Genomic DNA, 112298 nt, shown 5'->3' with positions numbered 1-112298 from the left:
CGGCGGCCGAGGCGTGTACTTCAAGGACCCCGGCGGCCACGCGATCGAGCTGATCACCCGCCCGTACCTGTAGTCGTCCGTACCTGTAGCTGCCTGTACCTGTAGCCGTCCGTGGGCCTTGCGGGGCCCGGGGGCGGTTCACCCGACGGTCGGCCGGCCCGGTACGTCCGGTGCCTGCGGCCTCATCGCGTCCGACACGGACTTGACTCCGCCGTGCGCGGTGAGGCCCTCGTCGACGGGGATCTCCGCTCCGGTGATGAAGGAGGACGCGTCGGAGAGTCTGAGAGGAGGAAGACCACGGCCCTCACTTCTCACGCGTGAGGCCGGGGTGACTCCGCCGCCGGCACTTCGGCGCCGGACTGCCTCAGTCGAACCACTCCGGCTCGCCCTCGTCGATCAACTCCCCCAGCAGACGGTGGTCTTCGAGCGCCCGCACCAGCAGCGGCGCCAGGGCCCGAAGAGCGTCCGCGTCCTCGCCGTACGCGACGCACATGCCCGCCTCGGGGTCGAGGCCGAAGCGGTCGGTCAGCTCGGGGGCGTGCGAACGCACCGCGGATCGAGCCACGCCGGCCCAGCCGTACCCGTTGCCTTCGTACCCGCGGTCCGCGAAGACCTTCTCGGCGTCCAGCATGTGCTGGTCACTGAGCATGAGGCAGTAACTGCCGGGCTTGTGGTCGTACTCGAAGAAGACCAGGGGTGCGAAAGTGTCGCGATCAGTCATGCGCCGACGATATGGGTCGCCACTGACAATCGGATGCCCCCTCCTCCTCGTCGGATCGAACGGCTCACTCCCTGTCGAAGGTGCCGAGCCCGGTCGTGTCGAGGTTCTCGACCCGGACCGTGCCTGCGCGTCCGGCGGAACCGCTGCCGAAGCCGCCGAAGGTCACGCCGGACAGCCCGACGGCGTTCTCGCCCGTGGTGCGGTAGCTGAAGGTGTCGCCGTCGTAGTGCCGCAGGGTGAACCGCTGTTTCCTCGGCCCCAGTTGCATGATCAGGTCGTCGCCCTGGGCGCTCACGGTCATCGGGCCGTAGAAGTCGTTGGCGTACGTTCCGGTGTAGGCGCCGTCCGCCCTGGCCGGTGCGGGCCGTGGCGGAGGCTTGGTGTAGTCGGTGTCGGAGCGCTCGCCCGCCGCCGCCTGTTGGACGATCGGACCGATGAACGTCAGCCAGTCGAGCGTGGGCCCACCCGTCTGCGCGGTGTCGAGGAAGGTCGCGGCGATCGCCTCGGGCACGCCGACGGGCTCGCCGTTGGTGAGGACGACGATGCCGAGGTTCTCCGAGGGCAGCAGCGTGACACTGGTGGCCGCGCCCATGGCGAAGGCGCCGGAGTGGCTGAGCCTCAGCCTGCCCTCATCGTCGTAACCGACGTTCCAGCCGAGCCCGTAGAACCCGGTCCTGCCGGCCGGCGCGTGCGGCGGCCCGGAGACGATGTGCGGCAGGTGGGTCGCGTCCAGTGCGTCGGCGTCGACGACCTGCCGTCCCTCGAACTTGCCGTTGCCGAGCTGTAGTCGGAGCCATTTCGTCATGTCCCGGACGGTGGAACTGGCCCCGCCGGCCGGGCTCTGGGCGTCCGCGTCCCGGACGAACTCGGCCTGCCAGGTGTCGCCCTGCCTCACATGGGTGACAGCCTTGTTCGCCGCCTTCTCGTAGTCGGCGAAGGAGGAGCTGGTGGAGTCCATGCCGAGCGGCCGGTACAGCTTGTCGGCGGACAGCTTCTCCCAGCTGGTGCCCGCCGCCCGCGCGACGGCGACCGCGGCTTCGGTCGGCCCGAAGTTGGTGTACGCGTAGCTGGCCCGGAACGGCGTGAGCGGTTCGTGGCGCAGCCGCTCCAGGATGTACGAGCGGTCGTAGCCGAGGTCCTCCAGGAGGTCCCCGGCGTGGTCGGGCAGCCCGCTGCGGTGCGAGAACAGGTCGGCGAGCGTGACGTGGCGGGTGACCCAGGGGTCCTTGAGGGCGAAGCCGGGACTGTGCTCGACGACCGGGTCGTCCCAGCCGACGGTCTTCTCGCCCACGGCCGCGGCGACCACCGTCGAGGCGACCGGCTTGGAGACCGAGGCGATCTGGAAGACGGTGTCGGGTCCGACCCGGCCCTCCGCACCGGCCTTCCGTGCGCCGAAGCCCTTCAGATACAGCACCTCGTCGTCATGGACCACCCCGACGGCGACCCCCGGCACACCGGTCCTGCGCATGGCGTCCCGTACGACGCCGTCGAGCCGGTCCACCGCCGCGTCGACCTTGGCCCGCGTGAGCCGCGGCGGCGGCTGGGCCGGCGGAACGGTGGGCAGCGGCGACGCCTTGGCGGCGGCCACCCTGCGTACGGCGGCGGAGGTGTCGGTGTCGGCGTCGATACCCGTGCAGCCGCTGCCGGCCAGGGACGCGATCAGGCCCAGTACCGCAGCGGAGCGAAGGCGCCGGGCGCGCGCCTGGTCAAGGCGAGACATGTTCTACAGTGAAGGCCCTGCCTCAACGCCTGTCGCATCGACGAGCCATTCGGGGGCCATTCGCGGGCCGCCTCCTCGGTCACCCGTGCGACTCCGAACGAGTGGACTCGCCGGTACTCGATCGGAAGGGGGCCTTCGCTACGAGTCGCCGATGGTGATGTTGCCGCCCGAACCCGTGACTGGAAGAGGCACCCCCAGATGCGACGTACCTCCCGCCGCCGGATGCTCGCCGCAACTCTGTTCGTGGCATGTGCTCTGGTCCCGATGGCAGCGCCTCCCGCCGCGGCCGTCCAGACCGCAAGGGTCGACCGGACCGACCGGCACAACTGGCACAACTGGCACGACCGGGACGACCGGGACAACTGCCCGCCGGACGGTCTCGGCCCGGAGGTGACCGCCCGGCTGGACAAGGCGATCGAGGACGTCCGCCGACAGGCCGACATCCCCGGTGTCGTCGTCGGACTGTGGATGCCCGGCAAGGGAAGCTACGTCCGCGCGACCGGTGTCGCCGACACCACCACCAGCCGGCCGATGACCACCGACGGCTTCGTACGGATCGGCAGCGAGACCAAGACCTTCACGGTCACCGCGTTGCTCGAACTCGTCGACGACCGGCGCATCCGGCTGGACGACCCGATCTCCCGCTACGTCCACGGCGTGCCGAACGGTCACCGGATCACCCTGCGTCACCTGGCCGAGATGCGCAGCGGCCTGTTTCCCTACACATCCGATCCGGACTTCGTCCATGACCTGTTGAGCGACCCGGAGCGCTCCTTCACACCTCGGGAGGCGCTCGCGTACGGCTTCCAGCACAGGAACACCTTCGCGCCGGGGAAGGAGTTCCAGTACTCCAACACCAACCTGGTGCTGCTCGGCCTGGTGATCGAGAAGGTGAGCGGTCAGCGGCTCGCCGACTTCATCGACGGGCGAGTGCTGCGGCCTGCTCGCCTGCACCACACCCTCTTCCCCCAGGGAGCCGAGTTCCCCGAGCCGCATCCGCGCGGCTACACGAACCAGACGCTGAGCGGCGAGGTCGCCGACTCCACCGACTGGAACCCCAGTTGGGCCTGGGCGGCCGGGGCGATGATCTCCGACCTGCACGACCTGCGCCGCTGGGCGGACATCGTCGCCACCGGCAAACTCCTCAGCCCCCAGACCCAGGCCCAGCGCCTCAAGACGCTGCCGACCGGCCTCCCCGGCCTCAGCTACGGCCTCGGCATCTTCGAGACCGGCGGCTGGATCGGGCACAACGGCTCCATCCCGGGCTACGAGACGGTGACCGTCCATCTGCCCTCGAAGAAGGCCACACTGGTCATCATGATCAACACGGACATCACGAGCGGGGGTCAGGAGCCGTCCACGCTTCTTGCCCGGGCGATCACGGGGGTTGTTACGCCGGGGAATGTGTATGACGGGGCGATTGCTCCGCGGTAGGTGTCACGAGCCCGAGGCGCGTCGCCGCTCCACTCCGCTCTACTCGGGTCCTATCTGCTCCGGCCCAAGGGGTCACGCTCCGTGCGTCGGCGCGTGGCCTGCTTGGATCGGCGTATGACGGATTGGTCGACGCTCAGCGATGCCTGCGGTTCCGGTTCCGCGGAGCATGTCCCGGCCCTGCTCGATCGCTTCGAGTCCGACCCGAGCGGCGCCTGGTCGGAGCTGATGGATCATCTGTGCCCGCAGCTGGACACCGCGTTCTCGGCGAGCTTCGCGGCTCTGCCCCGGCTGGCCGAACTCGCGGCGGGCTGCGGCACGGAGGACCGCCGGTGGGTACCCTGCATTCCGAATTCCTAGGACTCTTGACCACGAGCTGCACGCTGCTCCCACCACTCACGGTGGTAGCGAATGTAATCCGGATGCACTCGATGCCGACCCTTGGTTTTGAGCTTCGATAAGAGAGTTTCCCCAAACATCTCCGCGCGAACTATGATTGACCAATCTTCGTCTACAACTACCGCACCAATATCTAGCCGCACATGACAGTTGGGGCATACGCAAAGGATGTTGGGTTCAACATCAGGGCCGTTGTGAGGATTTCCTAGAGGCCTTATATGTGCACCCTGGCTATGAGACTGGCCATCTGGCCCGAGCAAGCGACGACCACAGACCTGGCATTCGTCGTCGTAGAGCTTCTTGACCCGTCGTGACGTGGCAACGCTTCGCATGAGGCGCTGAACGGACATGGTCCGCACCTCTGGATACCTCTCCTCGCCCTGCTGCTCGTACACCGCCTCCAGTTCCTCAAGCACCTCAGCGACGTGAGCCTCTACGGCAGTAAGACCCTGTTCCGCATCCGGTAACCGCTCAAGATCGAACTGGCAAATCTTGATTTCAGACCCATCGGGAGCTGAATCCTTGGAGACAGTCGTACGAACGGCCGTAATCCGAAATAAGCCGTCATACCTATACCCTTTAGGAGGCGAGTAGCGCTCATCGCCTTCATAACCGCGAATAATTCGGATCGGATAATTTCGCTCAAAACTGCGCTTGAGAGCAGCGTTGTCAACGTAGGACCAAGACTGGCTACTCAGAAGCCGACGGGTATTCGAGTCGCGCTCCTTCCCCTTCGACCCGCCGGTGTACTTCATCCACGTCCACCGATCGTCGTCGTCGACGTACCCACCGTTGAGGACGATCGCATCAGCGACCGGCAGGCCATCCTCCTCGTCCTTGAGCCAAGAGATGCCCTTCTGGTTGGCCTGGTGCAGCTGGGCACCCATCACGTCCAGTCGACTGCCGAAGAGGTCCCCTACGGCTACACCCTCGATGAGCCCGATAGCCCGTTCGATTCCCATGAGCCCATACTGGCCCGCGTGCGATCACTCATGTCAAATAAGTAATCAACTATGAGCAGTTGCAGCGCGCCATCCGGCTGGATCTGCCCCCTACACCTCCATGTCAGTGCCCTCTGTTACACATGAGGCAGCTGTCCGAGCGAGCGGGGAAGGCCGACATGACCGAGCCACATGAGCCGTCACAGCCTTTCGCTGGCCTCTACGAGCAACTCATCACACTGCGGTTCCAACAGCAGTTGAGAGAGCTCACCGACCTCGGGTGGCATCCCATGAGTGATGCCGTGGGGCCGGACTCGGTGCCTCACATCCTGGCGAGACATGTCGCAGGAACGGTCCGGCGTGTCCTGCAGAACCTTCCTGCAGAGGAACGGGTCTACGCCGCGAACCACATCCTGGAGTCCATCAGCACGTTGAAAGGCGCGCAGGAGTGGGTGGACCTCGTAGCCGAAGGGCCACGCCAACTCCTGGCTCTAGTGCGGCAGGAGGCTCCGGGCGTCTTTGCCGTGCGCCCTGGTATCCCGCTCTCCGACACTGCTCTCATCACCAACTCGCCCGACGACCCCAGCCTCGGCTTCGAGTTGCGTGCCGAGCTCGCCACCGCCGATCGCGTCGACCTGCTGTGCGCCTTCGTGAAATGGCATGGTCTCCGCATCATCGAACAATCTCTTCACGCTGCCGGTGAGCGGAACGTGCCGATACGCGTCATCACGACGACCTACATCGGGGCGACCGAACGACGCGCGTTGGATCGGCTGGCGCAAGAGTTCAACGCCGAGGTCAAGGTCAGTTACGAGACGAGGTCGACCCGGCTCCACGCCAAGGCGTGGCTGTTCCGCCGGAACAGCGGTTACAACACCGCGTACGTCGGCAGCTCCAACCTTTCCAAGGCGGCGCTGCTCGATGGGCTGGAGTGGAACGTCCGACTTTCCTCCATCGCCACACCCGACGTACTGCGAAAGTTCGACGCGACCTTCGAGGCCTATTGGAGTGACCCCACCTTCGAGTTGTACGACCCGGACACCGACGGCGCACGACTTCAGGAAGCGCTGGCGATCGCCGGGGGCACCTCAAATACCTCGGCCGTAGATCGCCGAATCACTCTGTCGGGTCTCGAAGTACGCCCCTACGCCCACCAACGCGACATGTTGGAACGCCTCGACGTCGCGCGTGAGGTGCATGACTGGCACCGGAACCTTCTGGTCGCGGCGACAGGCACAGGCAAGACCGTGATGGCCGCGCTGGACTACAAGCAGCTACGCAAGAAGCACGGCCGTGACTTGCGCCTCTTGTTCGTCGCTCATCGCAAGGAGATCCTCCAGCAGTCCCTGCGGACCTATCAGGACGTCCTGGTAGACGCGAACTTCGGCGAATCCCTGCACAGCGGGGAGATCCCAGAGCTCTGGACGCATGTCTTCGCCAGCGTGCAGTCACTCAACGCGCGCGCACTGGACCGGCTCGCTGCTGATCACTTCGACGTAATCGTGATCGACGAGTTCCACCACGGGACTTCACCGACTTACCGGAAGATCCTCGATCACTTCGAGCCGCTGGAGCTGCTCGGACTGACCGCGACTCCCGAGCGCATGGACGGCAAGAACATCCAGGACGAGTTCTTCGATGGGCGCATCGCTGCCGAAATGCGGCTGTGGGAGGCCCTGGAGAACGAACTGCTCAGCCCCTTCCACTACCTGGGTATCAGCGACAACACCGATCTGAGCGCGGTGAAGTGGCACCGCGGGGCGTACGACGCAAGTGCACTGAGCGATGTGCTGTCCGCCAACCATGCGCGAGCCTTGCTGGTCCTGAAGGCCGTGGAGGAGAAGGTTGTCGATCCAAGTGCAATGCGCGCGTTGGGCTTCTGTGTTTCTGTCGAGCACGCGCACTTCATGGCGGAGTCCTTCCGCAAGGCAGGCCTCAACGCCGTTGCCCTGTCTGCCGGAACCCCCGCGGATCAGCGCAAGCAGGCCCTGACTGACCTCAGGTCTGGGGCGTTGCAGGTGATCTTCTCGGTCGACCTCTTCAACGAGGGCCTCGACATTCCTGACGTAGACACCCTGCTTCTGCTGCGCCCCACCTCCAGCGCAACGGTGTTCTTGCAGCAACTCGGCCGAGGGCTTCGGCGTACCGAGAACAAGGCGGTACTGACCGTGCTGGACTTCATCGGCCAGCACCGCAAGGAGTTCCGTTTCGAGACCCAGTTCCGTGCCCTGACGAATCTGACCCGCAAGCGGCTCTTGGACAACATCGAGCAGGACTTCCCGCAGCTCCCGTCTGGCTGCGAGATCATCCTTGAGGAGAAGGCCAAGAGAACCATCATCGCTAACATCAAGGACCAGATTGGCGTCAACGTCACCGCCCTGGCACGCGAGGTAGCGGACTACGCCGAGCTGAACCTCAGCCGCTACCTGGACGAGAGCGGGCGCGAGCTCAAGGAGCTCTACCGCAATGGAAGCTCGTGGACGGGTCTACTCCGTCGCTCCAGCCTCCTGAAGGGGGAGGCTCCGGAAGGTGAGGTCGCGCTCCTCAAGCGTGTCTCCGCGTTCTTGCACGTAGACGATCCGCTACGGGTTGCCGCCTACACGCGGATGTTGCAGGACGACACCCCTACCTACAGCGAGCTCGACGAGCAGGGACAGGCTTACGCCCGCATGCTCTTCTTCCAGCTGTGGCCACTCGGCGGCATCGTTCGCAAGGGATACGCCAACTACGACGCCGGGTTTGCAACCCTGCGTAACCAGGACGCTTTCCGAGGTGAGCTGCGCCAGGTGCTGGGGTACAACCTCGCGCACACCGGGCACGTACCGATCCCTCTCTTGGGCTTGGGCGGTCCGAGTGGCCTCCCCCTCACCGTGCACGCTTCATACAGCCGTGAAGAGCTCCTTCCTGCGCTGGGGCAGTCGTACATCGGCGGCTTTATGCCGGCCGATTTCCGCGAGGGTGTGAAGTGGTGCGACTCGATCAAGACGGACGCGCTTCTCATCACTCTGGAGAAGGACGAGAAGGACTTCTCACCACAGACCAGGTACCACGACTACGCGCAGAGCGAGACCCTCTTCCACTGGGAGTCCCAGAACCAGACCTCTGAGACCTCCCCTACTGGCCTGCGCTATCAGCATCATGTTGCTGAGGGCAGCCACGTCCTGCTCTTCGTGCGCCGTTACAAGAGCACCGACGTAGGTGGTGCCCAGCCGTGGATGCTGCTCGGCCCGGCGGAGTACGAGAAACACACGGGTAGCAAACCGATGGCGATCACGTGGAAGCTGAAGCACGAGATCCCGGCGGACGTCTGGACATACTCGACGATCAAAGCCGGGTAGCGCCTCACGTCGAGTCGCTCACCACCCCTGCTTCCGCTTCGAAGTGCATCTGCGCTCGGTCCAACGCATCATCCGCATCGCGGCCGTGTGCCCGAAGCCAGTGGAGGAGGTCCGCAATGGCACCGATCGCCGCCTCCTCCGCCACGGCCGCCCGCAGCCGACCCAGGTCAGCTGCGGGCGGCAACGTTACGCCGTTGTAGAGGCCGAGCACCTCCCCCGCTCTCGTCACGTGAGGTCCACCTCGGTGGCCGTTTGGCGAGGTCAGCGTGGTGGGGAGCTCGCACCATGTCATCTTGCGGTCGGCGAGAAGCTGCACGCCCCAACGGTCAGCGGTGAAGGTGATGAGCTCCATCCCCCGCCCGGATTCGGAGTTGACGCCTTGGTTGAGGAGCGTGGGCAAGGCCCGGGTGTCGGGGTCGTAGACCTCGATCCGAAGGCGGGTGCCCTTCATAGAGACAGCAAGGGTGGTGGGGGTACCGGCACCGACGTGTGTGATCACGTTGGAAACGAGCTCGCTGACGCAGAGCTGGGCCGCGTCGATGAGCTCGTCCAAGCCCCAGAGTCCGAGGTGGACCCGCAAGACGCGTCGTAGACCTGCTACTTCCTCGGGCTCCGCCAGAAAGTGAAGGTCCCAGGGCTTCCTGGGCATGCAGGTGGTGCAGTCCATGCTCAACTCCTTCTTGCCCACACCGAGTTGCACAGTGCATTCGGTCACACACCTAGAGTTGCATTGGAACTCTCAAAATGGAACTCTCACTAGGACCGAGAAGGAGCGCACCGCCAAATCTCGCGCCCCCGGCGCACACCGCCTTGCCGACCCGTGCAAGCAACCAGGACGATCTGATGGACCGACATGAAGGGTTTGTAGGGATGCCGATTGGACCCACCACGCGCAGGCGCCAACTAGGCGCGGACCTGCGCCGTCTGCGCGAACTCAAGAGACTGACCCTTGAGGAAGCAGGCTCACGCGTCGGCATCTCAAAGGCAACGCTGAGTCGGTACGAGACGAAGGAAGGCACGGTCAAGTGGCCGGCCGTGGACGCACTTTGCCGCGAGTACGGAGCTACCGACGCGGAACGGCTTGCTCTGGTCGAGCTTGCGAAGGGTGCCAGGATCCAAGGTTGGTGGCGGTCACTCGCCGACCCCATCCCTGACTCCATGAACCTCATGCTCACGCTTGAGGACGAGGTCGTACGCGAAGACCATTACGCCTGCATGTACATCCCTGGCCTGCTCCAGACCCGCACGTACGCCGAGGCCGTTCACCGGGCTTCGGAGGTTCAGTGCGCGGAGCGGGAAGTGCAGCACATGGTGGACATTCGCATGAAGCGGCAAGAGCTCCTTGAACGGGAGGAGCCGCCGCACATCTGGTCCGTAATCGACGAAGCCGCCATCCGCCGCAGCGTTGGGGGGCGTGTGGTCATGCGCGAGCAGCTACAGCATCTGCTCACCATGTGCGAGCGCCCGAACATCACCATCCAAGTGCTTCCCTTCTCAACAGGAGCACATGCAGCGGCAGTTGGAAGCTTCGCCGTCCTGCGCGGGCCGAAGCCTGACCTGGATGTGGTGTACGTAGACCTACTCGGCGGCGGACTCTTTATGGAGAAGCCCCAGGAACTGGATCGCTATAGGTTGGCGTTCGAGTACCTGAGCGCACAGGCGCTCGATCTTGAGTCTTCGGCAGCACTCATCGCCCGTATAAGCAAGGAGACGTGATGACCGCACGGCCCGTGCCCGCTCCCTCGTGGTTCAAGTCCTCTTACAGCGGGGGAAGTGGGACGGAGTGCGTGGAGTGCGCATGGCTGGCGGGTAGCGCTCTGATACGCGACTCGAAGCGCGTCGGAGGGCCTGTTCTTGCTGTTCGAGGTCAGGCATGGCAGGTGTTCATAGGCTCGTTGAGCAACGTGAGACTTGAAGGCTGAAGGCACAAGATTCAACAGACGTTTGCGTAACGTTGTGCGTACCACCCCCAGTGAGCTCGGCAGCGATCAGGCCCAGTAGACGCTGGCCAGCGGATATCCACCCGTATCGAAGGTTTCCTGGGACACGGAGATCCCGAACGCGATCTCCAGGCCCTTGAGGAACCGTTGCTGCCAGTCGGTTATCCATCCTTCGTTCTCGAAGACCGGATGCCCGCCGACGTAGCGGACCTCAGGGCGGCATCCCGCATCGTGCATGGCCCAGTTGAGGAAGGACATCCTCGGCGCGTAGTCGAAGTAGTGTCCGCCGCTCCGTTTCGTCTCTTCGTCGAAGTAGCCGTAGATCTCGTCGCTCCACACCAGCCGACCGTCTTCGAAGTAGAGCATGCAGTACATGCCCTTGGCTGAGATGTTGTAGAGGAGCACGACCCGGCCGGTTCCCTGCGGCAGCGCGAAGCCTTCTCGGAAGTGGATCAGGTAGTCGAAGTCGCCTGCGAGGAAGGACCAACCGCCTTCCTTGCCGTAGACAGTTACGAAGGGTTCATCGGGGACTTGTGTATGTGGGTGGGTCCGGTCGTAGATGGCCTTGGCCTCGGCGCTCACCGGTTCAGGGATCTCCCAGGGAACGGCTCCGAAGACCACCGCCAGATCCTGCGGCGCGATACCTTCGGCGAACACGAGACCCGCCTGTTCCCCAGGGATGAGGTCGGTACGGTCGCTCGCCCACCGCTCGCCGAGCCATGCGATTCCATCGTTTTCTGCCATGCACAGGGACCGTAACAGCAGGGTCCGACAACGGCGTTCGGGCCGTTGGTCAACGTTCAACCGTGGGCTGGTTGCCTGCAGTCAAGGGCCTGCTGTTCGAGCGGGCCGTCCCCGGCCGGGGACGCGTAGCTGAGGGGAAGAACGCGGACGCCGACCAACACCTGCGCCTCCGCTGGCCGCTTCCTGCCCCTCGCACCCCCGGAACCGTTTCACCAAGCCCCATGTCCTCCTTCACGGAAGGTGGTTCCACGCCGCGGACCGCCTCCGAAGGGGGAGGGTCATGGGGGAGATACGCGAAGGGGCACGGTTAGGGGCTTGGGCTGTCGCCGGGGTTGTCGGCCTGGCGGTGTTGTACGTGATCGGGGCGTTCGCCTTCGGCGGCGCTATGTGGATCACCGCCCCGCTCCGCGGTGAGGGGGACGAGCGCGAGAACACCGTCGCCTCGGGCGAGTTCCGGCAGACCACGTACGAGGAGTTCTTCGGTCTGTGCGAGGCCGTGCAGAACGCCGAAGGGACGATCCAGGTGCTCCAGGAGGAGCGGAAGGCCGCTTCGGAGACTCGCGCGACGCAGATCGACCAGTCGGTCACCGCGCTGAAGACCACGCGGATCGAGTCGGTCAACGCCTACAACTCGAAGGCCGCTCAGGAGCACCGCGCAGCCTTCCACGACAAGGATCTGCCGTACCGGCTGGATGCCACCGCCGAGCGCACGACATGCACCAACTGATCCCCAACTCATCCCGGGAAGAGGGCAGCACGGCATGAAGAAGTCCGTACGCGTGTCCCTGGCCGCCGTCATCGCGCTCGTCGGGGGTCCCGCCCTGACGTCCTGTACCAGCGAGACCAGTCAGGACAAGGAGACCAAGGCCAAGCAGAGCAACTACGACCACCTCGTGGCCCTGCAGCCGGCGGGCCGCATGGAGTACTCGCCGACCCGTGAAGCGATCAACCAGTGGGTCCAGACATGGGGCAAGCGGGGCAAGCTCTCGTACGTCTACATTCAGAACGCCAAGGGCGAGTACGGGTACTTCATCATGAAGGGCCTGCCGGTACCGCGCTGCAAGATGCTCACTCCGCCGGAGCGGGTGGAGGACGCCGCGGTCCTCACACAGCCCGGCATGGACGGCACGTACACGACGGGTTCCACCTGCAACGCCTATTACGGTTTCGACGCCACGACGGGCGCGTACATGGAGTTCACGGTCGGCACGAACCAGTCGTTCTTCCTGTTCGACAAGCCCATGACGTTGCCGGAGTACTCCAGCGCCAGGCAGTTGGGGCCGACCTCGGTGAAGGACGCCGCGAAGAAGCCTTGAGGGGTTGGGGGCCGGTCGGAGAAGTGCCGGCTCCCGTTTCCCGTTTAGCGGCGTGACCAAGTGGTACACGACCCAGCGCCACGTGACCGAGTGGTACGTGATCACGCTGATGTCACGTCTTCCTGACCTTGTCGTAGCGGCCCAGGAAGCGCGGCGCACCGTTCTCCACCCGGTGCAGGAAGAGGCCGTTGACCAGGTTGAACTGGCCGGTCTTGGCGTCGAATTCGATGGTCTTGGCGAGTCCTTTGTAGGTGGACGCGCGGAGTCTGCGCACCATGGCGCCCCGCTCGACCTCGACAGCCCCCAGCCCGCCCAGACTCTGGGCGACGAAGAGCAGCGCGTCGTACGCCTCCACCGCGAAGCGCTCGACGGTGCGCACCCCGAATCGCTTCTTGTACGCCGTCACGAAGCCTGCGGCGGCGGGCAGTTCGGCCGGGTCGACGTAGGTCGCGCTGATCAGCCAGCCCTCGGCCGCGGCACCCGCCTCGGTGAGGAACGTGGGCTCCAGGACCGGTTCGGGGGCCATGCGCGTGCCCTGGAACCCGGCCCGGACGAGTGAGCGGGCGCACAGGGCGGCCCGGTGCGGGGAGGTGCCGGCGTAGACCACGGCCTCTGCCCTGGCGGCGAGCACGGAGGCGGCGACCGTGTCGAAGTCCTCGCTGTCCGCGGGGACGGCATGGGTGGTCGTCGTGCCTTCGGCGGGCGGGTACGCGGTCAGGGATCTGACGATCTGCCAGCTGGTGCGGCTTGCCGCCCAGTCGTCTATGAGGGCGGTCCTGGTGCTCTTCTCGACGTGGGTGAGGTAGTGGATGAAGGGCGTCGACAGTGTGTTCTCGTCGGGCCTGAGCTGGAAGAACGCGCGTTCGGAGAGGTCCGGGTCCAGGCCGGCGGAGACGGTGACGACGGGCAGCAGTGCCTTCTCGTAGCGGGCGATGGACGCCTGGGTCGCGGCGTTGCCTGTCGGGCCGATGACGGCGTACACGTCGTGGTCCGCGACGAACCTTCCGGCCACCTCCGCGGCCCGTTTCGCCTCCCCCGCGTCATCGAGGACCTTCAGGGCCAACTCGAAGGTACGGCTGCCTGGCGAGCCGGAACTTCCCCAACGGGAGCGGGAGTTGAAGTCCTCCACGGCCAGCCGCGCTCCCCTCTCCTGCGCCCGGCCGATCGTCCTGTCCGTGCCCGTCAGGTCCGCGTGCACTCCGATGACGTACCGGGGCAGTGGTCCCGAGCCCGTTGTCCCGCCACCGCCGCCCGCCGACGGCCGGGAGGCCGCCCAGGCCGCCAGGCCGCCGCCGGTCAGGGCCACCGCTGCCGCCGAGCCCAGGGTCAGCAGGCGGCGCCGGGAGGGGGAGGGCTGTTCCGCCGGCTGTACGAGGGTGGACGGGCCGGGGTCAGGGAGGGCCAGGACTGCGGCCGAGCGTCGTGCGATCAACCGGGGCAGGGTGGGCGGCAGCCAGTCGCCCCCGGCCTCGCCCGCGCCCTCGTCGGCCAGGGCGTCCCGTACCGCCCGTGCGGTGGGCCTGGCCTGCGGGTCCTTGGCCAGGCAGCTCGTCAGCAGCGGGACCAGGGACCGGGGCACCGCTTCCAGGTCCGGTTCCTCGTGGACCGTACGGAAGAGGACGGCGGCCGGGGTGCCAGTGCCGAACGGGCGGCGGCCCGTTGCCGCGTACGCCAGGACGCAGCCCAGCGAGAAGACGTCGCTCGGTGGGCCCATGTCACCGGCTCGCGCCTGCGCCTGTTCCGGCGAGAGATAGCCGGGTGAGCCGATCACCACGTCGGTCGCGGTGATCGCGGTGGCCGTGGTGGACCGCGCGATGCCGAAGTCGATCAGCCGGGGGCCGTCCAGGGCGAGCAGCACGTTGTGCGGCTTGACATCCCGGTGCACCAGGCCCGCCGCGTGCACCTCGGTGAGCGCCTCGGCCAGCCGGGTGCCCAGCGCGCGTACCGTACGGTCCGGCAGCGGCCCGTACAGTTCGACGGCCTCGGCCAGCGACGGGCCCGGTACGAAGGCGGTCGCGAGCCAGGGCTCGGGGGCCTCCGGTTCCGCCGTGGTGACCGGCACCACCCACCGTCCGGTGAGCCCGGTCGCCGCCTCGGCCTCGCGCCGGAACCGGGTGCGGAAGCCGTCGTCGGCCGCGTACTCGGCGCGGATCACCTTCAGCGCGACCAGCGCCCCTCCCGTCGAACGGGCCAGGTAGACCACGCCCATACCGCCCGAGCCGAGCCGTCCCAGCAGCCGGTGGCCGCCGACGAAGGGGGGGTCGCCCGGCTTGAGCGCGTGCACTCCCACACGGCCTTCCGCACGGTCTCCCGTGTGCGGGTCTCCGGCGTGCGGGTCGCCCGCGTGGCCGTCCGGGTGCGCCCCGCCAACCGCCCCGCCCACCGCTACGCCGCGGAGGGGGCTTCGCCGAGGAAGCGGAACCGGCCGCCCTCTACCTGGTGCAGGAAGACGCCCCACCCGGCGAACGTGCCGTCCTCCGGCTTGAAGGAGAACTCCTTGGTGATGCCCTTGTAGCGGCTCTTGCGCAGCAGACCCACCAACTCCTGGCGGCTCGGCGGCTGTCCGGCCTTCGCAGCCTGCGTACCCGTCGTGTTCTTCGTTGCCGTCGTGTTCTTCGTTGCCGTCGTGGCCTTCGATGCCGTCGTGGCCTTTGTTGCCTTCACCAACTCCTGGAGGACGAGGTTGACGGTGTCGTACGCCTCGGCGGCGTAGTAGCCGGGCGCGGCACCGTAGCGCTTGCGGAAGGCGGTGGTGAAGGCCGCCGCGGCCGGCACGGCGGTGGGGTCGACGAAGGAGGAGGTCATCAGCCATCCCTCGGCCGCGTCCCCGGCCAGATCGAGGAACGCAGGGTCGATCACTGCCTGCGAGCTCAGCCTCGGCCTGTCGAAGCCGACGCCCGCAAGTTCCCGGGCCGCCTGGACCGCTCCCTGCGCGTACCCGGCGTAGATGAAGGAGCCGATCCCGGCCCGCAGCATGTCGGCGACCACGGGTGCCAGGTCGTCGGTGCCCGCCGGGACCACCCGAGGGTAGGCCGGCCTGCCCAGGTCACGCAGCACGAGGATGCTGATCGAGGCGGTTTCCTGGGCGTACGTCTGCCCGGTCCGGTCCTGGAGGACGCCGGGCCGCGCTGTCTCCTTCTGCCCCATCAGGTAGAAGCTGATCGGGAGAGCGACCGCCGCGTCACTGGGGCGGCAGTGCACGAAGGACCGGTACTGAGCCCTCGTCAGGATCAGCCCTCCGGCCGAGACGCACAGCAGCGGCAGCAGGGCCTCGTCGTAGGCGGCGAGGACCGCGTTGGCGGTCTCGTCGTTGGTCGGGCCGAGCACGGCGAGTACGTCGGCGTCCTGGATCAGCGTCTTGGCCGCGGCGGGTGCCCGCGCCGCGCTGCCGCCGTCGTCGACCGCCTTCAGGGTGAGCTCGAACGGCTTGTCCTTACGGGAGTTGAACTGCTCGACCGCCAGTCGCGCGCCCTGCTCCTGCGCCCGGCCCGCCGTCCGCTGCGCGCCGCTGAGATCCGCCTGGACCCCGATGGCCCAGCGCCGGGCCGCCGGTGTGCCCGGGGTGTCCTCGTCGCGCAGTGCGGCCCAGGCCGCGGCCCCGCCCACCGCCATGAGCACCGCCGCACCCGAGGCCAGGAGCAGTCGGCGCCGGCCGGGCGACGGCGGCTCCGCGTCCTGTCCTGCTTCGGCTGCCGCGCCGGCGGCCGGCAGCGTCGGCTCGATGTCGGGAAGCGCCAGCATCTCGGACGAGCGGTCCGCGATTCCCCGTACGACGTCGTCAGGCAGCCAGTCGGTCTGGCCACTGTCGGGGACGGCGTCCTCGACCAGCAGCACCGTGCAGATCTGCTCGGCCGTCGGACGGTCCGCGGGGTCCTTCGCCAGGCACATGTGCAGCAGCGTCAGCAGTTCGCCGCTCGCCGCGTCGTCGCCGGAACCGGTGCCGGGCTCGTCGCCCGACTCGATGCCTGCCAGGTCGGGCTCGTCGTGGACCGTGCGGTAGAGGAGGGCGTCCACCGCGCCGGTGCCGAACGGCGGACGGCCGGTCACCGCGTACGCCAGCAGACAGCCCAGCGAGAAGATGTCGCTTGCCGGGCCCACCTGGGCACCGCGTGCCTCGGCCTGCTCCGGGGAGAGGAAGCCTGGCGTGCCGACGACCAGGTCGGCGGAGGTGATCGCGGTCTCGTCGACCACGCGGGCGATCCCGAAGTCGATGAGACGCGGACCGTCCACGGCGAGCAGGACGTTGGCGGGCTTGACGTCACGGTGGACCAGCCCGGCGGCGTGCACCTCGCGCAGCGCGGCGGCGAGCATCCTGCCCAGGACTCGCACGCTCCGGGCTGGCAGCGGACCGTGGCGGGCGACGGCCTCGCCGAGCGAGGGGCCGGGCACGAAGGCGGTGGCCAGCCAGGGTGCCGCCGCGTCCGGGTCGGCGCCGGTGACGGGCACCGCCCAGGGGCTCGTCACCCGGCGGGCCGCCTCGACCTCGCGGCGGAACCGGGCACGGAAGTCCGGCTCGTCCGCGTACTCGGCCTGGATGACCTTGACGGCGGTCAACGTCCCGGCCTCGGTACGGCCGAGGTAGACCACGCCCATGCCACCGGCGCCGAGGCGGGCCAGCAGTCGGTGTCCGCCGACGGAGGAGGGGTCGGTGGGGAGCAGGCGCTCGCTCATTCCGCAGCCTCCAGTTCGGTCTCGACGTCGCCCAGCATCTGGGACAGTCCTGGCACCAGGGCGGCAGTGACCTCTGCGTCGGTCCGGCCGGTGGCGCCCCTGCCGACGGCAGCCACGGTGACCTGGCCCAGCCGGCTCTGTATCCAGTAGTAGTAGTGAGGGCCGCCGAGTTCGTCGCTGTAGAACTGGCCGCCCTCCGAGAGCGCGTCCTCGGCGGTCAAGTTGCCCATCAGCCCGTACGACGTGCCCTGGGAGAGCAGCCCGGTGATCCGCTCGCCCTCTCGGAGCTGCTGGTCGGGGCAGCGCATCGCCTCTTCGAGCATCCCGGCCATCTCCCATTCGGCGTCCGTCACGGTCCGGTGCACGGTGACGACGGCGGTGATGCGGATCGGGCCCTTGCCGTCCTCCGCGGGCAGTTCGCTGTAGCGGGTGAGTGAGGCGAGCACCGTCGCGGGTAGTGACTCGCGCCGCCAGACACAGTTCGCGTCGAGCACGGGCCAGTAGCCGGGGTCACTCTCGTACGGGTCGCGTCTGACGAAGCCGGGCCCCCAGCTCACGGGCTCCGCCGCGACGGCGCGGGCCAGGCGTACGGCCTGCGCGCGGGTCTTCGGCAGGCGGGCGGGGTCGGGGTCGAAGGCCAGAGCTGTGGGGCTGGGGGTCGGGGTCGCGCTTGAGTCCGAGTCCGGGTCGGGGCTCGAAGCGGGGCTGGAGCGTGTGCCACCACTCGTTGTCGAGCCCTTGGACCCGGCGGTACCGTCCCCTCCCGAACCGGAACAGCCGGTCAGTAACAGCCCGACGCCCACCAAGACGCCACAACACCGCCCCAGCGGTCTCTGAAACACCGTCAACTCCCGCCATCCGCACCCGCGTTCCCCCCGCTGGGAGCGTAGCGACTATGCCGGCGGGACACTACGAACATGTCGGAGTCCGTCGCTCCGTCCCGGACAGGACCGGTCACCCCGCCCGGCCGGTTACCCAGGATCACGGGTTAGCCTCGCCCGTAGCGCACGTACACGCACCCGTACACGACTGCTGTACGACCCGATCCAGCGGAGGCAGGCCGACATGGCGAAGACGACCAAGGTTCCTACGGCGCTCGTGGCTGCCACCGGCCTCGTCGGTGGGTACGCCGTCGCCCGCTGGAGCAGGAACCGGCAGCTCGGCGGGACCGTACTGGCCGTCGCGGGGACCGTCGCCGCGCAGCGCTGGCAGGAGCAGGCGGGTGTGACGGCCGCCGGGGCGCTGACCGTCGCGTACGTCGCCGCCTTCGCCGGATCGCACCCGCTGGCCAAGAAGGTGGGCGCCTGGCCCGCCGTGTTCGGGGTCGCCGGAGCCGTCGCCCTCGCCTCCTGGGCCGTCGCCGACCGGCACTGAGCGCTCTACCGGGGTGCTGTGAGGTGCTGTGAGGTGCTGGGCGTTTCGCCGCGACGCCGTCGTGGCTGGTCGCGCCCACACGGCGGAGCCGTAAATGTCACAGCCCCGCGCCCCTAGGGGGTCACCGCAGCCCCCGTCGAGAACTCACCGTCGGCACGCCGACACCAAGCCCTCCAGCGACTCCTCCTCCACCCGGAACGCCCGTCCGACCCCCGCCGCGACCAGCACCCCCGCAGCGATCACCAGCGTGAAGAAGGCCCAGGTCAGGGGCCAGGCGTTGGCGAAGCCGTCGGGTGGGCCGGGATGGGTGCGCAGGGAGACGTACATGAGCGCCGCCGGCGGGACGGCGATCAGGAGCAGTGGCCAGCCCCTGCTGTCGCGGTATCCGAAGTAGGCGGCCAGGAGCAGCAGCAGGACACCCAGGGCGACGACCCCGACGCCTGTCACCAGGGTCGTCTCGTCCGTCGCGCCCACGCTCTCGGCCCGGTTGCGCAGGTCCCAGGGGACGCAGACGACGTACGACGCCGAAGCGACGGCGGCGCCGAGTGCGCGTGTCAGCCAGCGCTCGGCCCAGGGACGTGTCCCCAGCGGCCCGAGCAGCTTCCCGGTGGTGCCGTTCCCCGTTGTCTCGGTCATACGTACGAGGGTCACCTGTCCGGGGACGGTCGGACAGAGTACGCGTACTCAGGTGCGGGTACTCAGACGCGGTACCGAGTGCGGTACCGAGGCGCCTTCCCCACCACGAAATCGACGATGTGGACTACACCCCCACCGCCCGCGACACCACATAGATGAGCAGCCCCGCCAGTGAACCGACCACCGTGCCGTTGATGCGGATGAACTGGAGGTCGCGGCCGATGTGCGCCTCGATCTTCTTCGTCGTGTGCTCGGCGTCCCAGCCCGCGACCGTGTCCGTGATCAGGGAGGTGATCTCGCCCTGGTAGGTCGTCACGACGTACACCGCCGCGCCCTCCACCCAGCCGTCCACCTTGTTCTGCAGTCTGGAGTCGACGGCCATCCGGGACCCCAGCGACAGCAGCGACGCCCGTACGCGCAGCCGCAGTTCGCTGCGCTCGTCCTCGGCCGCCGAGACGATCATCGAGCGTACGGCCGTCCAGGCGGACGCGATCAGGTCCTGGACCTCGCCGCGCCCCAACACCTCGGTCTTCAGCCGCTCGACACGCGCGCGCGTGTCCGTGTCGGACTGGAGGTCGGAGGCGAAGTCGGTGAGGAAACGGTCCAGGGCGCCGCGTGCCGGGTGGGAGGGGGCGTCGCGCATCTCGGTGACGAAGCGCAGCAACTCCTTGTAGACGCGCTCGCCGACCTTCTTGTCGACGAACTTGGGCGTCCAGCCGGGCGCGCCGCCCTGCACGGCGCCCATGACCTCCTCCTCGTGCACGACGAGCCAGTCGTGGGCGCGGACGCAGATCAGGTCGACGACGCGTTTGTGGCCGCCGTCCACGACGACCTTCTCCAGCATCTTCCCTATCCCGGGCGCGATCTCCTGGGCGTCGGCCCGCCGGGTGACGGCCTCGCCGACGACCGCCTGGACGTCGGAGTCGCGGAGGACGGTGAGCGCCCCGCGCAGGGCCGCCGACAGCTCCGCCGTGACCCGGTCGGCGTGCTCCGGCTCGGCCAGCCACGTACCGAGACGGCTGCCGATGCCCACCGCCCGCAGCCGCTCCCGTACGACATCCTGGGAGAGGAAGTTCTCGCCGACGAACTCACCCAGGGAGACGCCGAGTTGGTCCTTCTTGGTGGGGATGATCGCGGTGTGCGGGATGGGCAGGCCGAGGGGATGGCGGAAGAGGGCGGTGACCGCGAACCAGTCGGCCAGCGCACCGACCATGCCCGCCTCGGCCGCCGCCGCGACATACCCCGTCCAGGCACCGGCGCCCTGCTCACCGGCCCACTTGGCGAGGACGTACACGACGGCGACGAAGAGCAGCAGCCCGGTCGCCGTGAGCTTCATCCGGCGCACCCCGCGTCGGCGCTCCTCGTCGGCGGGGCTGAAGGAGGTCATGGCACGGCCCGGGACCGTACCGGCGGGGGCGACGGGCGCGGCTCGGGTGCGCCGCCGCCCGTCGCCTCCTTCGGTCGCGTCCTCTGATGCCGTTCTCGTCCGTTCCATTCGCTCCACCATTCAGTGATCCCTCACACATTGTCCCTTCCTGACCGACTCCCGGAACGGAACAAGAGTTCCCCGCGTATACCCGGAGGGAGCCGATCCCATCGATTCGACCGGCTCTCACAGGCCCATCCCGCATCATGGGCTCAGCCCACCGGAGCCCCACGCTCCCCGCCGTACGAGGAGTCACGCATCCCATGACCAGGCGCCACGGTTATGGCCTGCTCGCCGCGATGATCACGCTCGTCGTGGCCGTGTCGGCCGCCATATACGTCGGGGCGGCCCTCGACGACGGCAGCCGGCGCACAAAGGCCGTCAGCCAGTCTCGCGGCGACTCGGGCAACGAGGTCGCCCCCGCGTCCGCCGGCGCCTGGGTCGGCACCTGGGCCGCCTCCCCGGTCGAGGGCGAGCCCGGCACCGAGGTGCGGGGTCTGGCGGGCCGCTCCCTGCGCAACGTCGTACACACGGCGGCCGGCGGTACGAGTGCCCGCGTCACGCTCTCCAACCTCTACGGCAAGCAGCCCCTGACCATCGCCCACGCCTCGATCGCCGTCGCCGCCGCCGAGAACAGCGCCGCCGCCGACGCCGCCACCATGCGCCGGCTCACCTTCGGCGGCGGCGACTCGGTGACCATCGCGCCCGGGCGGCAGACCGTCAGCGACGCCGTGCGGATCGCCGTCCCGCGCGACAGTGACGTCCTGGTGACGACGTACGCCGAGGTCCCCTCCGGCCCGGTCACCTACCATCCGCGCGCCCGGCAGATCTCGTACGCCGCCGTGGGCGACCGCACCGAGGACCCGCACGCCACGGCGTACACCGAGCGGACCGAGGCCTGGCGGTACGTCACCGCCCTGGACGTCCTCAGCGACCAGGCCAACGGCACGGTCGTCGTCCTCGGCGACTCGCTCACCGCCGGCAGCACGTCGAGCGTGGGCGCCAACAGCCGGTGGCCCGACGTCCTCGCCGACCGGCTGCACGCGGCGGCGGAGTCCGGCGCGGACGTGCCCCGCTACAGCGTCGTCAACCAGGGCATAGGCGGCAACCGCGTGCTGCGGCACGGCGGCGTCGGTGTGCCGGCGCCCAACGCGAGCGGACTGTCACGGTTCGGGCGGGACGTCCTGGGCCGTACGAACGTCAAGGCCGTCGTGATCGACCTGGGCGTCAACGACATCCTGCGCGCCCGCGACCCCAGGACCCTGCGGGCGTCCTCGATCGTCTCCGGGCTGCGTGAGCTGGTGGATGACGCGCACCGGCGGGGGCTGCGCGTGGTGGGGGCGACGCTGATGCCGTTCGGCGGGTTCCACGGGTACTCGGCGACCACGGAGGCACTGCGGCAGGCCGTGAACGCGGAGATCCGGAGCGGGCGGGTGTTCGACGCGTACACGGACTTCGACAAGGCGCTGCGGGACCCGTACGACCCCCGGCGGTTCCGCGCGGACTACGACTCCGGGGATCATCTGCATCCGAGCGACAAGGGGTACGCGCGGATGGGTGAGGTGTTCGACCTGGAGGATCTGAAGGGGGCGGCACCGGCGGAGCTCTAGCGGGTGCGCGCGGGGTGCGTTGAGAGTGCGGGTTGCGGGGTTGCGGGGTGCGTTTCAGGGTGCGGGTCCGGTGGGGGCTGGTCGCGCAGTTCCCCGCGCCCCTGACGGCGTGCCCCCGTCACCCGGAGTCCTCCGACACCGAGCCGCCGTGGCTCACCTGTGGTCCGGCCCCGAGCCGTCCAGTTCCCCCCGCCCCTCCCGCCGCTCCAGCTTCTCCTGGCGCCGTTCCTCCTTCAGTCGCTGGCGCTCCGCCTTCGGGAGTTTGCGGGTCACCCCGACACCGCCCCAGAAGGCGAACCCCTGGATGATCACCCGGGGTGCACCGGGGTCGCCCAGTACCCCCTCCTGGCTGTGGTCGAAGCCGCCCATGATGCCGATGCCGCGCACGACGACCTCGACGCCGGGCGGCACCAGCACATTCACGCCGCCCATGATCGCGACACAGTTGAGGACCACCTCACGGTCCGCGAAGTTCGCCTCGCGCAGGTCGAGTTCACCGCCGCCCCAGAACGCGAACGCGGTGAACCGACGCGGCACCGTCCAGCGCCCCCTGCGCTGGAACCCGCCCATGACGGCGACACCCCACTGCGAGGACCCCTCGCCCCCGACGATCCGGTCCGGCCAACTCCCGTCCCCCACCGGCCGCTTGACCATGTTCACCGCGGGCGCGGTCACCCCGGCCCCGGGCAGGTCACGGGTGATCGGCGTCAACTCACCGTACGTACGCGCCTGATAGGTCGCGTCCAGCCGCTCCTCGAACTCGGCCATGTCGAGCCGGCCCTCCGCGAGGGCGTCCCGCAGTACCTCGGCGACTCGTTCACGATCGGCGTCGGAAGCACGCAGCTCCGGAAGGTCGTCCGTCATGCAGGCAGCCTACGAGGTTCCGCCAGATCTCCGCGAGGGAGACTACGAGGCCGCTCTACCCGATTTCTCGGCCTGCTCGGCGTACATCTTCGCGATCACGGCCTCGATGTCCGGCTCCCGCACCGACAGGTCCACCAGCGGATACTCGGCCGCGATCCGCGCGACCAGCGGAGCCGCCGACTCCGACGCCGGGAACGCCAGCCACTGCCGCGGGCCCTCCACCCGTACGACCCGCGCCGACGGCACCTCGACCGGCGGCAGTTCACGCTCCAGGTCCACGACGAGGGTCCGCTCGCTGTCGCCCACCTCGTGCAGACCGGCCAGCGGGCCGTCGTACATGAGCCGGCCGTGGTCGATGACCATGACCCGCGAGCACAGCTGCTCGATGTCCTGGAGGTCGTGCGTGGTGAGCAGGACCGTCGTGCCGCGTTCGGCGTTCAGGTCGCGCAGGAACTCCCGTACCCGGGCCTTCGAGATCACGTCCAGACCGATGGTCGGCTCGTCGAGGTACAGCACCTCGGGGTCGTGCAGCAGCGCCGCCGCGATGTCGCCCCGCATCCGCTGGCCGAGGGACAGTTGACGGACCGGAACGTCCAACAGGTCGCCCAGTTCGAGGAGTTCGACGCAGCGGTCGAGGTTCTCCCGGTAACGGGCGTCGGGGATGCGGTACATGCGGTGCATCAGGCGGTACGAGTCGATCAGCGGGAGGTCCCACCACAGCGTCGTACGCTGCCCGAACACCACCCCGATACGCCGCGCGAGGCGGGTCCGCTCGCGGGACGGGTCGATGCCGGCGACGCGCAGCCGGCCGCCGCTGGGGGTGAGGATGCCCGTCAGCATCTTGATGGTCGTGGACTTCCCGGCGCCGTTCGGGCCGATGTAGCCGACCATCTCCCCGCGCGCCACCCGGAAGGAGATCGAGTCGACCGCCCGCACCTCCCGCCGCTCGCTCTTCATGAACCCGGTCCGCTTGCGCACGTCGAAGACCTTCTCGACGCCGTCCAGTTCGATGAAGGACTCGTTGAACATCTCGTTGAAGGAATCGTCCACTCGCTAACTCCCCGTGCTCCGGTACGAACGAAGTCCCGCCCGCCAGGCCAGACCGGCCAGCGCGCAGCAGCCCAGCGCCACCAGCGGCGGCAGGAACGCCACCCACTCCGGCAGGTCGAGCGGATAGGGGCGGCCCAGCACGTACAGCGCGGGCAGCCAGTTGACGAAGGCCAGCGGGAAGAGGAACGTCACCCCGCGCACCAGATCCTGCGCGAACAGGCCCGGCGGATACTGCAGCAGCGTGGCGCCGCCGTACGTGAACGCGTTCTGCACCTCGGAGGCGTCCCGCGCCACGAACTGGAAGGCCGCGCCCCCGACGAACACCGCGCAGAAGATCGCCCCGCCGCTGACCACCATCACCGGCATCAACAGCACCTTGAGCACCGTCCAGTGGACGTCGTCGAGGGCGGTGAGTGCGTAGCCGAGCACCATCAGGCCCTGGGTGATCCGGCCGAGGCGGCGCAGCGCGAACCGGTCCGCGGCGACCTGCGCGAGCACCGGCGCCGGCCGGACGAGGAGCGTGTCCAGGGTGCCGTCGCGGACCCGGCGCCCGAGCCGGTCCATCGACCCGACGACGAGGTCGGCGATCCCGAACGCGACCGCCGACAGCCCGTACAGGAACGCGATCTCGGGCAGCGAGTAGCCGCCGAGCCGGTCGATCCGGGAGAACATCAGCACGATCGCCAGGAAGTCGAGGCCGGTCGCCACGAAGTTCCCGATCGTGGTCATCGCGAAGGACGCCCGGTAGGCCATCGTGGACCGGATCCACATCGCGGCGATCATCCGATAGGCCCGTACGCCGTCGCGCACGCGCTCCCTGCGGCCGAGCGGCCCGTCGTCCCATTCGGCGCCCGTCCACCGCTCGCCCCGGACACCGGTCTTCACCGCACCGCCCACGCCCACGCCCACGTCACCCACCCTGAACCACCACCCGCCGAGTAGCGACCGCCTGCAACAGACGCCCCGCCCCCAGCAGCGCCACCGCCCACCCGGCCTGGAACGCGAACGTGCCCAGCGGATCCACCCGCCCCAGCAGCACGTCCGCCGGCGCCTGGATCAGCGCCGCCCACGGCAGGGCCCGTACGATCTCGCCGAGCAGCCCCGGGAAGACGTTCAGCGGCAGCACCATGCCCGAGCAGAAGACACCCGCGAGCCATGTCATCTGGGTGATGCCCGCGCCGTCCATCAGCCAGAACGCGGCCAGTGCCACCAGGAACCGGAAGGAATAGCTGACCAGTATCCCGAGCGTGACCGCGACCAGGAACGCCAGCCAGGCCAGCGGTGAGGCCGGGAGCGTCAGGTCGAAGAGCCAGGCGCCGATCGCGAACGGGATCAGCCCACGGCCCAGCAGCTGGAACAGGGCCCGGCCCAGGTCCTGGGCCAGCCACCACAGCTGGAGGTCGGCCGGCCGGTACAGGTCGATCGCGATGTCACCCGTACGGATACGCTCGATCAGCTCTTCCTCGAAGCCCGTGCCCATCACGCACATGGTCGTCAACAGCGCCTGGCCGAGCCACACATAGGTGAGGGCGTCGGACTGGTCGTACCCGCCGAGGTGGGGTCTCTCGTCCCACAGGGCGATGTAGGTGTAGGCCAGGATGACCCCGAAGACGGTGTTGGTGAACACCCCCGCCAGCGTGGCCGCCCGATAGGTGGCATACCGTCGGAAACCCCCCGCAGCGACGGCCGCGTACAACCGTCCAGAACCCACGACACCAGCCTTCCCCAACGCGTCGGGACCGAAGCGCAGGAGCCTAGTCCGCACTCCTGACCTCCCGCCACGTGTTTTCGGGCAGGACGCGTGCCGAGGTCAGGGAACTGATCGCCGGGTGCGACAGTCTTCAAGAGGGGGCGCAGAAAACGTTTGAAGTGGTGAATGAGGTCGTACGGGAACGTACGACGCGAAACAGGAGTCCGTGCACGACATGAGCGACCAGCCAGAGCCGCAGCAGCCGACGCAGGGCTCGGCACCCGGAGAACCCGACGTACGGCCCGACACGGAACCCGAGCGAACCGTCGAGCAGCCCGCCGTGCGAGCCGACACGGAGCCCGACGCGAAACCCGATGCGGAACCCGACGCACAAGCCGAACAAACCGTCGTGCAGCCAGTCGTCCAAGCCGACGCACGAACCGACGTGCGAACCAATGTGCATCCCGAGGTACATCCCGGCGTGCAACCCGGAGTGCAACCCGAGGTGGCGGAGGCCGGGAAGGCCAAGAAGGCCAGGCGTCCCCGGCGCACCGGGTGGCGACGGCTGGTCCCGACCTGGCGGTTCGTGCTCGGCACGTTCGTGCTGGGGATCCTGCTGGTGATCGGCCTGTTCGCGCTCGGCTACTACATGGTGAACATCCCCGCGGCGAACGCGGCGGCCACCAAGCAGAGCAACGTCTACCTCTACGCCGACGGCAGCCAGCTCGCCCGCGACGGCGAGGTCAACCGGGAGAACGTGACGCTGTCGCAGATCTCCAAGGACGCCCAGCACGCCGTCCTGGCCGCCGAGGACCGCGACTTCTACACCGAGTCCGCCATCGACCCGAAGGCCATGCTCCGCGCCGCCTGGAACACGGTGACCGGCAAGGGCAAGCAGTCCGGCTCGACGATCACCCAGCAGTACGTGAAGAACTACTACCTCGCGCAGGAACAGACCGTCACCCGAAAGGTGAAGGAGTTCTTCATCGCGATCAAGCTGGACCGGGTGAAGACGAAGGACGAGATCCTGGAGGGCTACCTCAACACCAGCTACGCCGGCCGCAACTCGTACGGCCTACAGGCCGCCGCCCAGGCCTACTACGGCGTCGACGCCGTCGACCTGACCGCCGGCCAGGGCGCCTACCTCGCCGCGCTGCTGAACGCGCCGAGCGAGTACGACGTGATCGCCCACCCCGAGAACAGGCCGGCCGCACTCGCCCGCTGGAACTACGTCCTCGACGGCATGGTCAAGAAGGGCTGGTTGACCCAGTCCGCGCGGAACGCCATCACCTTCCCCGAGCCGAAGCAGTCGATCGTCTCGACGGGCATGTCCGGCCAGCGCGGCTACCTGGTCAAGGCGGTCAACGACTACCTCTTCGACAACAAGATCCTCACCGAGGACGAACTCCAGGCCGGCGGCTACCGCATCACCACCACCTTGCAGAAGCCCAAGCAGGACGCCTTCGTGAAGGCGGTCAACGACAAGGTGATGAAGAAGCTCGACAAGAAGAACAACAAGGTCGACAACTACGTCCGCGCGGGCGGCGTCGCCATCGACCCGGCCACCGGCAAGGTCCTCGCGATGTACGGCGGCATCGACTACACCAAGCAGTACGTCAACAACGCGACCCGCCGCGACTACCAGGACGGCTCCACCTTCAAGCCGTTCGTGTTCACCTCCGCCGTCCAGAACGGCTCGGTGACCCAGGACGGCCAGACGATCACCCCGAACACGTACTACGACGGCACCAACGAGCGCCCGGTCGAAGGCTGGAGCGGCGGTGAGTACGCCCCCGAGAACGAGGACCAGTACTCGTACGGCGACATCACCGTCCGCACGGCGACGAACAAGTCCGTGAACGCGGTGTACGCGCAGATGGCCGTCGACGTCGGCCCCGCGAAGGTCAAACAGACGGCGATCGACCTCGGCCTGCCGTCCGACACGCCCGACCTCAACCCGTACCCGTCCATCGCGCTCGGCACGTCCACGGCCAGCGTCCTCGACATGACGGAGGCGTACGCCACGCTCGCCAACCACGGCAGGCACGGCACGTACACGATCATCGAGAAGATCACGAAGGACGGCGAGGATGGCGCGGTGACCCTCCCGAAGCAGAAGACCAGGCAGGTCGTGTCGCGGGAGGCCGCCGACACGACCACCGCGGTCCTGCAGAGCGTCGTGGAGGACGGCACGGCGACGGCGGCCCAGGCGGCCGACCGCCCGGTGGCCGGCAAGACCGGCACCGCCGAGGAGGACACCGCGGCCTGGTTCGCGGGCTACACCCCCGACCTCGCGACGGTCGTCGCGGTCATGGGCCAGGACCCGGTCACCGGCAAGCACAAGTCGCTGTACGGCGCGATGGGCCTCGACCGGATCAACGGCGGCGGCGCCCCCGCCGAGATCTGGGCCCAGTTCACGAAGGACGCCCTGAAGGGCAAGAAGGCGAAGGACTTCGACCTCCAGCTCCAGGAGGGCGCCGACGAGGAGCAGCTCCCGCCCGCCGACCCGTCGCCCGACCCCGGCGCGGACGCCGGCCAGGACAACGGCGGCACCACGGACGGCGGCCAGGAGACCCCGGGCGCGACGACCGGCCCGACAGGCACCCCGACGACCGGCGGCACGGCGACGGACGGGACCACCACCACGGGCGGTACGACCACGACCGGCGGCACGACGGACACCGGCGGGACCACCACCACCGGCGGCACGACGGACACCGGCGGCACGACCACGGACGGCGGCACCACCGACACCGGGGGCACGACGGACTCGGGCGGCACCACCGACACCGGCGGCACGACGGACTCGGGCGGCACGACGGGAGGAACGACGCCGGGAACGACAGGCGGCGGACTGACCTCGCTCGGACGGGACTGACGGCCGCGGCTCCCCCGCTCGACCAGGGCGGTCCGGCGACCTCCGGTCAGTGACCGGAGGTCGCCTTGAGCCCGACAACGGCGACCAGCAGCAGGCAGACGAAGAAGATCCGGGCGGCGGTGACGGGCTCCCCCAGCACGACCATGCCGACCACCGCCGCACCGGCCGCCCCGATCCCGACCCAGACGCCGTAGGCGGTACCGATGGGCAGCGACTTCGCGGCGTACGAGAGCAGCAGCATGCTGGCGACGATCCCGGCACCGGTGAGAAGGCTGGCCAGGGGCCGCGTGAACCCGTCGGTGTACTTCATCCCGATCGCCCAGCCGACTTCGAGCAGACCGGCGACGACAAGCAGAACCCAGGCCATGACAGGCACCTCCGAGAGACGTACAGGCGTACGGAACGGGGTGCGTCGTCTTTGCGTCGGGCCCGGTACGGCGCGTCTCGTCGGGTGCTTGCCAAGCTAGCAAAGGGCAGGCGAGGGGACGAGAAAGGGGCTGGTGACAATGGCCACCAGCCCCCAGTGCCCTAGCCCTGTGCCTTGTGGCCTGTGCCGCTGATTTACAGATACAGGCCGGTCGAGTCCTCGGAGCCCTCGAACCGGTCCGCCGCGACGGCATGCAGATCGCGCTCACGCATCAGCACGTAGGCGACCCCGCGCACCTCGACCTCGGCGAGATCCTCCGGGTCGTACAGCACACGGTCGCCGGGCCCCACCGTCCGTACGTTCTGCCCGACCGCGACGACCTCCGCCCAGGCCAGCCGACGACCGACGGCCGCCGTGGCGGGGATCAGGATGCCGCCACCGGAACGCCGCTCGCCCTCGCCGGCGTCCTGCCGGACGAGCACACGGTCGTGCAGCATCCGGATGGGCAGCTTGTCGTGATGGGTGCTCTCTTCATTGCTCTTGGCGCTCACACTCCGAACCTACCTGCCTGTTCAGCCCTTGCGCCGCCGGGTGCCGAGAGCGAGCAGCCCGACCAGCCCCACGACCACCAGGGCGACCGGCACGATCCGCTCGATCCGGGGCGCCCCGTCCTTGTCGACGAACTGCCCCTTGACGTCGCCGACCACGCGGTTGACGCCGACATAGGCCCGCCCGAGGGTGTGATCGACGCCGGCGACGACCTTGGCCTTGGCATCGCCGACGATCGTCTTCGGGTGCACCCGCACCCCGATCTCGTCGAGCGTCTCGGCCAGCGTCTCGCGACGACGCCTGATGTCCGCCTCGATCTGCGCCGGGGTTCTGCTGCTGTCCGAGGTGTCCGCCACCGTACGCCCTCCGAAGTCCGCTGGATGCATTGCTGCGGACAGTCTGTCAGTTCAGCCTCGGACCGCACTGTCAGCACCCCCGGTTAGGCTCGGACCGGAACCTTTCCAGGCCGCACGAGGACGTACGAGGAGACCAGACGGATGAGCGAGCGACTCCAGCCCGGTGACGTGGCCCCGGCCTTCACCCTGCCCGACGCCGACGGCAACGAGGTGTCGCTGGCCGACCACAAGGGCCGCAAGGTCATCGTCTACTTCTACCCGGCCGCCCTGACCCCCGGCTGCACCAAGCAGGCCTGCGACTTCACGGACAACCTCGACGTCCTCGCCGGCGCGGGCTACGACGTGATCGGCATCTCCCCCGACAAGCCGGAGAAGCTCGCGAAGTTCCGCGAGAAGGAGAACCTGAAGGTCACCCTGCTCGGCGACACGGAAAAGACGGTCCTCCAGGCGTACGGCGCCTTCGGCGAGAAGATGAACTACGGCAAGACGTACCTCGGCGTCATCCGCTCCACGATCGTCGTGGACGAGGAGGGCAAGGTGGAACGGGCCCTGTACAACGTCCGCGCGACGGGCCACGTAGCGAAGATCATCAAGGACCTGGGCGTCTGAGTCGGGCCGGTGCGGGACCTGCCGCCGACGGTGAAGCGGCAGCCGACGGCGGGCCGGGACGGTCATGCCGTCCCGGCCCGCCGTGGCACACCGCACCGCGTGGGCGGGGCGTGCCACCGGAGCGGGCTGTGCGCCCGCCACCGCACCACGGTCAGTAGACCGGGTTCCAGCCGTCCGTACCGGCCAGGTACTTCTGGGCGGTGTAGTCGGCGGCCTGCGTGGACGTCAACTTAGGAACGTTCGTCCCGGTGCCCGCTCCGGCACCGGAGTTGTTGTACTCGGCGAACCGGGCCTGCGTCCAGGAGTACGTGGTGTCCATGTCGGTCCACGGGTGGGCGGACGTGATACCCGAGTCCACCACGGTGTCGCGGACCACCGCCTGGGGCGAGACGGTCGCCAGGTTGTGCCAGGGCCGGCCGAGGTACATCGTGTTCGCCGGCACACCGTTGGTATAGATGTGACTCCCGGTGATCAGGATGCCGTACTTCTGGCTCTGGTCGGTGTTCGGTGCCAGCACCGTGCCGCCGACCCAGTTGCGCATCGCGATGTTGTCCCGGTCGAACACCGCGGTGGCGTTACCGAAGATGAAGTCGATCGATCCCTCGATGTAGTCGCCGACGAAGTACTGCCGGTACTGACCGGTGGCCACCGGGGCCTTGGCGAGGATCGTGTCCTGGCGCGAGATGATCCGGTCCTGGACGAAGGTCTGCCGGTCGCCCTCGGCGGCCACCGCGACGGCCTGGGTGGAGTACGCGTCGATCTCCGGGTGCTGCGCCGGGTCGAACGTGTTCTGGATCGTGACGCTCCCGACCGTCACACCGGATGCCTTGAAGGTGGCCACGGCACTGCCCTGCGTGCCGTACGGCTGGCCGGTCGCGGGGTTGATCGTCCCGTGGGCCCGGTCGGCGGTGATGACGACGTCGGCGGCGTTTCCGGTCTCCCCCTTGATGAACAGGTTGACCTTGCTCGCCGGGACGACGATCGTCTCCTGGTAGGTGCCCGCCGCAAGAACGATCGTGCGCTCGACCCCGTCCGAGGGGGCCGCGTCGATCGCGGCCTGAATGGTCGGATAGTCACCGAAGGGATCGGGCTCGACGTACAGCGAATCCACCTCGGCCACGGAGAGTTTCCTGCGAGTGGAACTGCTCGCACCGCTCTCCTCGTAGGCCAGCATGATCACGCGCGCGAGGGCGACCGCGGTCACGTAGGTGACGCCGCCCAGCGAGACGGGGGCCGCGAGGGCGGCGGCACCCGCCAGGAGCGCGGTCACGAGCACACGGCTCGCACTGGCCCAGCTGTTCTGCTGGTCCATGAAAGCCGACGTGACCGTGAACGGCTGACCGTTGCCGAACGCCGTGGCGGTCGCGGCCGCCTGGTTCCGGAACCGGGTGGCTTCGGCGACCGCCACGATCACCTGAAGAGCCGCCGACGCGGCGAGCCTGGTGTATCCGACAGCGGTATTGCCACCGTCCTGAAGAACCAGTACGGCGTTGTTGAGGCTGGCCGGCGTGATCTGCATGCCGTCGCGGGCGGCTCCCTGCTGCGCCAGGGCGGTGTAACTCGCCATCCCCTCCCCGTTCTGGGCGGCCGAGAAGCGCGTGTTCGTGTTGGCGTCGGTGGAATCCGGCAGCGCCGAACTCCCCCCGGGCGCCGCAGCGGGCTCCAGCGGGAAGAACTGACCCAAGGTCACAGCGCCACCCTCCACACCGCCACTCTCGACGCCCTGTCGCCATCCCATGACATAGGCGTCCGACCGGCGGACGAACACCCGGATGAACTCGGATCTGTTCTCGGCGTGCAGGTCGACGGTGACGTAACCGGTGGTCCCGCTCGGGTCCGTGAGGTTGACCATAGGGCCGTTCGAACTGGAGGAATTCTGGGCCTGGACCTGGTAGCCGCCGCTGACAGCCGCCCTGATCTGGTTCAGCATGTTGACGTAACCGGCCTTGGCCTCGTCCGGCTCACTGCTGATCCGCCAGGTGACGTCCGAACCGGTCGCGGCGCTCGCACTCTGGAGCAGGCCCAGCGGGCCCAGCAGAGTCGCGAAGATCGACAGCGCGACCACCGTCACGATCGACCGGACAGTGAACTCGCGGGCACCGCGTCTGCGAGGAGGCGGGGGCTGAGGCACCCCGGCCTCGGAAAGTGCCCTGATATCGGTGAGCGCCATGCGCTGATCTCCAGTTGCTCGGTCTGCTGACGATTGGGGACCCGCGCCCGCCGCACGTGCGGGGTGCGGCTTCGGACAGCGGCGGCGCTGGGGTCCGGAAGGGTGCACACCTGCAAGGCGGACACGACTCGGTACGCGGCCGGGCGGCTTGAGCCCGACCCGGTGTCCAGGTCGCCGTGCCAGAGGTCTACACCAGGAGCATCGCCGCACGGCGGGAACGCGCGCTATACGCATTTCTGCCCAGTACGGTCCCCGAGCACTGGGTATCCGGCGTTCAGGCACTGGGTATCCGGGCCCGAACAGTGAGTACGGGGCCGGGACTCCGCGGATAGCGGGCGGGCCGCGGCCGGCCGGTACCGCTCTACAGCCCCGTCAGGCCCTTCAGGCCCTTCAATTCGGTCAGGTCGCCGGGTACCTGGCTCGCTGACCACCAGGACGCGATCCGGGCACGAGAGCCGAAACCGAGCTTGCCCAGGATGTTCTGAACATGACGGTCGGCGGTGCGCGGCGACATCCCGAGCGCCGAGGAGATCTGCCGATTGCTCAAGCCCTCGGCGACCAGCGCGGCCACCTGCCGCTCCCGGCGGGTCAGCGCGTCCGCAGGGGTGGCAGGCGACGGCCGCTCCGCGGCGGGGATCAAAGCGTAGTCAATGGCCCGGCCGGGACTGTCGTACAGGCCGCCCTCCGCGAGCGCCTGCGCATACCCAGCCAGGCCCAGGGCGTCCACCACCGCTCCCTCGCAACACCTGTGCCATTCCGCCACCTGTGGGCCGAACGCGGAGATGCTGGTACCGACAACCCGACACAGGGCACGCGACACACCCAGCAGCCGGGCCGCCCGGCCGTGGTCACGACCGGAAGCGGTCGCCCAGGCGAGGAGCTCGATCATCCATGCGACCATCGCGTAGTCGTTGAAACCGCGCATGTTCTCCAGCGCCGACCGGACCAGCGCCTTGGCCGCCTCCCGGTCACCGCGGGCCCAGGCATCGTGACCGAGCGCCATCAGCACCTGCGAGCGGCCCCACCGCTCCCCGCTCGCCTCGAACGCGGAGATCACCTGCCTGCCGGTCTCCGCCGCGCGAGGGTCCCCCGCATAAGCCTGCGCAGCAGCCAGCGAGAGCAGCCAGGAGGTCGTCTCCCGCTCATCACCCAGCGCCGTTACCGCGGCCAACGCCTCCTCGTACCACGAGATGCTCTTCTCCGTCTGCCCCCGACAGTGCGCAGCCATACCCCGGAAGCCACTCACATGGGCGCCCAGCGCCAAGTCGCCCAACTGCTCGCCCAGAGCCTCGGCCTCATCCAGCCGCCGGTCGGCCGCCGCCAGATCACCCTGTATCAGCCCCACCCAGGCGGCGACCCACAGCGCCCGGCCCCGCTCCGGGGTGGGCTCGGGCGCCGCCACCAGCGCCCGGTCGATCTGGCGACGCCCCTCCGTGAGGAATCCGCCGACGCACCAGTGAAAAGTCAGCGCCGTGACCAGCACGAGCCTGGCCCGGGGGTCGCCGTCGTGGTCCAGGGCCGCCAGCAGATCGGGGTGGTCCGCGCGCAGCCGGGCCAGTTCCCGCACCTGGTCGGGGCCGTACCAGTCGTCGTAGCCACGCTGGGCGAGGGCGCGGAAGAAGTCACGGTGCCGCAGCAGCACCGTTTCCACCTCGCCGGACTCCATCAGCCGTTCCCGTCCGTACTGCCGGATGGTCTCCAGGAGCCGGTAGCGCGGCAGGCCCTCGGTCTCCGTGGTCAGGACGACGGACTGGACGACCAGCCGATCCAGCAGATCCAGCACCTCGCCCTCGGCGATCCCGTCCCCCGCGCAGACACCCTCGACGGCGTCCAGTGCGAAGCTTCCGGCGAAGACGCACAGCCTGTTCCACAGCAGCCGCTCGGCCGGGGTGCACAGCTCATAGCTCCAGTCGATCGTCCCGCGCAGTGTGCGCTGGTGCGGCAACGCGGTCGGACACTGGCTGGTGAGCAACGCGAACCGGTCCCCCAGCCGGTCCGCCAACTGATCGACGGTGAGGGCACGCAACCGGGACGCGGCGAGCTCGATCGCCAGCGGCAGCCCGTCCAGATCGGCGCACAGCCGGCTGACCCGCTCCCGGTTCACCTCGCTGACCTGGAAGCCGGGCCGGACCGCGATGGCCCGGTCCTGCAACAGGCTCACCGCCTCTTGCGGAGAGAGCGGAGGAACCGTGAGGACATGCTCACCCATGATGTCCAGCGCGTGACGGCTCGTCGCCAGGACATGCAGTTCGGGGGCGGCCGACAGCAGCGCCTTCGTCAACTCGGCGCAGGCGTGGGCCAGGTGCTCGCAGTTGTCCAGCACGATCAGCGCCCGCCGCTGGGCCAGAAAGCCTGCGAGCCGCTCCACGGCAGGCCGGGCACCCCTGTCCGGCACCCCCAGCGCGGTCGCGACCGCCCCCGCCACCGCCGCCGGTTCGCGCACCGGGGCAAGCTCCACCAGCCACACCCCGTCGGAAAAGGCCTTCACCGCCCCGCCGGCCGCTTCCAGAGCCAGCCGCGTCTTGCCCACCCCGCCGGGCCCGGCGAGCGTCAGCAGCCGCACCGTCTGCAACAAGCTGCCGATCCTGGCGATCTCGGGCTGCCGACCGACGAAACTGGTGAACGTCGCAGGCAGGTTCCCCGCCCGTGAGGACGCCACAATGGTCAACTTTCGCCTCCTGACCACCCTCACGCAGGGGCAGCGCACCGAGAACACTTAATAGCATATAAGCGATTCGGTGACGTTAAGCCGAGAGAAGGCCCGTCGCTCTGGACACCCCCAGAGATACCCCCTGCGACACTTCAGCACCCTGCCGCCCACCCCGAAGCAGCCGTTCCGGCCCGTCCGAGCTGTTCCGCCGCCCCTGAGCGGCCGGCCCATCGCAGCGCCACCTCGAAAGCGGCAGGTTGACGCCCCCCGCTCGACATCCAGCGCGGGCCGGATTACGTCTGGGGCGTGACTGTCCGATAAACGGTTCGTCACTCCGTGCGAGACCACGAACGGGTGGTCGGGAGAAACGGAGGGAACACCCAGCATGCAGACAGCACGTGTACCGGCGATGCCACCTACAGACCCATACGGCAAGAAGCGACTCGCGCCGACCATCCCCGAAGACAAGCTTCGCGACCTTGTTCCACGCTCCGCGAGCCATGCCGACGTGATGCGCGGCCTCGGCTTGGACGTCAATGACGTCAACCACAGGCGTGTTCGTCGAGCGGCAGCCCGCCTCGGCCTCGACACAAGCCACTTCAAGCGCCGAGTCTGGAGCCGAGCCGATACCCCTGCGCCCGCACCCACTGCTCCCCGGGTGCTGATCCTTCTACCCGCCCACGCAGGCCGGACCAACAGGACTCAACTCCACCGGGCTTTGAACGAGGTCGGAGTGCCTTACGCGTGCGAGAGCTGCGGCAACACCGGTGAACGGCCGGGCCGCCCCATCACCCTGCAGATCGACCACATCAACGGAGACCGGCGCGACAACCGCCTGGAAAATCTGCGATACCCCTGCCCCAATTGCCATGCACTGACGGAGACCTGGTGCCGCAAAAAGGGGAGGATGCCTCTCGCGGGGTGACGTGTTCGCACCGTAAGCTGGATGCAAACAGTCGAGCGTAATGACCGTTTTGGGCGGCCGTGTCGTAATTTGGTAGCCGAGCTGGGTTTAGGTCCCAGTGGGTTTAATCACCCGTGTGGGTTCGAGTCCCACCGGCCGCACACGCAAAGAGGGGCCACCCACCGGGCGGCCCCTCTGCCGTTATTCAGCCCAGCAACTCCCGCACCACCGGCACCAACCCCCGGAACGCCTGCCCCCGATGGCTGATCGCGTTCTTCTCGTCCGCCGTCAGCTGTGCGCACGTTCGTGTGTCGCCCTCCGGCTGGAGGATCGGGTCGTAGCCGAAGCCGCCCGAGCCCTCCGGTGCGTGCCGCAGTACGCCCCGTAGCCGTCCCTCGACCACCCGTTCCGTGCCGTCCGGAAGCGCCAGGGCCGCCGCGCAGGCGAAGTGGGCGCCGCGGTGTTCGTCCGCGATGTCCGACAACTGGGCCAGGAGCAGGTCCAGGTTGGCCCGGTCGTCGCCGTGCCGGCCCGACCAACGGGCGGAGAAGATGCCCGGGGCGCCGTTCAGTACGTCCACGCACAGGCCCGAGTCGTCGGCCACCGCCGGGAGGCCTGTCGCCTGGGCCAGGGCGTGGGCCTTGAGGAGGGCGTTCTCCGCGAACGTGATGCCCGTTTCTTTCACGTCGGGGATCTCCGGGTAGGCGTCCGCGCCGACCAGGTCCATGGGGAGGGCCGCGTCGGCGAGGATCTGCCTCAGCTCGGTGATCTTTCCGGCGTTGCGGGTGGCGAGGATCAGGCGTGTCATGACGTCCAGTATCCCGGGCCCACCCGCGACCTCTCACGCCGATTACGACGGTTGGGCCGACTACGACGTGCAGACCTTCGTCAGCTCGCCCGCCGCGTCCGTGACGCCGCTGATGTCCGGGGTCGCGTCGCCCTTGTCGATGGCCGTACGGACGTTGTCCACAGCCGTGTTGAGGTTGTCGACCGCCTTGTTGACGTCGGCGTTGTCCGTCTTGTCACCGATGTCGGTGAGGTTCTTGTCGATCGACTCCAGGGCCTCGGACGCCTGGGTCGGGTCGTTCGCCGCGTTCTCCACGGCCTGCTGGAGGTCGGAGACGCTGGTGGCGATCGCGTCGGCGGTCTGGACGCAGTCCAGTGCCTTGTTGACGGCGTCGCATCCGGTGGTGAGCCCGGCGGTCAGCGCGACGGCAGCCACGGTGGCGGCGATCGCGCTCGCACGGCGCCCCTTTCCGAGTCCTCGTGCGGTGCGGATTCGGTGGCTGACGGGCATGGTTCGGGTTCCCTCCGTTGACTGGTCGGGCGTACGGCGCATATCGCCGTACGCCCGTCTTTCCGCGTGTTCAACGTGTTCCGCGTACCACTGGAGACGCGGTGGAGCAGCGGTGCGGTTGCCCGCGACCGCCACCTTATTTGGTGTTCCCTTTACCTTTCCAGGGTGGCGTCCAGCGCCTTGCGCTGGAGGGCCGTCAGGTCCACGCAGCCGGCGACCGCGAGGTCGAGGAGGGAGTTCAGTTCGTCGCGGGTGAAAGGCTCGGCTTCGGCGGTGCCCTGGACCTCGACGAAGCGGCCGTCGCCGGTGCAGACGACGTTCATGTCCGTCTCCGCGCGCACGTCCTCCTCGTAGCAGAGGTCGAGCAGCGGCACTCCGCCGACGATGCCGACCGACACCGCGCTCACCGTGCCCGTGAGGGGCTGGCGGTTGGCCCGGATCAGCTTCTTGCCCTGGGCCCAGGTGATGGCGTCGGCGAGGGCGACGTACGCGCCGGTGATGGCTGCCGTGCGGGTGCCGCCGTCGGCCTGGAGGACGTCGCAGTCGAGGACGATCGTGTTCTCGCCGAGCGCCTTGTAGTCGATGACCGCGCGCAGGGAGCGGCCGATGAGGCGGCTGATCTCGTGGGTGCGCCCGCCGATCTTGCCGCGGACCGACTCGCGGTCGCCGCGGCTGTTGGTGGCGCGCGGGAGCATCGAGTATTCGGCGGTGACCCAGCCCTCGCCGCTGCCCTTGCGCCAGCGCGGGACGCCCTCGGTGACCGAGGCGGTGCAGAAGACCTTCGTGTCGCCGAAGGAGACGAGGACGGAGCCCTCGGCGTGCTTGCTCCACCCGCGTTCGAGGGTGACGGGGCGGAGTTGTTCGGGGGTGCGGCCGTCGATACGTGACATGGCGACGAGCCTAGCCGCAACGGCGGAAGGGGCCCTTCCCGTACCGGGAAAGGGCCCCTGAGGTGAACACCCGTACTGGGGACGGGGGTTCGGGTCCGGGGTCGAATCCGGGATGGATCCGGGATGGATCCGGACCCCGGGTCCGGGGTCTACATCATGTCCTCGATGTCCGCCGCGATCGGGTCGGCGTCCGTTCCGACGACGACCTGGATCGCGGTGCCCATCTTGACGACGCCGTGGGCGCCTGCGGCCTTCAGGGCGGCGTCGTCGACCAGCGAGGGGTCGATGACCTCGCAGCGCAGCCGCGTGATGCAGCCCTCGACCTCTTCGATGTTGTCGAGGCCGCCGAGGCCCGCGACGATCTTCTCTGCCTTGGTGGACATGTCGTACTCCCTGGTCCGAGCCGCTTTGTCGCAGTAACCCACAGCTGACCGATCTTCGCGAGCGGTCTGCGCACCGTCCGCACACTGTTCGCGACTGGTCTACACCAGTCTGCATCTGTTGTGAAATCGTGGGTTCCTTATGCGCCCTTCACCGTGCTACAACATGGTCTACACCACTGACTGGTGTAGACCATGTTCCACCCGTTGGAGGAAGTATGAGCACCGCCACCACCGCGGCGGTCCCCGCGAAGAAGAGGGGATCCGGCCTGTTCCAGGGCCTGCAGAAGGTCGGCCGCAGCCTGCAGCTCCCGATCGCCGTACTTCCGGCGGCGGGACTTCTGCTCCGGCTCGGCCAAGCGGACTCCCAGGAGAGGTTCCACATCCCCGCCGATGTGGCGAAGGTGTTCGCCGGAGCCGGCGGCGCCCTGCTCGACAGCTCCTTCGGCCTGCCCCTGCTGTTCTGCATAGGCGTGGCCATCGGCTTCGCGAAGAAGGCCGACGGCTCGACGGCGCTGGCCGCCGTGGTCGGATTCCTGACCTACTACGCGGTCATCCACCAGTACCCGATCAAGGACGGCCACGAGGGCGCCACCTACACGGGGACCGGGCTCGGCGGCGGCTTCTGGCAGAAGGGCAACGAGGCCGCCCAGACCGCGACCTTCCAGAACCCGGGCGTGCTCGGCGGCATCATCCTCGGCCTCCTGACGGCGGTGCTCTGGCAGCGCTACCACCGCAAGCAGCTCGTCGACTGGCTCGGCTTCTTCAACGGCCGTCGACTTGTGCCGATCATCACGGCCGCCCTCGGTACCACCCTCGGTGTCCTGGTCGTCCTGGGCTGGCAGCCCATCGGCGACGTGATCACCGACTTCGGCGAGTGGATGACCGGTCTGGGTTCCTTCGGTGCCGCTCTCTTCGGTCTCATCAACCGTGCCCTGATCCCGATCGGCATGCACCAGTTCGTCAACTCGGTGGCCTGGTTCCAGATCGGCGACTTCACCAACTCCGCCGGCACCGTCTTCCACGGCGACCTGCCGCGCTTCTTCGGCGGCGACCCGTCCGCCGGAATGTTCATGACCGGCTTCTTCCCGATCATGATGTTCGGCCTGCCGGCCGCCGCCCTCGCGATCGCGCACTCCGCCCGCCCCGAGCGTCGCAAGGCCGTGCTGGGCATGATGATGTCGATGGCGCTGACCTCGTTCGTCACGGGTGTCACCGAGCCCATCGAGTTCACGTTCATGTTCATCGCCCCGGTGCTGTACGCCATCCACGCGGTCCTCACCGCGATCTCGATGGCCGTGACCTGGGCCCTGGGCATGCACATGGGCTTCAGCTTCTCGGCCGGCTTCATCGACGTCTTCATCAACTGGGGCATCTCCACCAAGCCCTGGCTGCTGATCCCCGTCGGCCTCGTCTTCGGCGCGATCTACTACGTCGTCTTCCGCTTCGCGATCACCAGGTGGAACCTCCCCACCCCCGGCCGCGAGCCCGACGAGGAGGTCGAGGACCTCACCAAGGCGTGAGAGCCCGGCCGTCGTGCACGGCATGACGAGGGCCCCGGAACCGAGTCGGTTCGGTTCCGGGGCCCTCGTGCGTCTGCGAACGTCTGCGAACGCTGCGACGCGTCAGATCTCGTACGACGCCCGCGGCGCCGCCAGTTCCACCGGCCCCCTGAACACCTCGCGGGCGTCGAGCAGGTTCACCTGCGGGTCGGTCCACGGGGGGATGTGGGTCAGGACGAGCTTGCGCGCGCCCGCGCGTTTCGCCGTCAGGCCTGCCTCGCGGCCGTTGAGGTGCAGGTCCGGGATGTTCTCCTTGCCGTGCGTGAACGCGGCCTCGCAGAGGAACAGGTCGGTGTTCCGGGCGAGTTGCTCCAGCGTGTCGCTCACGCCGGTGTCCCCCGAGTACGTCAGTGACTTCCCCGCGTGCTCGATGCGGATGCCGTACGCCTCCACCGGGTGGCGGACCCGCTCGGTGTGGACGGTGAACGGGCCGATGTCGAAGGTGCTCGGCTTGACCGTGTGGAAGTCGAAGACCTCGCTCATGGAGGAGGCGGTGGGGGTGTCGGCGTAGGCGGTGGTGAGTCGGTGTTCGGTGCCCTCCGGGCCGTAGACCGGGATCGGGTCGCAGCGCCCGCCGTCGTGGCGGTAGTACCGTGCGACGAAGTACGCGCACATGTCGATGCAGTGGTCGGCGTGCAGATGACTGAGGAAGATCGCATCGAGGTCGTAGAGACCGCAGTGGCGCTGCAACTCGCCAAGGGCACCGTTGCCCATGTCGAGGAGCAGCCGGAAGCCGTCGGCCTCTACGAGGTAGCTCGAACAGGCCGATTCCGCGGACGGGAACGACCCCGAGCAGCCGACGACGGTGAGCTTCATAAAGCAGAAACCTCCGCGGGCGGGGAGCGTCAAAACGAACGTGACGGGGTTCTTGCGGTGCGTCGAGCGTAAGGCGCAAAACCTCCCGTCGCTCCTCCGCCAAGGGCTGTTGTGGGCGAACTCACCTGTGCTGTCACCGGTTCGGCTGGACGTGGAGCGCCGGTAGCGCGGGCGGCACGGGGAGTGCGCCGGTACCGTCTTCCGTATGGACACGTCATGGTGGCTCGCCCTGGCGGCCGTCGTGCTGCTCGCGCTGGTAGCGGCGCTGGTGGACGGCTGGGGACGCGGGCACAGGCCCTCACGCCGCGGGGGCAGGCCGCCGGGACGGCCCGAGGGGCCGAAAGGACAGCGGGGCCGGTCGGCCCGGCCCCGGCCCGCGGAGATCTGGTGGGCGAACGTGCCCTTCGAGGACGGGCCGGGCGCCAAGGACCGGCCATGTCTGGTGCTCTCGGTGCGCGGGCGGCGCGCGACGGTCGCGAAGATCACCAGCAAGTACCACGACGAGCGGCCCGGAGTGATCCCGCTGCCACCGGGTGCCGTGGGCGACGCCCAGGGCCGGCCGAGCTTCCTGGAGACGGACGAGCTGCGTGACCTGCCCGTGGGGGACTTCCGGCGGCGGGTGGGGGTGGTGGACCCGGCCCTTTGGGACCAGGTCCGACACCTCGCCACGTAATGACGTAATGACCCGATGACGTACTGCCGCAATGACGTGTGACCTATGACGTATTGCGGACAGGCTCGTGATCGGCCTGATCGGCCTGTCGGAGCGTTATCACCTTACGGTCGTCCTGCATGCCCCTGCTGCCCTACGCCCAGAGCTGGCCCTGCAGGGTCTCGATGGCTTCCTCCGTCGTGGCCGCCGTGTAGACGCCTGTCGAGAGGTATTTCCAGCCACCGTCGGCGACGACGAAGACGATGTCCGCGCTCTCGCCCGCCTTGACGGCCTTGTTGCCGACGCCGATCGCGGCGTGCAGCGCGGCGCCGGTGGAGACGCCCGCGAAGATGCCCTCCTGCTGGAGGAGCTCCCGGGTGCGGGTGACCGCGTCCGCCGATCCGACGGAGAAGCGGGTGGTGAGGACGGAGGCGTCGTACAGCTCGGGGACGAAGCCCTCGTCGAGGTTGCGCAGGCCGTACACGAGGTCGTCGTAGCGCGGCTCGGCGGCGACGATCTTCACGTCGGATTTGTGTTCGCGGAGGTAGCGGCCGACGCCCATCAGGGTCCCCGTCGTGCCGAGGCCGGCCACGAAGTGGGTGATGGAGGGGAGGTCGGTGAGGATCTCCGGGCCGGTGGAGGCGTAGTGGGCGCCCGCGTTGTCGGGGTTGCCGTACTGGTAGAGCATGACCCAGTCCGGGTGCTCGGCCGCCAGCTCCTTGGCGACGCGTACGGCGGTGTTGGAGCCGCCTGCCGCCGGGCTGGGGATGATCTCGGCGCCCCACATGGCGAGCAGCTCGCGGCGTTCCTGCGAGGTGTTCTCGGGCATCACGCAGACCATGCGGTAGCCCTTGAGCTTGGCGGCCATGGCGAGCGAGATGCCGGTGTTTCCCGAGGTGGGTTCGAGGATCGTGCAGCCGGGGGTGAGCCGGCCGTCCTTCTCGGCCTGCTCGACCATGTGCAGGGCGGGGCGGTCCTTGACCGAGCCGGTGGGGTTGCGGTCCTCCAGCTTCGCCCAGATCCGTACGTCGGCGGACGGCGACAGCCGCGGCAGGCGCACCAGGGGGGTGTTGCCTACCGCGGCCAGCGGCGAGTCGTAGCGCATGGGTGCCAGGGGCCTGTCAGGCCATGCCGCCGGCCACGGCCGGCAGGATCGTCACGGTGTCGCCGTCGGCGAGCTTGGTGTTGATGCCGTCGAGGAAGCGGACGTCCTCGTCGTTGAGGTAGACGTTGACGAAGCGGCGCAGCTTGCCGTCGTCCACGATGCGGGCCTGGACGCCCGTGTGCCGGGTCTCGAGGTCGGCGAAGAGATCGGCGAGGGTCTCCCCGGCACCGGGGACGGCCTTCTCGCCGTCGGTGTAGGTGCGGAGGATGGTCGGGATGCGGACCTCGATGGCCATGGCTCGGGGCTCCTGTCGGGAGTGGTAGGTCGATGGGCGCGCGGCGGCGCGAAAAGCGTGTTTCAGCAGGTCATGCATGTGAGGCGCCGCGGCTCACGGCCGTACGGCGGCAGGAGGCAGCGTCAACAGATGGCGCTGGCCAGCCTGCACAGGTCGACGTGCAGCCGCGCTACGAGCAGCGGGGTGCCCGGCGTCTTCTCGCTCACGTCGTAGGAAACCATGGGCTCATCGTATCGATTCCCGGTCCGGATCCTGGAGGCCTGTCCCGCATTCTGGACATTTTCGGGCCGCCAGGTGAGATCAGTACTTTTCCACGACGCTGACCTCTTCCTCCGTGACCTCGCCCTCGATGATCCGGAACGAGCGGAACTGGAACTCGCCGAGGCCGTCCGTGTCTGCCGTGGACACGAGGACGTAGTGGGCGCCGGGCTCGTTGGCGTAGGAGATGTCGGTGCGGGAGGGGTGGGCCTCGGTCGCCGTGTGGGAGTGGTAGATGACCACCGGCACCTCGTCGCGGTCGTCCATCTCGCGGTACAGCTTCAGCAGGTCCCCGGAGTCGAACTCGTAGAACGTGGGTGACATCGCCGCGTTCAGCATCGGGATGAAGCGCTCGGGGCGGTCCGAGCCCTCGGGGCCCGCGACGACGCCGCACGCCTCGTCCGGGTGGTCCTTGCGCGCGTGCGCGACGATCTGGTCGACGAGTGCCTGGGTGATGGTCAGCATGCTGGCCAGGATAAGCAGAGGCGCCGTCCCGTACCGAGGAGTGGTACGGGACGGCCCACATGCCGGAATCGCGCGACACCTCAGGGCATCAGGGCATCAGGGCATCAGCGTGGACACGAGCGTCTCCTGGAGCCCGCCCAGCCACAGGTACGCCATCACCATCGGCTTGCGCGGGTCCTCGTCCGGGAGCCGGTAGAGAAGGTCGGTGTCCTCCTCGTCGACGACGTCCAGCCGGGAGCCGATCGCCAGGCGCAGGTCGTTGAGCGTGCCCAGCCACTGCTGGGACTCCTCGTGGGCCAGCTTGAGCACCGCGCCGCCGTCGCCGGCCGGGGTGAGCGCGTCCAGCGACCGGATCACCGTGAGGGCGCCCTCCCGCTTGCCGGTCCGCAGGTCGTTCTCGGTGAACCGGCGGAACTCGGCGGAGTACTCCCGCTGCTCCTCGGCCTTGCCGGGTGACGACGGTACGTCGACGGGGTCGCTGTAGGCGTCCGGGAACAGGCGCCTGAGCACCGGGTCGGAGGGGGGTTCGCTCGGGCCCTCGGCGAACAGCTCGGCGAGGGGGTCGTCGGAGGCGTCCTCGGCGGGGCCGGGGCCGATCAGCTCCAGGAGCTGGACGGCCAGCGACCGGATGATGGAGATCTCGACGTCGTCGAGCGCGACGGCCGCGCCGCCGCCGGGGAGCGGTTCGAAGTGTCCTGGCATGGAGTGGTTCGCTACTTCCGGTCCTGCTGGAGGGTGGCCCACAGACCGTAGCCGTGCATCGCCTGCACGTCGCGTTCCATCTCCTCGCGACTGCCGCTGGAGACGACCGCCCGGCCCTTGTGGTGGACGTCCATCATGAGCTTGGTGGCCTTGTCCTTCGGGTAGCCGAAGTACGTCTGGAAGACGTAGGTCACATAGCTCATGAGGTTGACCGGGTCGTTGTGGACGATGGTGACCCACGGGACGTCGGGCTCGGGTACGGCGAAGGCATCCTCCGCCGGCTCGGTGCGTTCGATCTCTACGGGAGCGGGTGACGTCACATGCCCCATGCTGCCACCAGAAGGGGGTCACCGGCCAAATCACCGGGGAAATCGTCAAAGTGACGAGATGGGGGTAGCATCCGTTCTTATGAACACAGCGGACCTTGGGCTGCCGGTGGACGTTCCCTCGACGGCGCTCTTCACGGATCACTACGAACTGACGATGCTCCAGGCGGCCCTGAAGGCGGGCACCGCCGACCGTCGGTCGGTCTTCGAGGCCTTCACCCGGCGGCTGCCGGAGGGCCGGCGCTACGGCGTCGTCGCGGGCACCGGGCGGGTGCTCGACGCGGTGGAGAACTTCCGGTTCGACGCGGCCGTCATCGACTTCCTGCGCGAGCGCCGGATCGTCAACGAGGAGACCCTGGAGTGGCTGGCCTCGTACCGCTTCGGCGGGGACATCTGGGGCTATCCCGAGGGCGAGGTCTACTTCCCGGGCTCGCCGGTGCTCCGGGTCGAGGGCTCCTTCGCGGAGTGCGTGCTGCTGGAGACGGTGATCCTCTCCATCCTCAACCACGACTCCGCCATCGCGGCGGCGGCCTCCCGGATGGCCTCGGCCGCCGGTGACCGCCCGCTGATCGAGATGGGCGCCCGGCGCACCCACGAGCTGGCCGCGGTGGCCGCCTCCCGCGCCGCGTACGTCGGCGGCTTCGCGACCACGTCCGACCTGGCCGCCGGTTTCCGCTACGGCATCCCGACCGTCGGGACGAGCGCCCACGCGTTCACCCTGCTCCACGACAGCGAGCGGGACGCCTTCCAGGCCCAGGTGGACTCGCTGGGCCGGAACACGACACTGCTGGTGGACACGTACGACGTCACCGAGGCGGTACGGGTGGCCGTGGAGGTCGCCGGGCCCGAGCTGGGCGCCGTGCGCATCGACTCGGGGGATCTCCTCCTGGTCGCGCACCGGGTGCGCCAGCAGCTGGACGAGCTGGGGGCCCGGCAGACGCGGATCATCGTGACCTCGGACCTCGACGAGTACGCCATCGCCTCGCTGGCGGCGGCGCCCGTGGACGCGTACGGGGTCGGCACCCAGCTGGTGACGGGTTCCGGCCACCCCACCTGCTCCATGGTCTACAAGCTGGTCGCCCGCGCCGAGTCGGCGGACCCGAAGGCTCCGCTGGTGCCGGTGGCGAAGAAGTCGAGCGGTGGCAAGACGTCGATCGGCGGCCGGAAGTGGGCGGCGCGGCGGCTCGACCGGGACGGGGTCGCGGAGGCCGAGGTGATCGGTACGGGGCCGGTGCCCGTCGAGCTGGCCGACCGGCAGCTGCTGGTCGAGCTGGTAAAGGGCGGTCGGGTGGTCGCCCGCGAGCCACTGGACGTCGTACGGGACCGGCATGCCGCCGCGCGCGCCAACCTGCCGCTGTCGGCGACCCAGCTGTCGCGCGGGGAGGCCGTCATTCCGACGGAGTACCTGCCCGCGCGCGTCTGACACCGCCCGGTACACAGGGGCACCAGGCGTCCGCGTCCGCCGGCCGGCCCGGTTGCCCCGAATGCCCCCTCCCGAAGTGGTGCGGGAGACTCTAGGCTCGGTGCTTCAGTAGTTATGCAGTTCACACAGTCGCATCACACAGTCCCACCGGCCGGGCCCGCACCCCTCCGCACGACCGACCCGCCGTCATCGCCGCAACGACCGTACGGCCGAAACCGTCGAAGGAAGACCGCCCATGCGCCGCGCCTTGATCGTCGTAGACGTGCAGAACGACTTCTGCGAGGGAGGCAGTCTCGCGGTGGCCGGGGGTGCCGACGTGGCCGCCGCGATCACCGAACTGATCGGCCAGGCCCCCGCCGGGTACCGCCACGTCGTGGCGACCCGCGACCACCACATCGCCCCCGGCGGCCACTTCGCCGACAACCCCGACTTCCAGCGTTCCTGGCCCGCGCACTGCGTGGCCGGCACGGAGGGCGTCGGCTTCCACCCGAACTTCGCCCCGGCGGTCGCCTCCGGCGCGGTCGACGCCGTCTTCGACAAGGGCGCGTACTCGGCGGCCTACAGCGGCTTCGAGGGAGCCGACGAGAACGGCGTGACGCTCGCCGACTGGCTGCGGGCCCGCGGGATCGACGAGGTGGACGTGGTCGGCATCGCGACCGACCACTGCGTCAGGGCCACCGCCCTGGACGCGGCCCGCGAGGGCTTCCGCACCCAGGTCCTGCTGGACCTGACCGCCGGCGTCGCCGAGGAGTCGACGGACCGGGCCCTGGAAGAGCTGCGGGCGGCGGGCGTGGAGCTGTCCGGCAAGCCGGTGGTGTAGGGGCCGTACGCCCGGTCAGTCGCCCCGGTCCAGCCACTTGCCGTCCCGCATCAGGTCCCGGTCGGCCATCTCGGGCACGGTTCCCCACGCCTGGATCACCTCCGGGGTGACCTGGAACCAGACGTACGAGGGGCCGCTGCCCCGCGGGTCCCAGCCGTCCTTCGCGGTGAAGGCGTCGCCCACACCGGCCGGCAGTTCCTCGTGGGTCAGTGTGCGCGCGGTGCCGTGGATCAGGACCACGTCCCGGGTGTGGCCGAAGCAGAGGCGCACCCGGCCCGAGGCGCGCAGGTTGCGGCCTGTCGGGTTGGTGTATCGGGTGGCCAGCCACACCGTCGCGCCGTCCCACCAGAAGGTCAGCGGGACGAGGGTGGGCTCGCCGTCGGCGTCCGCCGTGGCGACCCAGGTGTCGATGTCCCGCGCGAGCCGGTCCAGCGCCTCGCGCCTGCGCTGCTCGATGCCGCGGTGTCCGTCGGGGGCTGAATCGGCTGCCGTCATAGGGCGAGGTTAGGGCGTACACCGGCCGGTCACATCCGGCAGCGGTCCTAGGTCGCAGGTCGGAGTACGGGACCAGCCGTGGCCGCCCTCGGCGTCCGCCGCCGTCACACCCGCGCCGCCGTCACACCCGTGCCGTCGGCCTCCGCAGGAGCGACCTGATCGGGTGCCACAGCTCCGGGCGCTCCGGTGTCGACGGGACGCCGTTGTCGGGGGCCGTGCGCCATATCAGGCCGTCGGGGTGGTGCAGGACGGCCGTGATCTCGTCGGGGCTGGGCGGGGCCGCGTTGCCCCGGAGGTAGACCGCCCGCAGGCCGAGGTTGCGCAGGCGGGTCAGTGCCCTGGCGCGGTTCTGGGCCAGCACCAGGACGCGTACGTCGTCCAGGCCGACGCCTGTGGGTCTGCCGGTCGGGGCGGTGGGGCTGGGCAGGTTCAACGCCACCACCACGCTGCCACTGGGCAGCTTGCAGAAACCTCCTGCGGCCATGCGGTCACATCCCCCGTGGGACTAGGTGTCAATAAGAAAGCCACAGGAGGCACCTAAACACGATCGGCCGCGACCCGCCAGGGGGTCACGGCCGATCATGCTCTGACCTGCGAATATGTGGACTACTTCACCGCAGGGCCCACCTGGAGCGAGATCGTGGAGCCGTCCTTGGCCTCCTTGACGATCTTGATCTTGGTGTTGGTGTCAGTGATCTTCACGCCCGCCAGCGGGGTCGCCGCGTCGTAGTACGTGGAGGTGTGGTCGTTGAAGACCGGCACGCCCTTCTGGGAGGCGACCTTCGTGAGCACGTCCGCCTTGTGGAGCCGGAGCGCGTCCGTGCGGTAAAGGCTGAACGGGGAGTCGTAGGACTGGATGCGGCTGCGCATCAGCGTGCCGTCCGCCCACTTCAGCGCGGCCGGGTGCGCGTCCACCGGGAGGACCAGACCGGCACCGGGGTGCGCGGTGACGTTGTTGTCCTTCTGGGAGGTGTCCCACTTCCAGATCAACAGGCCGTTCTGGTACGGGAAGTGCTCGACCCAGGCCGGACGGGTCGTCGAGAAGCCGAAGTTGTACGGGCCGACCTTGAGGGTCTTGTCGTACGACACGTACTGGCGGTTCTCGGCGATGTAGTACTGCGGGTAGTCGTCCGTGATGGCCGCGCCGATGCGCGAGAAGCCCTTCGTGGTCCACGCGGCGTCCGCGCTCTCCGCGTTGTCGGAGAAGACCGTGGCACCGTCGGCGGTGACGGTGATCTCGTCGGCCGCGAAGCCCTTCTGGGAGACGCCGCCGTCGGACGTGTAGCGGAAGCGCAGGTCGAACTTCTTGCCCGCGTAGGCGCCCAGGGGGTACGCCAGCTTCTTGTACGCGTCCACGGTGCCGGTGAGCGCCGGCTTGCCGCTGCCGTCGCGCGGGATGGCGGCGCCGTCGACCGTGCCGTCGAGGGCCGTGTAGGTGGCGCCCCCGTCGGTGGAGACCTCGGTGTAGAGGTAGTCGTAGTCGGCCTCGATGTCGTACCAGCCGTCCAGGGTCAGGGTGGCCGAGGACTTGCCGGTGAGGTCGACCGAACGGGTCAGCGTGTTGGAGAGGTTGTTGTCGCTGCCGCTCCACCACTGGGTCGCGCCCTGCGCCGGGGTGACGACCGGGGTGGAGACCGTCTTCTCGGGCAGCTCGACGACGAGCGCCTGCGCGTTCTTGGTGTTGTACTCGGCGACACCCAGCTTGTGGTTCGACTTCTTCCCGGCCTTCGCCGTGTCGTAGTCGAGCCAGCCCAGCTGGAGCTTGTCCCAGGCGTTCATGTCGCCGGGCAGGTTGCCGATGTTGTCGCCGCCGGTACCGAGCCAGGAACCGGACGACATCAGCGTCCAGAACCCGGTCGAGTTCTCACCGGTGTTGGTGGTGTCGTAGTGGTCCGGCAGACCGAGGTCGTGGCCGAACTCGTGGGCGAAGACGCCCAGTCCGCCGTTCTCCGGCTGGATGGTGTAGTCGCCGACCCAGATGCCGGTGTCGCCGATCTGCGCGCCGCCGAGCAGGTTGCCCGAGGGGCCGGTCGAACCGGCGTCGGTGCCGAACGCGTACCAGCGGTGCGCCCAGATGGCGTCCTCGCCCTGGGCGCCGCCGCCCGCGGACTCGTCCTCACCGGCGTGCACGATCTGGAAGTGGTCGATGTAGCCGTCGGGCTCGTTGAAGTTGCCGTCGGCGTCGAAGTCGTAGCGGTCCCACTGGTCGTACGCGGCCAGTTGCGCCTTGATCTCCGCATCGGTCGCGCCTGCTGCCTCCTGCGCCGCGACCCATGCGGTGACACCGTCCTGGACCGCGTACCAGGCGCCGTCGTTCGCCAGGTTGGAGCCGTAACGGGCCTCGTTGTAGGGGACCTTGACCCAGTCCGAGACGGTGCCCTCGACCGAGTAGCGGCCCGAGGACTGCTTCTCGTAGTACTTCTTCATCGACTCGACGTTCTTGCCGGTGCCGAAGTAGAGCTTCTGGAAGTGCTCGGTGTTGTAGTCCGCCTGCCAGGCCGTGCTGTTGTCCTGGGTGCGGTCCGGCTGGGCTATCTCGTTGTGGAGCGGGCCGACGGTGCCGCCGTAGCGGCTGTCGATCTGGTCGCCGAACTCGACCAGGATCGTGAAGATCTTGTCGGTCTTCTCCCGGCCCAGTTCGACGTACTTGCCCTTGCCCTTGCCGCTCTTCAGCTGCACGACCTGCGAACCGTTGCGGTTCTTGGCCGTGGCCCTGCCGGAGATGACCTGGTTGAGGGCTTCCTCGCGCTGGGCCTCCTGGGTCTTGCTGAGCGGGCCGTCGAGGTCGTGCTCGGCGTGCTGCTGCTCCGCCGGGTCGTGCCGGTTCGTGGCCGGTGCGGCCGAAGCGCCCGCATCGGCCTCGGCGATGGCGTAGGTGGAGAAGGTGGCGGCGGCTGTGGCGAGTGCCACGCCGACGGCCGCCGTTCTGAACGTCCAGGGTCTGCTGGTCACTTGAGGGTCCCTCCCCCGCGTCCGTCCGCGCGGATGGGGGGTTCCTGGTTCGGAAGCTCTCCGCGGGCGGTATACGCGTGTAGTCAAGTGACGCAATTTGACTAGAGGTTTAGAAGAAAAGACAGACCTTGACTTGAACAGGTCAAGTGCATTATGCGGGGTTGGCAAGCGCCGTACCTCCGCCACAGCTTCGCTTTACGGACATCGGGAGCACGTCCGACGTGTCGCCCAACCGGCGCGCGGGCGCGTCCACTTGGTGGACGCCATGACTCCGTGCGCCCCCTGTGCTCCGGAGCCGTGTGTTAGGTCACGCTTACTGCGCGTTCCAGTCGGGCATGGACGCGATTAGAGTCGGTTGGCGGAACTCCGGGTGCCCGGTGGAAAGCCGGGCCGACCCGCACCTCACCCCCGTTCACCCCCCGATTCCAACGAGGACTCGATTGCCATGCCTCGTCAGACCGCGCCTCGTCCGACCGTCGCACAGCTCACCTACGGGTCGTGCACCGTGATTCTCTCGACGCTCGCCATGCTGCTGCTGTCTCAGACGGATTCGGGTCCGGGGGTCGCACTGATCGCCCTCGTGGGACTCGTGCTGGGACTGCTCGTCGCCATGACCGTGCCCCGGCCCAAGCCGGCCCGGGCGATCTCACAGATCGTCGCCTCGTCGGCCGCCCCGGCGCCGCGCGAGCTGGCAGAACTCACCGAACTTCCCAAGGAACGCGTCCCCGCCCGGGACTGAACCACCCTTGCGGCAACGGCGGTTGGGCGGGCCTGCTCATGCAGGCCCGCCCAACCGCCGTTGCCGTCTGCGGAGTTGATCAACCGGTGCTGACCACCACCGTCTTGGCCGCCTTGTCGTGCAGGCCCTGCCGGTACGGCTTGTCGAAGAAGCTCCAGCCACCCGAGATCGCCGTCCAGATGCAGGCGCAGCAGAACGCGAACGGGATCCACAGCACGAGCGACCGGACGAGCGCGCTCTGCACGGAGGGCGTGGCGCCGTTGTCGAGGTTGGCCACCCGGAGCCGCAGCCACTTCTTGCCGAGGGTCTGTCCGGTGCGGGAGATCAGGATCGTGTCGTAGGCGATGTAGAGCACGGCGGCGATGAGCGACTGGCCGATCGAGCGGCCGTACTCGATCCTGTCGCTGTCGACGTCGTACTCGTTGACGTTGAAGCCCCAGGTGAGCAGCCAGACGACAATACCGACGAGGATCATGTCGATGAGCCGCGCGAGCACGCGCCGGCCGCCGTCGGCGAGCGGGGGCATGCCCGAGAGGGGGTCGCCGGCCCCGCCGTACGGATCACCGCCGGCGTAGGGCGGGCCGCCGCCTCCGTAGGGGCTGCCGCCACCGCCGTACGGCGAGCCGCCGCCGGCGGGGCCTGAGCTGCCGTACGGATCGCCTGCGCCGTACGACGGAGGCGGTGGCTGCTTCCTGAACGGGTCGTCGTCCGGTGGCTGCTGACCGGAGCCGGGGGGCGGTTCGCTGCTCATGGCCCGAGTGGACCGCGAACCGCCCGGCTCCGCATCCGGCGAGGGGCCGTCCGGGGGACCGAATCAGGTGACGCGTACGCCGTATCCGGCCGCCCCTCGTCGAACGTACGGCCGCTGCCTGTCCGTGCGAGCTCAGCCCGCCACGAAGGTGTGCGCCGCCTTGTCGTGCCAGCACTGGCGCCACGGACGGTCGAACAGGCACCACAGGACACCCACGACGCCGATGCCGAGCAGTCCGGGGACCGCGTAGACGAGCCAGCGGCGCAGGGCCGCGCCGAACGACGGGGGCTCGTGGCCCTCGATGTCCCGGACCTGAAGACCGGCCAGCTTCTTGCCGAGGGTGCGGCCCCACTTGGCCGTGGGCCACGCCTCGCACAGGATCCCGGCCAGCAGCAGCACGGCCAGCACGATGCCCAGGTACAGCCCGGTCGTGCCGTCCAGCAGCCATACGGTCACGGTCTCGCCGGAGAGCTTGGCCGCGTCGATCTTCTCCGTGACGTGGTCGACGGCCATGGTGCCCAGCGGTACGGCCGCCGCGGCGGTGAGGGCGCCGACGACCAGGGTGTCCACGAGCCGCGCGAACAGCCGCTTGCCGAGGCCCGCCGGACGGGCCGACGCCTGTCTGCGGGCGGCGGCCTGGAACACGTCCTCGACCGGCGGCTTCCAGGGCGCGAGGCGCTGCTCTCCGCCCTCCTCCGGCCCGGCCAGGCGGTGCACCTGCTGGGCCCAGGAGGGCTGGCCGCCGCCGACGCCGGGAGCCATCGCCGCACCGGCGCCGGGGGTGTTCTGCTGGGGGACGGCCGGGGGTGCGGGCAGCAGGGCGGGGTTCGCGCCCTGGGCCGCCGCCGCGCGGGCCGCCGCGGCCTTTCCGGCGCCGAAGCCACGGCCGCTTCCGGGTGCGGGTGCGGGCGCGGGTGCCGTGACAGGGCCCTGCGCGCCCTCCGGCGAGCCCGTGCTCCCCGGCTGCGCGCCGCCCGCCCCGCCTTCGCTCCCCGTGCGCGGGGAGAGCGCACGGAAGTTCACGGCGCCCGCGGAGGGCACGGGGCCACGGGTGCCGGGGACGCCTCCCTCGGCGCCGGTCGCGGCCGGTCCCGGAGTGGGCCGGCGGAACACGAACGTGCCCGACTCGGGGATGTCACCTGCGTCCGGCTCCATCGGCGGGATCGTCGTCGAACCGTCCGTACGGGCCGACCGCCCGTCCGGCTGGACCGCGGGCTCGCGCGCCGCCCCGGGGCCGGCCGTCCTCGGGTCGGCGGCCGGTGGTGCCGGGAAACCCCAGGAGACCTGGCGGTCCCGGTCGCCGCCGAACCCGGACTGATGGGAGCGGTCGGCGCCCCAGGCTGACGCCGGTTCGGGCCGGCTGCCGTGCTGGGCCTCGGCCGGGGTCGCCCGGCGCGGCTCGGCGCCCTGCGACTGCGGGTCCTCGTCGAAGAAGTGCGGCCCGGTCTCCTCGACCCGCGCCGCGGCGGGCGCACCGTCGGACTGCGCCGGGCGGCTGGTTCCCGGCACCCAGGCGGTGCCGTTCCAGAACCGGACATATCCAGGAATGGACGGGTCCGGGTAAAACCCTTCGCGGGGCCTGTCGTCACCGGGTGCCGGGGTTGGGGCGCTCATGTCCGTCGTCCCGTATCTGCTCGGGGGTCATTTGGGGTGCCCCACATCTATCAGACCGGCGCACGCGCCGATGCCCGTCCCGCGCTACCTACTCCCTTCGTGACAGCTTCTGCCATCCGTCGCGACGGCTCCGACACCGTTCGCAAAAAACTTCTCCGAAAAACCTCTCGGAACCCGCGTAATGCTGACGCCTCCCCGCGCTCTCTCCTCGTACGGGCCCGCGGTGGGCCCGTGCGAAGCGCCCGTCGCGCTCGCCGAGAGAGAGGAAGTACCCGCCATGAGTCACGCCATGAACACGGTGGTGGAACGGGAACTGGAGCTGAAACTCATCCTGTCGCCGGAGCGGAGCATTCCCGTCCCCGCCCGCCTCACCTACCGCACCAACGATCCGTTCGCCGTCCACATCGCCTTCCACATCGGCTCCGAGAACCCCGTGAACTGGACGTTCGCCCGCGAACTCCTCGTCGAGGGGGTGTTCCGGCCGTGCGGGCACGGTGACGTCCGGGTGTGGCCGACGAAGGTCGACGGGCGCAGCGTCATCCTGATGGCGCTGAGCTCACCCGACGGAGACGCACTGCTGGAGGCGCCCACCGCCCAGGTGTCGGCGTGGCTGGAGCGCACCCTGCGGGCGGTCCCTCCGGGCTCTGAGGCCGAGCAGCTCGGCATCGACGACGGCCTCGCCGAGCTGCTCGCACCCACCGTGGCCGATGACCTGTGGCTGCGGGACCCGTGGCCGTCGGACGAGTCCCAGGACGGGGAGGGATAGGCATGACACGCGCTCCCCGTCCGGCCCGTACCGCCCGTCGTTCAGAACAACTTGCCCGGGTTCAGGAGGCCCAGCGGGTCGAAGGCGGCCTTGACCGCCCGCTGCATCTCCAGGCCCACCGGGCCCAGCTCGCGTGCCAGCCACTCCTTCTTCAGGATGCCGACGCCGTGCTCCCCGGTGATGGTGCCGCCGAGTTCCAGGCCGAGGGCCATGATCTCGTCGAAGGACTCGCGGGCCCGCCGGGACTCGTCGGTGTCCCGGGCGTCGAAGCAGACCGTGGGGTGGGTGTTGCCGTCGCCCGCGTGGGCGCACACCCCGATGGTCAGCCGGTACTTCCCGGCGATGCGCTCGACGCCCTCCAGCAGCTCGGCGAGCCGCGACCGGGGTACGCACACGTCGTCGATCATCGTCGTGCCCTTGACCGCTTCGAGCGCGACGAGGCACAACCGCCTTGCCTGGAGGAGGAGTTCGGACTCGGCGGCATCGTCGGCGGGAACCACCTGCGTGGCCCCGGCCGCCTCGCAGAGCGCGCCGACGACGGCCAGGTCGGCGGCGGGGTCATGGGTGTCGAAGGCGCAGAGGAGGAGTGCCTCGGTGGTCTCCGGGAGGCCCATGTTCGCCAGGTCGTTGACGGCCTTGACGGTCGTACGGTCCATCAGTTCGAGGAGGGACGGCACGTGACCGCCCTCCATGATCCGGCACACGGCGTCGCAGGCGGCGGCGGCCGAAGCGAACTCGGCAGCCAGCACGAGCTGCTGGGGCGGCTGCGGCTTCAGCGCGAGCACCGCCCGTACGACGATGCCGAGGGAGCCCTCGGAGCCGACGAACAGCCGGGTGAGGTCGTATCCGGCGACGCCCTTCGCGGTCCGCCGCCCGGTGGACATGAGCCGCCCGTCGGCCAGCACGACGTCCAGGCCCAGTACGTACTCGGCCGTGACGCCGTACTTCACGCAGCACAGGCCGCCGGACGCGGTGCCGATGTTGCCGCCGATCGTGCACATCTCCCAGCTGGAGGGGTCCGGCGGGTAGTACAGGCCGTGTTCGTTGACCGCTCGGGAGAGCGTGGCGTTGATGACGCCGGGCTCCACGACGGCGATGCGGTCGACCGGGTTGATCTCCAGGATCCGGTCCATCTTCACCAGCGACAGCACGATGCAGCCCTCGGACGCGTTGGCCGCGCCCGACAGCCCGGTCCGGGCGCCCTGCGGGACCACCGGGACGCGCAGCTCGGTGGCGACACGCATGACGTGCTGGACCTGTTCGACCGTGCGTGGCAGTACGACCACGGCCGGGGCCCCGGCCTCGCAGAAGCTCGCCATGTCGTTGGCGTAGGCGGCCGTGACGTCCGGATCGGTGAGCACGGCCTCGGCCGGCAGCTCCGCGAGCAGCCGGTCCGTGAGGTTGCCCTGAGCTTCGTCGGGTGCGGCTTGGATACGGCTCATGATCACAGCGTCGCATCCGGGGCCATCGGTGTGAACCCCGGCCGCGAGGCGCTTTCGGTACGGGAATCCGGTCGTCGTACTGACGCACAGTGAGCGCCATGGAGATGGAGAGAGTCCGCGTTCGTGCCCTCCCCCGCCCGTTGATCGCCGCACTCGCGGGGTGTGCGGTACTCGGCGGCGCGCTGATGCTGCTGCCCCCGGACCGGACCGGACCGGCGCCCGCACCGGCGCCGGGTCCGGCGGCCCGGGCGGAGCTGGCGGTGACCGGTGGGGTGCCGGCCGCGCTGCCCGACCTGACGGCACTCATCGGCGACCGTGAGGCGTACGTACGCACCCATGCGCGTGACGGGCAGGCCTGGGCGCAGCTCGGCTCGGCCTATGTGGAGCGCGGGCGGCGGACGGCGGACGCCGCCGACTTCCCGAGGGCCGAGCGGGCACTGCGTACGTCGCTGAAGGTGCGCCCGGCGGCCGGGGCCCGGAACACCGAGGGGCTGGTGGGCATGGCCGCGCTGGCGAACGCGCGGCGCGACTTCCCGGCCGCCCGGACGTGGGGCGAGGCGGCGCTGCGCCAGGCGCCGAAGCGCTGGACGTCGTATCCGCCGCTGCTCGACGCGTACACGGGTCTCGGCGACTACAAGGCGGTCCGGCGGACGCTGGAGCGGCTACAGGCGCTGCGCGCCGGGACGGCGGTGCCGGCGGTGCTGGCGCGGGCGGCGGGCGTGTACCGGGACCGGGGGTGGCGCGAGGACGCGCAGGCGGCGCTCGCGGACGCGGCTGCGCGGGCCGCGACCCCGGCCGAGGAGGCCGAATGGCAGTACCGGGCGGGCGAGTTGGCCTGGGAGCGCGGCGAACCGGCCGAGGCGCTGCGGCACTTCGGGGCTGCCCTGCGCCTCGACCCCGGGCTGTCGTCCGCGCGGGCGGGCCAGGGACGGGCGTTGGCCGCGCTGGGCCGTACACGGGAGGCACCGGACGCCTACCGGGCGGCTCTCGCCAAGCAGCCGTCGCCTCAATACGCCCTGGAGCTGGGCGAGTTGTACGACTCCCTGGGCCGGCCGGCGGACGCGCGGGCCCAGTACGCGGCGCTGCGGGCGCTGGTGGCGAAGGAGCAAGCCGGTGGCGTGGACGGCGAGTTGCTGCTCGGTCGGTTCGAGGCGGACCACGGGGACGCGGGCTCGGCCGTACGGCGGCTGCGCGCGGAGTGGGCCCGGCAGCCGGGGCTCGATGTCGCGGACGCGCTGGGCTGGGCGATGCACCGGGCGGGCAGGAGCGAGGAGGCGCTCGCCTGGGCGAAGCGGACGACCGACAAGGAGCACGGCGCCGAGGTGCGCAGCGCCCTGTACGTGTACCACCGGGGCATGATCGAGCGGGAGTTGGGCCTGACGGGTCCCGCGCGCCGGCATCTGGAGGAGGCGCTGCGGATCAGCCCGTACTTCTCGCCGGTGGGCGTGCCGGCGGCGAAGGAGGCGCTGCGGGAACTGGGGGCGCTGTGACCCAACGCCCCCTGCCCGTAGGCCTATTGGCTGCTCACAGGTTGCCGCGCTTGTCCTGCTCCCGTTCGATCGCCTCGAAGAGGGCCTTGAAGTTGCCCTTGCCGAAGCCCATCGAGCCGTGCCGTTCGATGATCTCGAAGAAGACGGTCGGCCGGTCCTGGACCGGCTTGGTGAAGATCTGGAGCAGGTAGCCGTCCTCGTCGCGGTCGACGAGGATCTTCAGCTCGCGGAGGGTCTCGACGGGGACGCGGGTTTCGCCGGCCCACTCCCCCAGGGTGTCGTAGTACGAGTCGGGTGTGTCGAGGAACTGGACGCCGGCCGCCCGCATGGTCCGTACGGTCTCGACGATGTCGCCCGAGTTGAGGGCGATGTGCTGGACGCCCGCGCCGCCGTAGAACTCCAGATACTCGTCGATCTGGGACTTCTTCTTGGCGATGGCCGGCTCGTTGATCGGGAACTTGACCTTCAGGGTCCCGTCGGCGACGACCTTCGACATCAGCGCGCTGTACTCGGTGGCGATGTCGTCGCCCACGAACTCCTTCATGTTCGTGAAGCCCATGACCCTGTTGTAGAAGCCGACCCATTCGTCCATGTGGCCGAGCTCGACGTTGCCCACGCAGTGGTCGATCGCCTGGAAGGTGCGCCGGGCGGGCGGTTCGACGATCGGCGAGGCGGCGGCGAACCCCGGGAGGTAGGGGCCGTCGTACCCCGTGCGCTCGACGAGGGTGTGGCGGGTCTGGCCGTACGTGGCAATCACGGCGAGGACGACGGAGCCGTGCTCGTCCTTCAGTTCGTACGGCTCGGCCAGCGAGCGGGCGCCGTGCTCGACGGCGTAGGTGTACGCGGCGCGGGCGTCCGGGACCTCGATCGCGAGGTCGACGACGCCGTCGCCGTGCTCGGCCACATGCGCGGCGAGGAAGTGGCCCCAGGTGGTGGCGGCCTTGACGACGGAGGTGAACACGAACCGGGCGGAGCCGTTCTCCAGGACGTACGACGCCGTCTCGCGGCTGCCCGTCTCCGGTCCGGAGTAGGCGACGAGCCGCATGCCGAAGGCCGTGGAGTAGTAGTGCGCCGCCTGTTTGGCGTTGCCCACGGCGAAGACGACCGCGTCCATTCCCTTGACCGGGAAGGGATCTGCCTGCCGGGCGGTGTCGGGAGTGTGGTGTGTGGTCTGCGTCATGACCGCAGCCTGGTCCCGCCACAGCAAGATGCGCAACAGTTTGCGCTGAGGCTGGACATTCTGCTCAGCTGTGGGCACGGAAGTACGGGCTTTGTGTACAGGATGACCATCCCGTCTGGGGGGCTGCTGTGACGATCGACGAGCTGGACGGGCGGATCATCGTGCTGCTCGCACGGGAGCCGCGGATCGGCGTACTGGAGATGTCCCGACGGCTCGGGGTGGCGCGCGGGACGGCGCAGGCGCGTCTCGACCGGCTTCAGTCGAGCGGCGTCATCCGGGGGTTCGGACCGCAGGTCGACCCGGCGGCCCTCGGCTACCCGGTCACCGCCTTCGCGACGCTCCAGATCCGCCAGGGCCAGGGGCGGGACGTGCGGGCCCACCTGGCGTCCGTACCGGAGGTGCTGGAGCTGCACACGACCACCGGCAGCGGGGACATGCTGTGCCGGCTGGTGGCCCGCTCGAACGCCGATCTCCAGCGGGTGATCGACCGGGTCGTCGGTTTCGACGGCATCGACCGGGCCGCCACGGCGATCGTCATGGAGAACCCCGTTCCACTGCGGATCATCCCGCTGGTGGAGCAGGCGGCGTCGGAAGACGGCGGCTGAACGGGGACGGACGACGGCTTCGCGGCTTCCCCGACTTCCAAAGAAGTAGTTGCAAAGAAATCCTTGCAAGGATTTCTTTGCAACGCTATCTTTGTACTCATGCCGGAGCAGCCCGAAGAACTCACACCCCACGTACTCGACGCCCGCTCACTGCGCGGTCTCGCCCATCCCCTGCGGATGCAGCTCCTGACCTCCCTGCGCCGCGGCGGGCCCGCCACCGCCTCCCAACTGGCCGCGAAACTGGGCGAGTCGAGCGGCGCGACCAGCTATCACCTGCGCCAGCTCGCCGCGCACGGCTTCGTCGAGGACGCTCCCGGGCACGGCAAGGGGCGGGAGCGCTGGTGGAAGGCGGCCCACGAAGGCGTGCAGTTCGACGACGCCCTGCTCAGCGACCCCGACCCGGCCGTCCGCGGCGCCGCCGACCTGTTCATCCATGAGGTCGCGAACATCCACACCCGAGAGATCTCGACCTGGCTCGGCAATCCGAACGACTGGTCCGACGCGTGGAAGCGCTCCTCGGACCTGAGCGACATGACGCTACGGCTGACACCCGAGACCGCCCTGGAACTGATCCACCGGATGCACGAACTCGTCGACAGCTACCGCTCCCAGGCCCCGGCCGAGGGCACCCCGGACGCCGAGACGGTACGTGTCCACACCCACGTCTTCCCGACCCGCACGAGCTGACCTGAGAGGCTGCCGCCGATGAACCCCGAGCCCTACCTCGCCCCCCACCACCTCCGCGCCGCCGACCTCCGCGCCGAGGCCGACGCCCACCGGCTCGCCCTCGCCGCCAGGCGCCCCGCGACACGGGACCTGCGCACCCGCGTCGGCTGGACCCTCGTCGAGGTCGGCCTGCGGCTGGCCTCCGCACCGCCGAGGCCCCGGATCGCCTAGGACCCGTCCGGCAACGGCCGGGGCCACCCGCTGGACTCCCGTACGACCAACGGCGGATCCACCTCGTGCAGGACTCGTTCCGTCGAGCCGGGGTTCGTGATCTCGTCGACCAGCAGGCCGATGCCCTCGGTGGCCACCGCGTCGAAGTCCTGCGCCACCGTGGTCAGCGCGGGCTGCTGGAAACGGGCGGCCGGGATGTCGTCCATCCCCACGACGCTCACCTCGTCCGGAACCCGGCGGCCCCGCTCGTGCAAAGCCCTGACCAGGCCGATCGCCATGTCGTCGTTGGCCACGAAGACCGCGGTCATCGCCTCGTCGGCCGCCAGCCGCAGGCCCGCCTCATAGCCGCTCGCGCAGGACCAGTCCCCCTCGACGGGCTCGGCCACCGGCAGGCCCGCCTCGGTCAGGGCCGACCGCCAGCCGTCCGCTCGGTCACGGGACGCCCACCACTGCCCGGGGCCCGAGACATGCCGGATCTCGGTGTGCCCCAGGTCGATGAGATGCCGCGTCGCCACATACCCGCTGCGGTCCGACTTCTCCGCCGACCGGATGCGCCGCGCCGCGACCAGACCGGGAAAGCGGCCGATGGTGAGGATCGGGACGTCCAGCCAGACCTTGACGGGGCTTCCCTCGTCGATCGCCTCCGACAGCACGATGCCGTCGACACCCTGTTCGAGGAGGCTGTCGATGGCCTCGGCGGTGCTGTGCTCGTCGTCCTCGGTGGTGTGGGCGACGCTGACCGAGTAGCCGAGTCGGCGCGCCGAGCGCTCTATGGCGACGAGCATGGTCATGGGTCCGTAGAGGCGGGTACCGAGGGAGATCACGCCGAGGCGCCGGCTCCGGCCCGAAGTGAGGCTGCGCGCCGCGCCGTTGGGGCGGTACCCGAGCTGCTGGGCCGCCCGCAGGACCCGCGTCCGGAGCTCTTCACGGACGTACGGCTCGTTGTTCATCACCCGCGAGACCGTCTTCTGGGAGACACCGGCGAGCCGCGCGACATCACTGCTCGTCGCCGGTGGCCGCGAGACGCCGTCACGACCAGAGGTACCCGTACCGGCCACCGAAGTCCCTTCTTCACCAGACTGCGCTGTCAGAAAACCGTTGGGATCAGTGTGCGGGTCGACCCCGGGAATCGTCAACGATCACCGTAATTCGCAGGAAACAGCCGGAAACAACGGTGACACAAGTATTGACGTCGGCTCGATCAGGGCCACAGACTCCGGACCTGACTACGCAGTCATAAACGGACTCGGTGCAGAGCGACCGGAGGGGTAATGCGGAGAAGGCAGAGTAGACGAAAGCTGACGCAGGCGCTGGGGAGTCTCGTCGCGGCAGCCGCACTGCTGGCGGTGCCCATGGCCACCGCGCAGGCCTACGACCCGACCGGCGGGATCCTCTACCAGCTCGGCAACGAGCCGTGCCTGAAGGGCCGGGGCAACTGCGCGGTCTACCCGAAGTCGGCGGAGCTGCCCGGCGGGCGCCTGGTCGCGTCGTTCGAGAAGTCCACCGTCGTGACGAAGTCGGCAAGCGCCGACGGGCAGACCCTCCCGGTCTACAAGAGCGACGACGCCGGAACGAGCTGGCAGCCGCTGTCCGAGGTCAAGGCTCCGGCGTACCTCTCCGCTGACCCCAGGTACGCCCGGTACACGAGCAACTGGACGAACCCGTATCTCTACGTCCTTCCGCAGAAGGTCGGCGCGCTCAAGAAGGGCACCCTGCTGCTGGCCAGTGTGGTGTCGGGGGACGACTACTACTACAAGGAGCACAAGGCGGCCGACCCCAACTGGACACCGAACAACGACGGTGACCGCAAGGACCTGGCGATCGCCCTGTACTCGAGCACCGACGACGGCAGGAGCTGGAAGGTCGTCAACGTCATCGCGACCGCGGGCTGGCAGGGCGGGAGTGCGGGCGCGGTCGGCCAGAACGTCGCGGCGGCGAACACGTACCGGCAGGTGGACCCCCTCTGGGAGCCCTACCTGATGGTCTACGACGGCAAGCTGGTCTGCTACTACTCCGACGAGAACGACTACACCGGCTTCGACCCGGTCACCGGCGTCCCGGCCCTCGACCCGGCCAACGACACGGCCACCGACTCGCACGGCCAGATCCTCGCCCACCGGACCTGGGACGGCAGTGCCGCCAAGTGGAGCGACCCGGTCGTCGACGTCGCCGGGTCCAACCAGGACATGGGCGGCGGCAAGACGGAGATCGGCGGCGGCCGGCCGGGCATGACCAACGTCGTCCCCACGACGGACGGCAGATGGCTGCTCACGTTCGAGTACTGGGGCGGCGGGGCCAACACCCGGTATGTGATCGCCGACAGCCCACTGAAGTTCTTCCGCGGGAGCCGGACCGGCATGTCCGTCGGCACGCTGCCGGTCGTCGCCGGTTCCCGGCCGCTCGCGGGCGGCGGCAGCCCGGTCCTCATCCGGATCCCCGACGGGCGCCTGGTGTACAACGCCTCGAACAGCGGTGACGTCTGGGTCAACGAGAGCGGGCGCAGCGACGGGGTGTGGACGGAGTACCAGACGACCTCGCCCGCCGGATACAGCCGCAACCTGCAGTACGTCGACAGCACCGGACGCGTCGCGATCCTCAACAACCAGGGCACCTCCACGATCGCCTACGCGGAGGTCGACCTCGGCGACTCCGCCGGCACGTACTACCGGCTGCTGAACCGGAAGACCGGACAGGTGATCGGCACCGGCAACAGGACCAACGACGCCAACCTCGGCAACGGGGACACGCCCGACGTGGCCCTTGAGGACGCCGGGGCGGCGGCGAACCCCGACACCCAGTCCTGGCACGTGGTGACCGAGCCGAACGGCGGCACGACCCTGCTGAACAGGTCCGGCGGTCGCTCGGCGGCCATCTGGACCGGCAACGCGACGGTCGGCCAGCGCATCGGCCAGTGGGTCGACAACAGCGCGACGGGCAGCTGGAACCTGATCAAGACGGACGACGGCTTCTACAAGCTCCAGTCGCTCAAGAACACGAACGTGTACCTGACGGGCGCGACGGCCTGGGCGCCTCTGACCTTGCAGAACGCGGCGACGGACGGCTCGCAGGACTGGAAACTGGTGAAGTGAAGCGAAGCGAGATGAGGTGAGGTGAGGTGAGACGGGCGGGGGCGGAGCTCTAACAGCCGGGCACAGTCCCCCGCCCCGTCTCCAACGCCACCAACGCCTCGATCGCCCCCTTGAGCGACGTGACCGGGATCAACCGCAACCCGTCCGGCAGCTCCGACTTCGCATCCGAGCACTCCGCCCGGGGCACCAGAAAGACGGTCGCCCCGTCACGACGCGCGGCCTGCGTCTTCAACGCGACGCCCCCCACCGCACCGACCGTGCCGTCCGCGTCGATCGTCCCCGTACCGGCGATGGTGCGACCGCCGGTCAGGTCACCGCCCTTGCCGTCGCCGTCGAGCTTGTCGACGACACCGAGGGAGAAGAGGAGCCCGGCGCTCGGACCACCGACGTCGGACAGCTTCAGGCTGACCTTGATCCTGCCGGAGTCCTCGTCCAGGTACTTCAGGGCCGCTTCGGCCGCCGCGTCCTGCGACTCCTTCATCTCGGCCGCGTTGTGCCGCTCGATCTCGTCGGTGCTGTTGCCGCTCGGGTAGACCGCGTCGCGCGGCATCACGGCCTGGTCGGTACGGAACCAGCCGTCGAGTACGTCACCGAGGCGCACAGGGGTGTCCGGGCCGGTCGCCTCGATCGTCGTCATCCGCAGTTCGCCGCGCGTCTCGCGGGCCGTCGCACCGGTGATCGTGATGACCGCGTCGCCGTCGTTGTCGCCGAGCACGTTCGCCGTCATACCGGGCTGCGCCACGGCGAACGGCAGCGGCGCGAACGCGGCCGTGGCGAGCAGGGCCACGACGGGCAGGGCACAGACGGCGACGGCCCGGGGGCGCGTGAGGCGAGAGAGCACGAGGTCAATCTAACGTGGGGGCGCTTTCGGGCCGGGGGCGGCTGCCGTGCCCTCCCGTACGCCGGTCAGCGCAGCGCCTCGGACACTTCCCGGGCCGCGTCCATGACCCGCGGACCGACCCGCTCGGGCACCGCATCGGCGAGCATGACAACCCCCACGCTCCCCTCGACCCCCGTCACGCCGATCAGCGGAGCCGCGGCCCCGCTCGCGCCGGCCTCCAGCTCCCCGTGCGTGAGGGTGTATCCGGGGTCGGTGGGGGGCTGCTGCCGGGCGGAGAGGATGGCCTTGCCGGCCGCGCCGCGCTCCAGGGGGTGCCGGAAACCGGCCCGGTACGCCACGTGGTAGTCGGTCCAGGTCGGCTCTACGACGGCGACGGCGAGCGCCTCCGTCCCGTCGACCAGGGTCAGGTGGGCGGTGGCGCCTATGTCCTCGGCCAGCGATCTGAGCGCGGGCAGCGCGGCCTCCCGTACGAGGGGGTGCACCTGCCGGCCGAGCCGCAACACTCCCAGCCCCACCCTCGCCCGGCCGCCCAGATCACGGCGTACGAGCGCGTGCTGTTCCAGGGTGGCCAGCAGGCGGTACACGACCGTCCGGTTCACACCGAGCCGGGTCGACAGTTCGGTGACGGTCAGACCGTGGTCGGTGTCGGCGAGCAGCTTGAGGACGCGCAGTCCCCGGTCGAGCGTCTGGGAGGTCTCCGCGGTCACGACGCCCACTCCTTCACGTGGTGAGGTCGGCAGCTCCCTGGCGGCGGGTGCGTCGCCGGTCCCGTGGGCGACGCGCGTCAGAGGCGGCCGGTCGGCGGCGGCCCAGGGCTCTCCCGGACACTGTCGCTTCACGACTGCGCTCCGCGGCGGCGCTGCCACGGGGCGTGTGCGTTGCGGGGACAGTAGCGAAGCCGGTTCGCTCAGCGGAAGGCTACGTCCAGAATCCGGTCACTCCGCGGTACGGACTACTGCGCTTCCTCCCGATATGCACGGCGTGTGCACGACCACACACGCCCCCTCACCTGCGCCACCGGACAGCCGTGAGGCCGTCACCGCATCCGGGTCGCCCACTCCTGCACCTTGGCGATGCGCTGTCGCAACTGCCCCGCGGTCGCCTCGGCGCTCGGGGGCCCGCCGCAGGCCCGCCGCAGCTCGGTGTGGATCACGCCGTGCGGCTTGCCGGTCTGGTGGACGTACGCGCCGACCATGGTGTTGAGCTGCTTCCGCAGCTCCAGCATCTCCTTGTGGGAGACCACGGGCCGCCGTTCGGCGGGCAGTTCGAGGAGATCGGCCTCGTCGTCGGGCTTCTTGCGGCTGTGCGCGATCTGCCGGGCCTGCCGCTTCTGCAGCAGCATCTGGACCTGATCGGGCTCCAGCAGCCCCGGGATGCCGAGGTAGTCCTGCTCCTCCTCGCTCCCCGGGTGCGCCTGCATGCCGAACTCCGCACCGTCGTACAGCACCCGGTCGAAGACGGCGTCGGACTCCAGCGCCTCGAAGGAGAACTGCTCCTGCTCGCCGGTGTCCTCGTCCTCCTCCTTGTTCGCCTCCTCCATCTCCTTCTCGGATTCGGCGTACGGGTCCTCCTCGCCCTCCTTCTTGGGCTTGTCGAGGGCGTGGTCGCGCTCGACCTCCATCTCGTTGGCGAAGGTGAGGAGGTCGGGGACGGTCGGCAGGAAGACGGAGGCGGTCTCGCCGCGCCGCCGGGAGCGCACGAAACGCCCGACGGCCTGGGCGAAGAAGAGGGGGGTGGAAATGGTCGTGGCATACACCCCGACCGCCAGCCGGGGCACGTCGACACCCTCGGACACCATGCGGACGGCGACCATCCAGCGGGAGTCGTTGTTGGCGAACTCGTCGATGCGGTTGGAGGCGCCGGTGTCGTCGGAGAGGACGACGGTGGCCCTGGTTCCCGTGATGTCGCGGATCAGCTTGGCGTAGGCGCGGGCGGACTCCTGGTCGGTGGCGATGACGAGCGCCCCGGCGTCCGGGATGCCCTTGCGCACCTCGGTCAGCCGCTTGTCGGCGGCACGCAGCACGCTCGGCATCCACTCGCCGCGCGGATCGAGGGCCGTACGCCAGGCCTGCGAGACGGCGTCCTTGGTCATCGGCTCGCCGAGCCGGGCGGCGATCTCGTCCCCCGCCTTCGTCCGCCACCGCATCTGCCCGCTGTAGGAGAGGAAGATGACCGGCCGCACGACATGGTCGGCCAGCGCGTTCCCGTACCCGTAGGTGTAGTCGGCGGAGGAGCGCCGGATCCCGTCGTTCCCCTCCTCGTACGTGACGAAGGGAATGGGGTTGGTGTCGGAGCGGAACGGCGTACCGGTGAGGGCGAGCCGCCGGGTGGCGGGCTCGAAGGCCTCAAGACAGGCCTCACCCCAGGACTTCGAGTCACCGGCGTGGTGGATCTCGTCGAGAATGACGAGCGTCTTGCGCTGCTCGGAGCGATTGCGATGCAGCATGGGCCGCACACCGACACCCGCGTACGTCACGGCGACGCCGTGGTACTCCTTGCTGAGCGGCCCGGCGCTGTACTCGGGATCGAGCTTGATCCCTATCCGCGCCGCCGCCTCGGCCCACTGCTTCTTCAGATGCTCGGTGGGCGCGACCACGGTCACCTGCTGCACGACATGGTGGTGCAGCAGCCAGGAGGCGAGCGTCAGCGCGAACGTCGTCTTGCCGGCGCCGGGGGTGGCGACGGCGAGAAAGTCACGCGGCTGCTCCTTGAGATACCTCTCCATCGCCTTCTGCTGCCAGGCACGCAGCTTGCTGGCGGTGCCCCAGGGGGCGCGGCCGGGGAAGGCGGGCGAGAGGTGATGGGCGGTGCCGGGGGAAGCGCTGGCGGCGGTGGTAGTCACGGTCTCCGGGGGTGCTGGTCGAATGGGAAGGGGCCGCGCGCAGCGCGTCAGGTGGGGCGGTGGTGGGAGACGGGCGGGCAGCTCTGGCGACGGCCGTAACCACAGCGACGACTGGGGCTACGGCTACGTATGACAACCGGGCCACCCTACCGGCGGCCCGGGGCTGTCAACGTGCGTACGACGCGGGACGACCCCGGGATGGGACTCAGCTCACACGGACGGCTCGGCCAGGTCTCGCAGCACCTCGGAGATGGCCTTGACCTCGTCCACACTGCCGGAGGCCACCGCGATCACCAGACGTTCGGCGACGTCGATGTCCGGCCGCAGCTGGACGTCGTTCAGCGCCAGGAAGACGACGCAGGAGGTCCACGCCGTGCGCTTGTTGCCGTCGACGAAGGGGTGGTTGATGGCGAGCGACTGCAGGAGGGCCGCCGCCTTGTCGAACAGGTCGGAGTACGCCTCCTGCCCGAACATCGAAGCCGAGGGCCGATGCACGGCCGACTCCAGCAGACCGGCGTCGCGGACGACGACCTGCTGATCATCGACAGCGAGTCCGGCGATGTCCAGACCATCCTCGGCCGACAGATAGACGTATGTCACCTGAGCCGCTCCAGCAGTTCGGCCCATTTGACGGTCTGCTCCTTGGCGGCCTTACGGACCAGCGCCTCGTGAGCCGTCCTGGAGAGGTAGTCGTCCACAGCCTTCAGCAATATGGCGTGCATACTCGTCCCCTCCTCCTCGGCACGCAGCTTCAGAGCTTCCGTCTGGTCGTCGCGAAGACGCAGGTTCATGGCCATACCAAAACGGTACCACTCGGTGGGGCCAGACTGGTACCACTCACGATCGAGTGACCCTCACCCGCGTAGTCACCCAAGCCCCCACGAGCGCCACCCCCGCCATCGGCAGAAACACGGCGGCGAAGGCACCCGGATGGGAGCCGCCGCCCGACGCGGCGGAGGCATGCGCCACCGTCCCCCCGCCCAGCGCGGCGAAGGCCGCACCCCCGCCGGCCAGCAGCACCACATTGGAGAGCCCGTCGGAGATCTGGAGGGAGGCGGAATTGGTGCCGGCCTCCTCGGGAGCGGAGAGCTGAAGCAGCAGCACGCTGGTACTGGCGATGACCAGCCCCATCCCGAAGCACCCGAACGCCCACACCACCGCGAGGGTCCACACCGGCACGGCGTCGATCAGCACGGCGGGCGCCCCGGCGATGGAGCCGGCGACGACGACCATCCCGACGGTCATCAGCCGCTCCCGATACGGCTCCATCCGCGCCCGCGCCTGCACCGACGACCCCAGCGCCCACGTAACGCCGCCCGCAGCCAGCGAGAAACCGGCCATCGTCGGCGACAGCCCCCGCTGCGTGACGAGCATCAGCGGGATGAAGGACTCGGCGGAGATGAACGCCCCCGCGGCGACCCCGCGCAACAGGACGACGGACGGCAGCCCGCGCGCGGCCCGATAGGTCCCCCGGGGAAGCAGCCCGAGCACGGCGGGCACGAGCAGCGAGACGCCCAGAAGCCCGGGAAGGAGCGAGAACCATCGCAGATCCTGGGCCGCGTACTGAAGCAGCCCGGCGCCGAACGAGATCCCGAGGGCAAGCCGAATACGCCGCCGGCCCCCCTGCTCGTCCCGCTCCCCCGCCTTCACGGGCCCGCCGGCCAGCCGCCGTATCTGAGGCAGCGCGAGGGCGAGCGGAAAGACGACGAGCACCGGAATCCCGACGAAGACCCACCGCCAGCCGAGCTGCTCGGTGACGGCACCCGCGGCAAGCGGCCCGACGACCGACGGCACGACCCAACTGGCGGCGAACGCGGCCATGATCGAGGCCCGCAACCGCTCCGGATAGGCCCGTCCGACCACGACATACAGGGAGACGATCACCAGCCCGCCCCCGAGCCCCTGCACGGCCCGCCCGGCGATGAACAGCCACATGGCTCCGGCGGTCCCCGACAGGAGCAACCCGGCGGCGAAGGCGGCGATCCCGGTGGTCAACGGCCCAAGCGGCCCCTTCCGATCCGACCACTGCCCGGCGAGCACCATCCCGAAGAGGCTGGTCGTGAAGTACCCGGAGAACGCGAACGCGTACAGCGACACCCCGTCCAGCTCCCGCGCCGCAACGGGCATGGCCGTCCCCACGGCGGTCGCCTCAAAGGCGATGAGCAGCACGACGGACACGATCCCGACACTGAGCGCCCGATAGGAACGCCCCAGCACCCCCTCACCGGGTACGGCGGCCGAAGGGTTGTCCGCGCCGACGGTCTTGTCGGCGGTGTCGTCGGCGACGCCGGTGTCGCCCGGTTCCAGTGAGGTCATGCAGGCCAGCGTAAGGGTCGTCCCCCACCTTGGCCCCTGTCGGAGGTAGGACCCCGCCCGGGACCATGGTCGTACGACCACCGGCCGCCGAGCCCGCCCTTCCCGGCCCCGGTTCATGAACGGCGTGTGGCAGTCCCATTGCAGCGCGCCCCGTTCCCTTGTTCCTCCGCCTGCCCCGCCCCTACGGTCAAGTCACGAAGTTCGGAACGGACGACGGAACGGTCACAAAGACCGCCCCCACCCTCCGCTCCAAACCCGGCCGTGTGCCCGAGTGGTTCAGGGACTCGCCTGCAAAGCGAGTTACGCCGGTTCGATTCCGGTCACGGCCTCCAGTAGTAGGTCTGATCTGCACAAACGCGGAACAGTCAGCGCCGCCCGGCTCTGTGACTCCTAGTCGTCATGGAGCCGGGTAAGTCGCTTGACGCTCTGGCTCCTCGAACCGAGGGAGCCATAGACCATGGCTGAGGCAGTACAGAGGGGCGCGCGCAAGAGCGCGCTACGCGCTCCTAGGCGAGTCGCCGAGAGCGCGACAGACACAGACACTCGTGCGCACACACAGAGCGCCGTACGTGCGCTCACGTCGCCCGAGGACGTCAGGGCAGCGCTCATCGCTGAGCTTGACTTGCACCTGTCGACCACGACGAACAAGCACGGTCGCCCGTTCCAGCGGAAGACGATCAATGCCTACGTCAACGCGGGCAAGGCACTCTCAGCCTGGATCGGCGCATCGCAGCACGTCAACGCGGTGGGTGTGGAAGTCACCTCGTTCACCGACGTGGATGTCTCGACAGCCAACGCGTTCTTCCGATGGTGGTACCAGACCAAGGACGTACCCAAAAGCCAGGACGGGAAAGGCGGGTACACGGGCGGGGTCAACACCACGCAGCGGAACCTACGTGCGCTGTTCGTCTACCTCTCCGAGGAGTACGACCACCCGAACCCGTACGACGACCCGAAGTTCCACAAGTACGCGGCTCCGCAGCTCGGCAAGCCACGGACGCTGTCCGAGGAGTTCATCCAGGACACGCTGGACATCACCGCGTGGGGACCAGGGCGAAAGGACTTCGAGACCACGCGAGACCACGCGCTTCTCCGTGTGCTGACCGAGGGCTTGCGCGCAGAGGAGATCCTGAACATCCGGGTCCAAGACCTGGATCTCCAAGGAGCGGTTCTCGTGGTCGTCCCGCTCAAGATGGACCGCAACTCTGTGGACGGGCGGGTCATCCCGCTACAGCCGTCCACGGTCAAGGCGCTCCAGCGGTACCTACGTCTCCGCACCACACACAAGCGGCACACTGAGCCGTGGCTCTGGCTCGGCCTCAACAACCGTCCACGGCTCGGTTACTCGGGTCTGTGGAACATGACCAAGCGGGTGGCAGAACGAGCCGGATACGACTCGGCCGAGGTGTCGCCGCACTGCTGGTGCCACTCGTGGGCGGATGACCTGAAAGCCAGGGGCGTATCCGGCGAGCACATCATGGCCATCCGGGGATGGAAGTCACCCGCGATGCTCAGGCGGTACGGCGCGGACATGGCCAGTCAGCGGGCGGTCAACACCATGCACAACCTGGGCGACCGCTACTCCTGACCGTCGCTCGCCGCCCAACCGTCACGCACGGTAGACGGCCGGCTGAGCGCTGAGTGACGACACGGTGGGTGTGGTGCATCCATCACCTACGCACCACACCCACCGCAGCTCTCCGACTCAAGCCGCGTGGTCGGCCAGCAGTGCCGCGACCTCTGGCACGTCGGCGTACTCCTGGAGCCGAGCGAGCACGACGCGGACCCGTTCGGCTGTGCGCTCCGAGGCCACGTCTGCCGCTATGCGGATCACGCGCTCAGCCACTCCCGCGGCTTCCTCCGGCTCGTTCGCGTCAGCCAGCGCTATGGCGAGCCAGGACAGGTACAGCGCCATCTCTCGCGTGTGCGTGGCGTCGTACTTGCCGAGCACGTCACGGAGCAGCGGCACCGCTCGCAGGGGCCTACGCAGCTCCGTATAGACCCGCGACTCCATGACCTGTAGTTCGCCCGCGTCCACCCAGTACAGATACGCGGGCGGCTCGTCGGCACTCGTCTCGTTGCCGTCGGCCAGCGCCTCGCCCGCCTCACCGAGCGCGCGCATGGCGGCACGTGCGTTCTCCGTCCCGCCCGCTTGCGTGTGTGCCCACGCGACGCGGTCCCAGTAGAGAGCGCGAGCCTTGCCCGGCGCGTCTTCTCCCGCGTCGTGGAGCGCAGCCTGAGCGAGCGTCAGACCCTCGTCTGTCCGGCCCGTGTTGCTCATCTGGTAGGCGAGCGAGCCAGCCAGGTTGCCCGCCAGCGTGTGATCCTCAGCCTGCTTGGCCGCGCTCAGACCGAGACGGTAGATCCGCTCGGCTTCCTCGTGCCGTCCGGCGTCGGACGCGATCCATCCGGCGATCTGTGCCAGCTCTCCGATCTGAACTAGGAGCGCGCGGCCGACCTCTTCCGTGTGCGTGTTCTCGCGGTACAGACGGACGGTCTTCCTCAGCTCTCGCAGCGCGGGCCCGATGAGGTCGCCGCCCGCTAGAACGTCGTCGGCAAGGCGTAGCCCGTGGACGCGCTTCTGTAGGTCGAGCACTTCTCCCACACCCACCCGACGAGGCGAGCGCACCGTGAGCAGACTGAGCGGGTCACCCTCGGGCAGGAAGTCGTCCAGCGTCGGCACAGACACCGACGGTTGGGTGTGGGTCTCTCCGTCCAGCAGACGAGCCGCCAGCGCCACCACTTCGCCGCCCGCATCGAGTAAGCGGTCCAGGCTCTCGGCCAGTTCTATGGACGGCAGTTGCTTGCCCGCCAGGACCCGCGACAGGAACGCGTGGTCGTAGTTCATCGCCCGCGACGCAGCGCGGATCGACATCCGCCGTGCCTGTAGCGCGGCTCTCACGCGCTGGCCGAACTCCCCGTTCATGGTGCCAGCGTAGACAGTCACCACTCAGTCAACACCCAGTCACCGGAAGTGAAGGCTCCGAGCTTTCAGACTCGGACCATGAGCGAGCCGAAGCGATCACACAGTGCGCCGCTGGATCTGCCGGACCGTAGCGAGCAACTGGAGCCCACGCCGGTTGAAGGGTGCGCGGGTTGTGCCGAGTTGGCCAGCACGCGAGACCGCGCACGAGCGGGTGGCGACTACACCACGGTGTCCGACTGCAACGTCCTCATGGCCAGGCACCTGGACGGGCACTGAGTGACGATGACCGCGCAGGCCCTCAGTCCTTCGAGACGAACGAGCCTTGCCCGAGCACGGTGTAAAGCCGTCCTTCCTCGCGGAGGGCGGCCACGGCCTTCTGCACCGTGGACGGCGCTACCTCCATCTCGGCAGCCAGGTCATTCACGGCGGGGAAACGAGAGCCTTTCTCGTACTGGCCAGCGTCGAGACGGCGGCGCAGTTCCGCCGCGACCTGGGGCCATACGGGCTTGCTGCGGTCAAGATCCATACCTTCAAGCGTCCGCGTATCTGCGTGATCACGCGACCGCGTATACGCGAATGCGCGTATGCTCGAAAGCGCAGGAGCTTGACAGCACGACCAGCACCGCCCCAACGGAAGACCCCCGCGACTGCGCGAACAGTCCGGGGGCGTGGCCGATCACCCAAGGAGTGACCGACGTGCGAAGCCTACTGGCAGTACTTCTCTCGTGGCTCATGCCATCGACCGGCAAGCGCCGCGCTACCTCACCCGAGCCGACACCGCACACTCCCGCGGATTCTCCGACCATCGCTCTCCGCACGGTCACCAGCTCACGGAGCTTGGTGGGTGTGGCGCATCCCGCCGTCTCGACTCCGCGCTCCCCTCGTCCGCCCGCGTATCTGCGAGGCGAGGACACCCCACTCATCCGGCCGTACCTCCTCGCTTACGAGCGGGAGCAGGAACGGCGACGACAGCGTGACCGGCGAACCGCCGCCACCCTCGCAACCCTCGGCATCGACTTCCACGGAGCGACGGCATGACCGACGTCGGACTACTTCAGGCGGGCGCTCTGGTGCGAGACACAGCCAGGAACCGCGTCGGCGAGTTCATGGGTAAGGCGGGCCCGTACGCGATGCTGCGCCCGCTCGGCGGTGGCCGTGAGTGGGAGGTGTCTCCGGATTACGTGGAGCCACTGAGCCCGGAAGAAGTCCTGTCCCTCAAGGTCAAGCGAGCCAACGCACAGAGCACTGGAGCCGTCCTGTGACCCGAGCCGTCTACCGCTTCGTAGATCACACGATCAACCACGCACCCGAGGGCGGGTACACGTTCGAGATCTTCTGTGTCACCCACGAGTGCGGCGAGGAGTCCGGTCCGCAGGGTGAGCAGAACGACGCCCAGGACTGGGCGCTCCGGCACACGGGCCGGACGGGCCACAACCTCTTCCGCCGCGTCGTCACGGATCACGCGAGGGTGACGCGAGCGGACCAGGAAGAGCACGAACGCCCGGCCGCCACGACAGACGGCACGGCCTAGCAACACCGCACGACAGGGCGGGTGTGGGACGTCTCCTGTTCCACACCCGCCTGGGTCATCGACAAGGCGAGGAGCCATGAGCCCGGATCACAGTTCTCCACGGAATCCGTCCGAGACCCTACGGACGGCACTCGTCAGTTTCCTAGCTTCGCCGTGTCAGCAAGACACGACGAACCAGGGAGACGAGATGACCCGCCAGCACTTCGACCACAGCAACTGCGAGCACGCCAGCACGAAGGCCGGGCGCGCTGCCTGCCGTAAGCAGATGCGAGCCGATGCACTGGGCGAGAGCGCAGCGAAGGCACCGACCGCAGGGACCGCGAAGGCTCCCGCGAAGAAGGCGCCCGCCAAGCCCGCTGCCGCTCCGGCTGCGAAGAAGTCGCCGACGCGAGCGACCCCCGCGAAGAAGACGGCGCCCGCTCCCGCGAAGGCTGTCGAGCCGAAGGCCGACGACGCCGCGAAGTAACCCAGCCCCAGCAGAGAAGCCCCTGACTCACCCACGAGTCGGGGGCTTCTCGGCGTGCACGCCGGCATACGCTGACCAGCCAGAATGCGCGGAAAGCTCTGTGCGCGCGTCTGGCGAGATCGGTTGCTGAGCGCGTGTCTTCTGTCGCGCTCGCACTGCTGGGAGCCGAGAGACGCGATTCTGTCGCCCTAACGCGCAAGAGAGCGCGTGACGCTCGCTCGCAACTCACGCAGCGCGCACGAGACTTCCCGTGTATTGGTTGCCGTGCCAGCCGCCCGGATGTCTGCCCTTCGCTGTCTTGTCGCGGTTGTTGTCGAGGGCGTCACCGATGAACCAGTGCCGTGGGTTCTGGCACGGCGGGTTGTCGCAGGTGTGGCACACGAAGAGGTCCGGCTCTAGCTCCTCGCCGATGATCCGTTCCGCGAACCACCGATGAGAGCGGACTTTCTTTCCGCCCACCTGGAAGACGCCGTAACCCTTCTCCGTGCGGTGACCTTTCCACGGCCAGCACGCATTAGGACCACGGGAGATATCGACGTTATCCACGAAGCGGGTATAGGCATTCACGTATCGATTGCTCATGAATCCACGATATCCGCGATATTGCGGTTTCCCCATGTCGCGCGCCATATACAACACCTTGCCGTTCTGTCAAGCGTCTGTCATTCTGATATTGCCAATCGATGGAATTGGTAAGGAATTCGCCTGGCTAAAGGGAGGGTGAGACGTGACCGAGAGAAAGCCGAGCAGGCCGAAGCCTCGCAAGCCGGACGCTCCCTTGGGTGCTGGCACTCTGAACCCGGCCGAGCTGGACGCGCAGGCGGAGAAGGTCTACGCCCTCCACAAGCGTGGCAATTCCGCTATCGCCATCGGTCGTGCACTGGGGCTGTCCAAAGATGTGGTGGAACGCCGCATCGCTCGGGCTCGGAAGAACCTGAGTACAGCCTCGGCGGATGACCTGCGCGCCGACCGTGAGTCCTCGCTCACTGACATGATCCGCGAGGCTCACAAGAACCTGGCTGCCGCTGAGACCGTGGCAGAGCGGAACGCATGTGTCCGCACCATCGCGGATCTCAACATGAAGGTGGCCAAGCTCCTCGGTCTGGAGATGCCCGCCAAGGTCACGCTGGAAATGGAGAAGGCTCTCGAATTCCTCCAGCTCCAGCCCGATCCGGTATGGGGTGACTGACCATGCCTCTCCGTTCATCGCGGCTTCTCCGCGAGCGTGCAGCGGCGGGTGTGGAGATCTGCCTCACCCACGGCGCGTGCTGCAAGAAGTACCCGGACCACCCTGCCGTGCAGGAGAGGCAGAGGCGGGACCGCGAGTTGAGTAAGGGTTTTGCAGAGATGGCCTGGACAGGCCACCTGCTGATCCGGTTGAAGGAACTGGCGGAGGCCGGTTACGCGGTACCCGAGGAGTTCAATCGGGGAGCAGAAGACCCACCCAGAAGTGATCGGATCCGCCTGTTCTTTGAGCGGTACAACCTGGGCAAGCACTTCCGTTCGGATGAGCCGCATGTAGAGCCATCGTGCAAGACGCGGAAGCTCTCAGATGAGGAGATCCGCCAGCGCTCGGAATGGGCGAAAGCGGTTCTTGAGGCCCGCCTAAAAAAGGGTCATGTCGACCCCACTCCCCCGTGGGAGGAATTCACCCCGGAGAAATTGGCGGAGCTGAGGAAGGCTCTCAGTCAGGGAGTCGATGGCCAAGACGGGCTCACGTATTGGGAATTGCGGGAGCGGGTTCGGCGTGAGCGTGAGGCAGAGCGCGCCGCCCGGGTCGCTCGCCTCAAGGCTGACGAGGAGTTGGGGTGCAAGATGCGTGAAGCCCTGGCCACGTGGGAGAACCGGACGCATCGGAACGCATACACCACACCACCCGCTTTCGAAGAAGAGGAGTAACCACGATGGCCGACGACATGGCAACGCGACTCATGGCCAAGATGCGGGGCTCCGCCCAGCGTGAGGAGCCCGAGCCGGTCACCACCGACCCGACCACGCTCGCACTGCTGCGCCAGGCTCGCGGCGAGACGGACTACAGCTACGTGCACGAGGCCAACTCCAAGGGGCAGGCCGAGTTCCGAGCCGCCGTCCAGAAGCGCGCTCGGGAGCTCCAGGGACAGCACGGCCTGTCCTACGCGTTCGCCGAGGCCCGCGCTCTCAAGGAACTCCGCGAGGAACAGCGGGTCACCAACGAGCGGGACCGCCGCCGCGCCTCGTACGACCAGATGGTCAAGAGCAACCGGGCGGAGATGGAGGCCAACTCCACGACCGCCCTCCGCCAGCGCATCAAGGGCTCGGCCGCCTGACCGCAGCCGGCCGTTTGCACCACACACCTATCCCGCTCTCCCGAGTGGATGTCCAACCGCGTAACGAAAGGTAGGCCCAGCAATGGCCAACATCACGATGGATCTCCAGGACTTCAACGCGCTCATGGCGCTGGGCACTTCCAGCCGTGGCGCCCTGTTCCTGGACCTCTACAACACCGGCCGCACGAAGGCGGGAGCGTCCACCGCGTCCGGCCCGGACAGCGTCGTCATCGCTCCGACCACGCCCGGCACGACCGCACTGGAGCCCACCGTCGTGACCCGCGTCAAGTCCGCGATTGCGGCGGCGTCGTGAAGGTCCGCGAGGCTCGTGAGCGGGTGCTCAGCGCACTCCGTGAGCGGAGCCCGTACGGGATGGAATACGGGAGCTTCTTCGAGGTGCTTCCCGGCCTCTCTCTCACCGCCGTGCCTCGCCTTCTGGGCCGGATGCTCGACCGTGGCGAGATCGGGGTGGACAGGGTGTACGGCTGCCTGATCCTCCCGGGTCAGCCCGTGGATTCTCACCGTCTGTACCGAGCGCGGGCCTGACACAAGACCGGTTGGGTGTGGGACGTCGGCCGTAAGGCCAGGGCTCTTATGGTGCCCGCTAGTGGTGTCCCACACCCAACCCTCTCAACTCCCGGTCCCTGATTGTCGTCGGCCAGCCGGGAGACGACTCGGTTCGTAAGGGTGTCCGAGTCACGAGGCTGGGTGTGGCAGTTCCCTGGATGGCTGCCATGCCCAGCCTCTCCACGTATCCGATCCGAACGGTAATCCGCGGGAGGTGTTGACCAATGGCCACCGTTGACCTCATCGACAACCGTGCAGCGTTGAGGCTGAACTACGAACTCAGTTGCCGGGTACTGGAGTTCGTGAGCGAGCGTGAGCGGGTCACTGCTGAGGATGTACGGCAGGAGTTCTTTCCGGGCGAGATGGGCACCCCGTATCTCTACCTGGACCGACTCACGGCGGAGCGGCTACTGCTCCCAGTCATCGGTAACGACTACCCGATGTCTTGGATTCCCGCGATTACCCCAGAGGAAGTAGCCGAACGTCAAGCGGCATTGAGCGACGCAGCCAGGGTAAGGATGCAAGAGAGATGGGCACGGATTCGGGAGAAGCGGGAACGGACCCGTAAGCCCAAGAGCCGCATCTCTCATGCCCAGTGCGATCACCTGATCACTCGTACAGATCGGCTTGCCTGCGAGAAGCGGCGGTGAGCCATGGTCAGGAAGAAAAACAAGGCATTCAAGCGGCTCAAGGCCACGAGGAAGCCCACCGAGAAGTGGACTGGAGAACAGCAGCCGTACGCCGCCGCTGACGCGATGTGGCACGCCCTGATGAATGCGCTGGTACGAGATGGCCGACGTTGACATTAAGCCCAGGGCCCAAGGCGCGGGGTCCAAAGGCGACTTCGAATCCCGGTACGTGCTCCCCAAGGTTCGCCGGTTCATCCGCGAGACGTTCGAGGACACGGAGGAATACGGGATTAACCTGGGTCCGACCCAGGATCAGGTGGCAACCGAGTTCCTCGACGGGGACAACCGCCAGGCCCTGCGCTTCCTGTGTGATCTGGAGTGGCTCGGGCAGGCGCGACGTGTTCTGAGCTACGGCCAATATCGCTGGATTCCCGCCGAGGTCCCGAAGCCAGTCAAGTCATCGACTCGGACCAGGAAGGCCAAGGCCCACACCGAGCTAACGCGGCGCATCCTTGACTACGTCACGGCTGAGTTCAACGAAGGCGCGGCCGGTAACCGCGACCGCCTGCCCAGCACTCACGACGTGGCCAAGGCGTGCGTACAGGGCGGCGGCAATGCCGACTCATGCCGTCGTGCCTTGAAGCACCTTCACCGACTGATGAAGGTGGGCGAGATCATCCAGGTGAAAGACGAGGATGTCAGCGTCTGGTCGTGGCATCACGCCTACTGGGCCCTGCCCAACTCGGGGCGGAGAGCAGAAGACAACGACGTGCCCCAGACGCCGACTGGCCCGCTCAATAGGTTCGGCTTCACTGACGCGGAGTGGAACAGCATGAAGGCATGGCAGCGGAACGCCATCCGGATGATCGAGATGGCAGAGACGGCGCCATCCTGTTGGTAGACCACGCCTGATTCCTTTGGAGCGCGGCTTTGCCGTCTGAGACAATCTCTCTGTTGGCCGCACTGCCGATACCACGGAGCCCCAAGACCATGACGACCACTGGTCTCGGGGCTCTCTGGTGGAATCGCTCTGTGCGCTTCTCGGGCGCTTTCACGTCTCGCGCATCTCTCTGTGTCGGTGCACACTGCTCAGCGCCGTACAGGCGCTTCTGAGCGTCCTAATCATGTGTCTGCACTGCATACGTCTCGCGCATCGCGCTGAGCTATTCCATACCTCTCTCGGCTTTAATCTTCCGGCCGGTAACTTAATGTGTCGCAGATCACATTCAGTGGAACCCATGCGCATTTCGGGTCGTCGGAAACCGAACGCGTAAATTGTTCGGTAACCGCTGAATAGCACTGGGAGGAATAGAGATGGCCGTCATTAAGCAGACCCTCAATCACGCCGACTGCGTCCATGCAAACGACAGTTACGCCCGCCTGCTGTGCCGGTTGAGCCATCGGCACGCGGAGTGTGACCACCCCATCACCGCACGTGCGGGCCAGCTCTGCGACGAGTACCGCGCCTACCATGTCCGGTGCCAGCACGGCATGACCCCCGGTGAGATCCGAGAGTGCAAGCGTGCGCAGGAAAAGGGATAGGGCGGAGCCAGGAACTCCGCCCTACTCACCACACCCAACACAGCAGAAGGAAGGGTTAACCATGAACACGCATGACGAGCGTAGCGCACGCGATGACGGCACGGAAAACGGCGAATTCGACGGCCCAGACGGGGTCGTTGTTGACTTCCGCTCTGAGGCTGACTTGGTCCAGGACATCGAGGCCGCTCACGCTGAGGCCCTGGAACTGGAAGAGTGGTACTGGGAAACCGATGAGGAGTACCACTACGACATGGCCGCTCGGGTGGAGGAGGTGAAGAACGACCCGCGCGACGAATTCGACAAGGAGGCGACGCCGGAACTCATGGATAAGCAGTTCCTCAAGGTGCCTCAGTACGAACGGCCGGTGAAGCTCGGCACATACGACGTGTCGCCGGTCGGCGGTGGCATTACTCACTCCGAGGTCATGGAGGCCCTTTCCCGCTATAACGAGGTCTACAACGGGCAGAAGCGGGATACGTCGACAGGCGTCTGGCTGGACGTCGGACGGGTCGAGGACTCCGCTCGTCACCTCTTCTACCGGTCCAAGTTGAACTACCTGTTCGGCAAGGGCGGCTCGGGTAAGACGAACCTTCTCCTTCACGTGGCCGCCGAGTTCGTCAGGCGGCGTCAGTTTGTGGTGTGGCTCATCTTCGAGGAGATCACTCCGACCGAGCTCCAGGAGATGATGGTTCACCAGGGCGTGCCGGAGGGTCTGGCGTACCGCTACTTCCTGCCGTTCCACGTGACAGAGAAGCGGGCTCCCGAGATCCGAGGCGTTGCCTCTCTCGTGGTCATTGACTCGGCTAACCCGTGCATGGAGTTCCTGGACGTCAATCCCATGACCGACCCGGGAGCCATTACCAAGCTGGTTACCACGTACTTCGACCCGTACCGCTCTCAGAACCCGGACATGACGGGGATCGTCATTGACCACGTCGGCCTGAGCAAGGACGCGCAGCACCGCGCCAGTGGACACCACAGCAAGATGGACAAGTTCCAGGGCGCGGTGTACCGACTCGCAGCGATGCGGGAGGGTGTGGACGGCGACTGGGGTTACTCCGCGCTGTACCTGGCCAAGGACAACAAGCGGAAGACGGGTCTCAGGACGGGCAACGTCGCCGGATACGTCCTCATGGACAGCTCGGGTCAGAGCGGCACGCTAGACGTCCGCGTCGTCGCCGACGAGCCAACGGGAACGTCCCACACCCCTGCTGGCGAAGTGGCGCAGAACAAGACGACCAACGGCGCCAAGGCCATCGCGGAGCGCATCCTTCGCGAACAGAGCCGCGTCTCTGACAAGGACTGGCGAGAGCAGATCATGGAGGCTCTGACCGCCGCACACCCGAAGGTTGAGAAAGCCACTCTCGGCGGTCGGATGCGCAAGGCCATCTCACAGCTCAATGGGGCGGGCGTAGCCGAACAGGACGGCGACGATTGGGTGCACGTGCCGACCGTGAAGCCTCTGGATTAGCCACATGGCGCGCAGCCGCAGAAAGGCAATTACTGTGCTCGCACAGTCGTAAAGGCTAGTGAGGAGCAAGGAGCGGCAATGACAATGGCAGAGATTCAGGCGGCGCGGCAGAGGCTTCTTTCCGGCCCTCGACCGGACCCGCTGTACGACGAGTTGGCGGAGTTCGGGGTCCCGCTGGCACCCATCGTGGCGAAGCTGAGGGCGAAGGGTCTCCGTGTCCCGGAGTTCCAGACTTACAGCCGACGCGCCGCCTGATCATCCACGAGTCGAGAGCTCCGATCCGTTGAGGGTCGGGGCTTTCTGGCGGTTGAAGCTCTGTGCGCTCCGCTCGGGCGCTGTGACGCGATGAGCGAGCGTGTCTGTCGGCAAGACGTGCTGGCGCTCCTGAGACGCGCTCAGACGCTCCTAACGGTGCTCTGCGAGTGAGAGACGCGCTCACACACGAGACGTGCGCTCTCGATGCTCGCCGGCGCTTTTGGTGATCTTGGCCGCTGGCTGTTGTGCTCCGTCTCGCGCAACAGGGGACGGCTGTCCTACTCGTGCGCGTGCTCGCGTATTCCGCACGCGCGTGCGCGTCGTGAACTCCTCTTGATCTTCAAGCGCTCGTGATCGCCTGAGCGTGCGTCTCTGTAGAGACGCGCTCGCACAGAGCGTGAATCACAGCATTCACGCCTCTGACGTGCAGGAATGACCGTGAATGCTGAGTGTGAATCGTTCACGTTCACACCGTGAATTCACGGTCGTGGGCGTGAATCAGAACGTGAATTCACACCTGATTCACGCTCCCAGCCTGGGGAGCGATTCACGCTCTGATTCACGCTCTCGTGATCTTGAGGCGGGGCAGAGCGACGCGAGCGAGCGTGGGTGTGGTGCCGATCTTGAGGCGGAAGGCCGAGCGCTGAGTGAGTCGGAAGCCGCAGATTCGCCGAGAGAGTGAGAGGAGAGAGCACGACGAACGAAGGGTTGGTGTGGAACATGGGCCGGAGGAAGCTGAACAGGCAGAGGCGGCAGCGCACGGCGAACGAGGCAACGAACGATGAGGGGGTGGCGTTGGGGCCTGTAGTTGTCTGTCCGGACTGCGCGGGACCGATTACACCGGGGGTAGCCTCGCGCCACCAGAGCGGGTGTCCGTTCGCCGAGGATCTGCACCAGGCCCATGAGGCTGACGTGGCGTACCTCGCGCTCCACTCGGAGATAGCGGAGTTCCACCGCTCGCCGTCTTGGAGTGAGAAGCGGGGAAGCCTGGGAGAAGGTGAGGTCATCGCGTCGGTTCACGTGCTCCGCCTGCGGGAGGGATGCACGATCCGCTGGCTCATCGACTCGGAGGGCAACTATCGGGAGTTGATCCCCAGTGGGTTTCCCGAGGAAGAGGTTCCGCGAGTGACGCGAATCATCCGCGAGGAGATGGGCAAGCGGGGGCTGCTGTCGCGGTAGCACTGCTCGGTTGGGTGTGGTGCAGGGGTCAGGTATAGATCCGGTTAGCCGTCTCGCGTGTGTGCGGGACTGGGTGAGGCCAGATCCCCCCGAACAGGCTGAGCAGACGGCCACGGGACCAGGAAAGCGCTCGATGCTGGGTGCAGATCTGCTGGCCAGTTCAGAGCACCCGTGCCATCCATGCCGCTCCGCTGGGTAAGTCATCGTGTAGCCATGATCGCCTTGACCCTGCGCGTTTCCCCAGCTCAGACTAGGTGTAGTCACGGAGCCAAGCACACTGACTGCAAAGCGAGTTACGTGGGTTCGATTCCCGCCACGGCCTCAGCAGCTGGACAGGGCACATCGATTGGGCGGCACTCCCTCGGGGTGCCGCCCAGTCGTTCGTCTCCGGCCGGCCGATGGAGGACCGGCACGCAGCAGCCCGGCTAGGTTGGGCGCATGGCGAGCCTTGATCATCCGCAACTGTCCGGGCTGGGAAGGAACCCAGCAGTTCCTCCGGACCTCCTGGTGCGTCTGGCCGCGCACAAGGCCGGCCGACACGGTATGTCGCTGCGTCGCGGGCGGCTGGAGGACGCGGTTGTCGAGGCGCTGCTGACGCACGGCGACGACATGACCGCCGTGCGCCTTCACGGTGACCGGATCTCCCCGGCGATGCGCCGAAGGATTGCGGAGCATCCCGATCCGGCGATCCGCGACGCGTACGGGGACTTCGTCCGCGACATGGTGGACCGCGGGGTGACGATCGGCATCGACGATCTGGAGGAAGCCTACGGTCGGCCCCGGACCGAACTCGCTGCCGCACCGGATGCGAGGCTGCGCGCCGCGGTCGCGCGGGCCTGGTACGGACGGCCTCTCTCCGTGCAGGTGGGACTGCTCGCCGACCCGGATCCACAGGTCCGCGCAGCCGCCACCGAACAGAAGAAGCCGGGTGTCCCTCCGGAATGGAGGGACCGCTGCCTCGCCGATCCTGCTGTGCGCGTCAACGTGGCGCGGTACACCCCGCTCACCCTGGACCAGTTCGCACAGCTCATGCGGAGCCAGGAAAGAGAGGTCTTTCAGGCGGTCGCCGGGAACCCGTATCTGTCGGCAGAGATGGTCGCCCGGCTACTGGACGTCGAAGACCCCCTCGTGCGGGTCACGGTGGCGCAGAGTCGCCATGTGGACGACGAGACCCGGGACCGGCTGTACGCACTCGTAGAAGCCGAACAAGCGGACGGAAGCATCGAGGCCGACGTAGCGCTGAACTGGAATTTCGCCGAGCCGGAATGGCTGTATGAAGCGCCTCTGAACGAGCGGATGACCTACCTGGACTGCCGGTACACGATATTTCGACGTGTACTGGCCTCCTGCCACGATCTACCTGCCGAGGCATGGCACCGGTTGGACAACGACCCGGAACTCGCAGTTCGCCGTGCCGCCGCCCGTCGGCCGGGCACACCCTCGGATGTACTGGAACGCCTGGTTCGCAGCGATGGCGACGTACTCCACATCCGGCCGCTACTCGTCGACCACCCCAACTTCCCTCGGCACACTCTGCGCACGTTCGTCGACGAACCAAGCCCGAACGTGCGCTACCTCGCCCTTCAGGACCCGGAACTACCCGTGACAGCCCTTCAGCAACTCGCCTCGGCCGCCGAGCCCTTCCTGCGCCGTGGGGTCGCCCGTCATCCCAACATCACGGACGCACTGCTGGAACAACTGCTGTCGGACCCGGACCCCCAGGTCGCCGACGATGCCGCTGCCAACTCCGCCCTGCGGCCGACCAGGATGCACCGAATCCTCACCGCTGCCGGCTTGTGACTCGGCAGAGAGCGGACCGTGGGCTTGTTGCCGTATCGCCGTATCCCCGTGTTGCAAGAGCACGACGTGGTGGAGCCCGGCTACAGACCTGCGGTCGCCGTTGGTACACGGGGGATCTGCCGCGATTCAAGTTCGGTGCGTCCAGGACGGAAACAGACCTATAACCCACCTGGCGTCGTTGCCGGCACCACCAACATCGGCGAGAGGATCCCCCATGCCCAAGCAGATCAACGACACCCCGGAGGGTTACACCACCGTCGCCCCTGGGTCGTCACCGACGACACAGGTGCCTTCCTCGACTTCGTCACCCAAGCCTCCGAGGGCGAGGAACTCGGCCGGGTGCTGACGGAGGACGGCCTGGTCGGGCATGGTGAGATCCGCGTCGGTGACACCGTCGCGCTGGCCTTCGACCGGCGTGCGGACTGGCCCGTCATGCCTAGAAGGAACGGCCGACCGGCCCGTGGTCAGAGCACCCTGCCCGCCTCACCGTCGAAGTCGATCGTCTTCGCTCGGTGCAGCAGCCACAGGGTGTACGCGAGGGTCGAGACGTCCGTGTTCAGGCGGTGGAGGGTGGTCTCGGGCTCGTTCCAGACCAGGACCGTGCCCGTTCTGCCGTCCAGTACCAGGCTGTTGCCCTCCGTCAGACGACCCAGGCGGATCAAGTCGCCCGCTCCCTGCGGGAGTTGGGCTGCCGTGTCCTCGTCCGCGCAGTACTCCGCGAGTGTCGGCAGCGGTATCTCCGTGTCCAGGTGGAGGAGGGAGCCGTCCTCCGGGAGTCCCGTGCCGCTCAGGAAGCGGCGGGTCGGCTCGTGGGTGAGGGATGCCGGGAAGTCGACGTCCTCGAAGCGTGCCACCCTGGCGTGGCCGAACGCCTGCTCAAGGAGTCGGGCGGGCAGGTCCAGGGCGAGGCCCGACTCCGCTCCGGAGGCCGCGATCCGGGCCAGTGGGCGGATCGAGGCCGCCATCTTCCAGTACGGCAGCACGTCACCGGCACCGCCGGTGCCCAGCGCGAACACCGTCAGCAGGTGCCGGGACGTCTCGGCCAGCGTCCGTGGGCCGGAGCGGCCTGCGGAGAAAGCCAGTTGGCGTCGCGCGGCTGTCATCTCCTCCGTCGCCGTCGCGAACCGGAGGAGCGACTCCAGAGGGGTGGCCGGCGGGCGCGGGCCCATCGGGGCGGGGCGGTGGTGGGGGAAGCCCGTCGAGGGCGTCTCTCCCGTCGAGGTCGAGTTCACCACCGTCCGCAGGGCACCGGTACGCAGTGCGCCGAACCTCGACCGGTTCCTGGCTGCCGGCAGTCCCACGCGCGTCAGCAACTCGTACTCGCGCTCGCGCTTGTACTCGTTCCTGGTCGGAGCGGTTGTCGTACTCATGGTTTCCCCCGCGCATGGTTGTTCACGGTCCTGTGGGCGTGACGTCGAGAACGTCCGCTGCCCGGCAGGCCCTCCCACTGACCAGAACACTACGCGGCACCACTGACAACGGCCCCTGACCTGCGACGGAGACCCAAGTCAGCCGTCGGTGCCCAGCACTCAGCCGAAGTACACGCCGCCCACGACGACCACGACCGCCGCCACCAGGAACAGCAGCACCCACGCCAGCACCTTGCCGGGCGTCGGGCCGGGCTCGTAGCGCTGCGGCTCCTCCGAAGTCGGGTTCGGAGTGGGGTTCGGGTTCGGAGTCGTCATGATGTCGCCGTCACCACCGCCGCCTGGGGGCGGATCGGGAGGCGGTTCACGGGGCGGCCCGTCGCCGCGCGTACCGCCGAGGCGATGGCCGCCGGGGACGTCACCACCGGTACCGCGCTCGCCGCCTTCGCGCCGAAGGGGGCGACCACGTCCCGTTCCTCGACCAGTTTGACGATGTGGATGTCCGGGGCGTCGAGGGCGGTCGGGAGGGCGTAGCCCGTGAGGTCGGGGTGGCGGATCAGCCCGCGCGCGGTGCGCAGGTTCTCCGTGAGGGCGATGCCCACGCCCTGGGTGACGCCCGCCTCGATACGGGCCGCCAGTTGGGCGGGGTTCAACACCCTGCCCACGTCCTGGGCCAGTGCCAGTTCCACCACGCGTACCGAGCCCAGCTCGATGTCGACGTCCACCACCGCGCGGATCGCGCAGAAGGCGAGGCCCACGAAGGCGTCGCCCTGGCCCGCCTCGTCCAGGGGTTCGGTGGGGTGGGGGCGGCACTGGGCCGTGGCCCAGAGTTCCTTGCCGTCCATGGCCTCCGTCACCGTGGTCGACAGGACACCGTCGTACGAGGTGATCTTGCCGTCGGTGATCTGGAGCAGTTCCGTGGACATGCCGAACTTGTGCGCCAGGGGCTGGAGGAGCTGGGTGCGGACCATTTTCGCCGCCCGTTCCACCGCGCCGCCCGACACCCAGGTGTGGCGGCCCCGGGCGCCCGGGCCGGCCGGGGGCTGGTCGGTGTCGACGGGGGCCACGTGGACCTCGTCGATGCCCAGGGTCTCCTGGACGATCTGGCGGGCCAGGGTGGTGAAGCCCTGGCCTGTTTCCACGGCCGCGCACAGCACCGTGGCGATGCCGTCGTGGACCTTGACGGTGGCCGTCGAGACCTCGTCCGCGCCCTCGGCGCCGAGCATGTGGACCATGCCCAGGCCGTAGCCGACACCGCGGCGGACGGCGCCCGGTTCGCCCGCGCCCTCGGGGCCGCCCGGGAGGAGCCACTCGTCCTCGGGGGTGTCCTTGGGGAGCGGCGGGAGCGGGAAGTCCCGTACCGCCTGGAGGAGTTCGGCGACCGGGGCGGGGCAGGTGACGGACTGGCCGGTCGGGAGCACGTCTCCGGTGGCCATCGCGTTGCGCAGGCGCAGCTCGGCCGGGTCGACGCCCAGCTTCTTCGCCAGCTTGTCCATCTGGGCCTCGTAGGCCGCGCAGACCTGCATCGCGCCCTCGCCGCGCACATGGCCGGAGGGGGGGTTGTTGGTGCGGACCGCCCAGCCCTCGATGAAGGCGTTGGGGACGACGTAGGGGCCGCAGGCGAAGGAGACGGCCGCCGCGAGGGCCTCCCCGGAGGTGTCCGCGTAGGCGCCCGCGTCGAGGAGGATCTGTGCCTCGACCTTCACGAGCTTGCCGTCGGTGTCCGCGTGGTGGCGGTAGCGGAGGAGGGTGGGGTGTCTGTGGACGTGGCCCAGGAAGGACTCTTCGCGGGTCGCCGTCAGTTTCACCGGGCAGCCCGTCTTCAGGGCGAGGAGGCCGAGCGGGAGCTGGAAGCCCTGGTCCTCGCGGTCGGCGGTGGCGCCCGGGACTCCCGTGACGACCACCTTCACGCGCTCGGGTTCCAGTCCGTAGCAGGCGGCAGCCGCGTCACGGTCCGCGTGGGGGTCCGTGGAGGCGAGGTACAGCTCCACGCCGCCGTCGGGGCGCGGGACGGCCAGGCCGGCCTCGGCGCCGATGGGGGCCGGGTCCTGGCGGCCGATCCGGTAGAGGCCCTCGACGACGATCTCGCCGACGGCGTCGGGGTCGCCGTGGCGCAGCGGGATGTGCCGGATCAGGTTGCCGTCGGGGTGCAGCGGTTCGGCCTCGAAGGCCTGCTCTGGGTCGGTCACCGGGTCGAGTACTTCGTACTCGACGATGACGGCCGCCGCCGCCATGCGCGCGGTGTCCGGGTGGTCGGCGGCGACGGCGGCGATGGGCTCCCCGTGGTGGCGTACGACCTCGGCGGCGAACATCGGGCGGTCGGCTCTGCCGCGGCCGTGCAGTTCGACCCCGGGCACGTCCTCGTGCGTGACGACGGCCCGGACGCCGGGCATCTCACGCGCGTGGGTGGTGTCGATGGAGACGATGCGGGCGTGCGGGTGCGGTGAGCGCAGTACGGCGGCCCACAGCAGGCCCTCGGCCCACAGGTCGGCCGCGTACGGGAACGTGCCCTCCGTCTTCGCGCGCGCGTCGGCGGCGGGCAGCGACACGCCGAGGCCGTGCGGGAGCGGCTCCGCGTCGGGGGCGGCCTCCGCGGCCGTGGTCGCGGTGACGGCTTCGTTGCTCACGTCTGGCCTCCGTCCTGGCCGTGAGTCTGGTCATACGCGTGCGAGTCGTGGTTGCGGGCGGGCTCGAAGCCCGGGGCGTCGAACGCGGACGGGTTGACCCCGCCCCCGCCCGGTCCGGCCTGGTGCGGGATGCGTGGCTCGCCGTCCTCGCCCTCGGCGTCGGCGGCGTGCGCCTCGCGTTCGGCGACGACCTCGCGGACCGCTTCCAGGACGCCCCGGTAGCCGGAGCAGCGGCACAGGTTGCCGCACAGGGCCTGGCGCGTCTCCAGGTCGGTCGGGGCGGGGTTGCCCTCCAGGAGGTCGTGCACGGTCATCGCCATCCCGGGGACGCAGAAACCGCACTGGACGGCCCCGCACTTGGCGAGTGCCCGCTGGACGTCCGAGGGCTGCCCGTCGGTGGCGAGGCCCTCGACGGTGCGCACCTCGCTGCCGGCGGCGGTGACCGCGGGCACCAGGCAGGAGGCGACGAGCCGGCCGTCCACCTGCACGTTGCAGGCCCCGCACTCGCCCTGGGAGCAGCCGTCCTTGGCGCCGGCGAGGCCGAGGCGCTCGCGCAGTACGTAGAGCAGCGACTCGCCGATCCAGGCGTCGGGGACGGGTCGGTCGGAGCCGTTGACCCGCAGCACGTACGAGGCGAGGGGGTGTTCCTCGCCGGGCGGTCCGGGGGTGTCGTCGGCCGGATCGGCCACGTCCGGCTCCGCGGCGGGCACCTCAGCGGTCGCTGTGGCACCGGATGCCTCGGTGTTCGCGTCGAGCTCGCCCTCCACGGGCTCCTCAGCGGCCTCCGGGGAGGTTTCCGGCCCAGGAGCAGTGTCGGACTCCGTGGCGGCCTCTGCGGGGCCGCCAGGGCCCTCCTCGGGGCCGGGGGCGTCCGCAGCCGGGTCCTGATCCTCGTCCGCGACCGTGCGACCGGCTCCGGTCGCGGTGTGACCGGTGGCGTCGGCCTGGTGACCGGTCCCGTCGCCCGCGCGACCGGCGCCGCCCGTTTCGTGCGCCGTTTCGTGCGCTGCCTCGTGCGCCGTTTCGGGCGCGTACGTCGCCCCCGTGCCGTTCGTCCGGCCGGAGTCCGGCTCCGGAGCGGATCCGGACGCCCAGGGCTGCGCCGGAGCCTCGGTCGCCCAGGGCGCGGACGCGCCGCCGGGGAGCGTGGCGGGCGGCGTGCCGCCCCACTGCTCGACCAGCGCCGAGGTACTGAACTCGCCCGATTCGTCCGGAAGATCACCGCCGGCGACGGGGATCCGCCATTCCCCGGTCACCTCGCGGCCCGCGGTTCCGGGCGCGGCGGCGCCCGCCGCGCCGGCGCCCTGGTCGAAGGCCCACTGGCCCGTGGAGCTCTGGTCGTAGCTGAACCCGTCGTGCCGCTGCGCCTCCCGCGGCACGGCGTTCGGGTCCGGCCACTGGGTGCCCCCGGGGGGCGCGGGCGGTGTCCCCCACGCGCCCGGCGCGCCCGGCGAACCGTCCTCGGCGCCCGGCACCGCCGCTATCTGCGGGGGCACATATCCGTGGCCGGGCGCGGCCAGCGGGCTGTCCACGGAGGCCAGGAACGCGTCGATGCCCCCTTCGGGGAGCTTCACGAAGGCGGTCGCGCCGTCGTCGTAGTCACCCTGGGGCAGCGGGTCCCAGCGGCCCCCGCCACGGGGGGTGCCCTCCGCGCGCTGGTCCCCGTGCGGGTCGCCGTACTGGTCGTCGCCGTACTGGTCGTCGGTCACGACAGTGCCCTCCCCAGTGCTCGCCGGGCCAGCGCGGCGACAGTGCGCCGCAGGTGCAGTACCGCGGGCGGAAGCGGTGATACGGAGCCGTCCTCGGCCGGAGCCGGGTCGGGGATGCAGGCCGCGGCGACGTACTCGCCGAAGGCACCCAGTGCCTCCGGGACGATCGTGCGGTTGTTGTCCCAGTCGATGAGCCGGGCGACCCACTGCTCGGCGTCCAGGGGGCGCAGCGGCATCGGCGCTATGGCGCCGACGGCGCACCTGACCCCGCGCCGCGCGGGGTCGAGGACGAGCGCGACGGACGCGAGGGCGCGCCCGGGGCCGGTCCGTCCGGTGGCCTTCAGGAAGACCTGGGGCGCGTGCAGCAGGGGCACGCGCACGAAGCCGATGAGTTCCCCGGCCCGCAGCATCTCCACCCCGGCCAGCAGGTGCGACACGGGGATCTCACGGCGGACACCACCGGGGCCCGCGATGATCAGCGTCGCCTCCAGGGCGGCCAGCACGGGCAGCGCGTCCCCCGTGGGGGCGGCCGTGGCGATGTTGCCGCCCAGGGTGCCCGCGTTGCGGATCTGCGGCGGTCCCGCGGCACGCGCGGAGGCGGCCAGGGCCGGGATGAGGGCGGCGAAGTCGGGGCGGCCCATCCGCGCGTGGGTGAGGCCGGCGCCGAGCAGGGCGTGGCCGTCCTGGTACTGCCAGCCGCGGATCTCGCTGATGCGGCCGAGGCCGACGAGCGCGGCGGGCCTGAGCTGCCCGGAGTTGACGGTGGCCATGAGGTCGGTGCCGCCCGCCACGGGGACGGCTGCCGGCATGGCCGAGAGTGCCGCGACGGCCTCGTCCAGCGAGGCGGGCAGCGTCACGGCCTGCGCCGCCTGCGGTGCGTGCGTGGTCAAACCGGTTGCCCCTTCCCGCTGCCCCACCTGGTCCCACCTGTGTTGCCGTACGGTACGTGCTGACAGGGCGGACGTGGCAACTCTGGCACATTCTCGCGAGACCCGAACGCAGGGGTCCGCTAGGAGGCATTCACCCACCTCATCGGCGAGATGGTCCGTTTTCGCACGGCATCACCGATCAGTTCCGATTAGAACTGATCGGTGAGCGTTGAGGGCGCTTTCATCCGCGAAGGCTCCGTGGGGCCTCACACGTTCGGGGGCGCCCCATCGATCGGACGTCCGAGGACTCCTGGCCGCCGCTGCCACGGATGCGGCCCCGCGGGCGGCCGATAGCCGACGCCGAGGGCGTCAAGTCGCCCGTAATGGGCGGTCATCCGGCGCTCGAAGTCGGCGAAGTCCCGTTCGGCGGACGCGGGCAGGGCACTCCAGGCGACCTCGGCGAAGGCGGCCAGCCGAGGGAAGGCCTGGTAGTCCACGCGCCCGGTGTCCTCCATCACCTCGGTCCACAGGTTGGCCTGCGTGCCGAGGACGTGCCGCGCCTCCTCGGGGCCCAACTCCGCTGGAACCGGCTCGAAGCGGAAGACATCCTCAAGGGTGCGGACGTACCCGATGGGGACGGGTTCGTCGGCGCCCCCGTGCTGACGGTGGTCCAGGTAGACCTGCTCCTGGGGGCACATGACGACGTCGTGACCCGCGCGTGCCGCCGTGATGCCGCCCGCGTAACCGCGCCAGGAGGAGACGGCGGCGCCCGGCGCGAGGCCGCCCTCCAGGATCTCGTCCCAGCCGATGAGCCGACGCCCGCGCGCGGTGAGCCACTTGTCGAAGTGCCCTACGAACCAGGACTGGAGCCCGTCCTCGTCACCGACCCCGAGTTCCTCGATACGGGCCTGCGCGGTGGGCGACTCCCGCCACTGCTCCTTCGCGCACTCGTCGCCGCCGATGTGAATGAACTTCCCCGGGAACAGGTCGAGGACTTCCTCGAAGACGCCCTCGTAGAAACGCAGGGTGTTGTCAGTGGGAGCGAGTACGTTGTGGCTGATCCCCCAGTTGTCCCAGACGGAGAGGGAGGCCGTGTCGATGACGTCGGTGTTGCCGAGTTCCGGATACGCGGCGATGGCGGACTGCGAGTGCCCCGGTACGTCGATTTCCGGGACCACCTCGATATGCCGCTCGGCGGCGTAGGCGACGATCTCTCGGATGTCGTCCTGGGTGTAGAAGCCCCCGTGCGGCTTCTCCTCCCACAGCGGTGACGCCCCGTGGCCGAATTTGGTACGGGACCGCCAGGAGCCGACCTCCGTCAGCTTCGGGTACCGCTCGATCTCGACGCGCCAGCCCTGGTCGTCCGTCAGATGGAAGTGGAAGACGTTGAGTTTGTGCGCCGCCATCAGGTCCAGGTAGCGCAGGACGCCTTCCTTGGGCATGAAGTGCCGGGCGACGTCCAGCATGAGGCCGCGCCAGCGGAAACGGGGCGTGTCCTCGACGAAGGTGCCGGGGACGAGCCACCGCCGGCCGGGGGTGACAGGGGCGCGCCGGAAGGCGTCGGGGCCGAGCAGCTGACGGAGCGTCTGCGCACCCCAGAAGACACCGGCGGGCCCGCCGCCGTGGATGGTGACGTCGTCCCCGTTGACGTACAGCTTGTAGCCCTCCGGGCCGAGATGGCCGGCGTCCTCGGGCTGGACCCGCAGCCGGACGGTCTCGCCGTCGTCCCCCGCGCCGGGTGGCAGCGCGAGCCCGGTCGCCGCCCCGAGGACGCCTCGCAGCCAGCGGGCCGTCGCCCCGGTGCCGGGCCCGGCGTCGATCACCGTGTTCTCGTCGAACACGAAACCGCCCGCGGACCTGACGTCCCGCACGACAACGGGCGCCGGAATCAGTTCATTAACGTCAGTCACATGGGTCACGTCAGTCCTTAACCGCTCCACCGAGCCCCGACACCAGTCGGCGCTGCACGAGTACGAAGAACACCAGCACCGGAATCGTCATCACCGTGGAGGCTGCCATCACGCCGCCCCAGTCCGGGTCGTCGGGCTTGTAGAAGACCAGCAGGGCCATCGGCAGCGTCGACTGGGAGGTGTCACTGATGACGAACGACTTGGCGAACAGGAAGTCGTTCCAGGCCGAGATGAAGGAGAACACGCTGGTGGCCACCAACCCCGGGAAGACCAGCGGGAAAAGGATCTGCCACAGGAATCGCGACCGGCTCGCCCCGTCGATGTACGCGGCCTCCTCCAGCGCCTCCGGAACCGCCTTCACAAAACCCCGCAGCATCCAGATCGCGAAGGGCAGTGAGAAGGCGATGTGCGGCAGGATCAGCGAACCCAGTGTGTTCAGCTGCCCGAAGTCCCGCATGAGGAAGAACAGCGGGATCGTGAGTGCCTCCACGGGCACCATCTGGGCCACCAGGAACATGATCAGCAGGGTCGTCCGGAAACGGAACCGGAATCGGGTCACCGCGGTCGCCGCGAGAAACGCGATCAGCGCGGAGACGACGACCACGGAACAGGCGACCACCAGGCTGTTGAGAAAGAACCGGCCGAATTCCTGCTGCCCGAAGACACGCCGGAAGGAGTCCAGGGAAGGGGCGAGCGTCCAGGGGCGCGGCTCCGTCGACTCGATCTCGCCGGCCGGTTTGAAGGCGCTGAGCACCATCCAGTAGAGGGGGAAGGCGACGACGACCGCGATCAGCAGCGCCGACACCTCGGCGGCCAGCCGCCAGGGCCGCCGTACGAAGCGGCGGACACCTCGCACGCGTCGAACAGGGCGGACTCGTTGGGCTCGTTGGGCTCGTTGGACAACGTTGCCGGACATCACAGCTCCTCCCCCTGCCTGCGCAGCAGCCGCAGGTACACGAGGGTCGCGGCGAGCAGGATCAGCAGCATCACGATCCCGATCGCCGAGCCGAGGCTGTACTGGGAGGAGGCGAAGGCCTGTTGGTAGGCGTAGACGTTGAGGGTGAGGTTCTGGCCGGCGATGCCGCCTCCGTTCGTCATCACGTAGATCTGGGTGAAGACCTTGAAGTCCCAGATGACCGACTGGATGGTGACGACCATCAGGATCGGGCGGAGCATCGGCGCGAGCACCGAGCGCCAGACGCGCAGTTGTGAGGCGCCGTCCAGGGCAGCCGCCTCCAGCACCTCGGCCGGTACGGCACGGATGCCCGCGTACACCGTGACCATCACGAACGGGAAGGAGCACCACACCACTTCGAGCAGCACCAGGAAGAAGGCGCTGAACCTGCCGTACGTCCACGAGTGGTCGCCGAGACCCAGCATCCGGTTGACCGGCCCGAAGTCGGGGTCGAAGAGCAGCAGCCAGACCGTGGAACCGGTGACCGCCGGGGTCGCCCACGCGCCGAGCGCCGCCAGCATCAACGCGAGGCGGGGCAGGGCACGGACACGAGTCAGCAGGACGGCGAGGGCGCAGCCGACGGAGAGCGTGGAGACCACACAGGCCGCCGCGAAGACGACCGTGGCCAGCAGCACCTGCCAGAACCGGGAGTCGGAGAAGATCTCCCGGTAGTTGGCGAACCCCTCGAAGGTGGTCGGTTCACCACCGCTGACCTGCGCCTGGGTGTAGTGGAAGAACGAGATCAGCCCGAGCTGGTAGATGGGGTAGAGAAGCAAGCCCCCGAGGACGACGAGAGCCGGGGCGAGATACAGCCAAGGGACACTGGACCTCCCCAAGGGGCGCGGGGCTGTTCTGAATCTGCGGCTACCGCCGCGTGGGCGCGACAAGCCACGACGGACCGGCACCCGCAGACGCTCCGCACCCCCCACCCGAGTAGGCGCCGTCACCCCACGGAACCAAACGCGTCGTCCATCTTCTTGGCAGCCTCCGCGGAAGCCGCCGCGACATCCTTCTTGCCGCTGACGATCTCCTGGAACATCGTCGGCAGGACCAGCGAGGAGTCGATCTGGGACCAGGCGGGCGACGCCGGCACGAACTTGGTGCCCACGGCGAGGGTCTTCACGAAGGGCGCGACGTACGGCTGCTTCCTGGCGACCGTCTCGCGCACGTCGCCGAAGGTCGGCAGGAAGCCCATGGCGTCGAAGAGTTCGGTCTGTGTCCGCTTGGAGGCGAGCTGCTCCATGAGGTCGACGGCGAGCGTGCGGTGCGAAGTGCTGTTCAGCACACCCAGGTTGTTCCCGCCCGCGAACGCCGGTGCCACCGAGCCGGCCGTGACGCCCGGCAGCGGTACGACCGCGTAATCGCCCTTGACCTTCCCCGCCTCGACGGCCGCGTGGTTGAAGTCGCCGCCGATCGCCATGCCCGCCTTGCCCGCAGCGAAGGCGGTGATGGTGTCGTTGCCGCCCATGCCCGCGCACTTCGCGGCGGGGCAGTTGTCGTCACCGAAGAGGGAGGTGTAGGCCTTGATGCCCTTCTGGGCGGCGGCGCTGTCGATGGCGGAGGCGTACGAACCGCCTCTGCCGGTGGCGAGTTCGCCGCCGTTGGCCCAGATGAAGGGCATCGCGCCGTAGGTGAAGGCGCCGCCGACCGCGAGCCCGTACAGGTCGGGCTTCGCCGCGCGGATCCGGTGCGCGGTTTCCGTCAACTCGGCCATGGTCTTCGGGACCTGGAGGCCGAGTTCCTTGAAGATGTCCGTGCGGTAGTACAGGGCGCGGACGCCGACGAAGAAGGGGGCACCGTAGACCTTGCCGTCGACGGTGACGGACTGCCGGGCGGTCGGGTCGGTGTCCGTCGCCTCGCCCCAGGCCGCGAACTCCCTGCTGACGTCGAGGAGTCCGCCGTCGGCGACGTATCCGGCGGTGTCCGTGTTTCCGTACTCGATGACGTCGGGGGCGCTCTTCGGGTCGTTGAAGGCGGCCTTGATGCGCTGGGCGCGGGTCTCGACGGGGATGTATTCGATCTTGACGTCGGTGCCCTTGTGGGCCTTCTCGAAGGCGTCGACGGCCGACGTGACGACCTTCTCCTTCGGGGTGTTGCCGACCTCCTGGAAGAGCCACACGCGCAGGGTGCCGGTCTGCTCGTCCTTGCCGGAGGAGGAGTTGTCGGAGGTCTCGGGGGCACATGCCGTGGCGGTGAGCCCGGCGAGCGCCAGGGCGGCCACGGAGGCAGCCAGTCGGGCAGATCGGACAGGGAGCTTCATCTGGCGTTTCCTCCGGTGAGGGCGTTGCAACATACGCAATGGATGTTTCGCTCTGCACAACACCACGGAGGTTATGGACTGCGCGGACATGGCCACAAGAGGTCTTGACCACGTCTCCACCACTCTGTGACCGGCCGGCGCATCCCGTGCAACGGCGGACAGCACAAAGGTCCCCAGGGCGCACAAAACGCACCCGGGGACCTCTACTGACACTGGACCAACGGCCGGCGCGGCCTACTTCTTGCCGTCGCCCTTGCCCTCGTCGCCGCCGGAGCCCATGGACTCGTAGATCTCCTTGCACATGGGACACACCGGGTACTTCTTCGGGTCGCGGCCCGGTACCCAGACCTTGCCGCACAGCGCCACGACGGGAGTCCCGTCGAGGGCGCTCGCCATGATCTTGTCCTTCTGGACGTAGTGGGCGAAGCGCTCGTGGTCGCCGTCGCCGTGCGAGGTCTGCGGCGCCGGTTCGACGAGGGTCCCCGTACCAGTCCCGCGCTGGGGCTGGGTCTCAGGCTCAAGAGTGCTCATAACCGCCAAGGGTACTGAAGGTCACACCCGTCAGTTCAGCGAAGGGTCGTCCGGATACGTCGCGACCATCGCCAGTTCGCTGCGCTGGCGTCTGAGGACCTCGCGCCACAGGCGTTCCGGAGACGGGGAGGAGATGTCTCCGGGCTCCGACTCGACGACGTACCAGGCGCCGTCCGCCAGCTCCGCCTCCAGCTGCCCCGGCCCCCAGCCCGCGTACCCGGCGAAGATGCGCAGCGACCCGAGCGCCTTCGCGAGCAGTTCCGGCGGTGCCTCCAGGTCGACGACACCGATCGCGCCGTGCACGCGCCGCCAGCCGAGAGGGGTGCGCTCGCCCGACACCCCGCCGCCGGGGATGACCGCGACACCGAGCGCCGAGTCGAGGGCGACCGGGCCGCCCTGGAAGACGACCCCCGGTTCACCGGCGAGTTCCGCCCAGCCCTCCAGGATGTCCCCGACGTCCACCGGAGTCGGGCGGTTGAGGACGACGCCGAGGGAACCCTTCCCGTCGTGGTCGAGAAGGAGCACCACCGCGCGGTCGAAGTTCGGGTCCGCCAGGGCGGGCGTTGCCACGAGCAGTCGCCCTGTGAGCGAGGACACCTCGGTCATGCGAGACATGATCTCGCATCTTCCCCCTGTGGGGGGAGCCAATCGGGGTACCTGGGTGAAGCCGGCCCAGGGCGCATCGGAGCGGGACGGGCGCGCGCCTGCGCCGGTGACCGCATGTGCCCGGCGGCGAACGGTTCGTGTTGTGGCAAACCTATGACACGGCTGGGCGGCGCTTGGGCTTACAGAAGGGGGGTGTGCGGCGACTACCCTTGCTCTTCGGCTCCTGCGCGTGCCTGCACGACGAGGGCCCGCCAACACCCCCCGCCCAACTCATCGGAACGCGAGATACATGACGGTCAACGGCACAGACGACGTACTGATTGTCCACGGCGGCACCCCGCTGGAGGGCGAGATCCGTGTCCGCGGTGCGAAGAACCTCGTACCGAAGGCCATGGTCGCCGCCCTGCTGGGCAGTGCGCCAAGTCGACTGCGCAATGTCCCCGACATCCGTGACGTCCGTGTCGTGCGCGGGCTGCTCCAGCTGCACGGGGTGACGGTGCGTCCGGGCGAGGAGCCCGGCGAGCTGATCATGGACCCGTCGCACGTGGAGAGCGCCAACGTCGCGGACATCGACGCGCACGCGGGGTCGAGCCGTATCCCGATCCTCCTCTGCGGTCCGCTGCTGCACCGCCTCGGGCACGCGTTCATCCCGGGTCTCGGCGGCTGCGACATCGGCGGCCGGCCCATCGACTTCCACTTCGAGGTACTGCGGCAGTTCGGCGCGACGATCGAGAAGCGCGCGGACGGGCAGTACCTGGAGGCTCCGCAGCGGCTGCGCGGCACGAAGATCGCGCTGCCGTACCCGTCCGTGGGCGCGACCGAGCAGGTCCTGTTGACGGCGGTGCTGGCGGAGGGCGTCACCGAGCTGTCCAACGCGGCGGTGGAGCCCGAGATCGAGGACCTCATCTGCGTACTGCAGAAGATGGGCGCGATCATCGCCATGGACACGGACCGCACCATCCGTGTCACCGGCGTCGACAAGCTCGACGGCTACAACCACGCGGCCCTCCCGGACCGGCTGGAGGCCGCGTCGTGGGCGTCGGCGGCGCTGGCGACCGAGGGCAACATCTATGTCCGCGGCGCCCAGCAGCGGTCGATGATGACGTTCCTGAACACCTACCGGAAGGTGGGCGGTGCCTTCGAGATCGACGACGAGGGCATCCGCTTCTGGCACCCCGGCGGCCAGCTGAAGTCGATCGCCCTGGAGACGGACGTACACCCCGGTTTCCAGACGGATTGGCAGCAGCCCCTGGTCGTCGCGCTGACGCAGGCCACCGGCCTCTCCATCGTCCACGAGACGGTGTACGAGTCCCGCCTCGGCTTCACCTCCGCGCTCAACCAGATGGGCGCGCACATCCAGCTCTACCGCGAGTGCCTCGGCGGCTCCCACTGCCGCTTCGGCCAGCGCAACTTCCTCCACTCGGCGGTCGTGTCGGGCCCCACCCGCCTCCAGGGCGCCGACCTGGTCATCCCGGACCTCCGGGGCGGCTTCTCGTACCTCATCGCCGCCCTGGCCGCCCAGGGAACGTCCAGGGTGCACGGCATCGACCTGATCAACCGGGGCTACGAGAACTTCATGGAGAAGCTCGTGGAGCTGGGCGCGAAGGTGGAGCTGCCCGGCAAGGCCCTCGGCTAGCCACCGGCCGTCTCTCCACTCCCGCCCAGGCCTGTTCCGGGTCTCGGCTGGGGGTCCGGGGGTCATCCCCCGGGAAGACACAGCATGGAGAAGCTCGTGGAGCTGGGCGCGAAGGTGAAGCTGCCCGGCAAGGCCCTCGGCTAGCTGCCAGTCGTACGAACGCCGATGGGCGGTCACCCGAATTCGGGTGACCGCCCATCGGCGTCAACTGCTGCGCCCTGAAGGGGCGCGGGGAACTGCGCGACCAGCCACGACGGCCCCGCAGTCGCCCACGGCGCCAGCCATGACGGCGAACAGGCGCCCTTACTTGCCCTTGGCCGCTTCCTTGAGCTTGGAGCCCGCGGAGACCTTGACGCTGTAGCCGGCGGGGATGTCGATCGGGTCGCCGGTCTGCGGGTTGCGCGCGGTCCGAGCGGCACGGTGCGTGCGCTCGAAGGTCAGGAAGCCGGGGATGGTGACCTTCTCGTCGCCCTTGGCGACGATCTCGCCGACGGTCTCGGCGAACGCGGCCAGAACGGCGTCGGCGTCCTTGCGGGTGACCTCGGCGCGGTCGGCCAGGGCGGCCACCAGCTCACTGCGGTTCATGTCGTTACTCCCGTGTTCTTCTTGCTGTTGAGGCGTGCCCCGCGGCGGAGCCGCATGGGGGGCACAGCGAAGCCGATGCTGCCAGGGTCCTCGGTGGGTCCCCGGACCCGGGTCCGCCGTCGGACCCTCACGCCCGAAGACGCATCCTGCCCCCACCTGCGGCGGGAAAGCCAATCCGGCACCCCTGGGAGTCACACGAACACCCCTGGGAGTCACACGGAAAGCGCCGGCGGCCGGGGCCGACAGGCTGAACCTGGCCGCCACCCTAGAGGCGCACGGGGGCAGGGCGCCCCCGACGCGCCGGTACGAGGGCCCGTGGTAACCGTCACATATACGGCACCGGGAACCGGGAACTACTCGGCCGCCGCCTTCGCGGCTTCCCGCACCGCACCCGCCACCGCGCCCGCGACCTTGTCGTTGAAGACGCTCGGCACGATGTAGTTCGGGTTCAGCTCGTCCTCGGTGACGACGTTCGCGAGTGCGGTCGCCGCAGCGAGCATCATCTCGGTGTTGACCGTGCGGGACTGCGCGTCCAGGAGACCGCGGAAGACACCCGGGAAGACCAGCACGTTGTTGATCTGGTTCGGGAAGTCCGAGCGGCCGGTGGCCACGACCGCGGCCGTCTGGCGGGCGATCGCCGGGTCGACCTCGGGGTCGGGATTCGCGAGCGCGAAGACAATCGCGCCCTCCGCCATCGCTGCCACGTCGTCGCCGTCGATGACGTTCGGGGCCGAGACACCGATGAAGACGTCGGCGCCGCGCACGGCCTCCTTGAGGGTGCCGGTGAGGCCCTCCAGGTTGGTGTTGTCGGCGATCCAGCGCAGCGGGGAGTCCGGGGCCGCGTTGACCAGGTCCGCGCGGTCCGCGTGGACGACGCCCTGGATGTCGGCGACGACCGCGGTCTTGACGCCGGCCGCGATCAGCAGCTTGAGGATGGCCGTACCGGCCGCGCCGGCGCCCGACATGACGACGCGGATGTCACCGATCGCCTTGCCCGTGACGCGCAGGGCGTTGGTGAGGGCGGCCAGGACGACGATCGCGGTGCCGTGCTGGTCGTCGTGGAAGACGGGGATGTCGAGGGCCTCGCGGAGGCGGGCCTCGATCTCGAAGCAGCGCGGGGCCGAGATGTCCTCCAGGTTGATGCCGGCGAAGCCGGGGGCGATCGCCTTGACGATCGTGACGATCTCGTCGGTGTCCTGGGTGTCCAGGCACAGCGGCCAGGCGTCGATGTCGGCGAAGCGCTTGAAGAGGGCCGCCTTGCCCTCCATGACCGGCATGGCGGCCATCGGGCCGATGTTGCCGAGGCCCAGGACCGCGGAGCCGTCCGTCACGACTGCGACGGTGTTGCGCTTGATGGTGAGGCGGCGGGCGTCCTCGGGGTTCTCGGCGATCGCCATGCACACGCGGGCCACGCCCGGGGTGTAGATCATGGAGAGGTCGTCACGGTTGCGGATCGGATGCTTGGACTGCATCTCGATCTTGCCGCCGAGGTGCATGAGGAACGTACGGTCCGAGACCTTGCCGAGGGTGACGCCCTCGATGCCGCGGAGCTTCTTGACGATCTCGTCGGCGTGCGCGGTCGAGGTCGCCGCGATGGTGACGTCGATCCGGAGCAGTTCGTGACCGGAGGCGGTGACGTCGAGGCCGGTCACCGAGCCTCCGGAGGACTCCACGGCGGTGGTGATCTGGGAGACCGCGGTTCCGCTCGCGGGCACCTCCAACCGGACCGTGATCGAGTAGGAGACGCTGGGCGCCGTTGCCATGGCCGACTTCCTTCTGCTTTCACCCTGATGCTTGGTTTGCCGTCCGATCGTCGCACCTACCGTGGAGTAGCTGGTAGCGGGGCCTCGATTGCGAACGTTTTGTTCTCAACGAAGAGAGGTCCACGCCACTTTCGTGGCGTGGACCTCTACATGTTCAGTGGCACCGACCCGCCATGCTCGCCTCGCGGCAAGTGGTCGCTCGTAGCGACGAAGGTTGGGCCCGGGGGCTTGGATCGAGCCGGTGCCATCGTCAACGGTAACAAACGATCCCCGTAAGGCAATTCCCATCGGGCACTGTCTTGGCTTCAGTCTCGGAGAAGGTCGGGCACCCCTTGCGCATCGGGCTCGTCGCGGTCCGCCGAGACGACCGTGAGCTGCTGGGTGGCGCGGGTCAGGGCGACGTACAGAACCCGCAGGCCGGCCGGGCTCTCGTCGGCGATCTCCGCCGGGGAGACGACCACTGTGGCGTCGTACTCCAGGCCCTTGGCCTCCAGGCTGCCCAGGGCCACCACGCGGTCGCCCAGGCCCGCCAGCCAGCGGGCCGCCTCCTCGCGGCGGTTCATGGCCACGACGACGCCGACCGTGCCGTCGACAAGGTCGAGGAGGCGGGCTGCCTCGTCGCGGACCGCTTGGGCCAGGGAGTCCCGTGCGTCGGCGCCGTGTCCGGTGTTCGCGCCCACGAACCTTGGCTCCACGCCGGTCGAGCGGACCGCCCTCGGGGACTCCGAGCCCGGCATCGCGAGGGCCAGGACCTTGGCGGCCAGTTCGGCGATCTCCGCCGGGTTGCGGTAGTTGACGGTGAGGGTGAAGCGGCGGCGCGGGCGGCTGCCCAGGGCCTCGTCGCGGGCCTCGGCCGCCTCGTCGGGGTCGGACCAGGAGGACTGGGCCGGGTCGCCGACGACCGTCCAGGTGGCGTGCCGGCCGCGGCGGCCGATCATGCGCCACTGCATCGGGGTGAGGTCCTGGGCCTCGTCGACGATGACGTGGGCGTACTCGGTGCGTTCCTGGGCGAGTCGCTCGGCCCGTTCGCGCTGCGTCTCCTCCCGTACCGGCATCAGCTCTTCGAGGCCGCTGAGCTGGTCCATGGGGTCCAGGTCACGTCTCTTGCGGGGGCGGGCCGGGGTGCCGAGGATCGCGCCCAGCTCGTCCAGCATGGCCACGTCGTGGACCGAGAGGCCGTCGCGCTTGAGGGCGCGGGCGACCCGGCGGACCTCACCCGGGTTGAGGATGCGGCGGGCCCAGCGGCCGAGGCGGCGTTCGTCGGACATGGCGGCGAGGACCGACGCGGGGGTCAGTTCCGGCCACCAGGCGTCCAGGAACGCGATGAAGTCGTCCTCGCTCGTGACGTCCTCGTCGAAGGAGGAGCGCAGCTCGGCGGCCAGTTCCCGGTCCGTGTGGCGGCTCTGGGCGCCCGAGCGGGCCCACAGGGCGTCCAGGAGGAGCCTGCGGGCGCGGGGGCGCAGCAGGTTGACGGGGGCCGTGCCGCTGAGCGCCGACTCGCGGATGCGGGCCAGTTCGGGGGCCTCCAGTTCGATACGGCGGCCGAAGGCGACGACCCGCAGCCGGCTGGTCGCCGTCGACGAGTCGTACTGCTCCAAGGCGCCCCGCGCGGCCTTCCGCAGCACCGCGAGCATGCGGTACGAGCCCTTGGCGCGGGCCACGGCCGGGGAGTCGTACAGGGTGGCCTCGGCGCCGTCGACGAGGGAGCCGATGGCGCGGATCGCGACCTGGCCCTCCTCGCCGAGGGAGGGCAGGACGCCCTCCGTGTAGGCCACCAGGAGGGGCGTCGGGGAGACGATCAGGATGCCGCCCGCGTACCGGCGCCGGTCCTGGTAGAGGAGGTAGGCGGCGCGGTGCAGGGCGACGGCCGTCTTGCCGGTGCCGGGGCCGCCCTCGACGTACGTCACCGAGGCGGCTGGGGCCCGGATCACCAGGTCCTGTTCGGCCTGGATGGACGACACGATGTCCCGCATGGTGTGGCTGCGGGCCTGGCCGAGGGCGGCCATCAGGGCGCCGTCGCCGATCACCGCGAGCTCACGGCCGTCCAGGGACGCCTTCAGCTCGGGGCGCATCAGGTCGTCCTCGACGCCGAGGACCTGCCGGCCCTTGGAGCGGATGACGCGGCGCCTGACCACCCGGCCCGGGTCGACCGGGGTCGAGCGGTAGAAGGGTGCGGCGGCCGGGGCGCGCCAGTCGATGACGAGGGGCGAGTAGTCCTCGTCGAGGACGCCGATACGGCCGATGTGGAGGGTCTCGGCGATGTCGGCGGTGCCCTCGGGGCTGACGGCCCCCTCCGCGGCCTCCACGGCCGTGTAGGCGCCGTCCGGGCCCTTTTTGCCGTCCATGCCCCGCAGCAGGTCGATACGGCCGAAGAGGAAGTCCTCGAACTCGTTGTTCAGCCTGTTGAGGTGGATGCCGGCGCGGAACACCTGGGCGTCCCGTTCGGCGAGCGCGCCGGGGGTGCCGACCTGCCCTCGTTTGGCCGCGTCGTGCATGAGGAACTCGGCCTCGTTGATCTTCTCCTCAAGACGCCGGTACACCCGGTCCAGGTGTTCCTGTTCGACGCTGATCTCGCGGTCGCGGACGGAGTCCTGTACTGAGGAGTCCTCGACCGGTACGAGCGCCGTTTCCTGCTGAGCCTGAGCGGCCACCGGGCCCCCTTCTGACGTGCTGGGCAGCCGTCAACCGTACGCGAAAGAGAGGCCCTGATGCTACGAGTCCGCCCCAGGACACCGTACGAGTCTTCGTACGAGGCGTCCTGGGGCGGTCACGGAGCGGCGATGGAACGGTTGTGGAGCGCTTGTGGAACGGTTCGGAGCGGTTTGCGGAAGGTCAGGCGTCGACCTCGACGAGCTTCTTGCCCGTGGAGTCGACGACCTCGTAGTGGTCGATCTCGTCGGTGCTGAAGGCCGTTCCGCCGTGGATGAAGAGCGGGTTGCGGGCGGCCTCGGTCGTGGCGTCCTTGATGCCGTAACCGGCCGTCGGGACAGACCAGTTGGACATCGTCTCGCGCTTGCCGTCCTTGCCGACGGCGATCAGGGAGCACTTCAGCGGGCCCTTGACGCCCCCCAGCTCCAGGACCGCGCTGACACCCCAGGCCTTCGACTCCATCGCCACGGTCGCGGTGACCTTGGTGTTGGGGTCGGTGGCCGAGACCCGGTCGGTCATCAGACCGAAGGCCTCCTTGGCGGAGCCGGTGCTCTTCGGCGTCACCGTCGGCGAGGGAGCGGCCACGCTGGTGGTGTCGCCGCTGGTCGTCGCGAACACGGCGGTCGGGCCGCCGATGATGAGGGCCGCTGCGGCGGCCACCATGTAGAAGCTGCGCCGGCGCTTGCTCGCACGCCGTTCCGCGACCTCGTCGACCAGCCGTGTCGCGAGCTGTGGACTCGGGCGGGCGGACAGCGACTCGCCGATGGCCGGGGATCCCTGGGCACCGGGCAGGTCCGCGAGGGCGGCCAGCATCGGTTCCATCCCGGCCAGCTCGTCGAGCTGCTGGGCGCACCACTCGCAGCCCGCGAGATGTGCTTCGAAGGCCGTGGCCTCCGCATCGTCGAGGATGCCGAGGGCGTAGGCGCCTACGGTCTCGTGTTCGTTCGGGCCTTGGGAACCCTGCATTCCTCGCATGGAACCAGGACTACCCGCTCCGAACCCCCCGTAAATGCTCATGCCGTCACCCCCCGCTCCTCCAGTGCGAGCTTCATCGAACGCAGGGCATAGAAGACCCGTGAGCGCACCGTTCCGCTGGGTATGCCCAGCGTTTCGGCGGCTTCGTTCACGGTACGCCCCTTGAAATAGGTCTCGACCAGTACCTCCCGGTGGGCAGGGGTCAGGTCGTCCAGCGCGTCCGACAACGTCATCAGCCACAACGCCTTGTCGATCTCGTCCTCCGCGGGGATGACCTCCAGCGGCGACGGGTCCACCTCCTGCGGCCGGGCCTGCCGGCTGCGGTGGCCGTCGATGACGATGCGCCGGGCGACCGTCACCAGCCAGGGGCGTACCGAACCGGTTGCCCGATTGAGCTGACCGGCGTTCTTCCAGGCACGGATAAGTGTCTCCTGCACGACGTCCTCGGCTCGTTGCCGGTCTCCGGCGACCAGCCTGAGGACGTACGCCAGCAGGGGCCCTGCGTGCTCTCGGTACAACGCACGCATCAGGTCCTCGTCGGGTTCCGAGGGCTGGGACATGCGATGTCGGGCCCTCGGTGCTCGTTCATTGGCCACGACGGAATCCTTGCGCACGCCCACCTCCGCTGTCCCGGGTTCCCCCAGTCGGTCGCTCCCCCCGAAGTACGGAAGTGGCATGCGGGATGTTCAACGTGTGACGACAACTTTCTTTATCCGGAAGCGACGTCAGGGACAAGGGAGCACATTCCTGCCGCAAGTGCTTTACATTTTCGCCACACTGGCAAGATCGGGGCGATGCCCGCGGCGCGCCGACTGGAAACTCACGTGTAACCAACGTCACTGCGACCCTTGAGAGTTGACAAGCCCGATTCCGCCCGAAAGGCCCTCTGTGGGCGATCTGTGCCCGGAATCCGCGAGCGGTCTACGCGCGCGCCGGAAGGGTCTACGCGCGCGCCATGGCGGCCCGCCGCCGGTGCCTCGCGACCCGCTCCCGGTTGCCGCAGATCTCACTGGAGCACCATCTGCGCCGTCTGCCCCGGGAGGTGTCGAGATAGACGATCGAGCAGCTGTCCCCCTCGCACTGGCGCAGGCACGCGCGTGCCACCGGGTCGGTGAGCAGTTCCACGGCGTCCCGGGCGACCGCGCCGAGCAGGGCCGCGCAGTCGGGCGGCCCGTGCAACTCCCGTACGAGCGTGCCGTCCTCGGCGCGGACCGCGCGGGGGGCCGGCGGCGCCGGGCGGGCCAGTTCGTTGAGGCGGGTGAGTGCCTGGTCGAGGAGGCGGGGGTCGGCGGACGGAGAGCTGTGCACCAGCTGACCGGTCAACCGGCCGGTCAGCTCCCGCAGTTCGCGGAAGTGCGGGACCCAGGAGGCGTCGGCGTGGTGCAGGGGCGTGCCCGCGGGGACGAGTCCGGATGCGGCGATCCAGGCGCGGAGCGGCTCGACGGCGCCGAGCCGTTCGTCGGGGTCGGCGGTCGCCAGCAGGTCCAGGCAGATCCGCCCGGCGTCGAAACGCAGCTCGTACGAGGCTGTGGCCACGGTCGTCTCCGATGCCATGTGCCTGTCACCGCCTAGGAGTCGCCACCGTACGGGGCGGAGGGAATGCCGATGAGTCGCCGGTGGGATGCCGGTGAGGGGATCCGGGGAACCGTTCCCTCTACAGTGCATGCCCGCCCTCGCGGCCGGAACCCCTCGTACCGAGGCGGACGCACCCTCATGGGGCCGGACGCCGGGCCCACGTCACGGATGCGGAGGCCGCCGTCGGCGGGGGTAAGGGTGGTGGCGGCACCGAGCGCCCTGCGGATGGGCGGTTCGTTTGCTGCGGGGTGGGGGGTCGGTACGGGGCAGTGCGGGACGGTGGGGGCCGATGGAGGTCGGTAGGGGTCAGTGCGGGGTCGGCGGGAGTCAGTGGGGGCCGGCGGGAGTCAGTGGGGGTCGGCCTCGCCCACGCGGCGGAGTCGCGCGTCGTTGCGGCCGGCCCCGCGCGCCTTGCGGGCGGGGCCGGGGGGGCTGCTGGGCCGGGGGGCTGGGCCGGGACGCGCTGCTCGCGTACGCCCTGCCGTGCTCCTCGTCTTCGCTGTGCGCGTCCCGCTCGACGACGCCCGGGCGCGGATCGCCGGCCCACCACCCCGCCGTACGCGCGAGGTTCGAGGGCCCGGGGGGCGGCCCAGAACGGTGCGCCCCCGGCCCGTGCCGCCGACGAGACGCCCGCCCGTCCTTCCCGCGCGCCGGTCGTGAGCGGGAAGGGGTTACGCGTCGGAGTACTTGGCGTCGGCCGCCGGGTCCAGGGCGAGCCGGTAGCCGCGTTTGACGACCGTCTGGATCAGCTTGGGCGCGCCGAGGGCCGTGCGCAGGCGGGCCATCGCCGTCTCCACGGCGTGCTCGTCGCGGCCGGCCCCGGGCAGCGCGCGCAGCAGTTCGGCGCGGGCGACGACCCACCCGGGCCGCCGGGACAGCGACCGCATCAGGGACATCCCGGCGGGCGGTACGGGCCGCAGGGCGCCGTCGACGATGACAGCGTGCCCGCGGATCTCGACCCGGTGTCCGGCGATGGGCAACGCCCGTGCGCGGGTCGGGAGTTCCTGGCAGAGGAGCTGTACGAGGGGGCCGAGCCGGAAGCGTTCGGGAGACACCGTGTCGACGCCGTGGGCCTGGAGCGGCAGCGCGGTGACCGGGCCGACGCACGCGGGGAGGACGTCGTGGTGGAGGGCGGCGAGGAGTTCCGGGAGCAGGCCCCGTTCCTCGGCACGGGAGAGCAGGGACGCGGCGGCGGGGGCGCTGGTGAAGGTGAGCGCGTCCAGGCCGCGCGAGACGGTCGCGTCGAGGAGCCGGTCGACGGGGCCGATGTCCTCCGGCGGCATCCACCGGTAGACGGGCACACCGACGACCTCGGCGCCCGCGGCACGCAGCGACTCGACGAAGCCGGGCAGGGGCTCGCCGTGCAGCTGGATCGCGATACGGCGCCCCTCCACGCCCTCCTCCAGAAGCCGGTCGAGCACCTCGGCCATGGACTCCGAGGACGGCGACCAGTTCTCCGTGAGCCCGGCGGCCCGGACGGACCCCTTGACCTTGGGGCCGCGGGCCAGCAGTTCCACGCCGCCGAGACAGGCGAGCAGGTCGTCGCCGAGACCCCAGCCGTCGGCGGCCTCGATCCAGCCGCGGAAGCCGATGGCGGTGGTGGCGATGACGATGTCCGGCGCCTGGGCGATGAGCTGCTTGGTGGCCGCGAGCAGCTCGCTGTCGTCGGCGAGCTGCACGATCCGCAGAGCGGGCGCGTGTACGACGGCGGCGCCCCGCCGCTGGAGCAGGGTCCCGAGTTCGTCGGCCCGACGCGCTGCGGTGACACCCACGGTGAACCCCGCGAGGGGGCCGTGGTCGGGCGGGCCGTTCTCCGGTCGTTCCGGTCGCTGCTGTTCGTCGTACATGGCTCTCGTCCCGCAGTCGGGTCACATCTGCACAAGCGTGCCGACCGAGCCTGTCAACGGCGCGTGACAGGCTCGGTTCGGCTTGATGTCGCTGGTGTTACTTAAGCCGCTTCCGGCGAGGATCACACCTCGGCGTAGCTGAGCTGCGGCTTTGCTTCGGAGGGGGTGGTTTCCGTGGCTTGTACACCCGCCGGGCGGCGAAGGTATACGGCCCAGGTGACCAGGAAGCAGACCCCGTAGAAGGCGAGGAAGGCGAGGAAGGCTCCGGTGCCGGAACCGACGCTCAGGAACGACTGGCGGAAGGCGAGGTTGATACCGAGGCCACCGAGCGCGCCCACCGCGCCGATGATGCCCATGGTGGCACCGGAGAGCCGGCGCCCGTACGCGGCGGCCTCCTCGCCCTCAAGCCCCTTGGCGAGTGCCTTGGCCTGGAAGATGCCGGGGATCATCTTGAAGGTGGAGCCGTTGCCGAGGCCGGTGAGGACGAACAGGGCGATGAAGGCGACGGTGAACAGCGGCAGCGACTTCTGGATGGAGGCGAAGACAATGACACCGGTGGCGCCGGCCATGGCGACGTAGTTCCACAGGGTGATCTTCGCGCCGCCGTACTTGTCCGCGAGGGCACCGCCGATGGGCCGGATCAGCGAGCCGAGCAGCGGGCCGATGAAGGTGACGTACGCGGACTGGAGCGGCGTACGGCCGAACTGGGTCTGGAGGACCAGGCCGAAGGCGAAGCTGTAGCCGATGAACGACCCGAACGTCCCGATGTAGAGGAACGACATGATCCAGGTGTGCGCGTCCTTGACGGCTTCCTTGGCGGCGCCCGTGTCGTTCTTCAGGTGCGCGATGTTGTCCATCTTGACCGCGGCGAGGACGGCGGCGATGACGATGAGCGGGATGTAGATCCCCAGGAGCACCCGGGGGCCGCCGCTCGCGCCGATGACGGCGAGGCCGATGAGCTGCACGACCGGGACACCGATGTTGCCGCCGCCGGCGTTGAGCCCGAGAGCCCACCCCTTCTTCCTGAGCGGGAAGAAGGCGTTGATGTTGGTCATGCTGGAGGCGAAGTTGCCGCCGCCGATGCCGGCGAGCATGGCGCAGGCGAGGAACGTGTTGAACGACGTCCCCGGCTCCATGACGACGAACGCCGCGATCGTCGGGATGAGCAGGAGCGACGCGGAGACGATCGTCCAGTTCCGGCCACCGAAGAGGGCTACGGCGAAGGTGTAGGGGACGCGGACGACGGCGCCGACGGCCGTGGCCATCGACACGATGAAGAACTTGTCGGCCGGGGTGAGCCCGTACTCCGGTCCCATGAACAGCACCATCACGGACCACAGCGTCCAGATGGAGAAGCCGATGTGCTCGGAGAGCACGGAGAAGAACAGGTTGCGGCGGGCGACCTTTTCGCCGGTCGCGTTCCAGAAGGCCTCGTCCTCGGGATCCCAGTGCTCGATCCAGCGGCCTCCCTTGCCGGGTGCGGGGGCTGAACTAGGGGCTGTCATGACGCCTCCACGGTGGTCCGGGGCTCGGGTGGTTCTTTTTTGGGGTGCTGAGCGGTGATGAGTCCCGAAGGTAGGTAGAGCGCGTTTCCGCCCTGTGGCTGTGGGTGACCGGAAGGGAACTTTGCTCTCACCCCGCGAGGAGGTGGGATGAGAGGTTACGCAGACGGAGGTCACGGCCAGAGCACGGCGGTGCCTCTTGAGGGGTACGGGGCCCCGCTGTCCTCCGGCGGACCCCGCACAGGGAACGGGAGGGTCCATGACCGCCGGGTACAGGTCCGACGGGCCCAAGGCACGGGCTGCTCAGCGTTCCTTCACCGGGAAGGTTCTCTCCGCGACAGGTTCCTCCCCCAGGGAGCCGTCAACATCGTCAGCGTCCTCGCCGTCGGGTTCAGCTGGATGCCGCCGGCGATGCTGCCCTGGGAGAAGCTCGGACTCGGGGTTCTGGTCGGCAGACGGATCACGGCGCGCGGGCGCCCGGGGTCACCTCAGCCGGAGTGAATTCGCCAGTTCGTCGGCCATCGTGCCCCACCCCTCGCCCAGCCCCAGGGACGCCCACAACAGCCGGCACTCCAGTGCCGTGGGGTGCCTGCGCGGGAGGACGTAGTGGGCCACTCCCTCCACGATCTCGCCTGTGTCGGCTTCGGGGGCCGTGGGTTCCATACGGTGCACACGCAGCGCCATCGGCAGCCGCTCCGTCCCGTAACCCCGGCGGGCGGACGCCCTGCTGCCTCCGTCTGCGTACTCGGCCACGACAGCGGTAATACCGGTATCGCTTCGCATACCGCCCGCGCGGACGACTCCGTCCGTACGAACTCGATCTCGTCGCCCGGGCCGTCCTGCTACTCCTGCGCTGGCCCGATCGCCCATCGCCGATCGGGCCCGGTGGCCGGTGCCTGGTGACTCGGGGCCGGTGGCCGGGAGGCCGGGGCCGCGCGCAGAGCGGCCCCGGCACCCGGCAAGGTGCCGGATCGTCCCGCTCCCGGGCTCTCCCACTCTCAAACTCAGCCCCGCCGTCGCCCGCCCCCGCGTTTCGCCCCGTCCGGCCACAGCCGTGGGCTTCGTTTGGCCGCGACGTCCTCGATCCAGCCCAGGGCCAGTATCGTCAGGCCGATCAGGGGCCAGACCAGGACGAACATCCACAGGTTGTACGTCGTGTCCAGCGCGGACACCAGCCCGTCGGTCATGAACGGGAGTTCGTACAGACGGTCGATCAACGGGACCGTGGCCATGATGAGGAAGTTGTGCCAGAGGTAGATCGTGACCGCCCGGTTGTTGGAGAGCGTGACCAGCCGGTCCCACTTCGCCAGGCGCCCCGGGAGTTCCTGCCACGACGGGGAGTACTGGAGGAGGATCACCACGAACCCGAACGACCACATCGCCTGGGCCAGCGGGATGTCGTTCAGGTCCCAGCCGTCGGGACCCTTGTGGCCCGAGGCCCACCAGATGCCGAAGGCCATGAGCAGGGCAGCGCAGGACACGGACACATAGCGCGGGATCTTCTTCAGCAGGCCCTCGTGATGGGCGAAGCCCAGCACCCAGCAGCCGCCGTACACCGCGAAGTCGGTCACCGCGTTGCCCGTCTCGCCGGGGATGGAGACAACTCCCGTCCCGACGACCGCCGTCAGGGCCAGCGGGGCGAGCAGCGTCGGCCACGGGAACCGGCGGAACGCCCACAGCAGCAGTGGTGAGGCGATCACGAACCACAGGTAGGCGCGCAGGTACCAGAGGGGGCCCGCGGCCTGGACCGCCCAGGTGTTCTCCAGGATGCCGGACTGGGAGCCGACGCTCCACGGGTAGGGCGGGGCACCGATCGGGATGATGTAGTTCAGCAGTTCGACCAGGCCCCAGGTGCCGCCGTGGTCGGGATCCTTGGTGGGGTTCCAGCCGCCGAGGAACATCAGCGCCAGCGCCACCACGCTGAACGCCCACAGCGGGGGCAGCAGGCGCCGGATCCGGCCCCGGATCACCCCGAGCGCCGGGCGCTTCAGGGAGCGGGCCATCAGGGAGCCCGCCAGCGCGAACATCACGCCCATGGAGGGGAAGAGGACCGTCAACCAGGCCCAGCCGAACAGGTGGTACACCACGACCCGGACGAGGGCGATGCTGCGGAGCAGGTCGAGATAGCGGTCGCGGCCCGGCTTCGCCGCGCGGGGCGAACGGGGCTCGGCCTCGGTCGTCTCCTCGGGCGCCGACTGCCGCGGAACGCCGTACGAGGGCGTGGTGGTCTCGTCGTACGGCGTGGTGGCCGCCGTATGTCGTTCGGTCATGCCACGGGCCTCCTGTCGGCGCTGCCGCTCGTCCGGGCGGCCGGTACGGGTTCCGGCGCCGACCCGACGACGCCGGTGCGCCGCAGTTTCTGCCAGCGCAGCCGGCCGCCGGTGAGGGCGGTGATCCAGGACTGGAGCAGGACGACGTACATGAGCTGGCGGTAGAGGATCTGCTGCAACGGCAGCGAGATGAGGTGGGTCATCTTCTCGCGGTCCAGGCGGAACGCGTACGCCGCGCAGATCAGCTGGATGGCGAGGACACCCAGCCAGGCGAGGACGGTCTTCTCGGTCGGGCCGAAGACCAGTCCGTAGAGCAGGAACACGTCGATCAGGGGCGCGAGGAGCGGCGCAACCACCATGAACAGGGAGACGAAGGGCAGGCCCACGCGGCCGAAGCGGCCCGACGGACCCCGTTCGACGACGGAGCGGCGGTGCTTCCAGATGGCCTGCATGGTGCCGTACGACCAGCGGTAGCGCTGGGACCACAGCTGCTGGACGGACTCCGGGGCCTCGGTCCAGGCACGCGCGTTCTCCGCGTACACGACCCGCCAGCCGTCGCGGTGCAGGGCCATCGTGATGTCGGTGTCCTCGGCGAGCGTGTCGTCGCTCATTCCACCGACCCGCTT

At 69.0% G+C, this 112298-nt stretch carries 109 protein-coding genes, 2 tRNA genes, 2 pseudogenes and 1 riboswitch (2 of these 114 running past the window's edge); of the genes and pseudogenes, 43 read left to right on the top strand and 70 right to left on the bottom strand.

Annotated elements, in window-relative coordinates; translation table 11 throughout:
- Positions 1–73: the 3' portion of a VOC family protein gene (locus OG595_RS26965; RefSeq protein WP_327695174.1), read on the top strand. Its footprint begins 302 nt before the window's first position; the window shows 73 of its 375 coding nt (coding positions 303–375); the start codon falls outside the window, past its left edge; its stop codon occupies positions 71–73.
- Between the two features lie 65 nt (positions 74–138).
- On the opposite strand, the pseudogene OG595_RS26960 reads toward OG595_RS26965, so the two are convergent.
- From OG595_RS26960 to OG595_RS26950, 3 genes and pseudogenes are all read right to left on the bottom strand, one after another.
- Positions 139–279: pseudogene (locus tag OG595_RS26960) on the bottom strand (3-oxoacyl-ACP reductase); the annotation flags it as partial.
- An 85-nt stretch (positions 280–364) separates the two neighbouring features.
- A complete protein-coding gene (locus OG595_RS26955) occupies positions 365–721 on the bottom strand; it encodes an immunity 51 family protein (protein WP_329276373.1) in 357 nt (118 codons plus the stop codon).
- Positions 722–785: 64 nt separating this feature from the next.
- Positions 786–2441, bottom strand: a complete 1656-nt coding sequence (locus OG595_RS26950) for a serine hydrolase (protein ID WP_329276371.1) — start codon at positions 2439–2441, stop codon at positions 786–788.
- A 198-nt stretch (positions 2442–2639) separates the two neighbouring features.
- Here OG595_RS26950 and OG595_RS26945 point away from each other — a divergent pair, with 198 nt between their 5' ends.
- A complete protein-coding gene (locus tag OG595_RS26945; protein WP_329276369.1) occupies positions 2640–3875 on the top strand; it encodes a serine hydrolase domain-containing protein in 1236 nt (411 codons plus the stop codon).
- Positions 3876–3989: 114 nt separating this feature from the next.
- The gene (locus OG595_RS26940) at positions 3990–4232 is read left to right on the top strand and encodes a hypothetical protein (RefSeq protein ID WP_329276367.1); all 243 of its coding nucleotides are present in this window, start codon (positions 3990–3992) and stop codon (positions 4230–4232) included.
- Here OG595_RS26940 and OG595_RS26935 read toward each other — a convergent pair.
- On the bottom strand, positions 4229–5233 hold the full coding sequence (locus tag OG595_RS26935; protein ID WP_329276365.1) for a YDG/SRA domain-containing protein: 1005 nt from the start codon (positions 5231–5233) through the stop codon (positions 4229–4231). The genes OG595_RS26940 and OG595_RS26935 overlap by 4 nt on opposite strands.
- A gap of 158 nt (positions 5234–5391) precedes the next feature.
- On the opposite strand from OG595_RS26935, the gene OG595_RS26930 reads away from it, so the two are divergent.
- Positions 5392–8550 carry a DUF3427 domain-containing protein gene (locus OG595_RS26930; RefSeq protein WP_329276363.1) on the top strand — a complete coding sequence of 1053 codons (3159 nt, stop codon included), beginning with the start codon at positions 5392–5394 and terminating at the stop codon, positions 8548–8550.
- A 4-nt stretch (positions 8551–8554) separates the two neighbouring features.
- Here the strand turns inward: OG595_RS26930 and OG595_RS26925 are convergent, their stop codons facing one another.
- Positions 8555–9217: an ATP-binding protein gene (locus tag OG595_RS26925; protein WP_329276361.1), complete on the bottom strand. Its 663-nt coding sequence runs from the start codon at positions 9215–9217 to the stop codon at positions 8555–8557.
- A gap of 203 nt (positions 9218–9420) precedes the next feature.
- Here OG595_RS26925 and OG595_RS26920 point away from each other — a divergent pair, with 203 nt between their 5' ends.
- Entirely contained in the window at positions 9421–10266 is an 846-nt protein-coding gene (locus OG595_RS26920; protein ID WP_329283218.1) for a helix-turn-helix domain-containing protein, read from the top strand.
- Positions 10266–10472 carry a DUF397 domain-containing protein gene (locus OG595_RS26915; RefSeq protein ID WP_329276359.1) on the top strand — a complete coding sequence of 69 codons (207 nt, stop codon included), beginning with the start codon at positions 10266–10268 and terminating at the stop codon, positions 10470–10472. Before OG595_RS26920 ends, OG595_RS26915 begins: the two co-directional genes overlap by 1 nt.
- A 66-nt stretch (positions 10473–10538) precedes the next feature.
- Here the strand turns inward: OG595_RS26915 and OG595_RS26910 are convergent, their stop codons facing one another.
- On the bottom strand, positions 10539–11234 hold the full coding sequence (locus tag OG595_RS26910; RefSeq protein WP_329276357.1) for a hypothetical protein: 696 nt from the start codon (positions 11232–11234) through the stop codon (positions 10539–10541).
- 280 nt (positions 11235–11514) lie between these two features.
- Between OG595_RS26910 and OG595_RS26905 the strand changes: the two genes are divergently transcribed.
- Both OG595_RS26905 and OG595_RS26900 read left to right on the top strand, forming a co-directional pair.
- Positions 11515–11961 carry a hypothetical protein gene (locus OG595_RS26905; RefSeq protein ID WP_329276355.1) on the top strand — a complete coding sequence of 149 codons (447 nt, stop codon included), beginning with the start codon at positions 11515–11517 and terminating at the stop codon, positions 11959–11961.
- A gap of 34 nt (positions 11962–11995) precedes the next feature.
- Positions 11996–12550, top strand: a complete 555-nt coding sequence (locus tag OG595_RS26900) for a hypothetical protein (protein ID WP_329276354.1) — start codon at positions 11996–11998, stop codon at positions 12548–12550.
- A 112-nt stretch (positions 12551–12662) separates the two neighbouring features.
- Here the strand turns inward: OG595_RS26900 and OG595_RS26895 are convergent, their stop codons facing one another.
- The 3 genes from OG595_RS26895 to OG595_RS26885 all read right to left on the bottom strand — a co-directional run bounded on the left by OG595_RS26895 (position 12663) and on the right by OG595_RS26885 (position 18024).
- The gene (locus OG595_RS26895) at positions 12663–14834 is read right to left on the bottom strand and encodes a bifunctional serine/threonine-protein kinase/ABC transporter substrate-binding protein (protein ID WP_443073361.1); all 2172 of its coding nucleotides are present in this window, start codon (positions 14832–14834) and stop codon (positions 12663–12665) included.
- 101 nt (positions 14835–14935) lie between these two features.
- Positions 14936–17221: a bifunctional serine/threonine-protein kinase/ABC transporter substrate-binding protein gene (locus OG595_RS26890; protein WP_329276350.1), complete on the bottom strand. Its 2286-nt coding sequence runs from the start codon at positions 17219–17221 to the stop codon at positions 14936–14938.
- A complete protein-coding gene (locus OG595_RS26885; RefSeq protein ID WP_329276348.1) occupies positions 17218–18024 on the bottom strand; it encodes a hypothetical protein in 807 nt (268 codons plus the stop codon). Before OG595_RS26885 ends, OG595_RS26890 begins: the two co-directional genes overlap by 4 nt.
- A 262-nt stretch (positions 18025–18286) precedes the next feature.
- Here OG595_RS26885 and OG595_RS26880 point away from each other — a divergent pair, with 262 nt between their 5' ends.
- On the top strand, positions 18287–18595 hold the full coding sequence (locus tag OG595_RS26880) for a hypothetical protein (RefSeq protein WP_329276346.1): 309 nt from the start codon (positions 18287–18289) through the stop codon (positions 18593–18595).
- Positions 18596–18739: 144 nt separating this feature from the next.
- Here OG595_RS26880 and OG595_RS26875 read toward each other — a convergent pair whose 3' ends face one another.
- Positions 18740–19231, bottom strand: a complete 492-nt coding sequence (locus OG595_RS26875) for a hypothetical protein (RefSeq protein ID WP_329276344.1) — start codon at positions 19229–19231, stop codon at positions 18740–18742.
- Positions 19232–19355: 124 nt separating this feature from the next.
- Positions 19356–20726 carry a DUF445 domain-containing protein gene (locus tag OG595_RS26870; RefSeq protein ID WP_329276342.1) on the bottom strand — a complete coding sequence of 457 codons (1371 nt, stop codon included), beginning with the start codon at positions 20724–20726 and terminating at the stop codon, positions 19356–19358.
- A gap of 194 nt (positions 20727–20920) precedes the next feature.
- Here OG595_RS26870 and OG595_RS26865 point away from each other — a divergent pair, with 194 nt between their 5' ends.
- Positions 20921–22267, top strand: a complete 1347-nt coding sequence (locus OG595_RS26865) for an SGNH/GDSL hydrolase family protein (RefSeq protein WP_329276340.1) — start codon at positions 20921–20923, stop codon at positions 22265–22267.
- Positions 22268–22420: 153 nt separating this feature from the next.
- On the opposite strand, the gene OG595_RS26860 is transcribed toward OG595_RS26865, so the two are convergent.
- From OG595_RS26860 to OG595_RS26845, 4 genes are read right to left on the bottom strand one after another with little or no spacing between them, the layout of a single operon-like run.
- Entirely contained in the window at positions 22421–23131 is a 711-nt protein-coding gene (locus OG595_RS26860; RefSeq protein WP_329276337.1) for a DUF1707 SHOCT-like domain-containing protein, read from the bottom strand.
- 42 nt (positions 23132–23173) lie between these two features.
- Entirely contained in the window at positions 23174–24160 is a 987-nt protein-coding gene (locus tag OG595_RS26855) for an ABC transporter ATP-binding protein (protein ID WP_329283215.1), read from the bottom strand.
- 24 nt (positions 24161–24184) lie between these two features.
- Positions 24185–25090 (bottom strand): ABC transporter permease, encoded by a 906-nt coding sequence (locus OG595_RS26850; protein WP_443073360.1) that lies wholly within the window; start codon positions 25088–25090, stop codon positions 24185–24187.
- A 1-nt stretch (position 25091) separates the two neighbouring features.
- Positions 25092–25892, bottom strand: a complete 801-nt coding sequence (locus tag OG595_RS26845; RefSeq protein WP_329276334.1) for an ABC transporter permease — start codon at positions 25890–25892, stop codon at positions 25092–25094.
- Between the two features lie 214 nt (positions 25893–26106).
- Between OG595_RS26845 and OG595_RS26840 the strand changes: the two genes are divergently transcribed.
- Entirely contained in the window at positions 26107–28749 is a 2643-nt protein-coding gene (locus OG595_RS26840) for a transglycosylase domain-containing protein (protein ID WP_329276332.1), read from the top strand.
- Positions 28750–28795: 46 nt separating this feature from the next.
- On the opposite strand, the gene OG595_RS26835 is transcribed toward OG595_RS26840, so the two are convergent.
- The 3 genes from OG595_RS26835 to OG595_RS26825 all read right to left on the bottom strand — a co-directional run bounded on the left by OG595_RS26835 (position 28796) and on the right by OG595_RS26825 (position 30021).
- On the bottom strand, positions 28796–29116 hold the full coding sequence (locus OG595_RS26835) for a DMT family transporter (protein ID WP_329276330.1): 321 nt from the start codon (positions 29114–29116) through the stop codon (positions 28796–28798).
- Between the two features lie 39 nt (positions 29117–29155).
- A riboswitch (guanidine-III (ykkC-III) riboswitch) is annotated at positions 29156–29222 on the bottom strand.
- 88 nt (positions 29223–29310) lie between these two features.
- Positions 29311–29667: a GroES family chaperonin gene (locus OG595_RS26830; RefSeq protein ID WP_329276328.1), complete on the bottom strand. Its 357-nt coding sequence runs from the start codon at positions 29665–29667 to the stop codon at positions 29311–29313.
- A gap of 21 nt (positions 29668–29688) precedes the next feature.
- A complete protein-coding gene (locus OG595_RS26825; protein ID WP_329276326.1) occupies positions 29689–30021 on the bottom strand; it encodes a DUF3618 domain-containing protein in 333 nt (110 codons plus the stop codon).
- A gap of 141 nt (positions 30022–30162) precedes the next feature.
- On the opposite strand from OG595_RS26825, the gene bcp reads away from it, so the two are divergent.
- A complete protein-coding gene (gene bcp, locus OG595_RS26820) occupies positions 30163–30630 on the top strand; it encodes a thioredoxin-dependent thiol peroxidase (protein WP_329276324.1) in 468 nt (155 codons plus the stop codon).
- A gap of 151 nt (positions 30631–30781) precedes the next feature.
- On the opposite strand, the gene OG595_RS26815 is transcribed toward bcp, so the two are convergent.
- Positions 30782–32800 carry a pectinesterase family protein gene (locus OG595_RS26815; protein WP_329276322.1) on the bottom strand — a complete coding sequence of 673 codons (2019 nt, stop codon included), beginning with the start codon at positions 32798–32800 and terminating at the stop codon, positions 30782–30784.
- Positions 32801–33161: 361 nt separating this feature from the next.
- Positions 33162–35459, bottom strand: coding sequence for an ATP-binding protein (locus OG595_RS26810; protein WP_329283213.1), 2298 nt, complete (start codon positions 35457–35459; stop codon positions 33162–33164).
- Between the two features lie 376 nt (positions 35460–35835).
- Between OG595_RS26810 and OG595_RS26805 the strand changes: the two genes are divergently transcribed.
- Both OG595_RS26805 and OG595_RS26800 read left to right on the top strand, forming a co-directional pair.
- Positions 35836–36375, top strand: coding sequence for an HNH endonuclease (locus OG595_RS26805; RefSeq protein WP_329276320.1), 540 nt, complete (start codon positions 35836–35838; stop codon positions 36373–36375).
- A 53-nt stretch (positions 36376–36428) separates the two neighbouring features.
- Positions 36429–36515 (top strand) — tRNA-Leu (locus tag OG595_RS26800).
- A gap of 44 nt (positions 36516–36559) precedes the next feature.
- On the opposite strand, the gene rdgB is transcribed toward OG595_RS26800, so the two are convergent.
- The 4 genes from rdgB to OG595_RS26780 all read right to left on the bottom strand — a co-directional run bounded on the left by rdgB (position 36560) and on the right by OG595_RS26780 (position 38924).
- Positions 36560–37162 (bottom strand): RdgB/HAM1 family non-canonical purine NTP pyrophosphatase, encoded by a 603-nt coding sequence (gene rdgB / locus OG595_RS26795; protein WP_329276318.1) that lies wholly within the window; start codon positions 37160–37162, stop codon positions 36560–36562.
- Positions 37163–37222: 60 nt separating this feature from the next.
- On the bottom strand, positions 37223–37651 hold the full coding sequence (locus OG595_RS26790) for a hypothetical protein (RefSeq protein WP_329276316.1): 429 nt from the start codon (positions 37649–37651) through the stop codon (positions 37223–37225).
- A 152-nt stretch (positions 37652–37803) separates the two neighbouring features.
- Positions 37804–38541 (bottom strand): ribonuclease PH, encoded by a 738-nt coding sequence (gene rph / locus OG595_RS26785; RefSeq protein WP_329276314.1) that lies wholly within the window; start codon positions 38539–38541, stop codon positions 37804–37806.
- Positions 38542–38690: 149 nt separating this feature from the next.
- Positions 38691–38924, bottom strand: coding sequence for a glucose PTS transporter subunit EIIB (locus tag OG595_RS26780; protein WP_443073148.1), 234 nt, complete (start codon positions 38922–38924; stop codon positions 38691–38693).
- 215 nt (positions 38925–39139) lie between these two features.
- Here OG595_RS26780 and OG595_RS26775 point away from each other — a divergent pair, with 215 nt between their 5' ends.
- Positions 39140–40444, top strand: a complete 1305-nt coding sequence (locus OG595_RS26775; protein ID WP_329276310.1) for a PTS transporter subunit EIIC — start codon at positions 39140–39142, stop codon at positions 40442–40444.
- Positions 40445–40546: 102 nt separating this feature from the next.
- Here OG595_RS26775 and OG595_RS26770 read toward each other — a convergent pair whose 3' ends face one another.
- Positions 40547–41299 (bottom strand): MBL fold metallo-hydrolase, encoded by a 753-nt coding sequence (locus OG595_RS26770; RefSeq protein WP_329276308.1) that lies wholly within the window; start codon positions 41297–41299, stop codon positions 40547–40549.
- 205 nt (positions 41300–41504) lie between these two features.
- Here OG595_RS26770 and OG595_RS26765 point away from each other — a divergent pair, with 205 nt between their 5' ends.
- The gene (locus tag OG595_RS26765) at positions 41505–41972 is read left to right on the top strand and encodes a type II toxin-antitoxin system PemK/MazF family toxin (protein ID WP_329276307.1); all 468 of its coding nucleotides are present in this window, start codon (positions 41505–41507) and stop codon (positions 41970–41972) included.
- Positions 41973–42105: 133 nt separating this feature from the next.
- Here the strand turns inward: OG595_RS26765 and OG595_RS26760 are convergent, their stop codons facing one another.
- The 6 genes from OG595_RS26760 to clpS all read right to left on the bottom strand — a co-directional run bounded on the left by OG595_RS26760 (position 42106) and on the right by clpS (position 45105).
- Positions 42106–43056, bottom strand: coding sequence for a PLP-dependent cysteine synthase family protein (locus OG595_RS26760; protein WP_329276305.1), 951 nt, complete (start codon positions 43054–43056; stop codon positions 42106–42108).
- 16 nt (positions 43057–43072) lie between these two features.
- The gene (locus OG595_RS26755) at positions 43073–43351 is read right to left on the bottom strand and encodes a MoaD/ThiS family protein (RefSeq protein WP_329276303.1); all 279 of its coding nucleotides are present in this window, start codon (positions 43349–43351) and stop codon (positions 43073–43075) included.
- Positions 43352–43473: 122 nt separating this feature from the next.
- Complete coding sequence (locus OG595_RS26750) at positions 43474–43572, bottom strand: putative leader peptide (RefSeq protein ID WP_107090850.1); 99 nt, start codon at positions 43570–43572, stop codon at positions 43474–43476.
- A 79-nt stretch (positions 43573–43651) separates the two neighbouring features.
- A complete protein-coding gene (locus tag OG595_RS26745) occupies positions 43652–44074 on the bottom strand; it encodes a M67 family metallopeptidase (protein ID WP_329276298.1) in 423 nt (140 codons plus the stop codon).
- A 96-nt stretch (positions 44075–44170) separates the two neighbouring features.
- Complete coding sequence (locus OG595_RS26740) at positions 44171–44776, bottom strand: DUF2017 domain-containing protein (RefSeq protein ID WP_329276296.1); 606 nt, start codon at positions 44774–44776, stop codon at positions 44171–44173.
- Positions 44777–44787: 11 nt separating this feature from the next.
- Positions 44788–45105, bottom strand: coding sequence for an ATP-dependent Clp protease adapter ClpS (gene clpS, locus OG595_RS26735; RefSeq protein WP_329276294.1), 318 nt, complete (start codon positions 45103–45105; stop codon positions 44788–44790).
- Positions 45106–45184: 79 nt separating this feature from the next.
- On the opposite strand from clpS, the gene OG595_RS26730 reads away from it, so the two are divergent.
- Together OG595_RS26730 and OG595_RS26725 are read left to right on the top strand one after the other, a co-directional pair.
- Positions 45185–46525 (top strand): nicotinate phosphoribosyltransferase, encoded by a 1341-nt coding sequence (locus OG595_RS26730; protein WP_329276293.1) that lies wholly within the window; start codon positions 45185–45187, stop codon positions 46523–46525.
- Between the two features lie 235 nt (positions 46526–46760).
- Entirely contained in the window at positions 46761–47345 is a 585-nt protein-coding gene (locus OG595_RS26725) for a nicotinamidase (protein ID WP_329276291.1), read from the top strand.
- Positions 47346–47360: 15 nt separating this feature from the next.
- Here the strand turns inward: OG595_RS26725 and OG595_RS26720 are convergent, their stop codons facing one another.
- The 3 genes from OG595_RS26720 to OG595_RS26710 all read right to left on the bottom strand — a co-directional run bounded on the left by OG595_RS26720 (position 47361) and on the right by OG595_RS26710 (position 50792).
- Positions 47361–47840: a pyridoxamine 5'-phosphate oxidase family protein gene (locus OG595_RS26720; RefSeq protein ID WP_329276289.1), complete on the bottom strand. Its 480-nt coding sequence runs from the start codon at positions 47838–47840 to the stop codon at positions 47361–47363.
- 121 nt (positions 47841–47961) lie between these two features.
- Entirely contained in the window at positions 47962–48324 is a 363-nt protein-coding gene (locus OG595_RS26715) for a hypothetical protein (RefSeq protein ID WP_329276287.1), read from the bottom strand.
- A 122-nt stretch (positions 48325–48446) separates the two neighbouring features.
- Positions 48447–50792, bottom strand: coding sequence for an immune inhibitor A domain-containing protein (locus tag OG595_RS26710; RefSeq protein ID WP_329276285.1), 2346 nt, complete (start codon positions 50790–50792; stop codon positions 48447–48449).
- Positions 50793–51237: 445 nt separating this feature from the next.
- Here OG595_RS26710 and OG595_RS26705 point away from each other — a divergent pair, with 445 nt between their 5' ends.
- Positions 51238–51531, top strand: coding sequence for a hypothetical protein (locus OG595_RS26705; RefSeq protein WP_329276284.1), 294 nt, complete (start codon positions 51238–51240; stop codon positions 51529–51531).
- Positions 51532–51610: 79 nt separating this feature from the next.
- On the opposite strand, the gene OG595_RS26700 is transcribed toward OG595_RS26705, so the two are convergent.
- On the bottom strand, positions 51611–52282 hold the full coding sequence (locus OG595_RS26700) for an RDD family protein (protein WP_329276282.1): 672 nt from the start codon (positions 52280–52282) through the stop codon (positions 51611–51613).
- Positions 52283–52414: 132 nt separating this feature from the next.
- On the bottom strand, positions 52415–53896 hold the full coding sequence (locus tag OG595_RS26695; protein ID WP_329276281.1) for an RDD family protein: 1482 nt from the start codon (positions 53894–53896) through the stop codon (positions 52415–52417).
- Positions 53897–54185: 289 nt separating this feature from the next.
- Here OG595_RS26695 and OG595_RS26690 point away from each other — a divergent pair, with 289 nt between their 5' ends.
- Positions 54186–54662: an SsgA family sporulation/cell division regulator gene (locus tag OG595_RS26690; protein WP_329283211.1), complete on the top strand. Its 477-nt coding sequence runs from the start codon at positions 54186–54188 to the stop codon at positions 54660–54662.
- Between the two features lie 41 nt (positions 54663–54703).
- Here OG595_RS26690 and OG595_RS26685 read toward each other — a convergent pair whose 3' ends face one another.
- Positions 54704–56110: an FAD-binding oxidoreductase gene (locus OG595_RS26685; protein WP_329276279.1), complete on the bottom strand. Its 1407-nt coding sequence runs from the start codon at positions 56108–56110 to the stop codon at positions 54704–54706.
- Between the two features lie 92 nt (positions 56111–56202).
- Here OG595_RS26685 and OG595_RS26680 point away from each other — a divergent pair, with 92 nt between their 5' ends.
- The gene (locus tag OG595_RS26680; protein WP_329276277.1) at positions 56203–57594 is read left to right on the top strand and encodes a tetratricopeptide repeat protein; all 1392 of its coding nucleotides are present in this window, start codon (positions 56203–56205) and stop codon (positions 57592–57594) included.
- A gap of 34 nt (positions 57595–57628) precedes the next feature.
- Here OG595_RS26680 and hppD read toward each other — a convergent pair whose 3' ends face one another.
- Positions 57629–58774 (bottom strand): 4-hydroxyphenylpyruvate dioxygenase, encoded by a 1146-nt coding sequence (gene hppD, locus OG595_RS26675; protein WP_329276275.1) that lies wholly within the window; start codon positions 58772–58774, stop codon positions 57629–57631.
- 128 nt (positions 58775–58902) lie between these two features.
- On the opposite strand from hppD, the gene OG595_RS26670 reads away from it, so the two are divergent.
- The 3 genes from OG595_RS26670 to OG595_RS26660 all read left to right on the top strand — a co-directional run bounded on the left by OG595_RS26670 (position 58903) and on the right by OG595_RS26660 (position 60276).
- Positions 58903–59379 carry an Lrp/AsnC family transcriptional regulator gene (locus OG595_RS26670; protein ID WP_329276273.1) on the top strand — a complete coding sequence of 159 codons (477 nt, stop codon included), beginning with the start codon at positions 58903–58905 and terminating at the stop codon, positions 59377–59379.
- A gap of 99 nt (positions 59380–59478) precedes the next feature.
- Positions 59479–60066, top strand: a complete 588-nt coding sequence (locus OG595_RS26665) for an ArsR/SmtB family transcription factor (protein ID WP_329276270.1) — start codon at positions 59479–59481, stop codon at positions 60064–60066.
- 18 nt (positions 60067–60084) lie between these two features.
- Positions 60085–60276, top strand: coding sequence for a hypothetical protein (locus tag OG595_RS26660; protein ID WP_329276268.1), 192 nt, complete (start codon positions 60085–60087; stop codon positions 60274–60276).
- Here the strand turns inward: OG595_RS26660 and OG595_RS26655 are convergent.
- Positions 60273–61334: a LacI family DNA-binding transcriptional regulator gene (locus OG595_RS26655; protein WP_329276266.1), complete on the bottom strand. Its 1062-nt coding sequence runs from the start codon at positions 61332–61334 to the stop codon at positions 60273–60275. The two genes, OG595_RS26660 and OG595_RS26655, sit on opposite strands and share 4 nt — an antisense overlap.
- A gap of 213 nt (positions 61335–61547) precedes the next feature.
- Between OG595_RS26655 and OG595_RS26650 the strand changes: the two genes are divergently transcribed.
- The gene (locus tag OG595_RS26650) at positions 61548–63365 is read left to right on the top strand and encodes an RICIN domain-containing protein (protein ID WP_329276264.1); all 1818 of its coding nucleotides are present in this window, start codon (positions 61548–61550) and stop codon (positions 63363–63365) included.
- Positions 63366–63414: 49 nt separating this feature from the next.
- Here the strand turns inward: OG595_RS26650 and OG595_RS26645 are convergent, their stop codons facing one another.
- The 6 genes from OG595_RS26645 to OG595_RS26620 all read right to left on the bottom strand — a co-directional run bounded on the left by OG595_RS26645 (position 63415) and on the right by OG595_RS26620 (position 69364).
- On the bottom strand, positions 63415–64206 hold the full coding sequence (locus tag OG595_RS26645) for a S16 family serine protease (RefSeq protein ID WP_329276262.1): 792 nt from the start codon (positions 64204–64206) through the stop codon (positions 63415–63417).
- Positions 64207–64271: 65 nt separating this feature from the next.
- Positions 64272–64913: an IclR family transcriptional regulator gene (locus OG595_RS26640; RefSeq protein WP_319206773.1), complete on the bottom strand. Its 642-nt coding sequence runs from the start codon at positions 64911–64913 to the stop codon at positions 64272–64274.
- 329 nt (positions 64914–65242) lie between these two features.
- Positions 65243–67048, bottom strand: coding sequence for a DEAD/DEAH box helicase (locus OG595_RS26635; protein ID WP_329276259.1), 1806 nt, complete (start codon positions 67046–67048; stop codon positions 65243–65245).
- Positions 67049–67258: 210 nt separating this feature from the next.
- Positions 67259–67648 (bottom strand): type II toxin-antitoxin system death-on-curing family toxin, encoded by a 390-nt coding sequence (locus tag OG595_RS26630; protein ID WP_329283209.1) that lies wholly within the window; start codon positions 67646–67648, stop codon positions 67259–67261.
- The gene (locus OG595_RS26625; RefSeq protein ID WP_329276257.1) at positions 67645–67845 is read right to left on the bottom strand and encodes a CopG family transcriptional regulator; all 201 of its coding nucleotides are present in this window, start codon (positions 67843–67845) and stop codon (positions 67645–67647) included. The genes OG595_RS26630 and OG595_RS26625 overlap by 4 nt, the downstream gene beginning before the upstream one ends.
- 40 nt (positions 67846–67885) lie before the next feature.
- Positions 67886–69364, bottom strand: coding sequence for an MFS transporter (locus tag OG595_RS26620; RefSeq protein ID WP_329276255.1), 1479 nt, complete (start codon positions 69362–69364; stop codon positions 67886–67888).
- 257 nt (positions 69365–69621) lie between these two features.
- Here OG595_RS26620 and OG595_RS26615 point away from each other — a divergent pair.
- Together OG595_RS26615 and OG595_RS26610 are read left to right on the top strand one after the other, a co-directional pair.
- Positions 69622–69696 (top strand) — tRNA-Cys (locus OG595_RS26615).
- A gap of 125 nt (positions 69697–69821) precedes the next feature.
- Positions 69822–70952, top strand: a complete 1131-nt coding sequence (locus tag OG595_RS26610) for a tyrosine-type recombinase/integrase (protein ID WP_329276253.1) — start codon at positions 69822–69824, stop codon at positions 70950–70952.
- Positions 70953–71069: 117 nt separating this feature from the next.
- Here the strand turns inward: OG595_RS26610 and OG595_RS26605 are convergent, their stop codons facing one another.
- The gene (locus OG595_RS26605) at positions 71070–72290 is read right to left on the bottom strand and encodes a helix-turn-helix domain-containing protein (protein WP_329276251.1); all 1221 of its coding nucleotides are present in this window, start codon (positions 72288–72290) and stop codon (positions 71070–71072) included.
- A gap of 298 nt (positions 72291–72588) precedes the next feature.
- Positions 72589–72816 (bottom strand): GntR family transcriptional regulator, encoded by a 228-nt coding sequence (locus OG595_RS26595; protein ID WP_329276247.1) that lies wholly within the window; start codon positions 72814–72816, stop codon positions 72589–72591.
- 320 nt (positions 72817–73136) lie between these two features.
- Between OG595_RS26595 and OG595_RS26590 the strand changes: the two genes are divergently transcribed.
- From OG595_RS26590 to OG595_RS26575, 4 genes are all read left to right on the top strand, one after another.
- Positions 73137–73328, top strand: coding sequence for a hypothetical protein (locus OG595_RS26590; RefSeq protein WP_329276245.1), 192 nt, complete (start codon positions 73137–73139; stop codon positions 73326–73328).
- Complete coding sequence (locus OG595_RS26585; RefSeq protein ID WP_329276243.1) at positions 73325–73552, top strand: hypothetical protein; 228 nt, start codon at positions 73325–73327, stop codon at positions 73550–73552. The genes OG595_RS26590 and OG595_RS26585 overlap by 4 nt, the downstream gene beginning before the upstream one ends.
- Positions 73549–73821 (top strand): DUF7848 domain-containing protein, encoded by a 273-nt coding sequence (locus OG595_RS26580; protein WP_329276241.1) that lies wholly within the window; start codon positions 73549–73551, stop codon positions 73819–73821. Before OG595_RS26585 ends, OG595_RS26580 begins: the two co-directional genes overlap by 4 nt.
- 187 nt (positions 73822–74008) lie before the next feature.
- Positions 74009–74287, top strand: coding sequence for a hypothetical protein (locus tag OG595_RS26575; RefSeq protein WP_329276239.1), 279 nt, complete (start codon positions 74009–74011; stop codon positions 74285–74287).
- Positions 74288–74512: 225 nt separating this feature from the next.
- Here OG595_RS26575 and OG595_RS26570 read toward each other — a convergent pair whose 3' ends face one another.
- Entirely contained in the window at positions 74513–74917 is a 405-nt protein-coding gene (locus OG595_RS26570; protein WP_329276237.1) for a hypothetical protein, read from the bottom strand.
- A 97-nt stretch (positions 74918–75014) separates the two neighbouring features.
- Here OG595_RS26570 and OG595_RS26565 point away from each other — a divergent pair, with 97 nt between their 5' ends.
- The 11 genes and pseudogenes from OG595_RS26565 to OG595_RS26515 form a co-directional block, all read left to right on the top strand.
- Positions 75015–75476: a hypothetical protein gene (locus tag OG595_RS26565; RefSeq protein ID WP_329276236.1), complete on the top strand. Its 462-nt coding sequence runs from the start codon at positions 75015–75017 to the stop codon at positions 75474–75476.
- A 2-nt stretch (positions 75477–75478) separates the two neighbouring features.
- Positions 75479–76186 (top strand): hypothetical protein, encoded by a 708-nt coding sequence (locus OG595_RS26560; protein ID WP_329276235.1) that lies wholly within the window; start codon positions 75479–75481, stop codon positions 76184–76186.
- A gap of 5 nt (positions 76187–76191) precedes the next feature.
- Entirely contained in the window at positions 76192–76593 is a 402-nt protein-coding gene (locus tag OG595_RS26555; protein ID WP_329276234.1) for a hypothetical protein, read from the top strand.
- A gap of 82 nt (positions 76594–76675) precedes the next feature.
- Entirely contained in the window at positions 76676–76906 is a 231-nt protein-coding gene (locus OG595_RS26550; RefSeq protein ID WP_329276232.1) for a hypothetical protein, read from the top strand.
- Between the two features lie 478 nt (positions 76907–77384).
- Complete coding sequence (locus tag OG595_RS26545) at positions 77385–77810, top strand: hypothetical protein (protein WP_329276230.1); 426 nt, start codon at positions 77385–77387, stop codon at positions 77808–77810.
- A 124-nt stretch (positions 77811–77934) separates the two neighbouring features.
- The gene (locus OG595_RS26540) at positions 77935–78690 is read left to right on the top strand and encodes a hypothetical protein (protein WP_329276228.1); all 756 of its coding nucleotides are present in this window, start codon (positions 77935–77937) and stop codon (positions 78688–78690) included.
- A 702-nt stretch (positions 78691–79392) separates the two neighbouring features.
- Positions 79393–80802 carry a hypothetical protein gene (locus tag OG595_RS26535; protein WP_329276226.1) on the top strand — a complete coding sequence of 470 codons (1410 nt, stop codon included), beginning with the start codon at positions 79393–79395 and terminating at the stop codon, positions 80800–80802.
- A gap of 84 nt (positions 80803–80886) precedes the next feature.
- Entirely contained in the window at positions 80887–81057 is a 171-nt protein-coding gene (locus tag OG595_RS26530) for a hypothetical protein (RefSeq protein WP_266762947.1), read from the top strand.
- Between the two features lie 678 nt (positions 81058–81735).
- A complete protein-coding gene (locus OG595_RS26525; RefSeq protein WP_329276224.1) occupies positions 81736–82236 on the top strand; it encodes a hypothetical protein in 501 nt (166 codons plus the stop codon).
- 438 nt (positions 82237–82674) lie between these two features.
- Positions 82675–84036: a variant leucine-rich repeat-containing protein gene (locus tag OG595_RS26520; protein WP_329276222.1), complete on the top strand. Its 1362-nt coding sequence runs from the start codon at positions 82675–82677 to the stop codon at positions 84034–84036.
- 214 nt (positions 84037–84250) lie between these two features.
- Positions 84251–84474, top strand: a pseudogene (locus OG595_RS26515) (VOC family protein); the annotation flags it as partial.
- A 26-nt stretch (positions 84475–84500) separates the two neighbouring features.
- Here OG595_RS26515 and OG595_RS26510 read toward each other — a convergent pair.
- The 11 genes from OG595_RS26510 to OG595_RS26460 form a co-directional block, all read right to left on the bottom strand.
- Positions 84501–85406, bottom strand: a complete 906-nt coding sequence (locus tag OG595_RS26510) for an SUKH-4 family immunity protein (RefSeq protein ID WP_329276220.1) — start codon at positions 85404–85406, stop codon at positions 84501–84503.
- Between the two features lie 159 nt (positions 85407–85565).
- Entirely contained in the window at positions 85566–85721 is a 156-nt protein-coding gene (locus OG595_RS26505; RefSeq protein WP_329276218.1) for a hypothetical protein, read from the bottom strand.
- On the bottom strand, positions 85718–88030 hold the full coding sequence (locus tag OG595_RS26500) for a xanthine dehydrogenase family protein molybdopterin-binding subunit (RefSeq protein ID WP_329276216.1): 2313 nt from the start codon (positions 88028–88030) through the stop codon (positions 85718–85720). The genes OG595_RS26505 and OG595_RS26500 overlap by 4 nt, the downstream gene beginning before the upstream one ends.
- Positions 88027–89739 carry a 2Fe-2S iron-sulfur cluster-binding protein gene (locus OG595_RS26495; RefSeq protein ID WP_329276214.1) on the bottom strand — a complete coding sequence of 571 codons (1713 nt, stop codon included), beginning with the start codon at positions 89737–89739 and terminating at the stop codon, positions 88027–88029. Before OG595_RS26495 ends, OG595_RS26500 begins: the two co-directional genes overlap by 4 nt.
- Entirely contained in the window at positions 89736–90629 is an 894-nt protein-coding gene (locus OG595_RS26490) for an FAD binding domain-containing protein (protein WP_329276213.1), read from the bottom strand. Before OG595_RS26490 ends, OG595_RS26495 begins: the two co-directional genes overlap by 4 nt.
- Positions 90630–90874: 245 nt before the next feature.
- A complete protein-coding gene (locus tag OG595_RS26485) occupies positions 90875–92518 on the bottom strand; it encodes a beta-N-acetylhexosaminidase (protein WP_443073147.1) in 1644 nt (547 codons plus the stop codon).
- Positions 92519–92528: 10 nt separating this feature from the next.
- Positions 92529–93434, bottom strand: a complete 906-nt coding sequence (locus OG595_RS26480; RefSeq protein ID WP_329276209.1) for a carbohydrate ABC transporter permease — start codon at positions 93432–93434, stop codon at positions 92529–92531.
- Positions 93434–94309 (bottom strand): carbohydrate ABC transporter permease, encoded by an 876-nt coding sequence (locus OG595_RS26475; protein ID WP_329276206.1) that lies wholly within the window; start codon positions 94307–94309, stop codon positions 93434–93436. The genes OG595_RS26480 and OG595_RS26475 overlap by 1 nt, the downstream gene beginning before the upstream one ends.
- A gap of 107 nt (positions 94310–94416) precedes the next feature.
- A complete protein-coding gene (locus OG595_RS26470) occupies positions 94417–95733 on the bottom strand; it encodes an extracellular solute-binding protein (RefSeq protein ID WP_329276204.1) in 1317 nt (438 codons plus the stop codon).
- 234 nt (positions 95734–95967) lie between these two features.
- Positions 95968–96264: a DUF3039 domain-containing protein gene (locus OG595_RS26465; RefSeq protein WP_053741615.1), complete on the bottom strand. Its 297-nt coding sequence runs from the start codon at positions 96262–96264 to the stop codon at positions 95968–95970.
- Between the two features lie 30 nt (positions 96265–96294).
- A complete protein-coding gene (locus OG595_RS26460) occupies positions 96295–96870 on the bottom strand; it encodes a YqgE/AlgH family protein (protein ID WP_329276201.1) in 576 nt (191 codons plus the stop codon).
- 289 nt (positions 96871–97159) lie between these two features.
- On the opposite strand from OG595_RS26460, the gene murA reads away from it, so the two are divergent.
- Positions 97160–98506 carry a UDP-N-acetylglucosamine 1-carboxyvinyltransferase gene (gene murA / locus OG595_RS26455; protein WP_164407069.1) on the top strand — a complete coding sequence of 449 codons (1347 nt, stop codon included), beginning with the start codon at positions 97160–97162 and terminating at the stop codon, positions 98504–98506.
- Between the two features lie 303 nt (positions 98507–98809).
- On the opposite strand, the gene OG595_RS26450 is transcribed toward murA, so the two are convergent.
- The 11 genes from OG595_RS26450 to OG595_RS26400 all read right to left on the bottom strand — a co-directional run.
- Positions 98810–99091 carry an HU family DNA-binding protein gene (locus OG595_RS26450; RefSeq protein ID WP_006374476.1) on the bottom strand — a complete coding sequence of 94 codons (282 nt, stop codon included), beginning with the start codon at positions 99089–99091 and terminating at the stop codon, positions 98810–98812.
- A gap of 353 nt (positions 99092–99444) precedes the next feature.
- Positions 99445–100854, bottom strand: coding sequence for an NAD-dependent malic enzyme (locus tag OG595_RS26445; protein ID WP_329276197.1), 1410 nt, complete (start codon positions 100852–100854; stop codon positions 99445–99447).
- Positions 100855–101159: 305 nt separating this feature from the next.
- Positions 101160–103505, bottom strand: a complete 2346-nt coding sequence (locus tag OG595_RS26440) for a HelD family protein (protein ID WP_329276195.1) — start codon at positions 103503–103505, stop codon at positions 101160–101162.
- A 181-nt stretch (positions 103506–103686) separates the two neighbouring features.
- Positions 103687–104469: an anti-sigma factor family protein gene (locus OG595_RS26435; RefSeq protein WP_443073146.1), complete on the bottom strand. Its 783-nt coding sequence runs from the start codon at positions 104467–104469 to the stop codon at positions 103687–103689.
- Between the two features lie 47 nt (positions 104470–104516).
- Entirely contained in the window at positions 104517–105038 is a 522-nt protein-coding gene (locus OG595_RS26430) for a sigma-70 family RNA polymerase sigma factor (RefSeq protein WP_044471680.1), read from the bottom strand.
- A gap of 382 nt (positions 105039–105420) precedes the next feature.
- Positions 105421–106032, bottom strand: a complete 612-nt coding sequence (locus OG595_RS26425) for a CGNR zinc finger domain-containing protein (protein WP_329276189.1) — start codon at positions 106030–106032, stop codon at positions 105421–105423.
- Between the two features lie 692 nt (positions 106033–106724).
- Positions 106725–107900, bottom strand: a complete 1176-nt coding sequence (locus OG595_RS26420; RefSeq protein WP_329276187.1) for a uroporphyrinogen-III synthase — start codon at positions 107898–107900, stop codon at positions 106725–106727.
- A 122-nt stretch (positions 107901–108022) separates the two neighbouring features.
- Positions 108023–109405, bottom strand: a complete 1383-nt coding sequence (locus tag OG595_RS26415; RefSeq protein ID WP_329276185.1) for a nitrate/nitrite transporter — start codon at positions 109403–109405, stop codon at positions 108023–108025.
- 480 nt (positions 109406–109885) lie between these two features.
- Positions 109886–110155: a hypothetical protein gene (locus OG595_RS26410; protein ID WP_329276183.1), complete on the bottom strand. Its 270-nt coding sequence runs from the start codon at positions 110153–110155 to the stop codon at positions 109886–109888.
- Positions 110156–110406: 251 nt separating this feature from the next.
- Entirely contained in the window at positions 110407–111672 is a 1266-nt protein-coding gene (locus OG595_RS26405; RefSeq protein ID WP_329276181.1) for an acyltransferase family protein, read from the bottom strand.
- Positions 111669–112298 carry the 3' end of a polysaccharide deacetylase family protein gene (locus OG595_RS26400; protein ID WP_329276179.1) on the bottom strand. The gene runs 1572 nt beyond the window's last position, so only the last 630 of its 2202 coding nucleotides appear in the window; the start codon falls outside the window, past its right edge; it ends in the stop codon at positions 111669–111671. The genes OG595_RS26405 and OG595_RS26400 overlap by 4 nt, the downstream gene beginning before the upstream one ends.

Source organism: Streptomyces sp. NBC_01451 (genome assembly GCF_036227485.1).
Classification (GTDB): domain Bacteria; phylum Actinomycetota; class Actinomycetes; order Streptomycetales; family Streptomycetaceae; genus Streptomyces.
This window is presented reverse-complemented; position numbering and strand designations above follow the sequence as displayed.

What these genes read in the sequence shown, in the direction of transcription:
- OG595_RS26955 (WP_329276373.1), bottom strand. Translation starts at nt 721, where the DNA reads ATGACTGATCGCGACACTTTCGCACCCCTGGTCTTCTTCGAGTACGAC.
- OG595_RS26950 (WP_329276371.1), bottom strand. Translation starts at nt 2,441, where the DNA reads ATGTCTCGCCTTGACCAGGCGCGCGCCCGGCGCCTTCGCTCCGCTGCG.
- OG595_RS26945 (WP_329276369.1), top strand. Translation starts at nt 2,640, where the DNA reads ATGCGACGTACCTCCCGCCGCCGGATGCTCGCCGCAACTCTGTTCGTG.
- OG595_RS26940 (WP_329276367.1), top strand. Translation starts at nt 3,990, where the DNA reads ATGACGGATTGGTCGACGCTCAGCGATGCCTGCGGTTCCGGTTCCGCG.
- OG595_RS26935 (WP_329276365.1), bottom strand. Translation starts at nt 5,233, where the DNA reads ATGGGAATCGAACGGGCTATCGGGCTCATCGAGGGTGTAGCCGTAGGG.
- OG595_RS26930 (WP_329276363.1), top strand. Translation starts at nt 5,392, where the DNA reads ATGACCGAGCCACATGAGCCGTCACAGCCTTTCGCTGGCCTCTACGAG.
- OG595_RS26925 (WP_329276361.1), bottom strand. Translation starts at nt 9,217, where the DNA reads ATGGACTGCACCACCTGCATGCCCAGGAAGCCCTGGGACCTTCACTTT.
- OG595_RS26920 (WP_329283218.1), top strand. Translation starts at nt 9,421, where the DNA reads ATGCCGATTGGACCCACCACGCGCAGGCGCCAACTAGGCGCGGACCTG.
- OG595_RS26915 (WP_329276359.1), top strand. Translation starts at nt 10,266, where the DNA reads ATGACCGCACGGCCCGTGCCCGCTCCCTCGTGGTTCAAGTCCTCTTAC.
- OG595_RS26910 (WP_329276357.1), bottom strand. Translation starts at nt 11,234, where the DNA reads ATGGCAGAAAACGATGGAATCGCATGGCTCGGCGAGCGGTGGGCGAGC.
- OG595_RS26905 (WP_329276355.1), top strand. Translation starts at nt 11,515, where the DNA reads ATGGGGGAGATACGCGAAGGGGCACGGTTAGGGGCTTGGGCTGTCGCC.
- OG595_RS26900 (WP_329276354.1), top strand. Translation starts at nt 11,996, where the DNA reads ATGAAGAAGTCCGTACGCGTGTCCCTGGCCGCCGTCATCGCGCTCGTC.
- OG595_RS26890 (WP_329276350.1), bottom strand. Translation starts at nt 17,221, where the DNA reads ATGAGCGAGCGCCTGCTCCCCACCGACCCCTCCTCCGTCGGCGGACAC.
- OG595_RS26880 (WP_329276346.1), top strand. Translation starts at nt 18,287, where the DNA reads ATGGCGAAGACGACCAAGGTTCCTACGGCGCTCGTGGCTGCCACCGGC.
- OG595_RS26875 (WP_329276344.1), bottom strand. Translation starts at nt 19,231, where the DNA reads ATGACCGAGACAACGGGGAACGGCACCACCGGGAAGCTGCTCGGGCCG.
- OG595_RS26870 (WP_329276342.1), bottom strand. Translation starts at nt 20,726, where the DNA reads ATGGAACGGACGAGAACGGCATCAGAGGACGCGACCGAAGGAGGCGAC.
- OG595_RS26865 (WP_329276340.1), top strand. Translation starts at nt 20,921, where the DNA reads ATGACCAGGCGCCACGGTTATGGCCTGCTCGCCGCGATGATCACGCTC.
- OG595_RS26860 (WP_329276337.1), bottom strand. Translation starts at nt 23,131, where the DNA reads ATGACGGACGACCTTCCGGAGCTGCGTGCTTCCGACGCCGATCGTGAA.
- OG595_RS26855 (WP_329283215.1), bottom strand. Translation starts at nt 24,160, where the DNA reads ATGTTCAACGAGTCCTTCATCGAACTGGACGGCGTCGAGAAGGTCTTC.
- OG595_RS26840 (WP_329276332.1), top strand. Translation starts at nt 26,107, where the DNA reads ATGAGCGACCAGCCAGAGCCGCAGCAGCCGACGCAGGGCTCGGCACCC.
- OG595_RS26835 (WP_329276330.1), bottom strand. Translation starts at nt 29,116, where the DNA reads ATGGCCTGGGTTCTGCTTGTCGTCGCCGGTCTGCTCGAAGTCGGCTGG.
- bcp (WP_329276324.1), top strand. Translation starts at nt 30,163, where the DNA reads ATGAGCGAGCGACTCCAGCCCGGTGACGTGGCCCCGGCCTTCACCCTG.
- OG595_RS26815 (WP_329276322.1), bottom strand. Translation starts at nt 32,800, where the DNA reads ATGGCGCTCACCGATATCAGGGCACTTTCCGAGGCCGGGGTGCCTCAG.
- OG595_RS26805 (WP_329276320.1), top strand. Translation starts at nt 35,836, where the DNA reads ATGCAGACAGCACGTGTACCGGCGATGCCACCTACAGACCCATACGGC.
- rdgB (WP_329276318.1), bottom strand. Translation starts at nt 37,162, where the DNA reads ATGACACGCCTGATCCTCGCCACCCGCAACGCCGGAAAGATCACCGAG.
- OG595_RS26790 (WP_329276316.1), bottom strand. Translation starts at nt 37,651, where the DNA reads ATGCCCGTCAGCCACCGAATCCGCACCGCACGAGGACTCGGAAAGGGG.
- rph (WP_329276314.1), bottom strand. Translation starts at nt 38,541, where the DNA reads ATGTCACGTATCGACGGCCGCACCCCCGAACAACTCCGCCCCGTCACC.
- OG595_RS26780 (WP_443073148.1), bottom strand. Translation starts at nt 38,924, where the DNA reads ATGTCCACCAAGGCAGAGAAGATCGTCGCGGGCCTCGGCGGCCTCGAC.
- OG595_RS26775 (WP_329276310.1), top strand. Translation starts at nt 39,140, where the DNA reads ATGAGCACCGCCACCACCGCGGCGGTCCCCGCGAAGAAGAGGGGATCC.
- OG595_RS26770 (WP_329276308.1), bottom strand. Translation starts at nt 41,299, where the DNA reads ATGAAGCTCACCGTCGTCGGCTGCTCGGGGTCGTTCCCGTCCGCGGAA.
- OG595_RS26765 (WP_329276307.1), top strand. Translation starts at nt 41,505, where the DNA reads ATGGACACGTCATGGTGGCTCGCCCTGGCGGCCGTCGTGCTGCTCGCG.
- OG595_RS26760 (WP_329276305.1), bottom strand. Translation starts at nt 43,056, where the DNA reads ATGCGCTACGACTCGCCGCTGGCCGCGGTAGGCAACACCCCCCTGGTG.
- OG595_RS26755 (WP_329276303.1), bottom strand. Translation starts at nt 43,351, where the DNA reads ATGGCCATCGAGGTCCGCATCCCGACCATCCTCCGCACCTACACCGAC.
- OG595_RS26750 (WP_107090850.1), bottom strand. Translation starts at nt 43,572, where the DNA reads ATGGTTTCCTACGACGTGAGCGAGAAGACGCCGGGCACCCCGCTGCTC.
- OG595_RS26745 (WP_329276298.1), bottom strand. Translation starts at nt 44,074, where the DNA reads ATGCTGACCATCACCCAGGCACTCGTCGACCAGATCGTCGCGCACGCG.
- OG595_RS26740 (WP_329276296.1), bottom strand. Translation starts at nt 44,776, where the DNA reads ATGCCAGGACACTTCGAACCGCTCCCCGGCGGCGGCGCGGCCGTCGCG.
- clpS (WP_329276294.1), bottom strand. Translation starts at nt 45,105, where the DNA reads ATGGGGCATGTGACGTCACCCGCTCCCGTAGAGATCGAACGCACCGAG.
- OG595_RS26730 (WP_329276293.1), top strand. Translation starts at nt 45,185, where the DNA reads ATGAACACAGCGGACCTTGGGCTGCCGGTGGACGTTCCCTCGACGGCG.
- OG595_RS26725 (WP_329276291.1), top strand. Translation starts at nt 46,761, where the DNA reads ATGCGCCGCGCCTTGATCGTCGTAGACGTGCAGAACGACTTCTGCGAG.
- OG595_RS26720 (WP_329276289.1), bottom strand. Translation starts at nt 47,840, where the DNA reads ATGACGGCAGCCGATTCAGCCCCCGACGGACACCGCGGCATCGAGCAG.
- OG595_RS26715 (WP_329276287.1), bottom strand. Translation starts at nt 48,324, where the DNA reads ATGGCCGCAGGAGGTTTCTGCAAGCTGCCCAGTGGCAGCGTGGTGGTG.
- OG595_RS26705 (WP_329276284.1), top strand. Translation starts at nt 51,238, where the DNA reads ATGCCTCGTCAGACCGCGCCTCGTCCGACCGTCGCACAGCTCACCTAC.
- OG595_RS26700 (WP_329276282.1), bottom strand. Translation starts at nt 52,282, where the DNA reads ATGAGCAGCGAACCGCCCCCCGGCTCCGGTCAGCAGCCACCGGACGAC.
- OG595_RS26695 (WP_329276281.1), bottom strand. Translation starts at nt 53,896, where the DNA reads ATGAGCGCCCCAACCCCGGCACCCGGTGACGACAGGCCCCGCGAAGGG.
- OG595_RS26690 (WP_329283211.1), top strand. Translation starts at nt 54,186, where the DNA reads ATGAACACGGTGGTGGAACGGGAACTGGAGCTGAAACTCATCCTGTCG.
- OG595_RS26680 (WP_329276277.1), top strand. Translation starts at nt 56,203, where the DNA reads ATGGAGATGGAGAGAGTCCGCGTTCGTGCCCTCCCCCGCCCGTTGATC.
- hppD (WP_329276275.1), bottom strand. Translation starts at nt 58,774, where the DNA reads ATGACGCAGACCACACACCACACTCCCGACACCGCCCGGCAGGCAGAT.
- OG595_RS26665 (WP_329276270.1), top strand. Translation starts at nt 59,479, where the DNA reads ATGCCGGAGCAGCCCGAAGAACTCACACCCCACGTACTCGACGCCCGC.
- OG595_RS26660 (WP_329276268.1), top strand. Translation starts at nt 60,085, where the DNA reads ATGAACCCCGAGCCCTACCTCGCCCCCCACCACCTCCGCGCCGCCGAC.
- OG595_RS26650 (WP_329276264.1), top strand. Translation starts at nt 61,548, where the DNA reads ATGCGGAGAAGGCAGAGTAGACGAAAGCTGACGCAGGCGCTGGGGAGT.
- OG595_RS26625 (WP_329276257.1), bottom strand. Translation starts at nt 67,845, where the DNA reads ATGGCCATGAACCTGCGTCTTCGCGACGACCAGACGGAAGCTCTGAAG.
- OG595_RS26620 (WP_329276255.1), bottom strand. Translation starts at nt 69,364, where the DNA reads ATGACCTCACTGGAACCGGGCGACACCGGCGTCGCCGACGACACCGCC.
- OG595_RS26610 (WP_329276253.1), top strand. Translation starts at nt 69,822, where the DNA reads ATGGCTGAGGCAGTACAGAGGGGCGCGCGCAAGAGCGCGCTACGCGCT.
- OG595_RS26605 (WP_329276251.1), bottom strand. Translation starts at nt 72,290, where the DNA reads ATGAACGGGGAGTTCGGCCAGCGCGTGAGAGCCGCGCTACAGGCACGG.
- OG595_RS26595 (WP_329276247.1), bottom strand. Translation starts at nt 72,816, where the DNA reads ATGGATCTTGACCGCAGCAAGCCCGTATGGCCCCAGGTCGCGGCGGAA.
- OG595_RS26585 (WP_329276243.1), top strand. Translation starts at nt 73,325, where the DNA reads ATGACCGACGTCGGACTACTTCAGGCGGGCGCTCTGGTGCGAGACACA.
- OG595_RS26575 (WP_329276239.1), top strand. Translation starts at nt 74,009, where the DNA reads ATGACCCGCCAGCACTTCGACCACAGCAACTGCGAGCACGCCAGCACG.
- OG595_RS26570 (WP_329276237.1), bottom strand. Translation starts at nt 74,917, where the DNA reads ATGGCGCGCGACATGGGGAAACCGCAATATCGCGGATATCGTGGATTC.
- OG595_RS26560 (WP_329276235.1), top strand. Translation starts at nt 75,479, where the DNA reads ATGCCTCTCCGTTCATCGCGGCTTCTCCGCGAGCGTGCAGCGGCGGGT.
- OG595_RS26555 (WP_329276234.1), top strand. Translation starts at nt 76,192, where the DNA reads ATGGCCGACGACATGGCAACGCGACTCATGGCCAAGATGCGGGGCTCC.
- OG595_RS26550 (WP_329276232.1), top strand. Translation starts at nt 76,676, where the DNA reads ATGGCCAACATCACGATGGATCTCCAGGACTTCAACGCGCTCATGGCG.
- OG595_RS26545 (WP_329276230.1), top strand. Translation starts at nt 77,385, where the DNA reads ATGGCCACCGTTGACCTCATCGACAACCGTGCAGCGTTGAGGCTGAAC.
- OG595_RS26540 (WP_329276228.1), top strand. Translation starts at nt 77,935, where the DNA reads ATGCGCTGGTACGAGATGGCCGACGTTGACATTAAGCCCAGGGCCCAA.
- OG595_RS26535 (WP_329276226.1), top strand. Translation starts at nt 79,393, where the DNA reads ATGAACACGCATGACGAGCGTAGCGCACGCGATGACGGCACGGAAAAC.
- OG595_RS26530 (WP_266762947.1), top strand. Translation starts at nt 80,887, where the DNA reads ATGGCAGAGATTCAGGCGGCGCGGCAGAGGCTTCTTTCCGGCCCTCGA.
- OG595_RS26520 (WP_329276222.1), top strand. Translation starts at nt 82,675, where the DNA reads ATGGCGAGCCTTGATCATCCGCAACTGTCCGGGCTGGGAAGGAACCCA.
- OG595_RS26510 (WP_329276220.1), bottom strand. Translation starts at nt 85,406, where the DNA reads ATGAGTACGACAACCGCTCCGACCAGGAACGAGTACAAGCGCGAGCGC.
- OG595_RS26505 (WP_329276218.1), bottom strand. Translation starts at nt 85,721, where the DNA reads ATGACGACTCCGAACCCGAACCCCACTCCGAACCCGACTTCGGAGGAG.
- OG595_RS26480 (WP_329276209.1), bottom strand. Translation starts at nt 93,434, where the DNA reads ATGTCCGGCAACGTTGTCCAACGAGCCCAACGAGCCCAACGAGTCCGC.
- OG595_RS26470 (WP_329276204.1), bottom strand. Translation starts at nt 95,733, where the DNA reads ATGAAGCTCCCTGTCCGATCTGCCCGACTGGCTGCCTCCGTGGCCGCC.
- OG595_RS26465 (WP_053741615.1), bottom strand. Translation starts at nt 96,264, where the DNA reads ATGAGCACTCTTGAGCCTGAGACCCAGCCCCAGCGCGGGACTGGTACG.
- OG595_RS26460 (WP_329276201.1), bottom strand. Translation starts at nt 96,870, where the DNA reads ATGACCGAGGTGTCCTCGCTCACAGGGCGACTGCTCGTGGCAACGCCC.
- murA (WP_164407069.1), top strand. Translation starts at nt 97,160, where the DNA reads ATGACGGTCAACGGCACAGACGACGTACTGATTGTCCACGGCGGCACC.
- OG595_RS26450 (WP_006374476.1), bottom strand. Translation starts at nt 99,091, where the DNA reads ATGAACCGCAGTGAGCTGGTGGCCGCCCTGGCCGACCGCGCCGAGGTC.
- OG595_RS26445 (WP_329276197.1), bottom strand. Translation starts at nt 100,854, where the DNA reads ATGGCAACGGCGCCCAGCGTCTCCTACTCGATCACGGTCCGGTTGGAG.
- OG595_RS26435 (WP_443073146.1), bottom strand. Translation starts at nt 104,469, where the DNA reads ATGCAGGGTTCCCAAGGCCCGAACGAACACGAGACCGTAGGCGCCTAC.
- OG595_RS26430 (WP_044471680.1), bottom strand. Translation starts at nt 105,038, where the DNA reads ATGTCCCAGCCCTCGGAACCCGACGAGGACCTGATGCGTGCGTTGTAC.
- OG595_RS26425 (WP_329276189.1), bottom strand. Translation starts at nt 106,032, where the DNA reads ATGGCATCGGAGACGACCGTGGCCACAGCCTCGTACGAGCTGCGTTTC.
- OG595_RS26420 (WP_329276187.1), bottom strand. Translation starts at nt 107,900, where the DNA reads ATGTACGACGAACAGCAGCGACCGGAACGACCGGAGAACGGCCCGCCC.
- OG595_RS26415 (WP_329276185.1), bottom strand. Translation starts at nt 109,405, where the DNA reads ATGACAGCCCCTAGTTCAGCCCCCGCACCCGGCAAGGGAGGCCGCTGG.
- OG595_RS26405 (WP_329276181.1), bottom strand. Translation starts at nt 111,672, where the DNA reads ATGACCGAACGACATACGGCGGCCACCACGCCGTACGACGAGACCACC.